The sequence below is a fragment of the Pantoea sp. YR525 genome, assembly GCF_900116775.1.
Lineage (GTDB): Bacteria > Pseudomonadota > Gammaproteobacteria > Enterobacterales > Enterobacteriaceae > Pantoea > Pantoea symbiotica.
The window spans coordinates 1-115,343 of the sequence record NZ_FPBU01000011.1 but is presented as its reverse complement, the minus strand read 5'-3'; the positions used below and the strand labels follow the sequence as shown (position 1 = coordinate 115,343).

The 115,343-nt window shown below is 53.3% G+C and carries 107 protein-coding genes (1 of these 107 running past the window's edge); 51 read left to right on the top strand and 56 right to left on the bottom strand.

Translation table 11 applies throughout. The features are described 5' to 3' along the window. A protein-coding gene (locus BM323_RS20950; RefSeq protein WP_008110615.1) for an efflux RND transporter permease subunit crosses the window boundary here: on the top strand, positions 1-2,248 show its 3' portion. The gene continues 797 nt to the left of window position 1, outside the view; 2,248 of the gene's 3,045 nt are visible here — the last part of the coding sequence; the start codon falls outside the window, past its left edge; it ends in the stop codon at positions 2,246-2,248. Positions 2,249-2,320: 72 nt separating this feature from the next. Here the strand turns inward: BM323_RS20950 and BM323_RS20945 are convergent, their stop codons facing one another. Together BM323_RS20945 and BM323_RS20940 are read right to left on the bottom strand one after the other, a co-directional pair. Continuing rightward, the gene (locus tag BM323_RS20945) at positions 2,321-3,361 is read right to left on the bottom strand and encodes an AI-2E family transporter (RefSeq protein ID WP_036650232.1); all 1,041 of its coding nucleotides are present in this window, start codon (positions 3,359-3,361) and stop codon (positions 2,321-2,323) included. A gap of 125 nt (positions 3,362-3,486) precedes the next feature. Further along, positions 3,487-6,174, bottom strand: a complete 2,688-nt coding sequence (locus BM323_RS20940) for a cation-transporting P-type ATPase (protein ID WP_008110611.1) — start codon at positions 6,172-6,174, stop codon at positions 3,487-3,489. 760 nt (positions 6,175-6,934) lie between these two features. Here BM323_RS20940 and BM323_RS20935 point away from each other — a divergent pair. The 3 genes from BM323_RS20935 to BM323_RS20925 are packed head-to-tail and all read left to right on the top strand — an operon-like array spanning position 6,935 to position 12,044. After that, the gene (locus BM323_RS20935; protein ID WP_008110608.1) at positions 6,935-8,020 is read left to right on the top strand and encodes an efflux RND transporter periplasmic adaptor subunit; all 1,086 of its coding nucleotides are present in this window, start codon (positions 6,935-6,937) and stop codon (positions 8,018-8,020) included. Then, entirely contained in the window at positions 8,020-11,082 is a 3,063-nt protein-coding gene (locus BM323_RS20930) for an efflux RND transporter permease subunit (protein ID WP_008110606.1), read from the top strand. Before BM323_RS20935 ends, BM323_RS20930 begins: the two co-directional genes overlap by 1 nt. After that, on the top strand, positions 11,079-12,044 hold the full coding sequence (locus BM323_RS20925; RefSeq protein WP_008110604.1) for an acyltransferase: 966 nt from the start codon (positions 11,079-11,081) through the stop codon (positions 12,042-12,044). Before BM323_RS20930 ends, BM323_RS20925 begins: the two co-directional genes overlap by 4 nt. Here BM323_RS20925 and BM323_RS20920 read toward each other — a convergent pair. Both BM323_RS20920 and pagP read right to left on the bottom strand, forming a co-directional pair. After that, the gene (locus BM323_RS20920; RefSeq protein WP_008110602.1) at positions 12,031-13,548 is read right to left on the bottom strand and encodes an alpha/beta hydrolase; all 1,518 of its coding nucleotides are present in this window, start codon (positions 13,546-13,548) and stop codon (positions 12,031-12,033) included. The genes BM323_RS20925 and BM323_RS20920 overlap by 14 nt on opposite strands. Next, positions 13,538-14,095, bottom strand: a complete 558-nt coding sequence (gene pagP / locus BM323_RS20915; RefSeq protein WP_036650228.1) for a lipid IV(A) palmitoyltransferase PagP — start codon at positions 14,093-14,095, stop codon at positions 13,538-13,540. Before pagP ends, BM323_RS20920 begins: the two co-directional genes overlap by 11 nt. 777 nt (positions 14,096-14,872) lie before the next feature. On the opposite strand from pagP, the gene BM323_RS20910 reads away from it, so the two are divergent. The 3 genes from BM323_RS20910 (at position 14,873) to BM323_RS20900 (ending at position 18,087) form a co-directional block, all read left to right on the top strand. Further along, a complete protein-coding gene (locus BM323_RS20910; protein ID WP_091004281.1) occupies positions 14,873-16,774 on the top strand; it encodes an acyltransferase family protein in 1,902 nt (633 codons plus the stop codon). A 261-nt stretch (positions 16,775-17,035) separates the two neighbouring features. Further along, positions 17,036-17,248: a transcription antiterminator/RNA stability regulator CspE gene (gene cspA, locus BM323_RS20905; RefSeq protein ID WP_007885867.1), complete on the top strand. Its 213-nt coding sequence runs from the start codon at positions 17,036-17,038 to the stop codon at positions 17,246-17,248. 191 nt (positions 17,249-17,439) lie between these two features. After that, positions 17,440-18,087 carry a dTMP kinase gene (locus BM323_RS20900; RefSeq protein ID WP_008110597.1) on the top strand — a complete coding sequence of 216 codons (648 nt, stop codon included), beginning with the start codon at positions 17,440-17,442 and terminating at the stop codon, positions 18,085-18,087. 27 nt (positions 18,088-18,114) lie between these two features. Here BM323_RS20900 and BM323_RS20895 read toward each other — a convergent pair whose 3' ends face one another. Next, the gene (locus BM323_RS20895) at positions 18,115-19,017 is read right to left on the bottom strand and encodes a LysR family transcriptional regulator (RefSeq protein WP_008110595.1); all 903 of its coding nucleotides are present in this window, start codon (positions 19,015-19,017) and stop codon (positions 18,115-18,117) included. A 94-nt stretch (positions 19,018-19,111) separates the two neighbouring features. On the opposite strand from BM323_RS20895, the gene BM323_RS20890 reads away from it, so the two are divergent. Then, a complete protein-coding gene (locus BM323_RS20890; protein WP_008110592.1) occupies positions 19,112-20,119 on the top strand; it encodes a zinc-dependent alcohol dehydrogenase family protein in 1,008 nt (335 codons plus the stop codon). A gap of 97 nt (positions 20,120-20,216) precedes the next feature. Here BM323_RS20890 and BM323_RS20885 read toward each other — a convergent pair whose 3' ends face one another. The 8 genes from BM323_RS20885 to BM323_RS20850 form a co-directional block, all read right to left on the bottom strand. Then, the gene (locus BM323_RS20885; protein WP_008110591.1) at positions 20,217-20,405 is read right to left on the bottom strand and encodes a YjfB family protein; all 189 of its coding nucleotides are present in this window, start codon (positions 20,403-20,405) and stop codon (positions 20,217-20,219) included. Between the two features lie 250 nt (positions 20,406-20,655). After that, positions 20,656-21,882 (bottom strand): L-fucose:H+ symporter permease, encoded by a 1,227-nt coding sequence (fucP, locus tag BM323_RS20880; RefSeq protein WP_008110588.1) that lies wholly within the window; start codon positions 21,880-21,882, stop codon positions 20,656-20,658. A gap of 36 nt (positions 21,883-21,918) precedes the next feature. Continuing rightward, positions 21,919-22,269, bottom strand: coding sequence for an L-rhamnose mutarotase (locus BM323_RS20875; protein ID WP_008110586.1), 351 nt, complete (start codon positions 22,267-22,269; stop codon positions 21,919-21,921). Further along, positions 22,266-23,042, bottom strand: a complete 777-nt coding sequence (locus BM323_RS20870; protein ID WP_008110584.1) for an L-fucose dehydrogenase — start codon at positions 23,040-23,042, stop codon at positions 22,266-22,268. Before BM323_RS20870 ends, BM323_RS20875 begins: the two co-directional genes overlap by 4 nt. Continuing rightward, positions 23,020-23,874: an amidohydrolase family protein gene (locus BM323_RS20865; RefSeq protein ID WP_008110582.1), complete on the bottom strand. Its 855-nt coding sequence runs from the start codon at positions 23,872-23,874 to the stop codon at positions 23,020-23,022. Before BM323_RS20865 ends, BM323_RS20870 begins: the two co-directional genes overlap by 23 nt. A 1-nt stretch (position 23,875) precedes the next feature. Then, a complete protein-coding gene (locus tag BM323_RS20860) occupies positions 23,876-25,162 on the bottom strand; it encodes an L-fuconate dehydratase (RefSeq protein WP_091004279.1) in 1,287 nt (428 codons plus the stop codon). Next, the gene (locus BM323_RS20855) at positions 25,162-26,007 is read right to left on the bottom strand and encodes a fumarylacetoacetate hydrolase family protein (protein WP_008109089.1); all 846 of its coding nucleotides are present in this window, start codon (positions 26,005-26,007) and stop codon (positions 25,162-25,164) included. Before BM323_RS20855 ends, BM323_RS20860 begins: the two co-directional genes overlap by 1 nt. 13 nt (positions 26,008-26,020) lie before the next feature. Beyond that, complete coding sequence (locus BM323_RS20850; RefSeq protein WP_008109090.1) at positions 26,021-26,761, bottom strand: SDR family oxidoreductase; 741 nt, start codon at positions 26,759-26,761, stop codon at positions 26,021-26,023. Between the two features lie 195 nt (positions 26,762-26,956). On the opposite strand from BM323_RS20850, the gene BM323_RS20845 reads away from it, so the two are divergent. Further along, positions 26,957-27,703, top strand: a complete 747-nt coding sequence (locus BM323_RS20845; RefSeq protein WP_008109091.1) for a FadR/GntR family transcriptional regulator — start codon at positions 26,957-26,959, stop codon at positions 27,701-27,703. Between the two features lie 151 nt (positions 27,704-27,854). Here BM323_RS20845 and BM323_RS20840 read toward each other — a convergent pair whose 3' ends face one another. Continuing rightward, complete coding sequence (locus tag BM323_RS20840) at positions 27,855-28,748, bottom strand: ABC transporter six-transmembrane domain-containing protein (protein WP_008109092.1); 894 nt, start codon at positions 28,746-28,748, stop codon at positions 27,855-27,857. A gap of 94 nt (positions 28,749-28,842) precedes the next feature. On the opposite strand from BM323_RS20840, the gene BM323_RS20835 reads away from it, so the two are divergent. From BM323_RS20835 to BM323_RS20820, 4 genes are all read left to right on the top strand, one after another. Continuing rightward, the gene (locus tag BM323_RS20835; RefSeq protein ID WP_008109094.1) at positions 28,843-29,415 is read left to right on the top strand and encodes a TetR/AcrR family transcriptional regulator; all 573 of its coding nucleotides are present in this window, start codon (positions 28,843-28,845) and stop codon (positions 29,413-29,415) included. A 366-nt stretch (positions 29,416-29,781) separates the two neighbouring features. Further along, positions 29,782-31,017, top strand: a complete 1,236-nt coding sequence (locus tag BM323_RS20830; protein WP_091004276.1) for an oligosaccharide flippase family protein — start codon at positions 29,782-29,784, stop codon at positions 31,015-31,017. A gap of 5 nt (positions 31,018-31,022) precedes the next feature. Further along, complete coding sequence (locus BM323_RS20825; RefSeq protein WP_091004273.1) at positions 31,023-31,892, top strand: ATP-grasp fold amidoligase family protein; 870 nt, start codon at positions 31,023-31,025, stop codon at positions 31,890-31,892. A gap of 238 nt (positions 31,893-32,130) precedes the next feature. Beyond that, positions 32,131-33,210, top strand: coding sequence for a mechanosensitive ion channel family protein (locus BM323_RS20820; RefSeq protein ID WP_008109099.1), 1,080 nt, complete (start codon positions 32,131-32,133; stop codon positions 33,208-33,210). Positions 33,211-33,403: 193 nt separating this feature from the next. Here the strand turns inward: BM323_RS20820 and BM323_RS20815 are convergent, their stop codons facing one another. The 7 genes from BM323_RS20815 to BM323_RS20785 are packed head-to-tail and all read right to left on the bottom strand — an operon-like array spanning position 33,404 to position 39,427. After that, on the bottom strand, positions 33,404-34,285 hold the full coding sequence (locus tag BM323_RS20815; RefSeq protein ID WP_008109101.1) for a DMT family transporter: 882 nt from the start codon (positions 34,283-34,285) through the stop codon (positions 33,404-33,406). Next, a complete protein-coding gene (locus tag BM323_RS20810; RefSeq protein WP_008109103.1) occupies positions 34,282-35,652 on the bottom strand; it encodes an amidase in 1,371 nt (456 codons plus the stop codon). Before BM323_RS20810 ends, BM323_RS20815 begins: the two co-directional genes overlap by 4 nt. Then, the gene (locus BM323_RS20805; protein WP_008109105.1) at positions 35,645-35,851 is read right to left on the bottom strand and encodes a hypothetical protein; all 207 of its coding nucleotides are present in this window, start codon (positions 35,849-35,851) and stop codon (positions 35,645-35,647) included. The genes BM323_RS20810 and BM323_RS20805 overlap by 8 nt, the downstream gene beginning before the upstream one ends. Before the next feature lie 9 nt (positions 35,852-35,860). Then, positions 35,861-36,877, bottom strand: a complete 1,017-nt coding sequence (locus BM323_RS20800; RefSeq protein ID WP_008109108.1) for an ABC transporter substrate-binding protein — start codon at positions 36,875-36,877, stop codon at positions 35,861-35,863. Positions 36,878-36,879: 2 nt separating this feature from the next. Further along, a complete protein-coding gene (locus BM323_RS20795) occupies positions 36,880-37,716 on the bottom strand; it encodes an ABC transporter permease (protein WP_238541748.1) in 837 nt (278 codons plus the stop codon). Between the two features lie 18 nt (positions 37,717-37,734). Then, complete coding sequence (locus tag BM323_RS20790) at positions 37,735-38,517, bottom strand: ABC transporter ATP-binding protein (RefSeq protein ID WP_008109111.1); 783 nt, start codon at positions 38,515-38,517, stop codon at positions 37,735-37,737. Then, on the bottom strand, positions 38,510-39,427 hold the full coding sequence (locus tag BM323_RS20785) for a carbon-nitrogen hydrolase family protein (RefSeq protein ID WP_008109114.1): 918 nt from the start codon (positions 39,425-39,427) through the stop codon (positions 38,510-38,512). Before BM323_RS20785 ends, BM323_RS20790 begins: the two co-directional genes overlap by 8 nt. A 135-nt stretch (positions 39,428-39,562) precedes the next feature. Here BM323_RS20785 and BM323_RS20780 point away from each other — a divergent pair, with 135 nt between their 5' ends. Next, on the top strand, positions 39,563-40,222 hold the full coding sequence (locus BM323_RS20780) for a helix-turn-helix domain-containing protein (RefSeq protein ID WP_008109115.1): 660 nt from the start codon (positions 39,563-39,565) through the stop codon (positions 40,220-40,222). Between the two features lie 346 nt (positions 40,223-40,568). Continuing rightward, complete coding sequence (locus BM323_RS20775) at positions 40,569-41,030, top strand: OsmC family protein (RefSeq protein ID WP_008109117.1); 462 nt, start codon at positions 40,569-40,571, stop codon at positions 41,028-41,030. Position 41,031: 1 nt separating this feature from the next. Here BM323_RS20775 and BM323_RS20770 read toward each other — a convergent pair whose 3' ends face one another. From BM323_RS20770 to BM323_RS20760, 3 genes are all read right to left on the bottom strand, one after another. Next, positions 41,032-42,108 carry a diguanylate cyclase gene (locus BM323_RS20770; protein ID WP_008109120.1) on the bottom strand — a complete coding sequence of 359 codons (1,077 nt, stop codon included), beginning with the start codon at positions 42,106-42,108 and terminating at the stop codon, positions 41,032-41,034. 169 nt (positions 42,109-42,277) lie between these two features. Then, positions 42,278-44,113 (bottom strand): methyl-accepting chemotaxis protein, encoded by a 1,836-nt coding sequence (locus BM323_RS20765; RefSeq protein ID WP_008109123.1) that lies wholly within the window; start codon positions 44,111-44,113, stop codon positions 42,278-42,280. Between the two features lie 149 nt (positions 44,114-44,262). After that, positions 44,263-45,180, bottom strand: a complete 918-nt coding sequence (locus BM323_RS20760; RefSeq protein WP_008109124.1) for a LysR family transcriptional regulator — start codon at positions 45,178-45,180, stop codon at positions 44,263-44,265. 110 nt (positions 45,181-45,290) lie between these two features. Between BM323_RS20760 and BM323_RS20755 the strand changes: the two genes are divergently transcribed. Then, positions 45,291-45,731: an ester cyclase gene (locus tag BM323_RS20755; RefSeq protein WP_008109126.1), complete on the top strand. Its 441-nt coding sequence runs from the start codon at positions 45,291-45,293 to the stop codon at positions 45,729-45,731. Between the two features lie 303 nt (positions 45,732-46,034). Here BM323_RS20755 and BM323_RS20750 read toward each other — a convergent pair whose 3' ends face one another. Further along, a complete protein-coding gene (locus tag BM323_RS20750) occupies positions 46,035-47,084 on the bottom strand; it encodes an NAD(P)-dependent alcohol dehydrogenase (RefSeq protein ID WP_008109128.1) in 1,050 nt (349 codons plus the stop codon). A gap of 111 nt (positions 47,085-47,195) precedes the next feature. On the opposite strand from BM323_RS20750, the gene BM323_RS20745 reads away from it, so the two are divergent. Next, the gene (locus BM323_RS20745) at positions 47,196-47,627 is read left to right on the top strand and encodes a winged helix-turn-helix transcriptional regulator (protein WP_008109130.1); all 432 of its coding nucleotides are present in this window, start codon (positions 47,196-47,198) and stop codon (positions 47,625-47,627) included. Here the strand turns inward: BM323_RS20745 and BM323_RS20740 are convergent. After that, positions 47,569-48,393, bottom strand: a complete 825-nt coding sequence (locus BM323_RS20740; protein WP_008109132.1) for a helix-turn-helix transcriptional regulator — start codon at positions 48,391-48,393, stop codon at positions 47,569-47,571. The genes BM323_RS20745 and BM323_RS20740 overlap by 59 nt on opposite strands. A 103-nt stretch (positions 48,394-48,496) precedes the next feature. Between BM323_RS20740 and BM323_RS20735 the strand changes: the two genes are divergently transcribed. Then, positions 48,497-49,384, top strand: coding sequence for an SDR family oxidoreductase (locus BM323_RS20735; protein WP_008109134.1), 888 nt, complete (start codon positions 48,497-48,499; stop codon positions 49,382-49,384). A gap of 90 nt (positions 49,385-49,474) precedes the next feature. On the opposite strand, the gene BM323_RS24535 is transcribed toward BM323_RS20735, so the two are convergent. The 6 genes from BM323_RS24535 to BM323_RS20705 form a co-directional block, all read right to left on the bottom strand. Next, positions 49,475-50,683 carry a DUF6421 family protein gene (locus tag BM323_RS24535; RefSeq protein WP_008109136.1) on the bottom strand — a complete coding sequence of 403 codons (1,209 nt, stop codon included), beginning with the start codon at positions 50,681-50,683 and terminating at the stop codon, positions 49,475-49,477. An 11-nt stretch (positions 50,684-50,694) separates the two neighbouring features. Further along, positions 50,695-51,222: a type 2 periplasmic-binding domain-containing protein gene (locus BM323_RS20725; RefSeq protein ID WP_008109138.1), complete on the bottom strand. Its 528-nt coding sequence runs from the start codon at positions 51,220-51,222 to the stop codon at positions 50,695-50,697. Positions 51,223-51,245: 23 nt separating this feature from the next. After that, the gene (locus BM323_RS20720; protein ID WP_008109139.1) at positions 51,246-52,496 is read right to left on the bottom strand and encodes an ATP-grasp domain-containing protein; all 1,251 of its coding nucleotides are present in this window, start codon (positions 52,494-52,496) and stop codon (positions 51,246-51,248) included. Beyond that, positions 52,453-53,400, bottom strand: a complete 948-nt coding sequence (locus BM323_RS20715) for a DMT family transporter (RefSeq protein ID WP_008109140.1) — start codon at positions 53,398-53,400, stop codon at positions 52,453-52,455. Before BM323_RS20715 ends, BM323_RS20720 begins: the two co-directional genes overlap by 44 nt. A 582-nt stretch (positions 53,401-53,982) precedes the next feature. After that, on the bottom strand, positions 53,983-54,804 hold the full coding sequence (locus tag BM323_RS20710) for a Cof-type HAD-IIB family hydrolase (protein ID WP_008109141.1): 822 nt from the start codon (positions 54,802-54,804) through the stop codon (positions 53,983-53,985). Positions 54,805-54,926: 122 nt separating this feature from the next. Further along, the gene (locus BM323_RS20705; RefSeq protein WP_036649735.1) at positions 54,927-55,565 is read right to left on the bottom strand and encodes a TetR/AcrR family transcriptional regulator; all 639 of its coding nucleotides are present in this window, start codon (positions 55,563-55,565) and stop codon (positions 54,927-54,929) included. A gap of 91 nt (positions 55,566-55,656) precedes the next feature. On the opposite strand from BM323_RS20705, the gene BM323_RS20700 reads away from it, so the two are divergent. Further along, a complete protein-coding gene (locus tag BM323_RS20700) occupies positions 55,657-56,325 on the top strand; it encodes an O-methyltransferase (protein WP_008109143.1) in 669 nt (222 codons plus the stop codon). 34 nt (positions 56,326-56,359) lie between these two features. Here BM323_RS20700 and zigA read toward each other — a convergent pair whose 3' ends face one another. The 3 genes from zigA to BM323_RS20685 all read right to left on the bottom strand — a co-directional run bounded on the left by zigA (position 56,360) and on the right by BM323_RS20685 (position 59,714). Continuing rightward, positions 56,360-57,580 carry a zinc metallochaperone GTPase ZigA gene (gene zigA / locus BM323_RS20695; protein ID WP_008109144.1) on the bottom strand — a complete coding sequence of 407 codons (1,221 nt, stop codon included), beginning with the start codon at positions 57,578-57,580 and terminating at the stop codon, positions 56,360-56,362. Between the two features lie 158 nt (positions 57,581-57,738). Next, positions 57,739-58,845, bottom strand: a complete 1,107-nt coding sequence (locus tag BM323_RS20690) for an ABC transporter substrate-binding protein (protein WP_008109145.1) — start codon at positions 58,843-58,845, stop codon at positions 57,739-57,741. A gap of 116 nt (positions 58,846-58,961) precedes the next feature. Beyond that, positions 58,962-59,714: an IclR family transcriptional regulator gene (locus BM323_RS20685; protein WP_008109148.1), complete on the bottom strand. Its 753-nt coding sequence runs from the start codon at positions 59,712-59,714 to the stop codon at positions 58,962-58,964. A 391-nt stretch (positions 59,715-60,105) separates the two neighbouring features. On the opposite strand from BM323_RS20685, the gene BM323_RS20680 reads away from it, so the two are divergent. The 6 genes from BM323_RS20680 to BM323_RS20655 all read left to right on the top strand — a co-directional run bounded on the left by BM323_RS20680 (position 60,106) and on the right by BM323_RS20655 (position 64,923). Next, on the top strand, positions 60,106-60,498 hold the full coding sequence (locus BM323_RS20680; protein ID WP_008109150.1) for a RidA family protein: 393 nt from the start codon (positions 60,106-60,108) through the stop codon (positions 60,496-60,498). A gap of 142 nt (positions 60,499-60,640) precedes the next feature. Then, positions 60,641-61,477, top strand: coding sequence for an ABC transporter substrate-binding protein (locus BM323_RS20675; protein WP_008109152.1), 837 nt, complete (start codon positions 60,641-60,643; stop codon positions 61,475-61,477). Positions 61,478-61,527: 50 nt separating this feature from the next. After that, positions 61,528-62,265 carry an amino acid ABC transporter permease gene (locus BM323_RS20670; protein ID WP_008109154.1) on the top strand — a complete coding sequence of 246 codons (738 nt, stop codon included), beginning with the start codon at positions 61,528-61,530 and terminating at the stop codon, positions 62,263-62,265. Continuing rightward, positions 62,262-62,906, top strand: a complete 645-nt coding sequence (locus BM323_RS20665; RefSeq protein ID WP_008109156.1) for an amino acid ABC transporter permease — start codon at positions 62,262-62,264, stop codon at positions 62,904-62,906. Before BM323_RS20670 ends, BM323_RS20665 begins: the two co-directional genes overlap by 4 nt. After that, on the top strand, positions 62,903-63,640 hold the full coding sequence (locus BM323_RS20660) for an amino acid ABC transporter ATP-binding protein (RefSeq protein ID WP_008109157.1): 738 nt from the start codon (positions 62,903-62,905) through the stop codon (positions 63,638-63,640). The genes BM323_RS20665 and BM323_RS20660 overlap by 4 nt, the downstream gene beginning before the upstream one ends. 11 nt (positions 63,641-63,651) lie before the next feature. Beyond that, a complete protein-coding gene (locus tag BM323_RS20655) occupies positions 63,652-64,923 on the top strand; it encodes an alanine racemase (protein WP_008109158.1) in 1,272 nt (423 codons plus the stop codon). A gap of 100 nt (positions 64,924-65,023) precedes the next feature. Here the strand turns inward: BM323_RS20655 and BM323_RS20650 are convergent, their stop codons facing one another. After that, positions 65,024-65,713: an aspartate/glutamate racemase family protein gene (locus BM323_RS20650; protein WP_008109159.1), complete on the bottom strand. Its 690-nt coding sequence runs from the start codon at positions 65,711-65,713 to the stop codon at positions 65,024-65,026. A 15-nt stretch (positions 65,714-65,728) separates the two neighbouring features. Further along, complete coding sequence (locus tag BM323_RS20645; RefSeq protein ID WP_091004270.1) at positions 65,729-67,786, bottom strand: FUSC family protein; 2,058 nt, start codon at positions 67,784-67,786, stop codon at positions 65,729-65,731. A 254-nt stretch (positions 67,787-68,040) separates the two neighbouring features. On the opposite strand from BM323_RS20645, the gene BM323_RS20640 reads away from it, so the two are divergent. Further along, positions 68,041-68,988, top strand: coding sequence for a sulfonate ABC transporter substrate-binding protein (locus BM323_RS20640; RefSeq protein ID WP_008109161.1), 948 nt, complete (start codon positions 68,041-68,043; stop codon positions 68,986-68,988). 37 nt (positions 68,989-69,025) lie between these two features. On the opposite strand, the gene BM323_RS20635 is transcribed toward BM323_RS20640, so the two are convergent. From BM323_RS20635 to ssuD, 9 genes are all read right to left on the bottom strand, one after another. After that, positions 69,026-69,226 carry a hypothetical protein gene (locus BM323_RS20635; protein ID WP_008109162.1) on the bottom strand — a complete coding sequence of 67 codons (201 nt, stop codon included), beginning with the start codon at positions 69,224-69,226 and terminating at the stop codon, positions 69,026-69,028. Positions 69,227-69,543: 317 nt separating this feature from the next. Continuing rightward, the gene (locus BM323_RS20630) at positions 69,544-70,758 is read right to left on the bottom strand and encodes an acyl-CoA dehydrogenase family protein (protein WP_008109164.1); all 1,215 of its coding nucleotides are present in this window, start codon (positions 70,756-70,758) and stop codon (positions 69,544-69,546) included. Beyond that, positions 70,755-72,194, bottom strand: coding sequence for an MFS transporter (locus BM323_RS20625; protein ID WP_008109166.1), 1,440 nt, complete (start codon positions 72,192-72,194; stop codon positions 70,755-70,757). The genes BM323_RS20630 and BM323_RS20625 overlap by 4 nt, the downstream gene beginning before the upstream one ends. 177 nt (positions 72,195-72,371) lie before the next feature. Next, positions 72,372-73,247 carry a MetQ/NlpA family ABC transporter substrate-binding protein gene (locus tag BM323_RS20620; protein WP_008109168.1) on the bottom strand — a complete coding sequence of 292 codons (876 nt, stop codon included), beginning with the start codon at positions 73,245-73,247 and terminating at the stop codon, positions 72,372-72,374. Next, complete coding sequence (locus BM323_RS20615) at positions 73,244-73,942, bottom strand: methionine ABC transporter permease (RefSeq protein WP_008109169.1); 699 nt, start codon at positions 73,940-73,942, stop codon at positions 73,244-73,246. The genes BM323_RS20620 and BM323_RS20615 overlap by 4 nt, the downstream gene beginning before the upstream one ends. Next, positions 73,939-74,958, bottom strand: a complete 1,020-nt coding sequence (locus BM323_RS20610; RefSeq protein WP_008109170.1) for a methionine ABC transporter ATP-binding protein — start codon at positions 74,956-74,958, stop codon at positions 73,939-73,941. Before BM323_RS20610 ends, BM323_RS20615 begins: the two co-directional genes overlap by 4 nt. After that, positions 74,955-76,349 (bottom strand): LLM class flavin-dependent oxidoreductase, encoded by a 1,395-nt coding sequence (locus BM323_RS20605; protein WP_008109171.1) that lies wholly within the window; start codon positions 76,347-76,349, stop codon positions 74,955-74,957. The genes BM323_RS20610 and BM323_RS20605 overlap by 4 nt, the downstream gene beginning before the upstream one ends. A gap of 74 nt (positions 76,350-76,423) precedes the next feature. Beyond that, positions 76,424-77,830 carry an FAD/NAD(P)-binding protein gene (locus BM323_RS20600; protein ID WP_008109172.1) on the bottom strand — a complete coding sequence of 469 codons (1,407 nt, stop codon included), beginning with the start codon at positions 77,828-77,830 and terminating at the stop codon, positions 76,424-76,426. A 14-nt stretch (positions 77,831-77,844) separates the two neighbouring features. Then, positions 77,845-79,017, bottom strand: a complete 1,173-nt coding sequence (gene ssuD / locus BM323_RS20595) for an FMNH2-dependent alkanesulfonate monooxygenase (protein ID WP_008109173.1) — start codon at positions 79,015-79,017, stop codon at positions 77,845-77,847. Between the two features lie 274 nt (positions 79,018-79,291). Between ssuD and BM323_RS20590 the strand changes: the two genes are divergently transcribed. Continuing rightward, positions 79,292-81,223, top strand: coding sequence for a sigma-54-dependent Fis family transcriptional regulator (locus tag BM323_RS20590; protein WP_008109174.1), 1,932 nt, complete (start codon positions 79,292-79,294; stop codon positions 81,221-81,223). Between the two features lie 449 nt (positions 81,224-81,672). On the opposite strand, the gene BM323_RS20585 is transcribed toward BM323_RS20590, so the two are convergent. The 3 genes from BM323_RS20585 to BM323_RS20575 form a co-directional block, all read right to left on the bottom strand. Continuing rightward, positions 81,673-82,644, bottom strand: a complete 972-nt coding sequence (locus tag BM323_RS20585) for a ParB family protein (protein ID WP_008109175.1) — start codon at positions 82,642-82,644, stop codon at positions 81,673-81,675. A 7-nt stretch (positions 82,645-82,651) separates the two neighbouring features. Continuing rightward, positions 82,652-83,851 carry an AAA family ATPase gene (locus BM323_RS20580; RefSeq protein WP_008109176.1) on the bottom strand — a complete coding sequence of 400 codons (1,200 nt, stop codon included), beginning with the start codon at positions 83,849-83,851 and terminating at the stop codon, positions 82,652-82,654. Between the two features lie 1,614 nt (positions 83,852-85,465). Further along, positions 85,466-86,395 carry a RepB family plasmid replication initiator protein gene (locus tag BM323_RS20575; RefSeq protein ID WP_007886110.1) on the bottom strand — a complete coding sequence of 310 codons (930 nt, stop codon included), beginning with the start codon at positions 86,393-86,395 and terminating at the stop codon, positions 85,466-85,468. A gap of 481 nt (positions 86,396-86,876) precedes the next feature. Here BM323_RS20575 and BM323_RS20570 point away from each other — a divergent pair, with 481 nt between their 5' ends. The 4 genes from BM323_RS20570 to BM323_RS20555 all read left to right on the top strand — a co-directional run bounded on the left by BM323_RS20570 (position 86,877) and on the right by BM323_RS20555 (position 91,717). Continuing rightward, positions 86,877-88,253 carry an aldehyde dehydrogenase family protein gene (locus tag BM323_RS20570; protein ID WP_008109179.1) on the top strand — a complete coding sequence of 459 codons (1,377 nt, stop codon included), beginning with the start codon at positions 86,877-86,879 and terminating at the stop codon, positions 88,251-88,253. Between the two features lie 182 nt (positions 88,254-88,435). Continuing rightward, positions 88,436-89,710: a nucleoside permease gene (locus tag BM323_RS20565; RefSeq protein ID WP_008109181.1), complete on the top strand. Its 1,275-nt coding sequence runs from the start codon at positions 88,436-88,438 to the stop codon at positions 89,708-89,710. A 17-nt stretch (positions 89,711-89,727) separates the two neighbouring features. Then, entirely contained in the window at positions 89,728-90,750 is a 1,023-nt protein-coding gene (locus tag BM323_RS20560; RefSeq protein ID WP_175501731.1) for an ADP-ribosylglycohydrolase family protein, read from the top strand. Next, positions 90,737-91,717, top strand: a complete 981-nt coding sequence (locus tag BM323_RS20555; RefSeq protein ID WP_008109184.1) for a PfkB family carbohydrate kinase — start codon at positions 90,737-90,739, stop codon at positions 91,715-91,717. The genes BM323_RS20560 and BM323_RS20555 overlap by 14 nt, the downstream gene beginning before the upstream one ends. Here BM323_RS20555 and BM323_RS20550 read toward each other — a convergent pair. Next, positions 91,704-92,444, bottom strand: a complete 741-nt coding sequence (locus tag BM323_RS20550) for a GntR family transcriptional regulator (protein WP_008109185.1) — start codon at positions 92,442-92,444, stop codon at positions 91,704-91,706. The genes BM323_RS20555 and BM323_RS20550 overlap by 14 nt on opposite strands. 141 nt (positions 92,445-92,585) lie before the next feature. On the opposite strand from BM323_RS20550, the gene BM323_RS20545 reads away from it, so the two are divergent. Further along, the gene (locus BM323_RS20545; RefSeq protein ID WP_008109186.1) at positions 92,586-93,692 is read left to right on the top strand and encodes a glycosyltransferase family 9 protein; all 1,107 of its coding nucleotides are present in this window, start codon (positions 92,586-92,588) and stop codon (positions 93,690-93,692) included. Between the two features lie 108 nt (positions 93,693-93,800). Here the strand turns inward: BM323_RS20545 and BM323_RS20540 are convergent, their stop codons facing one another. Next, positions 93,801-93,986 (bottom strand): tautomerase family protein, encoded by a 186-nt coding sequence (locus BM323_RS20540; protein WP_008109189.1) that lies wholly within the window; start codon positions 93,984-93,986, stop codon positions 93,801-93,803. A 167-nt stretch (positions 93,987-94,153) separates the two neighbouring features. On the opposite strand from BM323_RS20540, the gene BM323_RS20535 reads away from it, so the two are divergent. Genes BM323_RS20535 through BM323_RS20520 form a run of 4 tightly spaced genes read left to right on the top strand, consistent with a single transcriptional unit; the run spans position 94,154 to position 98,797 of the window. Next, positions 94,154-95,680, top strand: a complete 1,527-nt coding sequence (locus tag BM323_RS20535; RefSeq protein WP_008109190.1) for an ABC transporter substrate-binding protein — start codon at positions 94,154-94,156, stop codon at positions 95,678-95,680. Then, positions 95,680-96,615 (top strand): ABC transporter permease, encoded by a 936-nt coding sequence (locus BM323_RS20530; RefSeq protein WP_008109192.1) that lies wholly within the window; start codon positions 95,680-95,682, stop codon positions 96,613-96,615. Before BM323_RS20535 ends, BM323_RS20530 begins: the two co-directional genes overlap by 1 nt. After that, positions 96,612-97,397: an ABC transporter permease gene (locus BM323_RS20525; protein WP_008109194.1), complete on the top strand. Its 786-nt coding sequence runs from the start codon at positions 96,612-96,614 to the stop codon at positions 97,395-97,397. The genes BM323_RS20530 and BM323_RS20525 overlap by 4 nt, the downstream gene beginning before the upstream one ends. After that, on the top strand, positions 97,394-98,797 hold the full coding sequence (locus BM323_RS20520) for an ABC transporter ATP-binding protein (RefSeq protein ID WP_008109196.1): 1,404 nt from the start codon (positions 97,394-97,396) through the stop codon (positions 98,795-98,797). The genes BM323_RS20525 and BM323_RS20520 overlap by 4 nt, the downstream gene beginning before the upstream one ends. Here the strand turns inward: BM323_RS20520 and BM323_RS20515 are convergent. Then, positions 98,794-99,315: a GNAT family N-acetyltransferase gene (locus tag BM323_RS20515; protein ID WP_008109198.1), complete on the bottom strand. Its 522-nt coding sequence runs from the start codon at positions 99,313-99,315 to the stop codon at positions 98,794-98,796. The two genes, BM323_RS20520 and BM323_RS20515, sit on opposite strands and share 4 nt — an antisense overlap. 141 nt (positions 99,316-99,456) lie before the next feature. Beyond that, entirely contained in the window at positions 99,457-100,005 is a 549-nt protein-coding gene (locus BM323_RS20510) for a helix-turn-helix domain-containing protein (protein WP_008109201.1), read from the bottom strand. A 102-nt stretch (positions 100,006-100,107) separates the two neighbouring features. On the opposite strand from BM323_RS20510, the gene BM323_RS20505 reads away from it, so the two are divergent. After that, positions 100,108-100,782, top strand: coding sequence for an AzlC family ABC transporter permease (locus BM323_RS20505; protein WP_008109202.1), 675 nt, complete (start codon positions 100,108-100,110; stop codon positions 100,780-100,782). Then, positions 100,772-101,092 carry an AzlD domain-containing protein gene (locus BM323_RS20500; RefSeq protein ID WP_008109204.1) on the top strand — a complete coding sequence of 107 codons (321 nt, stop codon included), beginning with the start codon at positions 100,772-100,774 and terminating at the stop codon, positions 101,090-101,092. The genes BM323_RS20505 and BM323_RS20500 overlap by 11 nt, the downstream gene beginning before the upstream one ends. Here the strand turns inward: BM323_RS20500 and BM323_RS20495 are convergent. After that, positions 101,074-101,616 carry a GNAT family N-acetyltransferase gene (locus tag BM323_RS20495; protein WP_008109206.1) on the bottom strand — a complete coding sequence of 181 codons (543 nt, stop codon included), beginning with the start codon at positions 101,614-101,616 and terminating at the stop codon, positions 101,074-101,076. The genes BM323_RS20500 and BM323_RS20495 overlap by 19 nt on opposite strands. Before the next feature lie 93 nt (positions 101,617-101,709). Between BM323_RS20495 and BM323_RS20490 the strand changes: the two genes are divergently transcribed. From BM323_RS20490 to BM323_RS20480, 3 genes are read left to right on the top strand one after another with little or no spacing between them, the layout of a single operon-like run. Then, positions 101,710-102,180, top strand: a complete 471-nt coding sequence (locus BM323_RS20490; protein ID WP_008109208.1) for a GNAT family N-acetyltransferase — start codon at positions 101,710-101,712, stop codon at positions 102,178-102,180. A gap of 43 nt (positions 102,181-102,223) precedes the next feature. Next, on the top strand, positions 102,224-103,192 hold the full coding sequence (corA, locus tag BM323_RS20485; protein WP_081530091.1) for a magnesium/cobalt transporter CorA: 969 nt from the start codon (positions 102,224-102,226) through the stop codon (positions 103,190-103,192). Positions 103,193-103,243: 51 nt separating this feature from the next. Next, a complete protein-coding gene (locus tag BM323_RS20480) occupies positions 103,244-103,930 on the top strand; it encodes a DJ-1/PfpI family protein (protein WP_008109211.1) in 687 nt (228 codons plus the stop codon). 45 nt (positions 103,931-103,975) lie between these two features. On the opposite strand, the gene BM323_RS20475 is transcribed toward BM323_RS20480, so the two are convergent. Further along, complete coding sequence (locus tag BM323_RS20475) at positions 103,976-104,707, bottom strand: SDR family oxidoreductase (protein ID WP_008109213.1); 732 nt, start codon at positions 104,705-104,707, stop codon at positions 103,976-103,978. 159 nt (positions 104,708-104,866) lie between these two features. Here BM323_RS20475 and BM323_RS20470 point away from each other — a divergent pair, with 159 nt between their 5' ends. Next, entirely contained in the window at positions 104,867-105,799 is a 933-nt protein-coding gene (locus BM323_RS20470) for an AraC family transcriptional regulator (protein WP_008109215.1), read from the top strand. 335 nt (positions 105,800-106,134) lie between these two features. Here the strand turns inward: BM323_RS20470 and BM323_RS20465 are convergent, their stop codons facing one another. After that, positions 106,135-106,839, bottom strand: a complete 705-nt coding sequence (locus BM323_RS20465; protein ID WP_036649743.1) for an SDR family oxidoreductase — start codon at positions 106,837-106,839, stop codon at positions 106,135-106,137. Positions 106,840-106,944: 105 nt separating this feature from the next. Between BM323_RS20465 and BM323_RS20460 the strand changes: the two genes are divergently transcribed. From BM323_RS20460 to BM323_RS20415, 9 genes are all read left to right on the top strand, one after another. Continuing rightward, positions 106,945-107,835, top strand: a complete 891-nt coding sequence (locus tag BM323_RS20460) for a LysR substrate-binding domain-containing protein (RefSeq protein ID WP_008109221.1) — start codon at positions 106,945-106,947, stop codon at positions 107,833-107,835. A gap of 250 nt (positions 107,836-108,085) precedes the next feature. After that, on the top strand, positions 108,086-109,273 hold the full coding sequence (locus tag BM323_RS20450) for a M20 metallopeptidase family protein (protein WP_036649725.1): 1,188 nt from the start codon (positions 108,086-108,088) through the stop codon (positions 109,271-109,273). A 21-nt stretch (positions 109,274-109,294) separates the two neighbouring features. After that, positions 109,295-110,143, top strand: coding sequence for a transporter substrate-binding domain-containing protein (locus BM323_RS20445; RefSeq protein WP_175501730.1), 849 nt, complete (start codon positions 109,295-109,297; stop codon positions 110,141-110,143). Positions 110,144-110,155: 12 nt separating this feature from the next. After that, the gene (locus BM323_RS20440) at positions 110,156-110,875 is read left to right on the top strand and encodes an ABC transporter permease (RefSeq protein WP_008109228.1); all 720 of its coding nucleotides are present in this window, start codon (positions 110,156-110,158) and stop codon (positions 110,873-110,875) included. 9 nt (positions 110,876-110,884) lie between these two features. Continuing rightward, entirely contained in the window at positions 110,885-111,571 is a 687-nt protein-coding gene (locus BM323_RS20435; RefSeq protein ID WP_008109229.1) for an ABC transporter permease, read from the top strand. Next, the gene (locus tag BM323_RS20430) at positions 111,568-112,344 is read left to right on the top strand and encodes an ABC transporter ATP-binding protein (RefSeq protein WP_008109231.1); all 777 of its coding nucleotides are present in this window, start codon (positions 111,568-111,570) and stop codon (positions 112,342-112,344) included. The genes BM323_RS20435 and BM323_RS20430 overlap by 4 nt, the downstream gene beginning before the upstream one ends. Positions 112,345-112,639: 295 nt before the next feature. Next, the gene (locus BM323_RS20425; protein WP_238541750.1) at positions 112,640-113,947 is read left to right on the top strand and encodes a sensor histidine kinase; all 1,308 of its coding nucleotides are present in this window, start codon (positions 112,640-112,642) and stop codon (positions 113,945-113,947) included. A 4-nt stretch (positions 113,948-113,951) separates the two neighbouring features. Continuing rightward, positions 113,952-114,563 (top strand): response regulator transcription factor, encoded by a 612-nt coding sequence (locus BM323_RS20420; RefSeq protein ID WP_008109235.1) that lies wholly within the window; start codon positions 113,952-113,954, stop codon positions 114,561-114,563. Between the two features lie 86 nt (positions 114,564-114,649). Further along, positions 114,650-115,120 (top strand): GlcG/HbpS family heme-binding protein, encoded by a 471-nt coding sequence (locus tag BM323_RS20415; protein ID WP_008109237.1) that lies wholly within the window; start codon positions 114,650-114,652, stop codon positions 115,118-115,120. Positions 115,121-115,343: the final 223 nt, after the last annotated feature.

Below are 115,343 nucleotides of genomic sequence, written 5' to 3'. Positions count from 1 at the left end.
CGTTACCGACCAGCCGGGCAATCTCTATCACGCGAACGGCAACGCCGCGCTGGCGATGGGCGTCTCCTTTGCGCCTGGCGTCAACGTCATCGACGTTGGCGATGCGTTAAGCGCCAAAATTCAGCAGCATCAGCAGGCCAAACCGCTCGGCATCGATCTGAACGTGTTTTATAACCAGGCGCAGGAAGTGAAGCAGTCAGTGGATGGCTTCATCAATAATTTCCTGCTGGCATTAGCGATTGTGGTGGGAACGCTGCTGCTGTTTATGGGCGTACGCAGCGGCATGGTGATTGCCGCCTCGCTGGCGCTCAATGTGCTGGGCACGCTGCTGATCATGTATCTGTTTAAGCTTGAGCTGCAGCGCGTGTCGCTGGGTGCGCTGATTATCTCTCTTAGCATGCTGGTGGATAACGCCATCGTGGTGGTGGAAGGCATCAAGGTCGATCGTCAGCGCGGCAAACCGTTGCAACAGGCGATGATGCAGATGGTGAAACGCAGCGCGCTGCCGCTGCTCGGTGCCACGGTGATCGCCATCATCGCCTTCGCGCCGATTGGGTTATCGCAGGATTCCACCGGCGAATACTGTAAATCGCTGTTCCAGGTGCTGCTGATTTCTTTGCTGCTGAGTTGGATCACCGCGCTGACGCTGACGCCGGTATTCGTTCAGTGGATGGATGGTCGGCAGGTTGTCAGCAAAGAAACCGCGCAGCCGTATCAGGGCGTGGTGTTCCGACTGTATCGCCGTGTGCTCACTACGCTGTTGCGCTTCCGCATTACCACGTTGGTGCTGATGGCCGCGTGTCTGGCAACCTCGATCTATGGCTTCGGCTACGTGAAGCAGAACTTCTTCCCTGCCTCCAATACGCCGATTTTCTTCACCGATCTGTGGCTGCCGTATGGCACCGATATTAATTACACCGCGCAAACCGCGCGCGAGATTGAAGGTTGGATCAACCAGCAGCCGGGCGTCACCAGTACCGTGACCACCATCGGTCAGGGCGCAATGCGATTTACGCTGACCTACGATGCGACACGTCAGTACAGCAATTACGGACAGATTATGGTGCGCGTGCAGGACGCGAAGCAGCTGGAAACGCTGGCGCAGCAGACCGAGCAGCACATCCGTGATCATTTCCCGCAGGTGACGGAGCGCATCAAACGCATCAATTTCGGCAGTGCCAGCGACAGCGCGATTGCGTTGCGCGTCACCGGCCCCGATCCCATTATGCTGCGGCAGATTGCCAGCCAGATAGATGACATTTTCCTCGCCGAAGGCAGCGCGTTTCCGCCGCGTAATGACTGGCAGGCGCGCAGTAAAGTGATTCGTCCGCAGTATTCACCGCTGCGCGGTCAGGAGCTGGGCGTGGACAAGCGCGATATTGACCGGGCGCTGCGTATCAACTTCAGTGGCGATAGCGTCGGTTTGCTGCGCGAAGGCTCGCGGTTGATGCCGATCATGCTGCAAACCGCCGAGCAGGAGCGGCAGAATATCGATCATCTTGGCAATATTCAGGTGTGGAGTCAGGCGCAGCAGCGCTATGTACCGCTGGCCAATCTGGTAAGTGATTTCCAGCTGGAATGGGAAGACCCGCTGATTATGCGTCGCGACCGCATGCGCGTCTTGACGGTACAGACCGATCCCGATCCCGCCAGCGGTCGCACCGCCGCAGAGATTGTGGCGCGCGTGCAGCCGGCAATCGAAAAACTGAATTTGCCCGCCGGCTATCATCTGGAATGGGGCGGTGAGCTGGAGAGTTCTCGTGGTGCCCAAAGCGGTCTGCTTGGCTCGCTGCCGTTAGGTTTCCTCGCGATGTTTATCATTACCGTGCTGATGTTTAACTCGCTGCGCGATGCGCTGGCGATCTGGATCACCGTACCGCTGGCGCTGATAGGCGTCACCTGCGGCTTCCTGTTTACCGGCATTCCGTTTGGTTTTATGGCGTTGATCGGTTTGCTGAGTTTGTCGGGCATGTTGATTCGTAACGGTATCGTGTTGGTTGAGGAAACGCGCCAGCTGGCGCGGCATCAGCCGTTGCAGCAAGCGATTCTCGATGCCGCAACGTCGCGTCTGCGCCCGATTCTGCTCACCGCCTTCACCACCGTGCTCGGCCTTCTCCCGCTGCTGCGCGATGTGTTTTTCCAGAGCATGGCGGTGGTGATCATTTTCGGTTTAGGATTCGCTACAGTGCTGACGCTGCTGGTGTTGCCGGTGTTGTATCAGAGTTTTTATCCTGGTAAGAAGGTTTGATGCTGGGGTATGTTGAGGTCGCCATAAATGGCGACCCTACAAAAGCGAGATCTGTGTTCGTAGGGTCGCCATTTATGGCGACCTTTTTGAAAAATGCTCTCCCTGATTTTCGTTCCCAGCGCTCGCCAGCAATATCTTTTTCAACATAAACGTTAGCGGAATCGCCAGAATCGCGCCGATAATACCCAACAGCGATTGCCAGATAAGAAACGCCAGCAGCTGGGTAGTGAGCGCCATATTTAGTCGTTTTCCCAATAATAACGGCTCAATCACTGAACTCAGGATTAAATTCAGTGCCACAAAGAACAGTGCGACCACCAATGCGGTTTGGATATCGTACAGCATATAACTTTGCAGCACCGGCGGGATCGCCGCCATAAATGAACCCAGCACCGGAATATAGTTGAAAACAAACATCAACACGCCCCAGAAAAAAGCGAACTTCAGGCCGAGAAGATGCGCGCCTGCCCAGACAATAATGCCGCCGACAATACTGGTCAGGGTTTTTACCTGGGCATAAACGATCACACTTTGCACGCCCTCTTCGAGCGCCACGTAATAGCGCTGATATTTCCCTTCGGCCTGTTTGCGTAACAGGGTTTTCAAATTTTTCATTTCATACAGCATGAAAAACAGCATCAGAAAGACCATCAGCCACCAGGAAAGAATGCTGGGAATTTGCGTGAGGAAACCAGTGACAAAGCGTACCACCGCACCTGCATCTACAAACGCCAGCATGTCGTTGGGCGTCAACACAATGCCCAGATGACTAAACGTCTGCGTCACCGGCTCGAAGCGTTCGGCCAGTAGCTGCGGCGCCTGGCGGCTCAGCTGGATTAAATCGGGGGTTAATACCGTGAGTTTGATGATGGTGAACACAATCACCAGTAACAGCAGCACAATCACCAGCAGGGATGAGAGCAAACGCGGCACGCGTTTTCTTTCCAGCCGACTGATTAATGGGTCGAGCATTATCGCCAGAAACAGCGACAGCATCACCTGATTAATTAACGCCGATGCCAGATAAATACCGGTGAGAATTATGGTCAGCGTGGCGAGAATTAACAGTACGCGCAAAAGTCTTGACCATAAAGGAAACTCGTTCAATCCCATCATTAAGATCCTTCATCCTATACAAAATGTATTATAGAGAAAAACCTGTGCGTTGGGCCTTGTTTGAGGTCAAGTGACGAAAAACATTCAGGCCGCGATTACTCCGGCCTGAATGTCACGCGCTATTAATTGATTCTGAATCTCCGCGTTAATGGTTTTTCGATTTCGACAATTAAAAACATCACGAAGCCAATGATCAGGGTAATAATCCAGTAGCGTAACGGTAGCGCGGTGGTACCAAACAGCAGCTGCATAAAGGGCGCGTAAATAATCAGCAATTGCAGGACCAGCAGCACGCCGCTAACAATCCAGATGCCTTTATTCATCAGCAAACCTTTGCTGAGTGAGAAGCCGTCGGACACACGGCAGTTCAACATATAGAACCATTGCGCCGTCACCAGCGTTTGTAATAACACCGTACGAATAAATTCCGGCGAATAGCCGCGCGGTTGCAGCCAGGCTTCCAGTACGAAGGCGCTGATGGCGATCATCGAACCAACAAAAATCACGCGCCAGATGGCGAAACCATCCATCACGTGCAGTTTGGGATCGCGCGGCGGACGACGCATGATGTTGGGTTCACCCGCTTCAAATGCCAGGCCGAAAGAGAGCGTGGCGGAGGTCGCCATGTTCATCCACAGAATCAACACCGGCGTCAGCGGAATTAAGTTACCCGCCAGCAAGGCAATGATGATCAGCAAGCCCTGCGCGAGGTTGGTTGGCATGATGAACAAAATGGTCTTTTTCAGGTTGTCATACACTCGCCGCCCTTCACGCACTGCGCTGGCAATGGTGGCGAAGTTGTCGTCGGTTAACACCATATCGGCGGCTTCTTTGGTCACTTCGGTGCCTTTAATCCCCATGGCGATACCGACATCGGCCTGTTTCAGTGCGGGCGCATCGTTAACGCCATCGCCGGTCATCCCGACCACTTCTTTCTTGCTCTGTAGCGCCTGCACCAAACGGAACTTATCTTCCGGGCTGGTACGGGCAAAGATGTCGTAGGCCTGCGCCGCCTCGCCGAGTTGATGATCATCCATTACTTCCAATTCACGTCCGGTAATGGCAGTACTGGCGTTGCCGATCCCCAGCATCTGCCCAATACTCATCGCGGTTTGTGGATGGTCGCCGGTGATCATCTTGACGCGAATCCCGGCTTGCAGGCAGTCGCCAATCGCGGTGATGGCTTCCGGTCGCGGTGGATCCATCATCCCGGCGATGCCGAGCAGAATCATGCCCTGCTGCAGATCCTGATGCGTCAGTTCACTTTGTCCTGGCGTGGCCGGTTTCCAGGCCGCCGCCACCATGCGTAATCCCTCGCGCGCATACTCTTCAATTTTGGCTTCCCACCACGCCAGATCGATCGGTTGCAGCCCGGCTTCGGTTTGCTGCTGCTGGCAATGTCTGAACAGCACGTCCGGCGCGCCTGTCAGCAATACGCACTCTTCATCGCCGATCAGATAGTGCGTCGACATGTATTTGTATTGCGAATCAAAGGGGATTTTATTGCGCAGTTCGGTGGTGACTGAAGGCAGATGTCCTTTGGCGGCCAGCACCTTGAGCGCACCTTCGGTTGGACCGCCGGTGATTTTCCACAGGCCGCTTTCATCCTTGATCAGTTGGCTGTCGTTACACAGATCGATGGTGCGCAGATAGCGCTCCAGTATCGAGCCTTGCGCCACTTTCACCGGCACGGCGTCATCGGCTTTATGGATGGCGCCGACCGGTTCATAGCTAACGCCATCAACGCGGTAAATTTGATCGGCGGTGATAATCGCTTTCACCGTCATTTCATTCATGGTCAGCGTGCCGGTTTTATCCGAGCAGATCACCGTCATCGCACCCAGCGTTTCTACGGTAGGCAGTTTGCGGATGATCGCCTGCTGCTTCGCCATGGTTTGCACGCCAAGCGACAGAATGATCGAGATAATCGCCGGTAATCCTTCAGGAACCGATGCCACGGCGAGGCTAATCAGTGACAGCATCAGTTCAGAAACCGGCATGTCGCGGAACAGCAAACTGAAGACAAACAGCGCGGCCATCATCGCCAGGATGATCAGGAAAATCGCTTTGCCGAGTTTATCCATCTGCACCAACAGCGGCGTGCGGTGCTTTTCGATGTCGGACATCATCTGGTTGATGTGGCCAAGTTCCGTGGCGCCGCCGGTGGCGATCACCAGCCCTTTGCCGCCGCCCGAACTCACGGTGGTGCCTGAGAACAGCAGATTGGTGCGGTCGCCGAGCGGCAGCTCGCCGGTCAACGCGTCCGTACCCTTCTCGACCACGGTGGATTCGCCGGTCAGAATCGCTTCTTCCACGCGCAGGTTGTGCGCCTCAATCACGCGCAAGTCCGCCGGAATGCGGTCGCCCGCGCGGATTACCACCACATCACCCGGCACCAGCGCGGTGGTAGGCAGCGTTTCGTGATTTCCCGCGCGGATCACCACCGTTTCGCTGGAGAGCATATTGCGAATACTTTGCAGGGATTTTTCCGCGTTGCTCTCCTGAATGTGTCCAATTAGGGCATTCACCACCGCGACACCGAGGATCACCAGCGTATCGACCCAGTGTCCCATTACGGCAGTCAGCAGCGCGGCGGCGAGCAGAACATAGATGAGAACATCGTTAAAGTGGGCGAGAAAACGCAGCCAAACCGGCTTGCCGGGTTTCTGTGGCAGAGCATTTTCCCCGTACTGTGTTAAGCGCGCCGCCGCTTCAGCACTACTGATTCCCTCGCTGGAACTTTGCGTACTGGCCAGCGTTTCATCGACAGAAAGTTGGTAATAGGTACTTTCCGGTTTAGCAGTATTCATCGCTTTCTCCTCAAATCCTGTTTCGGAAATCAAGGCGGTGATATCCCGTGATTAACAAGTCGCCATTGAACGAAAAGATCAGACCTGACTTACTCAGCTGGAGAAGTGGTCCGTTTCAGATTGAAATATATGTAATTAATCGCTGCTCAGCGGCAGTGGAGCAGCCGTATTATCTATACGAAATTGAAAGTATTTTGAAAAATGAACGCTATAAACGTAGCACAGGGATATTCAACACATTCATTTTGCAATAAAAGTCGCGATGCGGAACGCAATTATCTCATCAGACTAATCCGATCACGGAGAATAATAAAAATATAGTGTGATAATTCATAAGGCTGGGCGTTTTTAAGCAACTAATGAGGTTACTTTGCGTAAGTATTTTATCCTGCCAATAAGGATTTTAATTCCTGATATTTGATATTGCATGAAGTTAAATGTTGTTTATTTCGTCAAAAATATTACAAGCTATCTGCCTTTACTTTTTTTGACATCTGCGTCTATGCTCATCGATAACAAAAACATCCCGTTAATACTTCTCACCTTTTAGGGCGATGGCGCAGTTTTTCTGTGGTCATGGTTAATGGAGGCAACGATGTATGGTTATAGCCTGCTCCGTCTGAGTCTTTATGTTGTCATTGCAATCGTTACCTGCTCCGCCGTAGGACTATTCACTTACGCGGTTGTTTCTATGCTTGGTAATTAAATTATCTACTCAAATAATGCCAACAATGGATTCGTTGTTGCTGAGGATAAAACAGTGACTCGTTATATTACGCTGGTTGCCATTGTTATATTTATAACAACTGGTTGCGATCAAAAAACACAGGAAGTCACGCCACCGCCGCGCATGGTTAAAGTCGTTGAGGTTATGGCTTCCGGCGAATCTCAACAACGCATCTTCCCGGCACGCATTGAGTCCGGCGATTCCACCGATTTGTCGTTTAAACGTGCAGGGCAAATTGAATCGCTGGATATTCGTCAGGGCAACCGCATTGAGCAGGGCCAGCTCATCGCCAGGTTAACGGCGCGTGAAGCACAGCAGCGCGTCAATGAACGCCAAACCGCCGCCACTCTCGCCCAACGGCAATTTGACCGCTTCCAAACGCTTTCCGGTCGTCAGGCGATTTCAAAGGCAGAAATGGACGTGCAGCGTGCCAACCGCGATGCGGCGAATGCTGCGCTACAAATTGCCCGTGAAGAGTTAAGCCAAATGACGCTGACTGCGCCGTTCACTGGCGTGGCCGCCGTCGTCAATGTTCGCAACCATCAGGTGGTCGCCGCTGGACAGACCATCGCCACGTTGACCCGCAACGACCTGCTCGACGTGGTGTTCAGCGTGCCGGAAAACCTGTTTACCGCGCTGGATATGCGCAATCTGAGCTATCGCCCGGTGGTGCGCATCAACTCGCTGCCAGACCGCGAATTCCAGGCCGATTACAAAGAGCACACCAACAGCAGTAACACCAACTCGCTGACCTGGCAGATCATTTTAACCATGCCGCGTCCAGACGATTTCCCGGCGGTGGGCGGCGTCAGTGGCACGGTGACGATTAACCTCGCCAATCTGCCCGCCAACGTGAACCGCGAATCGCTGGTGGTGCCGGTGGAAGCGGTGTTCAATCCCGATAACAGCCAGCGCAATGAACCGCATGTCTGGGTGGTGCAAGGCAGCGGCGAGCAGCTGACGTTAGAGGATCGTAAAGTCAGCGTCGGTGAAATGACGGATCGCGGCGTGGTGATCACCGCCGGGCTGCATGCCGGTGAGCGCGTGGTCGCCGCTGGCGTCAACGAGTTGCATGCTCAACAACCGGTTCGCATCTGGACGCGTGAGCGGGGGCTGTAATGGATATCTCCCGGCAGTTTATCGACAATCCGGTCCGCGTCTGGCTGGCGATTCTGTTACTGGGCGTCGGCGGCATTTTTGCTCTGCTTAATATTGGTCGTCTCGAAGATCCGGCGTTTACCATTAAAACGGCGGTGGTTGTCACCCACTATCCCGGCGCGTCTGCTCAGCAGGTGGAAGAGGAAGTCACTTTACCACTGGAAAATGCGCTGCAGCAGTTGCCTTATCTCGACAATGTCAGCTCCATCTCTTCCAACGGCCTGTCGCAGATTACAGTGAACATTGACTCACGTTACCACTCCAACCAGTTGCCGCAAATCTGGGATGAACTGCGGCGCAGAGTCGGCGATGCGGCGCGTTTCTTCCCGCCCGGCGTGGCCGCACCGTTCGTTAACGATGATTTTGGCGATGTGTTTGGTTTCTTCTTCGCCATTTCGGGCGACAATTTCAGCAATCCGGAACTGGTGCAATACGCCGAACAGCTACGTCGTGAACTGGTGCTGGTACCGGGCGTTGGTAAAGTGGCGCTTGGCGGCGTAATCCCACAGCAAATCAATATCGATTTTTCCCTGACAATGATGGCCGCGCGCGGCATTTCGCTGCCGCAACTCGCCAGCGTGCTAAGCCGCCTCAACGTGGTTTCCAATGCGGGCGACATCAAAGCCGGCACGGAATCGATCCGTCTGCATCCGACCGGCGAGTTTCAAAACATTGAGGAGTTAGGCGACTTGCTGGTCAGCGCGCCGGGCGATCACGCCACCACCCGCTTGCGCGATATCGCCACCCTGTCGCGCGGGTTGAGTGAATCGCCCGCCAGCATTTACCACGCCAGCGGACGTCCGGCGGTCACCATGGGCATTTCGTTTATTCCCGGCGTGAATGTGATTGATGTCGGGCGCGCGCTGGAGGCCAAACTGCAGCAGATGTCGGCGGAAAAACCGGCAGGCATCCAGATCAACGTGTTCTACGATCAGGCAGCGGAAGTGGCGCACTCGGTTAACGGTTTTATTGCTAACTTCCTGATGGCGCTGGCGATTGTGGTTGGCGTGTTGCTGATTTTTATGGGCGTGCGCAGCGGCATTATCATCGCGCTGTCGCTGGCGCTCAATGTGCTGGGCACGCTGCTGATCATGTATCTGTGCGGCATTGAGTTGCAGCGCATCTCGCTGGGTGCGCTGATTATCGCGCTTAGCATGCTGGTGGATAATGCGATTGTGATTGTCGAAGGCGTGCTGATCGCGCGTCAGCAAAATTCGCCGCTGATGACCACCATCAACTTTGTCATTCGCCGCACCGCCTTCCCGCTGCTGGGCGCGACGATTATCGCCATTCTGGCGTTTGCGCCGATTGGTCTATCGCAGGATTCCACCGGCGAGTACTGTAAATCGCTGTTCCAGGTATTGCTGATTTCCCTGCTGCTGAGCTGGTTCTCGGCGCTGACCATCACGCCGGTGCTAATCAAATGGTGGCTGTTTAAAGCGCAGGCAGCGACCAAAGTTGAGGCTGAGGTTTCGCCTTACAGCGGCGGTTTTTATCGTCTCTATCAACGCATGCTCAAGGTGCTGCTCATGCAAAAAACTGTCACGCTTGCGCTGATGGCGGTGTTGCTGGCGCTGGCGATTTGGGGCTTTGGATCGGTACGGCAAAACTTCTTCCCTTCAGCCAATACGCCGATCTTCTTTGTCGATCTCTGGCTGCCGTACGGCACCGACATCAACGCCACCGAGCAGATGGCCAGCGACATTGAAAAATCGATCACCGGGCAGCAAGGCGTGGTGTCCACCGTCACCACCATCGGCCAGGGCAGCATGCGCTTTATCCTCACTTACAACGGGCAGCGTCAGTACAGCAACTACGCGCAGATCATGGTGCGCATGGACGATCAGCGCAATATCGCCGCGCTGTCACACCGCATTGATGCCTATATTGCGCGCCAGTATCCGCAGGTGAATGCCAGCACTAAACGGGTGATGTTTGGCCCTTCAGGCGGCAGCGCAATTGAGGTGCGGATTAAAGGTCCCGATCCCGACAGAATGCGCCTGATCGCCAGCCAGGTTGGCGACATCCTCACCGCCGATCCCGCCACTGATACCGTGCGCAATGACTGGCAAAACCGCAGCAAGGTGATTCGCCCGCAGTTCAATCTGGCGCTGGGCCGCGAGCTGGGCGTCGATAAACAGGACGTGGATAACGCGCTGGGGATGAATTTCACTGGCAGCCGCGTTGGGCTGTACCGTGAAGGCGCTGACCTGCTGCCGGTGATCGTGCGGCCACCGGCCAGTGAACGCCAGGACGCTAATCATCTCAATAACGTGCTGGTTTGGAGCCAGAGCCAGCAGCAGTACATCCCGCTCAGCAACGTGGTAAGCGGCTTTACGCTGCAATGGGAAGATCCGCTGATTCTGCGCCGCGATCGCAGCCGCGTGCTGACCGTGCAAACCGACCCGAATCCGCTCAGTAACGATACGTCCGGCGATATTGTGGCGCGCGTGAAGCCGCAGATTGAACAAATTCCGCTGCCGCACGGCTACAGCATTGAGTGGGGCGGCGATGCGGAGAGCTCCAGTGAAGCGCAGCAAGGCGTGTTTACCTCGCTTCCGCTGGGTTATCTGGTGATGTTCGTGATCACCGTGCTGATGTTCAGCTCGCTGAAAAACGCCGTCGCCATCTGGCTCACGGTGCCGCTGGCGCTGATTGGCGTGACGCCGGGCTTTTTGATCACCGGGATTCCGTTCGGCTTTATGGCGCTAATCGGCCTGCTAAGTCTCAGCGGCATGCTGATTCGTAATGGCATTGTGCTGGTCGAAGAGATCGAACAGCAGAAGCTGTTAATGCCGCAGGCTGAAGCGATCATCTACGCCGCCACCTCGCGTCTGCGCCCTATTCTGCTCACCGCCTTTACTACCGTGCTCGGGCTGGCGCCGCTACTGCGCGATGTATTCTTCCAGAGCATGGCGGTGGTGATTATGTTTGGTCTGGGCTTTGCCACGTTGCTGACGCTGCTGGTGCTGCCGGTGATTTATGCCTGCTTCCATCGCCAACAGGCGGCGATTGCATCATGAATGTGACTGGCCTCAACGTGATTAAAACGCTGGGATGTATGACGGCGGTGACGTTTTTTACCGTGTATAACACCTGGGATCGCTACGACTACGATTATCATTGGATTCTGGCGTTTCTGACCTTTATCTCCACCATCGCTACGCCGCTGTTTTTTGTTGTCGCCGGGATTATGGATGCCCGTTCCGAGCAGGACGTAAACTGGCAGATGGGCAAGATTCGCAATCTGGTGATCGTGTTTCTGTTCTGGATGACGGTCTATTATCTGTGGGAACCCTATCAGCGCGGTTATCTGATTCAGCCGTGGTTCGTCTTCTCTTTCATTATCATCTACAGCTTTCACCCGCTAATGCTGTGGCTCAGCCAGCATCGGCGCGCGTTCATTGGGCTGGTGTTTGCGCTGTTAGCCTTTTCGTATGGCTACGATTTGCTGGCGGTGCTGCATCCGGACGATCCGCTGTTCCGGCTTGAGCCGCAATATCGGCTTTGGACCTGGCTGCTGTTTTATTTAACCGGCCAGCTGCTGTGCGATCCGCTGATTAATGACTGGATGGAGCGTAAAAAGGTGGCGCGCGGCGCGGTGATCGCCCTGCCCTTTATCTACCTGTTTACCTGGTTTTATGAGCAACACTTCTTCTTTGCGTTATTCAAAGCCGATCGCAACGCCTTTATTCTCACCGGCTCGCAGATCTATCTACTGGTGGTGGTGCTGGTGATCGCCGCCAGTCAGGTGCGCTTTCGCCGCAATGCGCTGGTTAAAGAGACCATTCTGGCGACCATCAGCAAAACCATGACCGGCGTTTATATTCTGCACTACTCAGTTTTTCATCTGCTCACCGCACTGATTCCAATCACCTCGCTGGCCACCAAACTGACGCTGATAGCCGTGACCTTCGCCGCTTCGGTGCTGCTCTCTAAACTGATCCTCGCCAGCGGCTGGCTAAAAAAAGTCATAACGCTGTAAAGCAAGCCGGCAGATTGGGCTGGCTGCTGCAATCAATGCGCCCCTTAATTTTCAGCATCATGTAATCAAAAAACGGATTGGAGGTGTTGCGCATCAGCGTATCCAGCCCAACGATCAGGCTGGCGGTTTCACCGCGTAGCGAGATAGTGCCAAAGCTAATGCCATAGCGATTCTTCTCCGTTGGCTCGCGACCATACAGCGAATCGCTGAGCGGGAACGGCACGGCAATGTGCGATAACGAATAGGTATCCTGCGGCCAGGCTTCATGCATCGAACGCACGATCTCTTGCGTCTGATCCGCCGGCGTCATGCGCGCCACGGTTTGATAAGTGGTCGGTGATGCGTTGGTGATCACCGTTGAAGCATAGCGGCGCGGCGCAGGCGGCAACAAATCATTGACCGCCGAATAGAGCGCTGGCCTGAACAGCGCGCGTAAGTTCGCGGCCTGATTGACGTCGAACATCACCAGTTCACTGCCGTTATCCGGTAAATAGCGATAGAACGCATTGACCACCGCGCGGGTGCTGACGGTGGAATCCAGCACCGACTGGAAAGTCAGCACTGGCGGAAACGCCGTCATGCTGCCGCCGCGAATCACATGCAGCAGCTGATCCTGCATCGCCTGAGTGAGCAGCCACGATTGACGCGCCGCGCGCACCGGAAACGAGTTGTATTTAAAGGGATTGTATTCCGGGATGATGCTCAGCCACGCCGCTTTGGCGAAGCCGGGAATGATGGCGGGCCAGCCAGCTAATCCGGCAAAGCGCGCATAAGCAGTGACGCCAATCATCGGCGACAGCAATACCAACTGTTGCGGTTTACGCAGCGCGTTATTCTGCAGCGTATCGAGGCTGTATTTCACCGCCAGCGCACCGCCGTTCGAGTATCCAACCAGATGCAAAGGCACCTTGGTTCCCGCCAGACGCGTCGCTTCCCGCACCGCTAAGCGGGTTGCCGCCATCCACATTTGCCAGTCAACTTTGGTGAGCGAACCGGGCGCCGTGCCGTGTCCAGGCAGGCGCGGCACCACCGCCACAAAACCCTTTTGCTGATACGCCTGCGCCAGATAGCGCATGCTGTAGGGCGAATCGGTTAATCCATGCAGCAGCACCACCGCGCCTTTCACTTCGCCTTCTGGTTCGAGGATGTAAGAACGGTTCCAGTCGGTGTCGAATCGCGCCGGATAAACCGGGCTTTGCGCGTTGAAGCGATTGAGTGCCGTTTTCTCATCGTCACTGAGTTGATCGGTCACGTTGATTTTCATGTCGTGGAAAATGGCCGCTTCACGCGTCAGATAATCCGCGAAGCTGGCGCGATCGATCTCATCCACCGACATTTCATCCGCCGACCACGTATGCCAGCGATGCAGTGGCGGTCCCTGCTCAGATTGATAACCGCGGATCACCAGGAACATCACCAGCAAAACCAGCAAACCTAAAGCAATGCGCTTAAGGACTTTGCTGATGCGGTCTTTATGCAACGCGTTGGCAGAATCAGAAGGCATAGCGTACCCAGGCGAACAGCACGTTACCGTTGTTGTACGTGCCGGGAATGTAGGTGAACTGCACGTTAAAACGTTTATAACCGGCGGAGAACAGCGGCAAAACAATCGGTAGCGGCACGTAATTGGCGAAGTCATCGCGCGCGGTAATCCCGGCGGTTAGCCCAAGACCGAGACGGAAATCTTGCGCTTGATCCAGATACCAGCCTTTCTCCCAGCCATATCCCACGATCGGTTGCCATTTGTTATGCGAATCTTTAAACGCCATGGCATAGAGCGCGCTCCAGTTGCCGTCTTCGTTAATGCGCGAGACGCCAAACCCGCCGCCCCACGGCATTTCATTGTAGTTATCGGTTTTCTCTTTATCGTAGGCGAAGCGGGCATGCCAGCTAATGAAAGGCAGATAGAGATCGTAATACTGCGGTTCCTGCCAGGTTTGTGAAACGTCCTGCTTTAGCCATTCCCAGCCATCGCTGAGCGAGTTGGCCGCCGAAGCGGGACAGACAAACAGGGCCAGAGTAAGCAACCAGGCCGCCTGAAGAGTTCGCATCATGTATGCCTCTGAAATTCACCGCCACGAAAAGGAGTGGAAAAGCTGATGTGCTCTAAAGGCAGATCAAGCCACTTAACCGGTTAGATTATAGTTGCTTGTTATTGCTATAGGAAATGACCTGAAAGGGCTAATGCTGGATTAGCTGTTATCGCGTTTTTCAACCAAAAGCACTTGAAATGGATATGTCGATAAAATCGACTTTTATCGACATATGGCCTCAACATGTTTACGCCATCGACACGTTAAACGCATATGTCGATAAAATGCGTTTTTTTAAACATGTCGGATGAGACTAAGAAGCCCGGTATGGAGTTTTTAGTTTTTTTCAGAACGGTACACACCTAATCGCCTAATTCTCGTCAGTTAAACGTCTTTCGGTCACCATAAATGGCGACCCTACAAAGGACTGGCGCGTTTTTCGTAGGGTGCGCATTCATGCGCACCTGCATACATATGCAATTTAATGCTTAACTGAGCGACATTACCTTTGGCAACTGCTGAGCCAGTATATTTCTGCGTCTTTAGAAACAGAAGCGTGAGGCCTATTCTGAATATTAAGTGTGGTTTCTAATTTTAAAAATCAGCTGTTTAAAAAAGAGTGTGTTGATAAGCCGCTGAAATAGTTATTCTGCTTATTGAAAAATAAGATTAATGACCCGGCAAGCAGTTCCATGCTTGTTAAATCCGCCGAAAGTGATGGCTTTCACATCTGTTGATTCATATTTTCACAATCCTTACATTGTTTCTTATATTCTTCTGCGTGGATAACGCCTCATGAATTTCCGCACCGATATTAACGGGCTGCGCGCCTATGCTGTGATGCTGGTTATCCTTTATCACTTCGGATTCTCCAGCGTCAGCGGGGGTTTCCTCGGTGTGGATGTGTTCTTTGTCATCTCCGGGTACTTAATGACGGGGATAATTCTGACGCGTCTCAATAAGCAGAACTTCTCCTTATTGGGATTTTATGCTGCGCGCTGCCGACGCATTATACCGCCGTTGATGGTGCTGTGCCTGATATTAATGCTGGTGGGCTATTTCCTGATGCCGCCGGATGAATATAAGAAAATGGCGGAGCATGCCGTCTCCAGCCTGAGTTTTATTTCCAATGTAGTCTATTTCAAACAGGGCGGTTATTTTGAAACCGGCTCGGTGTATAAATGGTTGCTGCATACCTGGTCATTAAGCGTTGAGTGGCAGTTCTATTTGCTGTTACCGCTGGCGCTGATGTTCACGGCACGTTTCCTGCGCCAGCAGTTTGCCTGGGCGATGGGCATCGCCGCGCTGCTTTCATTTGGGCTGGTGCTGGCAATGGTGGCAACCAATTTCCATCTCACCGCGACTTATTATCTGTTGCCAACCCGTGCGTGGGAGATGCTGGCAGGCGGATTAGTTTATCTGGCGCCAAGATCGGCGCTCAGTGGTCAACGCGCGGTTCCACTGCTGGGCATTATTGGGCTGATTGTCTGTGCGCTGTGGTTTGATGAAAGCACGGCATGGCCGGGCATCATGACGCTGATTCCAGTGTTGCTGACCGCGCTGATCATCCATGCCAACGTGCAAAACAGCATCTGGTTCAACAATCAGATTGTGCAGCACATCGGTAAAACCTCGTATTCGATCTATCTGTGGCACTGGCCGCTTTGGGTGTTCTGGCATCTGGCCGACTGGCCGATCACGCTGGTTAGCCAGGCGATGCTGATTCTGCTGTCACTCGCCGCTGGTTGGGCGTCATACGTGCTGGTAGAGAACAAACACGGCTGGTTAAGTGGCAGAACCTACGTGACGCTGGGACAAACCGCGCTGGTGCTGCTGTTTGGAGTATTGATCGTGGCAAAAGCAGGATTTCCCTCGCGCGCGCCGCAAGTGGTCGCCAGCATCAAACAGTATTCACTGGAGCGATTTGTGCGCGGCGAAAACTGCTTTGTATTCAGTGGCACCACGTCTCCGCAATGCGTCTTCGGCAATGCCAGCCAGGTTAATCTGGTGGTATTAGGCGATAGCCACGCCGCCGCGATGCTATCTTCTATTGTCGGTAGCGCCAGAGCGGATGATTCAGTGGTGTTTATCGCGCAATCCGGATGTCCATCTGTACCGGAAATTCATCGCAGTGCCAGCCCTGATTGCGGCGACTTTGTGAAGAATGCCATCGCGGATATCGAACGGAAATATCCCCATGCGTCGGTGCTGATTATTAACCGCCTATCCTTCTATCTACATGGCGATTATGGCAGCGGCAGCAATACGCCTAAATACTCATTTATCAATGACGTAAGCTCCATCGCCGCCTATCAGCAGCATTTCGGTGCGGCGGTGAAACAGCTCGCCACGCATCGTCGCGTGTTTATCATGACGCCGGTTCCTGAGTTCGGTTACGACGTGATCTATCGTATGTCGCGCGATGCCATGCGCGGCAAAGCACTGGCCGTTCAGCAGACGCGCGCCGAGTATCAATCTCACAATCAGGAGACGCTGGCGATGCTCAACAACATCGCGGCTCAATCGCCAAATGTCGCCCTGCTCGATGCGACTCAGGGATTCTGCGACAACGACTTCTGCTACGGTGCCAAAGATGATGTGCCGCTATATCGCGACGATAATCATCTTTCCGAAGTGGGGAATAAAAACCTGAACGGCGTGTTTGGTGGCATGTGGAAAATGATCGACAGGATTTAGCAGCCGTTCAGCCATCCAGGTCTTTAAACGGTTAAAATAATTAAACTTATTCGTTGCTAAATTATTATCGCTATGTCTTAATGCATCACCGGTTTGGAACACAGACCTTATGAAAGCAGTTTTAGTAAAGCAGTCCTCAGTTCAAGTGTTATCCACAGATATCCTTCTTCGAGAGCCTCCTCCTAAGTGCCCAATAAGTAAATCTTTCACTTCAGGCCAAATTCGCCGCAATTTAGTGGCTCATCAAATAAGGAATTATCTATGTCTAACAAAATGACTGGTTTAGTAAAATGGTTTAACTCTGATAAAGGTTTTGGCTTTATCACTCCAAACGATGGCAGCAAGGATGTTTTCGTCCATTTCTCTGCTATCCAGAGCGACAACTACAAAACTCTTGATGAAGGTCAGCAAGTTTCCTTCACCATTGAAAATGGCGCCAAAGGCCCAGCAGCGGGCAACGTAACTCCGCTGTAAGCCGCGCCCATTATCCGCGACGCTTACAATAGCGATGAAGACAATAGTCTGAGCAGATAAGAACCGCTGATAATAAAAGAAACCCGCTTAGTGCGGGTTTTTTGTTGTCTAAAATTTAAATCAGAAGGAAATAACATGCTCATACCAGATTTGATTTTTACACGTACGGTATATCAACCGTCATTTCAATTATGAGTCGTCCGTTGTTTGTTTCACTGGATGGGCCTAAGGGCGTCGGTAAAACCACGCTTCTGGAAGCCATTACGAAAGAACTCAGGGCCGATAACATCAAAGTGATCCGACTTAGCGAGAAAAACAGCGATCCCTACAGAAAAGAAACAATGGCCCTTGTGAACCGGCTCGCCAGAAATCCATCCCGGGATTTAGAGTTGGAAGTTTGTCAGCGCTTTGCTGATAGCCGTGCATGGATTTCCCAGCATGTGCTGACTAAACAGCCACCGGACAGCATAATTTTGATGGATCGCTGGTACCCGTCGGAAGCCGCGTTTCGCCAGATGGTTCCCTTTGCAGAGATTTTACAGCTCAATATTGAACGAAACGTGCAAGCGCCGAACCTGCATGTCGGGGTTGTTACTGCGCCTGAGATTTCGTGGGCAAGGGCCGCAGCCAGATCGCGTGGATTAAGCAGTACCGTGATTCATCAGCTGGAAGAACATGTTGCTTGTACCCAGGCATTCGAGCGAACCGTTGCAGAACACGGCTGGGTTTTATGCCGTAATGAAGGAACAATCGAACAGGCAACGAAGCAGGTTATTACTGAGATTTACAGATTGCCTGGATGCCCTTTAGGCATCAGTTCTGCTGGATCCCGCCAGTAATTACAGCAATCTCTTGGTGGGAACGAACTACCAGCGTGGAACAGCAAACCACTCCACCAGCCACTCCGTTAACGCGCTGATCTTCGCTGACTGCAACTGGCTGGAAGGTTTCATCAACCAGACACCGTCTTCCCCTATCGCCTGCCAATCTGTTAGCACCGGCACTAACGTGCCTTCTGCCAGTTCTTTTTGCACCAGCCAGTTGGCAGCCAGCGCTACGCCCATGCCAAATTGAGCGGCCAGTATCAACGCATCCATCTCATCACTTTCATAACGTGTTTGCACCGGCACCGCTATCTGCTGGCCCTCTTTTTCCAGTCGCCACTCTGGCCAACTGTGCATTGGTGTGAATCCCAGACAATCGTGCTTACGCAGGTCCTGTGGATGCGTGAGCGCTGGATGGTGATCCAGATATGACGGCGCAACGCACAATATGCGGCTGGTATCCGCCAGCTTTCGCGCAATAAGCCGGTTATCCGTGAGGACACCAATGCGGATCGCCATATCGAAATTGTCACCGAGTAAATCGACGTAACGATCGCTGCAGTGCAGCACAATGCGAATATCGGGATAAGCCTTTAAAAAGCCCGGCAGCGCCTGTGCGACCCAGCGTCGTCCAAAAGATGCGGGTACCGTTAAGCGAATCGTCCCCGCTGGACGTGCTGCCAAAGCGCGGGCTTCCTCTTCAGCTTCACGCAGCAGTTCGTCTGCCAGTTCAATTTTTTGTCGATAGCGCCGGCCCTCTTCCGTCGGTCGAATGCGACGCGTAGTGCGTTCAATCAGGCGAATCCCTAACCGTTTCTCTAACGCAGCGATACGACGGGAAATTACCGAGACATCGCGTCCCAACGCACGGGCACCCGCGCTAAAACTGCCCGCACGCACTACCGCCAAAAAGGCTTCGCGTTGGCGGAAATCGTCATCTTGCATTATTGCACCCTGAGCAACGGTCATTTGGTTTTGGCATCCATTATAGCGTCTGTTTTACCGCACACTGACTGCACTTAGTAAACAGGAGAATGTTATGCAAGCTATTCAGTTAACTGCCCCTTCTATCGACAGCCTAAATATCTGCGAATTACCGTGCCCACAACCTAACTTTGGTGAGGTGGTGATTCGGCAACATGCCGTCAGCCTAAACTACCTTGATTTGGCACTGGCTACAGGTAAGTTCGGCGCCATTGCACAGCCGCTTATTCCAGGTGCAGACAGCGCTGGAGAGATTGTTGAATTGGGTGCGGGCGTGAGCAGTTGGCAAATCGGCGATCGCGTGGTGCCAGGCATGATGTATAACTGGCATGCTGGTGCGTTACGCTCCGAGCACCATCACGCATTGCGCGGCGTTACTGCTAATGGCGGGCTGGCGGAATATGCCGTTGTCCCCGCCGAGTCGCTGGTGCGTGTCCCTGACTTTCTTAGCTGGCAGCAAGCTGCGACTTTACCTACCGCTGCCACTACGGCCTGGAACGCCATCGTGCGCGCTAAAATCCGACCCGGCAGCACGGTTTTACTGCTCGGCACCGGAGGTGTAAGTCTGTTTGCGCTGCAATACGCCAAAGCAGCGGGCGCACGGGTGATTATTCTGTCCTCTTCAAACGAGAAACTGGCCAGAGTGAAAGCTCTTGGCGCGGATGAAGGGATTAACTATCGCGAACAGCCCGATTGGGATCAACAGGTGCTCAAGCTGACGAATAATCATGGCGCAGATCTGGTGCTGGAATCGGTGGGCGCCTCAACCTTTGCCAAATCAATTAATGCCGCCGCCTACAACGGAACCATATTTGTGATTGGCTTTATTGGCGGTGAAGAGCTTAACGTGCCGGTGCTGCCGATTATGCAGAAGATGTTAAATATCGTCGGTAATAATACCGGCTCGACGTCCGATCTGCGCGCAGCAGTCCGGGCGATTGAGACCAGCGAGATCCAACCAGAAATTGACCGTGTTTTTGCCTTTGCTGACGTTCAGGGAGCGTATCGTTACCTGCAATCCGCCGGGCACGTCGGGAAAGTGGTGATTGATTTGCATGCTTGAGTCTTGTGGACCTTTAGCCGCTCACGTATGTGATATTCCAGGTGCGCATAAATGCGCACCTTACGAAAATCCCGCCATATAACCGTTAATGCTAACTTCAGGCAGTGGTATTAATATTGCGCCCGATTGCCGGATTTGCCGGCAACTGAGGAATCGAATCCAAAATACCTGCCGCCATCGTTTGCTGATTATCCAGCGTCTTCTTCAGAACCAGCGTACTGATTTTATTCGCCAGTTCCATGTTATCAAGGCCGGTAGCCAGCGATGTAATTTGTGATACATCCATCTTGCTCTCCTGATTAATACGAATATTGAGTAGCTAAAAACAGCGTTTAAAAGCCAGAAACAGTTATCGTAATGCTCGTCAGTTAAGCGTATTTCGGTCACCATAAATGGCGACCCTACAAAGGATGGCGCGTTTTTCGTAGGGTGCGCATTCATGCGCACCTGCATACATATGCAAACTAATGCTTAGCTGAGCGGCTTCAAGAAACAGTTATCGGCAGTTTGGCGAAAAGCTTTAACTGTTCCATCCCTCACGAATGCTTGCGCTGCCTCAACGCATACGCCAGCACCACCACAAAGCACAGCAGCGGCAAACTGTATGCTACGGCGGTGCTGACGTGGTCAGAGATCAGGCCCATGAAATAAGGCATGATCGCGCCGCCGACAATCGCCATGATCATAAACGAGCTGGCCTGTTTGGTTGATTCGCCCAGATTTTTAACGCCCATGGCAAAGATGGTTGGGAACATGGTGGACATAAAGAAGAAGATGGCGATCAATGCAACCACGGAGACATCGCCCGCGCCCAGCATCACAACCGCGCACAGCACGATGTTGATCAGCGCGTAAGCCGCCAGCATCGCAGCCGGTTTCACTCGTCCCAATAGCCAGGTTGAGAAGAAACGTCCGAGCATAAAGCAGATCATCGCAACCGAAAGCATATATGCCGCGCTTTGGTTGGTGACGCCGTGCCAGTGCTCGGTAGCGTAGTTAATAAAGAAGGCGCCCACGCCAACCTGCGCGGCAACATAAAAGAACTGCGCAATTACGCCGCCGACAAAATGTTTTTGCTGCCATAAAGTAGCGCCGGGCTGCTGAATATGTTGGCTGGCGGATTCACGAATATCGGGCAACGCGGTGCGTTTAAATAACAGCGCGATGGCAATAACTACGCATGCAATTACTACATAGGTGATTTTCACGCTGTCCTGCGCCGCATCCTGGCTGGCCTGAGTAAAGAACAGCGAGCCACCAATCATCGGTCCAACAAACTGTCCTAACCCATTAAAGGATTGCGCCAGATTGAGACGACGTTCCGCGCCATTAGGATCACCCAGCACCGTGGCATACGGGTTCGCGGCAGTTTCAAGGCAACCGAGCCCGCACGCCAGCACGAACAACGCAAGCAGGAATACCGAGAAATCATTGACCATCGCCGCCGGCACAAACAGCAGCGCGCCAATCGCATACAGTGATAATCCCGCCAATATTCCGGCTTTATAGCCGTGACGCTGCATAAAATAACCGGCTGGCAGCGCGACAATAAAATAGGCACCGAAATAGGCCGCCTGTAATAATCCCGATTGTGCTTTGGTGACGTTTAACGTTTCCTGAAAGTGTTTATTCAGCACATCCAGCAGGCCGTATGACACGCCCCACATAAAAAACAGGGTGGTAATTAGCATGAACGCCCAGCGCAGGCTAATAGTTCCCCTGACGCCCATATTTTCAGGCGTCTCGACGCGTTGTGTAGACATGGTTATATCCTCGTAGGGTACAGTCGGTAAGTGTTGTTATTGGTCCTGCAAAGAGAATATTCGCGCCATCGCCACCCATTTTTCCCCTTCGGGCGTCCAGGGCGTTGGCTGTTGGAACTGCCACATCAGCGCTTCCCAGCGCTGAATATGCGGATCCTGCTCAGATGCCTGAGCAAAATCCTGCGTGTTAAAGCGATCGTTCACCTCCATCAGCATAAAAAGTCGGGTGCCAAGCCGGTAAATCTCCATATTCACGATGCCGTGCTGGCGCAAATGCTGCGCCACTTCCGGCCAGATGCGCTGATGCAGGCGCTGGTATTCGGCGATCTTCTCCGCCTCGTCCACCAGATCCAGCGCCAGACAATAACGCCCGGTCACGCCACTCATAACAGCGCCCGATCGAGATGCAGATAGCCGCCATCGACGCTTAGCCACTCGCCGGTGGTGTGTGAAGCGCGCGACGACAGCAAAAACACCACCGTGTTAGCGATCTCTTGCGGCGTGGTCATGCGTTGGCCGAGCGGAATACGCTGGGTGATTTTCTCCAGTTCGGATTGCGGATCGGCGAAGGTGCCGATCCAGCGTTCGTACAGCGGCGTCATCACTTCGGCGGGCACCACGGCGTTGACCCGCACGCCGCTGTGTCTTAGTGATACCGCCCATTCACGCGTCAGTGACAGAATCGCCCCTTTCGCCGCGCAGTAGCCGCTGGTGCCGCCCTGTCCGCTCAGCGCGGTTTTGGACGCAATATTGACGATCGCTCCACGGCTGTTTTCCAGCGCTTGCTGGCAGAAATGCGTCATCTGGTAATAGTGGATGAGGTTCTTTTCCAGCGAGGAGACAAAGGCGCTGCGTCCCGCTTCCAGCCCAACGCCATCATTGACGCCAGCGTTATTCACCAGACCGTCGATGCGGCCAAACTGCTGCTGTACGGCTTCCACCGCTTTCTGGCAGTTCTGCTCATCGCAGAGATCGGCGAGCAGCACTTCGCTTTGTGGCTGCAATTCGCGCAGCGCGGCCAGCCACATCTCATCTGGCTGTGCGTTGCTGACGATGACGGGAATCGCGCCCTCTTCCGCCAGCAGGCGTGAGATGGCGGCACCTATGCCCGATCCGCCGCCGGTGACGATAATCACTTTATCCTGCAAAAACAGATTCATTCTTCTCTCCTGTCAGGCTGTAAACCTGCGCGGCCGTGTTGCCCCAAATGGCGGCCTGCTCGTCAGCGGACAGCTCCGCTAGCGCGTCGTCAACTAACTGCGCCACCGCGTGATATTCCGCAGCCAGCAGGCAAACTGGCCAGTCTGAACCAAACATCAGGCGATGCGGGCCAAAACGCGCCAGCGCCTCATCGATAAAAGGCCGCAGCTGCGCACTGCTCCACTGGCCGTGCGGTGCTTCGGTGACCAGTCCGGACAATTTGCACACCACGTGCGGCATCGCGGCCAGTTCTGCAACCTGCTCGCCCCACGCCTGCGCACCGCGCGCAATATCCGGTTTTCCCAGGTGATCGAGCACCAGCCAGTGGCGATCGTGCTGCGCGGCAAAGCGCGTGGCATCGGCCAGATGTTGCCAGGTCACCAGCATTTCCCACACGTAATCTCGCCGCTGAATCTGAGTGATGCCGGTTGTCACGCGCGGTTGCTGCAACCATACGGCGGGATTCTGTTCATCCTGCACCTGATGACGAAAACCGCGCAGCAACGGATGCTGCAATGCCGTCAATTGCTCCGCCAGATCCGATGCGGTGACGTCGATCCAGCCAATCACCTGCGTTGCCGGTTGTTGCTGCGCCCACTGCAACAGCTGCTGCGTCTCCGCCACGCACTGTCGCGCCTGCACCGCAATCGAACTCTGCAGCTGACGCTGTGCCAGCAACGGCGCAAGATCGTCCGGCAAAAAATCCTGTTGCAGTCGCGTCATTGAATCCGTGATCCACGGAAAGTCCGCCGCGTCGTAGCGCCAGAAATGCTGATGAGCGTCGATTCGCACGTCAGCCTCCCTGCGCGCGATAGCGATATTGCTCACGCGAAGCGGGATACATTTCGATCGAGAAGCCAGGCGCGGTGGGCGGCATATAAGCCGCGCCGCGGATTTCGCACGGATTAAGGAAATGTTCGTGCAGATGATCGACGTACTCGATGACCCGACCTTCATGGCTGCCGGCAATACAAACAAAGTCGATCATCGACAGATGCTGAACGTATTCGCACAACCCAACGCCGCCCGCATGCGGACATACCGGCAGCTGGTATTTCGCTGCCATCAGCATCACCGCCAGCACTTCATTCACGCCGCCGAGGCGACAGGCATCGATCTGCACCACGTCAATCGCCTCGCGCATAATCAGCTGCTTAAAGATGATGCGGTTCTGGCACATTTCGCCGGTTGCCACTTTTACCGGCGCAACGCCCTGACGAATTTTGCGATGTCCTTCGATATCGTCCGGGCTGGTAGGTTCTTCGATAAACCACGGCCGCGCGAACGCCAGCTGTTGTACCCAATCCACCGCGTCATTCACTTCCCAAACCTGGTTAGCATCGATCATTAACTGACGATCTGGACCGAGCACTTCGCGCGCAATGCGCACGCGGCGAATATCATCTTCGAGGTCACGCCCCACTTTCAGCTTGATGTGGGAGAACCCGGCATCGACTGCCTGCTGGCACAGACGGCGCAGTTTCTCGTCGTCGTAGCCAAGCCAGCCCGCCGAGGTGGTGTAGCAAGGATATCCGTGCTGCTCGAGCTGGCGGATGCGCTCAGCTTTGCCCGCCTGCTGCGCCGTCAGCAAAGCCAGTGCTTCGTCCGGCGTGATGCAGTCGGTGAGATAACGGAAATCGATGCAGCGTACCAGTTCCTGCGGCGACATATCGGCCACCAGCCGCCACAGCGGCTTCTCTACTGATTTCGCCCATAAATCCCATACCGCGTTGACCACCGCGCCGGTCGCCAGATGAATCGCGCCTTTATCCGGGCCGATCCAGCGTAGCTGGCTGTCGCTGGTGATATCGCGCCAGAATTGCCCCATATCGGCGACGATCGAGTCCAGCTGACGGCCGACGATCAGGTGCTCAAGTGCACGTATTGCGGCACAGCAAATCTCATTGCCGCGCCCGATGGTAAAGGTCAAACCGTGACCGCTGATCGCCGCGTTATCCGTCTCGATGATGACGTAAGCAGCTGAATAATCCGGATCTGGATTCATCGCATCCGAACCGTCGAGATGTTGGGAAGTGGGAAAACGGATATCTTCCACGCGCAGTGCCGTAAGTTTGGTCATTATTCGCTGCCCTCAGTGATTTGACGCTGCTCGCCCAGCCCGGCGATGCCCAACCTGATCACTTGCCCCGCACGCAGATAAACCGGCGGTTTCTGTCCCATGCCGACGCCCGGTGGCGTGCCGGTGGAGATGATGTCGCCTGGCTGCAAACTCATAAAACGGCTGAGGTAGCTGATGATGTGCGCGACCGAAAAGATCATGGTGCGCGTGTTACCGTTTTGATAGCGCTTGCCGTCAACCTCCAGCCACAGATCGAGCTGCTGCGGATCGGCAATCTCATCGGCGGTCACCAGCCAGGGACCGATCGGGCCAAAGGTGTCGCAGCCTTTGCCTTTATCCCAGGTGCCGCCGCGTTCGATCTGATATTCACGTTCCGAGACGTCGTTCACCACGCAGTAGCCCGCGACATGCGACAGCGCATCCTCTTCCGCGATGTAGCTGCCGCCTTTGCCGATCACCACGCCCAGTTCCACTTCCCAGTCGGTTTTCACCGAGCCGCGCGGAATGCGCACCGCGTCATTCGGCCCGACTACCGCGCTGGTCCATTTGCCAAACACCACCGGCTCCTGCGGGATGTCGGCGCCGGTTTCGGCGGCGTGATCGGCATAGTTCAAACCGATACAGATGAACTTGCCAATCTGTCCGACGCAGGCACCAATGCGCGGCTGGCCGCTGATTTTCGGCAGTTCGCTGAGCGGCAACTGGCGCAATCTCTCCAGCGCGGATGGCAGCAGCGCATCGCCCGCCAAATCATCGATGAAATGCGATAAATCGCGCAATTCGCCCTGCTCATCCAGCATTGCCGGACGCTCTTTGCCCGGTTCGCCGACACGTAATAATTTCATTCTTCCACTCCTGTTAGTTGCTCCAGCCGCCATCGATAATCTGTGCGGTGCCGGTGGTATAGGCGCTGGCATCGGAAGCCAGATAGGCCGCCAGATAAGCGATCTCTTCTGTGGTGCCGATACGGCCAATCGGTTGACGCGCGACAAAGGCGTTATAAACCTCGGTTTCGCTGCGCCCTTCTGCCTGCGCCTGCGCGGCAATGCGCTGACGCAGCGACGGTGAATCGATGGTGCCGGGGCAAATGGCGTTGCAGCGAATGCCTTGACCAATGTAATCGGCCGCCACCGAACGCGTCAGACCAATCACCGCCGCTTTGGTGGCGCTGTAGGCGAAGCGATTGACCACGCCTTTCACACTCGACGCCACCGATGACATGTTGATGATCGACCCTTGCTGCTGTTGCAGCATCGCGGGCAGAAATGCCTGGATCATGCGAAACATCGCCGTGACGTTGAGATCGAGCGCGAACTGCCACTCTTTTTCGCTGCATTCCAGCAGGCTGCCGCTGTGAACCACGCCAGCGCAGTTGAACAGCACATCAAGCGTGCCGAGCTCCTGCGCCGCCGCGCTAATCGCCTGGCGATCGGTGACATCGAGTTGATAGGCGCGAATGCCGGGTAAGTCATGCAGCGCAGCAATGTTGATATCGCTGGCAATCACATCTGCGCCTTGCTGAGCAAAGTGGCGCGCGCTTGCTAAACCGATGCCTTGTCCGGCGGCGGTGATCAACACGCGTTTTCCATGTAAATTCATTGCATTTCCTCTGGTCCAAAGTTCTAATGGTCAGGCCATTGAAAGTAGATTTCTTCCCAGCGGGAGAGCAAAATATCGCTGGCTACTTTTTCGCTTACGCATTACGTTTTATTGACAATTGCGTAACATTGACAAGTGTCCTGACGATTATTTGTGCAACTGATCACTTAATTTATTTAGACAGGGAGCAGCGCAATGCCGATCAAAAAGATGGAAAACCCCAGACTTTACAGACAAATAGCAGACCAATTGATTGCGCTTATCGACAATAACGAATTTCCACCCGGCAGCCGCCTGCCAGCGGAGCGTGAGTTGGCTGAGCAGCTGCAGGTCAGTCGTGCATCGGTGCGTGAAGCACTGATCGCGTTGGAAGTGATTGGTCTGGTGGATGTGAAGGTCGGCAATGGCGTGATTGTGAAAGCGCGTTCCAGCACCCAGGAACCGGTAATGGTGCAGGCCGGACGCGATCAGTGGAATGAGCCGGATGATGAACTGGGCATCAACCTGGATTTCTCCACCGAGCTTCCGCCCTTCTCGCTGCTGCAAGCCCGCCGTCTAATCGAGCCGGAAGCCGCTGCGCTTGCTGCGGTGCATGCCAGCGAGCAGGAACTGGCGCTGATCCGCGCCGCTTATCAACAAAACTGCGAGGATAACCGCGCGCAATCGCGCACCCATCCCGGCGACCGCCTGTTTCATATTCGCATTGCCCAGGCGAGCGGCAATCCTGCCTATGGATTTATCATCGGCCACCTGCTCGGCCATCGCTATGGCAGCATGTTCCGCATGTTGCAGGCGCACTACACGCCCAGTGATATGCCGGTCGTCTCGGAGTCCGAACATATGGCGATTCTTTCCGCGCTGGAGAAACGCGATGCTAAGGCAGCAAGAAGCGCGATGAAGAAGCATATTGATCGGGTGATTGCGACCTTTGAGCGTTCGTAGGGTGCGCATTTATGCGCACCAGGTCGCCATAAATGGCGCCCCTACAAAGGATTGGTGCGGTTTTTGTAGGGTGCGCATTCATGCGCACCTGGTCGTCATAAATGGCGACGGGATTGAGCGGTTGCCGTCCTTACAACGGCCATCGCGGACTTCAGATAGGATCAGTCTTCACCCTTTTCCCTATATCCTTCAGTTGGGAATATTTCTCCAGCAGTTGGGGCGCATCATCCAGGCTCATCGCGAACATCCAGAGATAAGTCATGACAGAATAAATATGGCCGGCATCGGTTCCACCGCGTAAAGCCATAGTGAAAATGGTCATGGCAAACAATACAGCGGTGACCGCGCCAATCGAAAGATATCCCATCGCTTCGCGATCTGACAGGCGAATACGCAGTCCCGCCAGCACCCGATAATGTCTGCTCAAAGATGCCACCGGTGCACTGCTGACAAAGCCCACTTCTTTTTCAAGTCGACCATTAAGCCGGAAAAATAGGGCCTCATTTTTATTGGTGTACCCTGGCAGAAAAAACGAAAAGAACACTAAAACGGCCAGGCAGGCGATGCCCGACCAGAATTCAATCGCCAGCAGCATCAACGCCGCCCCGGTGATAGAAGCCAGGGAAGTAATCAATACCGGCAGATGTTTTTCAAAGAAGTCGACGAACTCTCTTGAAAGCGCAACACGGGCGGCGACGGTTGAGTGACTGTGATTTTCCCGACGCTGGGCAACAATAACCGGCACAGCCAGTTCAGCATAAATTCGCGCGAAAGTGCGCGTATCAAGACTGCGCCTGGCGGCACCAATCACCCACATGGTAAAAACCATTAAGGCATAAAATACAGCATGCCATGCCTTACCGGCGACGATGGCATTGATGGCAAAACCAGCCAGCAATGGATAAAGCAGATAGGTCACGTTTTCGGCAATAACCAGCAATAAGGTAAAGAAAAGCTTTCTGTAATGACGGCGTCCAATGTTTTTAAGGGTATTAACCGCGCTGCCGGTGACGTTGACCGGTTCAATAATTTCATGCGTTTGCATAGGATCAATTTCTGTTAATATTAATTTGAGCGAATGCTCAAATTCTGATGGGAAGTCTATTTGAGCAACTGCTCAAAGTCAACGGAGCCGCAACATGAAAGAGACGAAGGAAGCGCTGAAAGCCCGCATATTGGATGGCGCTGCCGCGCTATTCATAGAGAAAGGTATCGAGAACGTTGCAACGCGCGAACTCACCGAAAGGCTCTCAATCTCCCGTAGCCATATTTACTATTATTTCAGCGACTGGCAGACGCTATGCATCGAAGCCCTGACAAGGTATTTGCAGAACGAACTGGATGATTTTTCACGATCCATTGAATCAACGTTACCTGCTGACAAACTGAATACTGCCATTGAAAACTATTTGCCGGATGCCCCGGACGCCGTCTGGCAGCTTTATGGTTCACTCTGGCAGATGGCGGGCCGCGATAAAGCCTTTGCTGAGCTGGCAGAGTTGTTTATTAACAAGTGGACCCAATTCATCACCGCCATCGTTGATGAAGGGATTGCCGAAGGTATTTACCGGCCTGTTGACAGCGCACGCTTTACACGCCAGCTCAGCGCCCTGCTTAACGGCTATGCCGACAGCCTGATGATCAGCCCTACTCCGGCAAAACATCGTGAAGCTGTTGAGGATATTCAGGCGTTTATTAGGCTTACGCTTTGAGGTGTTTTTAGGTGAGTGGATTGGCAGGTTAGCTATATGTCTGGTACCTGCCGCTCTGACTTATAAGCTAATTCCTCATCATCTTATTTCCTGTAAACAACACTAAATAATGGACTCATTATTTAGAAAATCCTGTCACTATTCTGATTAATCAAAAAACCCTTCACTAATTCTATTTCAGCAGCCACACTGTCAACCAAATTAATCAAGTATAAATAAATAATATGACATTGAGTGTGGCTTATATATGACCATGCTGCAATAAAACATAACATTAACGCATATAGCAAAAAAGTTTCATATTGCTGATGATTCATTACACGCGCTGAACATCATCAATACTGCTATGAATATGAGAAACGAGCAATGTACTCTAACTCAATATGGATCATGTTAGAAAAGTCGGTCAATATCATCGGGCTCATCTATATCAATGCACTGATGGCAAAATACATTGGCCCTGAAGACTTCGGTAAGATCAACATTTCAACTTCTCTATTTATATTTGTACAAACGCTGTCGTGGTTTGGTGGTCAGAACATCCTGTTTAAGCGCATGAGTGAAAATACTAAGTCAGGAATTGCGTTAGCGATGCACACGCAAAATCAACGGCGTATTTTCTTCCTGCTGTCATCAAGCTCAGTGTTGATCTATCTCTATTTTTTCACAGACATCATTGTTTTTTTATTTGGTGTGGCCAACGGTATTGCCACCTACTATATCGTGATGGACTTCTTTTCCATCTACAACAACACCCAGTTAAAATCAAAAATCAACACCATCACTAATGTGATTGGCTTATCTGTTGCCCTGGTGATTCGGTTCTATATCTCACACTTTAAACTGCCAGTGTACTACTTCACCCTGCCGATTATTCTCATTCCGCTGATACCTTACATCCTGCGTCTCCTCTATTTTAAATATACGACAAAAATAAATGATAATCGTAAGGGCGCCGGAATGTATAACCGGCATATGCTGTTTACCGGGGGGGCGCTGATTTTATCGAGCCTATCTGCGGACATCTACACGCAGATATCGAGTATTTTTTTGGCAAAAATCCTTTCTTACTCAAACCTGGGTGTTTATAGCGTCGCGTTAACCATAGGAGGTGCCTGGTCATTTATTGTACTGGCGTTAATAACAAGCTTCTTCTCAAAGATCTATAGCGAAAAAGATCAAGTCACCGTTGAAATGCTGCTGATTAAAATCAATCGTATTGTCATCCTGTTTTCGCTTATTGCATTAGGTGGATTCTACATTTTTGGTAATTACTTTATCCATTTGTTGTATGGCGATAAGTATATGGATTCGGTAAATATCATTCCCATTATTATCATTGGTACGATGTTCTCTGCATTAGGCACAATTTGCTATCGCTATATGATAAAAGAGTCCGGATACAGTTACCTGGCTAAAAAGATGTTTTTATGCTGTGTCTTAACCATACCGCTATCCTGGCTAATGATTAATTCTTACGGGATTAATGGGGCTGCATACTGTTTTTTGATCGTTGAGATTTTGTCTTGCACTTTACTCAATTACTTTTTCAGAAATAAAACAATCATCAAAATGCATCTTAACATTTTCAAACTGAGATAATTTTAATGAAAATGATAAAACACACAGTCAAATCCGCATTAAAAATCAGCGCTCACATGTACCCGGAATTTTGCGCGAAAACTCACTACTACATTAAGTTCAAGAAAAAGCTTAACTTAACCAACCCGATCAATTTCAATGAAAAAATTCAGTGGCTTAAATTCAATGAGCTAAATGATGACATTTATACATTGTGCGCAGATAAGTATAAGGTGCGGGAGTATATTAAATCGAAAGGATGTGGTGAAATACTTAACCAACTCTACGGCGTGTATGATGATCCGCAGGAAATAGACTACCGCGCATTACCCGATAAGTTTGCCCTCAAGTGTAACCATGGCGCAGGCTATAACATCATCTGCGACAACAAAGGTTCACTGGACATTGGACAAACCAACAAGCAACTCAATAAATGGTTAAAACAGGATTTCTCAAGCCATTTTATTGAACCCCAGTATAAGAAAATAGATCGCAAAATCTTATGCGAGAAATACATTGAGAATGAACGTGGAGGTTTTCCAGAAGATTACAAATTCTACTGTTTCAATGGAAAACCTTATGCGGTGATGGTTTGCATGGAGCGAGAAAAAGGCAAACCTAAATTCTATTATTTTGATATGAGCTGGAACCCGCTTCCCTTTGAAGATACTGTTGAATTAATCAATTCCAACAGTTATCCGAAAATGCCCGAAGGTTTTCATAAAATGAAAGAGTATGCGGTTAAACTGGCATCGGATTTTAAATTTGTCCGCGCTGATTTTTACCTTCTCAATGGTAACGTTATTTTTGGCGAATTGACCTTCACGCCGTCTGCAGGACTCGATGTTACATTGCAGGAAGCCGATGCTATTTTAGGCCACCAGCTAAAGTTGTAGTGTCGAAAGTGATTGATTTTCCTTCTATCGAAATAGGTGCGCATCAATGCGCACCCTTCAATCCTTCCTAGGATCGCCATTTATGGCGACCGATGAACTTGCCGTCCATCCCCTCCAGCCACAGCGTCTATACTGATATGCGTAAAGAAATAATCCGCAGATAACCGATAAAAGAATGGTTACTGATTTTTTAACTTATCTGACAACCCAGGTTGTTGGCTTAATAAAAGGGAAAGTAATGCCATTATTATTTGATGAGTTATCGGGTGCGCCAACTTGGGTGCCTGCTGTGTTACTTGTCACGCTCTCACTCGCAGTGGGTTTTCTGGCGCGATTTATCTTACTCAGGTTCATTCGCTACTGGCAGAATCGTGACAGAAAACTGTTCAAATCACTGGAAAAGCATCTGCGTGGCTCGATGTTTCTGTTCATACCTTTGCTGTTAATCAGTGCAGGGCTTAACTCTGTTAATATCCAGCCTGGATCCCTGAGTTTTATCACTACCACCGTTAATATATTTATTATTCTATCCTTCTGCTCTGTGATAATTCGATTGATTAATGTGGCGCAGGATATGCTTTTCATTCGCTATGACATCAATCTGTCGAATAACCTTCGCGCACGAAAAATTCGCACGCAGATAATGTATGTCAAAAAAGTCGCTATCGTCGTATTGGTGACGTTGTGTCTTTCACTGATTCTGCTTAGTTTCCCTGGCGTGCGAAAATTCGGCACCACCATCCTCGCCGGTGCTGGCGTTGCCGGTATCATCATTGGCTTTGCGCTGCAGAAGTCGCTGGTCAACTTGTTTGCCGGTATTCAGATCGCCTTTACGCAGCCAATAAAAATTGATGATGCCGTGGTGGTTGAAAATGAATGGGGCTGGATTGAAGAGATCAACCTAACTTATGTTGTTGTGCGTATCTGGGATCTGCGCCGTCTGGTTCTGCCCATTACCTACTTTACTGAAAATGCCTTCCAGAACTGGACGCGTAATAACGCCCAAATATTAGGCTCGGTATTTCTCTATCTCGATTACTCGATGCCGTTGGAGCCGCTGCGTAAACATTTTGAAAAAGTCCTTAGTGAAACCAAACTTTGGGATCAGCAAACTCAGGTGCTTCAGGTTACGGATACGACGGACAAAACCATGACTATACGTATGTTGATGACGGCACAAAACTCCCCCACAGCCTGGGATTTACGCTGTTATGTGCGCGAAAAGATGATTGAGTTTATTCAGCAAAATTATCCGCAGAGTCTTCCTCAGGTGCGCGCGACATTAACAGATGCCGGGGTTCGAGAGACGAATAGTTAAGTGTAAATCGGTCGCCATGAATGGCGCCCCTACAAAGGATTAGCGCGTTTTTCGTAGGGTGCGCATTCATGCGCACCTGCATATATAGGCAATTTATTGCTTAAGTGAGAGACAAGACAGGCATTACAGCCAAACATTAAGAGAAATCACGTTCTCCATCCCCCTATCGCTTCATTAAATTTTGAGATAGCTGTTATGAATGCTGGTATACCCGCCTTTTCAAAAACTGCCCACTAATTACCGCCAGCAAAATGCCGCCGACAATCAGCAGCGTACCGAGCACTTTACTGTGATCGAGGGATTCATGCAGGATCGCCACGCCCATCAGCAGCGCCAGTGCAGGGCTGAGCAGCGACCAGGGTAAGATCTGGCTGGCAGGATAGCGTTTCAATAAGCCGTACCACAGCGAATAGGCGAAGACCGACGAACCCAACGCGCTGTAAATCACGCCCAACCAGCCGCGCCAGCCCGCCTGCATCAGCAAGGTGAATTGATGTTGCTCGGTTAGCAAGGAGCTGATGCCGACCAGTGGAATGGCAAACAGCGATAACCAGCCGGTCATTGCCAGCGGCGCAATCGGCGGTAGACGTTTGATAATCACCGTGCTGCATGCCCAACCACAGGCGCTGATCAGCAGCCACATCATGCCTTGCCAGTTCGTGAGCGCCGGGCTGCCCGCCAGAATAATCACGCCAATAAACGCCACGCCCACGCCACAGATTTGCCGATAGCTAAGTCGCTCTTTGAGGCAAAACGCCGCTAATAGCATGGCGATTGGCGTACCCATCTGGATAAACACGGCGGTGGTGCCGGCATCGGCGGTTTGCATGCCGATCACCATCAAGCCGAAATGCACAAATCCGAAAGTGAAGGCCAGCATCAGCATGCCCGGTAACTGGCGACGCGTCAGGCGGTGAAACGGCAGCAGGATCGCCGCCACCAGCACGAAACGCAGCGTCAGCATAAATAGCGGCGGCAGTTCCATCAGGCCAAACTTCATGGCAATGACGTTGAACGCCCAACCGTTGACCACCAGCACCAAAATCAGTACATCGCGTAGCGGTACCGCTTTCACGCGCGCAACCGCGTTGGGGTTTGCAGATGATAGTCGTGGTCCAGCTGGAAACGGCGCGCCAGTGCCAGCAATTGACGTTCGGCACCGTCGCGCCCAATCAGCTGCATACCAATCGGCATGCCGTCGCGATCAAATCCGGCGGGATGGCTGATGGCCGGTAACGCCGACAAACTCGCCAGCGCGTTGTAGCGCATATTGCCAGTCAGCACGCTCTCTTCGCGGTCGCCCATCTGAATCGCTTCCAGCCCTTTATGCGGCGCAGTAAACGGCAGCGTCGGCACCAGAATCACATCCACCTGATTAAGGTGTTGCAGCATCTGCATACGTAAACCGGTGCGGAAGCGCTGCGCCTGCAGATACTCCACCGCGCTGATGCCTAAACCGGCCTGCAGCAGTTTGCGCACGTCCGCGCCATACTCTTCTGGTCGCTCTGCCAGCCACGCCGCATGCAGCGATGCCGGTTCGGCGAGGTTGATCAGTACCAACGCGTTAACCGCCTGATCGAGCCCGGTGAAACTCAGCGTCTGGCATCGCGCACCTGCCGCGCTGAACCACTGCACCATTTGGTCGTAAGCGCTGGCAACGTCCGGCTGCACCTGCTGATGCACTTCAGGCAGCAGACCGATGCGCAAGCCAGCCAATTCCGGCAAGGCACTCAGTTTTCCTGCCTGGCCATCAAGCACATCAAACAGCACTTCGCACTCTTCGGCATAGCGCGACAGCGGCCCAACGGTATCAAGGCTGGAGGCCAGCGGGAAAATGCCTTCGGTGGAAAGCCGTCCCACGCCAGGCCGTAATCCGGTGATGCCATTCATGGAGGCCGGTAAGCGAATCGATCCTCCGGTATCGGTACCGAGCGAGGCCAGCGCGCTGCGCACTGATGCCGCTACGCCCGAGCCGCCGCTCGATCCAGCGGGAATGCGCGTGTCATCCCACGGATTGCTACTGGCGCCATAGTGGGGATTATTAGTGGTGCCGCCCCACGCAAACTCATGCATGTTGGTGCTGCCGATAATCAGCGCACCGGCCTGCTTCAAACGCTGTACTACCCGGGCATCACGGGTGGCGATGTTGCCGCTGAGGATTTGGCTACCGGCATGCATCTCTTCCCCGGCCAGATCGATGTTGGCCTTAATGGCGATCGGCATGCCGTGCAACGGCCCAAGATCGTAGCCCTGCTCCAGCAGGCGCTGGCTGGCTTTGGCGGTTTGACGTACCTGTGAAACATACACTTGGTTAAACGCATTAAGATCGTGCGTGGCTTCTCCGCGCGCCAGGCAGGCTTCAACCAGATCCGGCACGCTGGTTTGCCGTGTGCGCAGCTGCTGCGCCAGCATCAGCATTGAGGCATCAATGAATTCACTCATGCGGCAACTCCAGCGGCGGTTGCAAGGCCGAAACCCAGGCGGTCGCCGGTAATAAGGTCGGCGGGAAATGCGTGGCAGCAAAGACGCTGACGCCCGCCGCACGCGCCTCACAATCGCTGAGTAAAGGCAGTAACTCGTCAGCATCGGCCGCGCAGTGGCGCTGAATCAGCGCCAGACGCAGTGCAATCGGGTCGATCATGGCGGCTCCTTATTTATCACCCATCGCATCCACCGCCGCTTTGGCTTTGGTTGCCAGCTCGACGTTGACGTTGTTTTGATAAGAGGTGGCTTCCGACGGATAGGCTTTGATGTTTTTGGCGTACAGCGCGATGTTCATGTTGTTGTCCCACGCCTTCTGCGACACCAGCACATTCTCCGGATAGCCTTTGGCATCAATCTCACGCTGCACTGCTTTCTTCACCACCGCTTCCGGCAGCGCCGGGAAGTATTTGCGGGCGATCTGCACCGACTCTTCCTGATGCTTATAGATGAAGCGCGATGCCTGCTCGAATGCCGTCACCACCGCCTGCGCCGCCTGCGGATTTTTGTCGATGTACTGCTGCGTGGTGGTCAGGCTGGAGAAAGCAAACGGATACCAGGATTGCGCCGCCGAGAACGAATACACCACGTGCAAACCGTTCTGTTGCTCAGCCATGGTCACCTGCGGTTCCGCTGCCAGTGCGTAATCCGCTCGCCCCGCCGCCACCGCTGGAATTTCATTACCGATCGCCACATGCACCAGCTTCACGTCTTTCAGGTCGTTTTGTTTGATCAGATAACTCATGAACGCCCATGTAGTATCGGGCTGCGGGCTGGTCACTACGCGTTTACCCGACAGCAGCGATAAGTTGTCCTGCAGTGAAGCCGCTTCTTTGCCGAAGACAAAGATGGTTGGCGCGTTCTGCACGCCCGCCACCACCACGCCTTTGCCGCCGTTTTCACGGGTTTTCGGCACAAACACCGGATCCTGAATCGAGAAATCCGCCGAGCCGCCAATCACCGCCGCCCAGGATTGCGCCCCGCCGCCGCCGGTGCTGATTTTTACCTCAACGCCCTGCTGTTTGAAAAAGCCCTGCTCCTGCGCCACGTACAGCGGCAGATAGAGCAGCGACTGGAAAGCCTGATTAATGCGTACCGGGGTGTCGGCAGCCAGCACCGTATGCACACTGACCAATGAAGCTAAAGAAACTGCGGCAGAGATCGTAGCGAAGCGAAATGTTTTCATGATTATTTCCTGTCCCAGGAGAGAATGAGGCGTTCAAGAAAAGCCACCAGCGCGTTAAAACAGAGCATCATCAGCATGACCAGCACGATGCCAGCCAGCACAATGTTCATACCGAAGTTGGAGCTGCCGAGCAGGATCATGTGTCCAACGCCCGCATCGGAAGAGATGTATTCGCCAACGATGGCGCCGACCAGCGCAAAACCGACGTTGAGGCGTAAACCGGACAGCACCCACAGCATCGCCGACGGCACCACCAGCTTGAAGAAAATGGTGCCGCGTCCGGCGTTGAAGGAGCGCAGCAGATTAATCAGATCGGGATCGGTGCGCATCGCGCCTTTATAAGAGGTGGTCAGCGATACCACCACGCAGGAGAACGCCACGATCACCACTTTTGAAAGCATCTCAGTGCCGAACCAGATGATGGTCATCGGCGCAATCGCCAGCACCGGAATCGAACCAATAGCGGCAATAAAAGGTGCTGCTAAATCCGAGATAAAGCGCGAGTACCACAGCAGCAGACCGAGAATCGATCCACCAATTGCGCCGACCGCAAAGCCAACCAGCGTTTCCAACGCCGTCACGCGGATGTCGGTGAGCATTTCCCCGCTGTTGAAACGCTGTACCAGTACCTCCCACACCTGCGACGGGCTGGAAAACAGAAACGCATTGATATTGCCGCTGCGCACACCAAGTTCCCAGCCGCCGAGCAGCACCACCACAATTGCGATCTGCAACACCAGCAACGTATAACGACGCGCGTTAGCCGAGCGGAAGAAGGTTTCGCGTGTGCTGCGGTTGGCGGTCGAAGCGACCGTTGGGCGCGTAGACACCGTATTCATCACCATGACATCCTCTCGTTAGTTAACCGGCTCGGGCTGGGTGCCGATGCTGCGCCAGATGCGCTCGTAATATTCGTTGAAGCGCGGCGCTAAGCGGCGCTCGGGAATCGATAGGCTGTCGGTACCGAGATCGACCTCAATCTCCTGCACAATTTCACCCGGACGCGCTTTCATCACGTAAACGCGATCCGACATCGTTACCGCCTCTTCGATATCGTGGGTGATGAAAATCACCGTCTTGTGCTGCTGTTTCACCACGCTGAGCAGCTCGCTTTCCAGCGCGATTTTTAGCGGGTAATCCAGCGCTTTGTAGGCTTCATCCATCAGAATGATTTCCGGGTTGGTCACCATGGTGCGCATCAACGCCACGCGCTGGCGCATACCGCCGGACAGCTGTGAAGGATACTTCTGTTCGTAGCCGCTCATTTTGTAGAGCTCGAACAGTTCACGCGCTCGGGCACGCGCTTCGGCTTTTGGCGTGCCACGCACTTCAAGGCCGAGAATCACGTTGTCGATCACCGTGCGCCACGGGAACAGCAGATCCTTTTGCAGCACATAACCAAGTTCCGCCGATGGCGTGCCGGTAGTTTCACGGTTTTTCAGCAGAATACTGCCGCTGTCGGGCATCAACAGGCCGGTGATAATGTTGAACAGCGTCGATTTACCGCAGCCGCTCGGCCCCACAAATGAGACAAATTCGTTGCGATTGGCGTGGAAGTTGAGGTTGCGTAGCACCGTGACTTCGCCGCCTGGCGTGGGATAACTTTTATGGATGCCTGCGGCTTCCAGAACCTTACTCATGGCTTTCCCCCAAAGGTCGCGCGTGGCGATTGTGAACCGTCAACGGCGAAGGCGGCGCCTGCACCGGGACGTAATCTTTCAGGAAGTGATAACCGAGATAATCGCTGCTGCGCGCACGAAGAATGGCGGATTGGATCTCCACGTTGGCGAGCGCCATACCTTCCGTGCTGCCGCTGTCGGCGATGATATTGCCGAGCGGATCAATGATGCGGCTGTGGCCGTGATAGTGCAGATTGCCATGCGTTCCGCACAGGTTGGATTCAATCATCCAGCACTGATTTTCCAGCGCGCGTACCCGGCCAAACAGCGTATAGCTGTCAACCATCGGATCGGCATCACCCGCGCTGCCATCACCGCCGTAACCCCACGCGGTGGGCATGATCATGACATCTGCGCCTTTTAACGCCAGTTCGCGGGTGCTTTCCGGGAACACTTTGTCGTAGCAAATCAGCATGCCGATGCGGCCGAGTGGCGTGTTAAACACCGGGAAGTCGCTACCAGGATAGTAAACGTGCTTTTCATCGCCCGGCTGATGTACTTTGCGGTACACACCGACCAAGCCTTGCGGCCCGAGCAGCACCGCGCTGTTAAACAGCACTTCGGCGCGTTCGGGATGGCGCTCGGTCATGCCAAATACCACATGCACGCCAAGTTGTGTCGCCTGCCGCTGCAACGCCAGCACACTTTCACCCTGCGGCACCACTTCGGCCTGCGCCATTTGCCACGCCACGGCTTCACCGTTCCAGTTGAGCGTGTCCGGCAAATAGCCTTGCAGGATCTGCTCTGGAAAGACCACCAGGTCGGCACCTTCCTGTGCGGCGTGCTCCATCCAGGCAAGCAGGTTATTGAGATTGCGCGCTTTGTCGTAAAACGCAGCTAAGGTGACGCTGGCAATGGTGATGGCGGACATGGCAACAGCTCCCAGAAGTTTTTTTCTAAACTGCTACTTAACTCACACCAAGACCAATACATTTTTCTTATAGGAAATTTTTTATCATATGTGAGAAAGTACTTTTCACGTTACTCGTGGAAGAGAGTCAGCATTATGAAAACCACCCGACAGCATGAAGCCTCCGGGCTGGGCGCAGCCACCACCGGCGAGCAGGATTTTGGTATGCGCATCAAGACAATACGTCAGGCGCGCGAGCTGACGCTGGAGCAGGTTGCCGAGTTAAGCAGCGTGTCGATCTCCACGTTGTCGAAGATTGAAAAAGGCCAGGTTTCAGCGTCGTTCGATACCATCGCTAAGATCGCCAGCGCCTTTGATTACTCGCTGGCCGAGCTGTTTGCCGAGGAATTGCCCAATCAACCCTTAACCAGCGGCGCGATGCAGGGACGACGCACTTACACGCTGGCAGGTAAAGGCATTGCGTTTACCAATCCGTGGTTTCGCTATGAAGTGCACGCCGCCGAATTGCTGGTGAAGGGCATGATTCCGGTGGTGATGGATATCGAAACTCAGCAGCTGCCGCCACCTGAAGCCTGGTCGCAGCATGCGGGTGAAGAGTTTATCTACGTGCTGAGCGGTGAGGTGATGCTGCATACGCAACTCTATGCGCCGCTGCGTCTGGCGAAAGGCGACAGCGCCTATATCGACAGCACCATGCGCCATACTTTTGTGCGTCTGAGCGACGGGGCCGCCAGTTTGATTTCCATCTGCCAGACGGAAAAGCTGGATATCGAGGATTTAGCGGGATTTTCGTAGGGTCGCCATTTATGGTGACCGGAAAACACCGTGACTGGCGTTTTCCAGTTTCGTGCGTACATTGAGAGGGTCGCCATAAATGGCGACCCTACAATGGTTTGGCGGGATTTTCGTAGGGTCGCCATTTATGGTGACCGAAAATCACCATGACTGGTGTTTTCCAGTTTCGTGCGTACATTGAGAGGGTCGCCATTAATGGCGACCCTACAATGGTTTGGCGGGATTTTCGTAGGGTCGCCGTTTATGGTGACCGAAAAATACCGTGGCTGGCATTTTCCAGTTTCGAGCGTACATTGAGAGGGTCGCCATTAATGGCGGCCCTACGATTTAAAAAGGAGCTTTTAACATGGCAGCAAAGGAACACCATTATCAGGTCACGGTGCGCTGGACCGGCAACCGTGGCAAAGGCACCGCATCTTACACCGCTTATGACCGCAATGCGGAGCTGATTGCCGCTGGCAAAGAGACGGTAGCGCTGAGCGCCGATCCCGCTTTTCGCGGTGATGCGGCGCGCTGGAATCCAGAAGAGTTACTGCTGGCTTCAGCCTCGGCTTGCCACAAATTGTGGTATTTGCACCTCTGTTCTGACGCCGGAATTGTGGTGGAAGCCTATGAAGATGCGGCGGAAGGAACAATGATTGAGGGCACGCGTGGCCGGTTTACCAACATCACGTTAAAACCGCGTATTGAATTGCGCGATCCGGCAGATGCGGAACGCGCACGTGAGTTACATCATCAGGCACATGAAGCCTGTTTCATCGCTAACTCGCTTAACTTCCCGGTGAACTGCGAACCCGAATTCGTGTGATTCAGGCCGCGCCGGCCAGTGACGGTTGCCACAAGCGCACGCCGTTGCGTCCGGCGCGTTTCACCTCATACAGCGCTTCATCGGCATGCCGCAACCAGTGACGAATCGACTCCGCATTTGCTGCCGATGCAATACCAATACTCACCGAACAACGAAACTCTGCCGACGCCGGTAAGCGCACCTGGGCGATCTTTTCCTGCAAACGTTGGGCCAGCGCCACCACCGATTCATCGCTGGCATGATGCACAATTACGCCCAGCTCATCGCCGCCAAAACGCGCCGGAATATCCTGCAATCCCACATGATTTCGCAGCAACGCCGAGATTTCTGCCAGCAGGAAATCCCCCGCTTCATGGCCCCAGGTATCGTTTACCGTTTTGAAATAATCGAGATCCATCAGCAGCAAATAACCGGCGCTGTCACCACGACGCGTGCTGAGAAATTCGCTCTCCAAACGGCGTTCAAACAGGCGACGATTGGGGATTTCCAGGCCGGGATCCATCAGCGCAATGCGCTCCAGCTCGCGGTTACGCTTGCGCAATTGCCAGGTGAGATTGTAGGACGTGACGCTGAGCACCAGCATGTAGCAAGTCGCGAGCGGCAAGGTCAGCCAAACGGTTTGTGTGCTGAACGTCAGGTTTACGCCAGCGCCATCCATTAGCCATACCATGACAAAACCGCAGAGAAATGCCTGCATCGCTGCGATCAGCTGCGCGGCACCGCCGGCGGCATAACGATCTGAGGCCAGCACCGCCATGATGACAAACGAAGGCAGCGGACTCAGCGCCATCAGCGCCACCCAAATGCCACCAAAGGCGGCGTCGAGGGTTAAATTATGCCGTTCGGTGGTGGTGGAATCTTCGGCCCGCAACGCGCGATGATACGCCAGCCACGGCCAGAGAAACGCATTCACAAATAACAGGGCGCTAAACGCCACGCCACGATCCATCTCCATCAGTACCGAGAGGATCGGGAAAAAACATAAAATCGTGCCGAGCTGACGCATGATAAACATGCGACGGACGAAGCGTTGGGAACGCCGCTTCAAGTGACTATCGTCAGGTGAGTAGTAGTTCATGCACGGGAAGTATCAGGACGACAAGAATTGCAGTTTAACGGGAAAAGTTATCAGTGGAGCGGAATATTTTGAGAATATTTACCTTGCACTTCTGCAACCGCACAAAAAAGTCGCGTGTAGCTCAAAAGAGAAACAGTGGAAGTCAATCTGACCGACTTCCACTGTAATTTTAGCGTACAGCACCCTGCAAGCGGAATTGCGCCACCAATCGTTCCAGCATCAGCGCCTGCTCTTCCAGCGAATTCGCTGAGTGCGAAGAGGCGCTAACCAGCGTGGCGTTCTGCTGCGTGGTGGTATCCAGCTCGCCCACCGCACGAGCAATTTGCTCAATGCCACGGCTTTGCTCATCCGATGCTGCTGAAATCTCTTCCATGATTTCATTCACGCGCGCAATGCTGCCGAGGATTTGATCCATGGTTTCACCGGCGCGCGCCACCTGCTGGTGACCATTGCTGATGCGTCCCACCGATTCACTGATCAACCGTTCGATGTCTTTTGCCGCACCGGCACTGCGCTGCGCCAGATTGCGCACTTCGCTGGCGACCACGGCGAAACCACGTCCCTGCTCACCGGCACGCGCCGCTTCCACCGCCGCGTTCAGCGCGAGGATATTAGTCTGGAAGGCGATGCTGTTAATCACGGCAGTGATATCGGCGATCTTTTTCGAGCTGTCAGAAATTTCGCCCATGGTGTTCACCACATCACGCACCGCGATGCCGCCTTTGTTGGCGTTGTGTGACGCTTCCGCCGCAATCTGACTTGCCTGACGTGCATTGGCGGCGTTGTTTTTCACCGTGGCGGTGAGCTGTTCCATGCTGGCAGCGGTTTCCACCACCGCCGCCGCTTGTTGTTCGGTGCGCGATGACAAATCGAGGTTGCCCTGATTAATCGCGCTGGCCGCCTGTGACACACTGCTAACGCTGCTCAGCACATCGCCGATCATGCTGCGCAGCCGTTCGTTCATGCGTCCCATCGCCGACGTCAGCTTGCCGAGTTCATCATGGCGATCGGTGGCAAATTGCGAACTGAGATCGCCGTTGGCGATGCGCTCTGCCAGTTCCAGGTTATGGAATACCGGACGCGTGATTTGACGAATGATGTACCACGCCACCAGCACGCCGAACAGGATCGCCAGACCACCAATCAGCAGTGAGATTGCCGCCGATCCATTGGCCAGTTCATCGTTGCGCGCTTTGACGATGGTAATGATCTGTTTAATCGCCGCACTGCTTTTATCGCCCGCCACTTTGACGGTATCTTCCGCCGCACGCAGCTGACCATAGGCATCCGCCGCTTGCAGGCTGAGGCTTTTGAATTTCTCAGTGTCCTGCCACAGCGAGGTAAATTCGCCCTGCTGTTCCGGCGGTAACTGCGCCAGCAGCCCTTTCATGCCCTGATCGGCCTGCTGGAAATGGTTCTCCAGTGTTTTACGCAGCGCATCGCTAACGTTAAAACGCAGCGCCCATGCTTCTTCACGCACATTGCTAATGGCGAAAAGCTGTTCGTAGATTTGGTTGGTGAGTTCAGGATTAGTAACCGGAGTGCGAATCAGTTGGGTGTAGCGCGAGGTCATGTCTTGCTGGCTTAAGGCATCAAGCTGCGCGCGCAGGCTATTGAGTTGCTGCGTGGCTTGCGTCATGGCGCCAATGCTGTTCTGGAAACTGGCGAGGTGCGTTCCCAGTTCATCCACCCGCGCTCTGGCGCCATCCGACCATGAAAGTTGTTTCGCTTCGCTGGTAAGCTGCTGCGCATGCGTTACGTAGTTCGCCATCACCTGGCCGGATTTATCATCGCCATACAGATATTTGAGGCGGTTAATTTTGGCCTGGAACACCTCAATGTTGATGTCATAAATCAGATTAGTTTTCTGATAGATGTCATGAATAGCGTTGAAGCGCTGCACGCTCAATCCGGTTGCCAGTGCCACTAACAACAGCACGATGCCGAATCCTGCCGACAGTTTACGCGTGATGCGCACATTACGTAATCGGGATACCAGCCCCATGTTCCCTGCTCCTGCGATTGTTGTTTTTGTAAAGTTTGTAAGGGAGTTATCGGAGCGGTGCGGGAAATGTTTATTCAGGATTGTGCAAAAAGTGATTGCAGGATGTGACGCGCAACCGGAAATGTTGTCGTGATGTGCACGATAAATTGTCAGGTTTGACAGGCGGCAGCAACATCGTTGATCACTTGTCGCAACCATTGATGAGCTGGATTTTCCTGAGTGCGACGATGCCACAATAAATGAAAGGTTATGGTTGGCAGTTCAATGGGTGGCGTGAACACGTTGATAAGCGTTTGATTTGCTGTGTGAGTTGCCACACGACTTAGCACGGTGGCGATAAAATCGGTGCCAGGTAACAACGCCGGTACAGAAAACATCGTGGGTAACGTCAAGCCGATATCGCGTACCAGGTTATGTTCACGCAACTTTTGATCCACCAATCCATAATGATTGCCTTCCGGCGACACCAGAATATGACGCATCGCGACAAAAGATTTCAGGTCGATTCCTTTTTCTGCGACGTCATGGTGGCGTCCAATCATAGTGACAAAATCATCGGTTAATAACGGATGAGAAAGTATCCGGTTTTCAGCCTTGGTCGGGGGCACGCCAATCGCTATATCAATTTTCCCGGCATCTAATAAGGGCACCGTTTCATCACGATCGGTAAAATAGCGCACGTGAATACTGCAATTCGGCGCTAATAAAGCCAGTTTCTGCGTTAAAGAAGGCAAAAGTACATGGAGTGGATATTCCGTCAATCCCAAGGTAAAACTACGCGCTTGAGTAACTGGATCGAAAATGTGAGTTGGATTCATCAGGTTTCTCACCTGCCCTAACGCTTCAGCAACCGGCACGGCGATCTCTTGTGCTTTGGCTGTCGGCAGCAAGCCTTCGGCACTACGAATAAACAGCGGATCGTTAAATACGCGCCGTAAGCGAGATAATGCTGCACTCATCGCCGGTTGGCTTACGCCCGCAATGGCGGCGGCTTTAGTGACATTACGTTCCAGCATCAACGCATTAAACGCCACCAGCAGGTTGAGGTCGAATCCATCAAAATTCATATTTTATATAATGCTGTATATTAACCATTTGTTGGATTGATAGTGACATATTCAGGAATACTGCTCAAGCCGGTTAGACACACCCTTAAACTTGATGCAAAGGAACCCCTATGAATGTCACAACCGAATTAAACCAACGCCTTAAAGCAGAGCGTGAAGCGGTAGAAATGCTGTATCGCGCCTTTAGTGATAAAAACCCTGATTTACTGGATTTAGCCGTAACTAAAGATTGGAATGACATTCCTTTAGGCCCGGGACAAGGTCCGGGACCCGAAGGCTTTAAACCGTTGCTGGTGGGTTTTATTAAAGCGTTTCCTGATATCAACATCACCGTGCACGATATGGTGCAAGAGCCGGGGAAAATCGCGGTTCGCGCCGAAATCACCGGCACGCATCACGGCGAGTTTATGGGGATTGCGCCAACCGGACGCGGCATAAGCGTGCGTCTTCATGAATTTCATCTACTGGATGGTGAACGCGTTACCACAACCTGGCATATGGAAGATTGGCTCGCAATGTTCCAGCAGTTGGGCCAGTTTCCGCCGGCTTAACACTATGGCTTCTCCGTACTGAATTAACCCCTAATCTGCCCCAGTTTATATATAAAATTTTAACTGTGATTACAGGTCGCCATAGCCAACTTATTTGCCTGATTAACCAAACCACAGCAGCAGGGCCGGAATTTACGGGGGAAATCATTAAAGTATGTTGTAACTATGTCGTGTAACATTGGGGCAGCGGCGAATTTCAATCCATAATGACGGGTAAAGTTCAGCGTCATCAGCATCTTATCGCGCCAGGCTCAGGCGATTTCAGGGTGAAATCGCCTGCAACAATGTGCAGGCGAATAACGTTTACCAGCGCGTCGCTTGCATATCGATAACGAAGCGATACTTCACATCGCCCTTCAACATGCGTGCGAACGCAGTTTCGATAGCTTCGCCGCCAATTAACTCAATGTCAGCAGTGATATTGTGCTGGCCGCAGAAATCCAGCATTTCCTGGGTTTCCTGAATACTACCAATCGATGAGCCGCTGATGCTCAAACGACGATTCACCATCGGCGTGACGTTTGGAGACTGGTGCGGCTGCTCGGGAATGCCGACCAGCACTAAACGACCGTTGGTTTTCAGCGTGGCAAGGTAAGGATCGAGATCGTGCGGCGCTGAGACGCAATCCACGATGAAATCGAGTGAAGTTTGTGCCGCCGCCATCTGCTCCGCATCACGTGAAACCACTACGCGCGCAGCACCCAAACGCAGCGCATCTTCACCTTTGGCCGGTGAAGTGGTGAACAGCGTGACTTCCGCGCCCATTGCACTCGCCAGTTTAACCGCCATATGACCCAATCCACCCAAGCCGACCACGCCAACTTTATCACCGGCTTTCACGTTAAAGTGACGCAGCGGCGACCACACAGTGACGCCCGCACACAACAGCGGCGCAACGCCCGCTAACGGTAAGGTTTGGGGTACGGACACCACGAAGTGCTGATCGACCACGACATTTTGTGCGTAGCCGCCCCACGTGCTGTCGCCAGTGTATTTATCGATGCCGTTGTAAGTTGCAACAAAGCCGGATTCACAATATTGCTCTTCTTTATGCTGGCAGAAATGGCATTCGCGGCAGGAATCGACCATCACGCCCACGCCCACGACATCGCCCGCTTTGAAATGGGTTACGTCCGCGCCGGTTTCCACCACGCGTCCGACGATTTCATGTCCTGGCACCAGCGGATAGCGGCTGACCGCCCATTCGTTACGTGCCATATGCAGATCCGAATGGCACACGCCGCAGTACAAAATTTCAATTTTGACATCCTGCAGCTGCAGCGGGCGCAGTGCAATCTGGCTGGAAGAGAGCGGTTTAGCCGCGTCGTGCGCGACTAATGCATTGATTTTCATAGTGCCTCCGTAATGAACTGGCTTTAGCTAGCTGAAGGCGGCAGACTATAGTGAACATGGTGCGAAATTGATAGTAGTTACCATTTGGTAACCATACAGGAGGCGCAAACGATGCCCGCAATTATTGACGGTAAGCTGTTTTTTTATGCGGATTCGCCGCCGCGGCGGCTAATGGATCTGTTTTCAGTGAAATGGAGCAGCATGGTTCTGCACGCGCTGTATCACTGGCCGAACTATCGCGCACGCACCGGCGAGTTGCGGCGCAGCCTGCAGGGAATTTCGAAGAAGATGCTGTTTCAAACGCTGAAAGAGCTGGAACAGCGCGGGCTGATTGCCCGTCACGTTTATGATGTGGTGCCGCCGAAAGTCGATTACCGCTTAACGCCGCTCGGCATGACGTTCGCGGCACCGATTGAGCAGATGTATCAATGGGGGCTGGAGAATCAGGCGGCGCTGGATGAGATGGAAGCCCACTATCGCGCCGCTACGGACACGCCATCATCCGCGCTACACAATCCCGATCGTGCTGCTGACGCGGATTAAATACCACCAGACTTAAACCCGGTTTGCCTTCAACCGCGAAGGTGCTGTATTCCAGCTCGAGCACACCTTCGTCGGGCAGCCACAGCTGTTTGATGCCTTCGCCATGCTGGCTCACTTCCTGCGATTGCCACAGCTGGCGGAAGGTGTCGCTCATCTCGCACAGCTCTTCTACCAACGCGCGCACATGCTTGCTGGCGCCGGTTCGCGCCACGTCCGCGCGGAAGTTGGCCACCATGCCGCGTGTCACTTTATACCAGTCCGGGAGGCGCTCCTTCATCTCCTCGTTACGGAACATCATCAGCAGGATATTGCGCTGGGCGGGCGGCAGCTCGGCGTAATCAACAAACACTTTGGTCGCCGCGCGGTTCCACGCCACCACTTGCCACTCTGCGGTTTTCACCAGCGCTGGCGTGTTCTCCATGCTATCGAGTACGCGCTGTAGCGATGGCGAAACATCCACACCCGCTTGCCATGTCACGCCCGGCAGACGATTTTGCGCCAGCAAAAACAGGTGATCGCGCTCGGCAGCGCTCAGCTCCAATGCGCGAGCTAAACGTTCCAGCACTTCTTCCGAAGGCGCGCCGCCTCTGCCCTGCTCCAGCCACGTATACCATGTGGTGCTAACGCACGCGCGCACCGCCACTTCTTCCCGGCGCAGGCCCGGTGTGCGGCGGCGCAGCAAGGTGTAGCCGAGTTTCGCCGCATCAAGCCGCTGGCGGCGTTCGCGCAGATAGTTGCCGAGCACGTTGTCATCTTGCTGAGTCATGCCTTTATCCTGTTAGTGCGTATACCTGTATAAGCTCACGACTTTTCGCCGCGTCGCAGACTTTTATGATAGTGCTTCAACTTTGAAAAAGTGGAGCACCAATATGCGAATTTTTGTGACCGGGGCGAGCGGCTTTATCGGTTCCGCCATTGTGAAAAAACTGCAGGCACGCGGTTATCAGGTGCAAGGTCTGGCGCGCAGCGAGGCTTCCGCAGAAAAATTGCAGCAGCAAGGTGTGCAGGTTATTCGCGGCGATCTTGAAGATCTCGTCGGTCTGCGCAAGGCCGTTGAACAGAGCGACGGCGTGATCCACGCCGGATATATCCACGATTTCAGCCGCATGGACCATGCTGCCGACGTCGATCAGCGCGCGATTCTGGCGATGGGTGAAGTATTGGCAGGTTCAGATCGTCCGCTGATTGTCACCACCGGCACCGCGTTAGTGTCGCCGGGACGTCTCGCCACCGAACAAATCAGACCGACAGCGGGCGCGCATCCACGTTCCAATTCTAACGTCGCCGCGCTGGCGTTGGCCGACAGCGGCGTGCGCGTGGCGCTGGTGCGCTTACCGCCAACCGTGCATGGCGCGGGCGATCATGGATTTATTCCGATGATCATCAACATGGCGAAGGAGAAAGGTGCGGCGGTATATGTCGGCGACGGCGAGAATCGCTGGCCTGCGGTCCATCGCGATGATGCGGCTGAACTGTTTTGCCTGGCGGCCGAAAAGGCTGAGCCGGGTGCGATTCTGCATGCGGTGCAGGAAGAAGGTGTACCGTTCCGTCAGATTGCCGAAACTATCGGCGCCGGATTAGCGCTGCCGGTAAAAAGCCTGACGCTGGAAGAAGCCAAAGAGTGGTTAGGCTGGATGGCGTTCTTCGCGTCTACCGATAATCCGTCCTCCAGCGCGTGGACGCGTGAGACGTTTAACTGGCAGCCGCGTGGGCCGGGATTACTGCAGGATATGCGTGAAAGCGGATATTTTGCATAAAATGTATAATTATTTGCAGCGCACCGTGATTGGTGCGCTTATTTCTACTTTCATCGCATACAGATTCAAATAACACATTGGGATATAGAGTTAAAAGAAAAGAACTGGGACACTAACATTCATGTTCTTTTTATGGATTAGATAATCATCAGGGATGTTGTAGCGCTCATTGTCATTCCCGGGCTGAAGTTCTTGCATCACATAATTTTCAACTGCTTGCTTATACGTTGCATTATCCTCAATACTCTCAAGCTCCTCTATTTCTTGTACAAGAATATTCAAACCAATCAAACACTTCTCCAAATTCAGCAGCACCTTTCCAGTATGATTGGAAATGCTAATTCCATGCCCGCGACGTTTAAGCCAGGAAAATAATAGTACACCAGTTGCAGCATCAAAGTTACTCGTCGCATCGTGTTGTGCAGGATAACGAGCTAATCTTTCGAATAAAATGAAATCAGTTACTTCTCGCCACCATGTATAATGATGCTTTTGCACTCTGAGAATGGTTAGACAATCAACTTTAATTTCTTCCAAAACACCAACCCAAAAATTCATTTTGACTTGAATGTTTTTATTAAACGGACGAGGTCCGCAGTGATGATAATAGTCGTGTAAGTATCCCCATACCGTGCGCGCTGCGTAGCAATTCTCAGCGCTTAACAATTGTGATGTTTGCCCTTGAAAATCAAATAAAGATCCTACTCTACGCAATGTGTCTTTTTGGTAGATAGCATGGAATTTATTAAAAAAGAACATCGCAAAGTGTTGTTTATCGACCTTATTTCTTGTTTTAACATTTTCCGGAAAGAAAACTAAACAATGCCCTACGCTGAAACCTGAAGACGAAGCAATGAGTTGCATAGTTTGGCTGACATTTTGTGGATGTGGTAAATCAGCCATAATCGGTAACAAGACATCGGGTTCTTTTCGTTGCGCAAAAAAGCATTCCAGCCAATAACCTTTTTCTTTATGACTATTAGGCGTAATGATTGAAGCCAGGTAAAAAGTTTGACCGCCATCTATAGGAGGAACATAACTCTCTAATGACCGTTTAAAACAGGGTGCATTATTTAGCCCAATTCTTTTCCATTCACCAAAATCTTTATTCAATTGTACGGCATAATCGGATTGTTTTAGAGCATCCAATATCTCAGCAGACAAAGCAGTGATTTCATCTAACAAATACTCAGCTTTATCTAAACTACGTGCTATCGCGCCAGTAGCATTTTGAAATTTATTGAACTCATGTATACGAGGACACAATTCAGTAATAACTTTATTCCTAATCCATTCCATAATGATACTCCTTAGTCTCGATGACCATGGATCGTGAAACACATTGGTATCTCACCAAAGTCTTGCATGATCTTTAAATTATTATCTTGTGCAGCCTTTAACGTTGTAATACATGCGGTAACGTTTCCACTAATACACTCCAGCGCCGCCTGTACATTACTTGATACAAAACGAACATCCTGACTGTATGTATACGCAAGATGGGATGGCGCAGGATGACAAGCTATTGTGAGTTCTTCCATATTTGACGAACTACTATGATTTTTTGCCAATACCATATTCCACGTTGGCATTACAAAACTATCCTGAATCTCTAAAAAGTCCAAGTTCTCAAATACAATTTTATGTAAGTTTGGATAGACGGCACATCCTAATAATAGATCATGTGTATTCTTCCTGACTTCAATGAGAGCATCCTCAAGTGTTGAATAAAGCTCAACATCACCATCGACCTTCTTACTTTCCAGCCAAAGATAACCTGCTTTTTCACAATTGGTTCCTTTTGGCCCCAAAGTGTGAATTTTGATTTTACGATTCATACCACCCTCCATAATCACAGAATCTATAGATATTTTATTTTTAGACTTTTTTGCAAATCATAATAAAAAGCTTCACAAGCTGCATGATCCGTATGACGCGTTAAAATAAATCCTGGATAACCTGAAAAATGAGGGTATGGAAGAACTTTATGCCCAGCATCCATAAATTCAAAAACGTATTGCACCTCAGGTTTTTCACGGAGATTAGCTAACCCATCAATCTCGATAAATATTCCACTTCCTTGCACAGGAATAATATAATTTCCGGCAGTAAATATCGACTTAGCCATTAACTCCAATTTTATAGGAATCTCCATGCCAAACGCCTGGCAAATAACCAATTGGAGAAAGTTTATATCCGTGCTCGCTTTCACAATATAATGTGATATTCCGGACCCACCCACGCGTGGTGCGACTTCAATAACAAAAGGCTTTTGCTTATGGTCAATACGTAGTTCAACATGTGCGGGTCCCTCACTAATTCCCAAGGCCTTAAGTGCACGTCTGACTTCATCTGCAATTTCGTCTCGCAGTTTTTCATCAATATTAGCAGGTGCAATATAAACTCCCTCTTCAAAGTAGGGACCTTTGCTATTACCTTTGTCACCGATTGAAAGCACCGTCACTTCACCACAATGAGAAAATGTTTCAATAGCAAACTCTGGTCCATCAATAAATGACTCGAGTAGAACACCTCCCTTGTCATAGATAAAATTTTTCAATTGCGTGTTATTAATTTCCCATACTTTATCTATAGCACTTTTCAATTCATCATGGTTATTAGCTCTGGTAACTCCCTGACTGGAGAAGCCATTAGTAGGCTTGACGACAAGCGGAAATTTAATTTGTTCAACATTTGGATATTCTCCTTCTTTTAGCTCGATATAGGATGGTGTATTTAGGCCATTATCATGCAGAACGCGCCGCGTCATGTTTTTATTTCTACACTGCTCAACCACGTATTCTGGTAAGAAAGGTAATCCTAACTGGTGAGCAATTTTAGCTGCGAAGTCTAACGCCGGTTCAAACAGTGTTAAAACACCATCGATTGGATGTTCTCTATTTGCTAGCATTACTTTATTTATTGCCTCTTCTTCATCGTCGAACAATGGCAAAGCAATGCTTCTGACTACAGCGGGAAGCACGGGCGGCGGCGGCTCATTTTCGTTATAAAAAAACGTAATCTCAACGCCCATCGCTTGAGCTTCATCAAAGACAAATGGCAGTTTTCTATTCTGACAAATTATGGCCAGGTTTTTCTTCTGAGTTGACATTGAGGGTTTCCTTTTTACGTTGTGGTAAGATTATTAACATTACTCCGAGGACAACTACTGCCGTACCTATAATTACCGCTATCGTAATTTCTTCATCAAGAATGACGAAGCCCATATACAACGCAATAACTGGAGAAATGAATAAATGCGATGTTGCTTTAGAAATATGCCAATGTTTAAGCAGAGTTATATTAAGCGTAAAGCCTAACACTGATCCTATTACTGCTAAATAAAGAAGAGCACCTAAACTCTCCCCATTAAAAAAACGGTTGCCACTTTCGATCATTAAGCTTGTAATCAAGAGAAAAAAACTGCCACTAAGCATGGAGAGTGCAACAAAACTAAGAAGAGGAAGCGTTTTAATATGCTTTTGTATTTTTAGCGTTATAGCGGCTGAACTGCCCATGGCGCCTAACACTGCTAACATAGCAATAAAACTTTTTTCATTATCTTGTAAGGATATCCCTTCACCAAAAACCACACAGATACCCATGATGGCGCATACAACGCCTATCAATTGCCTACAAGTTGCAGGCTTGCCGCGTAAGAAATGGTTTAGAAGCAGTGCATATACACTAATACCAGAAGCTAAAACTGCCACCAATCCACTAGGTATATATGTTGATGACCAGTAAACGGTTCCAAAAGGTATGGAGAAGTAAAACAGACCGTTCGCCAAAGCTAGAATGGAAACAGAGTAATTAATGAATAGCTTCTTCCTCAACAACAAATAAATCATGATAATGACACTTGCAATTAAAAACCGCATTCCGGCTGACCACAATGGAAGACTGTTATTTAATCCAAGCTTTTGTAATGCCCACGTTGTGCCTCCAATCGAACAAAGCATTATAAAAAACAAATAAACGCGAACTCTCGTTAAAAAGTTAAAAATGGATGACATAATTTGAGCGCTCCCTGCGCTATATATTAATGCGTTAAATTTAAAACCTCATTATTTTAATGCTTGAATTATTAGCGGCAACCGAATCCTTAAGCCCAGCTTATCAGAGCATAATGAAAACTCTAGCCATAATTCAATCACTACCTAATAAAAAGAAAAAACACTTGAATTACCAATCCCGCAGCGAACATTAAATTGACTTATAAATATAGCTTGTTATTTTCAGCTGCATTTTATTCCAAAGGCAGTGTAATGATTTAAAGCAAGGGAAATTTCCCACATCAATATAAGACACGTGAAATTATCGCAAGATAGGCTGAATTTAAAACATCGTCCAAACCATTGCATTACAATGATTTTATTTCACCAATGAAATTTAGTGTGAATGTAAAAAATACATATATGTCTTACTAAAAGAAATGATTAGATTCTAACGCTGCCCACGTTCTTAAAATTAGGCGCAAATGCCGTCATAAGAATTCCATAATTTATTATGTGACGGGTATTAGTAAGAGATATGAGTTAGCAGCTGACATTCAGAGTGAGCGTCATTGCCTGCAATGACGCTCCGCATCAATAACATCAACCAAACGGCACTTCGCGCGCCAGAATGCGGGCGATCACGTTAAGTGCGCCTTCGTCATTGTTGCTTTCGGTTCTGTAACGCGACACCGCGCTGACTGGCGCTGCGGCGTTCGCCATTGAGAAGCTGTAGCACGCCTGACGCAGCATTTCGATGTCGTTGGCGCTGTCGCCTACCGCCACCACTTCACAATCATCGATGCCCCATTTTTCCTGTAGCAGCGCGATGCCGTGCGCTTTGTGGCAGCCGGGAATGATCAAATCAACAAAACCAAAACCGCTGGATACAGGATGCATAATGTTTTCAATTGCGCCCAGCTCAGCGTGCAAACGTTCCATCAAGGCATCAACCCCTTCGTGCGCCAGATTCAGCGAGAACTTAAAGATGGTGTCGTCGATATCGTAAAGATTGTCGCGCTTTTCCAGACGATGATAATGATTCGCCAGCATGGCAATCACTTCGTCGGACATTGACGTGTGCACGTACGCTCCATTGCGGCCACAAACCACGGTGCTAATGTCCGGTTCTTTGGCGAGAATATCGAGGATTTGATGCACGCGTTCCTGCGCCAGTTCACCGCAAAAGATCTCTTCATTGCTATCAGAAACCCAGGCGCCGTTTTCCGCGACAAAAGCGATCTCATCTTTGATGTCAGGAAAGTAGCGCAGCAACTGATAATACTGATTGCCGCTGGCGACCACGAAACGAATGCCCTTCTCTTTCAACAACGCATACTGACGCGCAAAGCGCTGCGCGTTGTACTGTTTGTTGTCATCGAGAAAAGTGCCATCCATATCCACCGCAATCATCTTCACTGCCATTTTGCTCTCCCGTTTGCTTATTCGGCTCTATAAAGGTTTTGTTAAGCTTACTCGCGGTGTGGATTATTGAGAATGTGAATAATGAGTTTGTTAACCGCTTTCAGAGATTTCCAGTCCATCTTTTACTGTAAATCGGCGCCTTTTTCCCTGATCCAGGCACAAAACATCTCCGCCATCTCCTGGGCGTAAGCCTGAATCTCCTCTGGTGTGCGCGGCGATTCGGAAAAGTGTTTCCCAACATTGCCCAGCGTACTGTTCAATAAATCTGCGGCGCGCGCCCGTTCGGTCTCCTCTGACTGCGGTAATACTTCACGCAGAAAATCACTGATGACGTTTTCACCTGCCGCGCGCGCTTCCTGCACTTCCGGCGCATCACGATACAGAGGCGCGGCGTCATTCAGCGCGGTGCGCATCGCCGCTTCTTCGCATTCGGAATGTAAAAACGCCAGCGTGAGATCGTGGAGTCGCTGACGCGGTGTGTTGGCGGTATTACGCAGAATCGCGCCTAACAAATTGCCGGTGCGCTGCCATTCCTCGCTTTGCAATCTGAAAAGAATAGCCGCCTTATTGGGAAAATATTGATACAGCGATCCAATACTCACGCCGGCGCGTTCCGCCACCCGCGCCGTGGTGAAACGGGCGGCCCCTTCCAGTTCCAAAACCTGAGTAGCCGCTTGCAAAATGGCGGAAACCAGCTCGCTGGAGCGTGCCTGCTTGGGTCTTTTTCGCTCTGAAATCTTAGTGTTACGTGGCTCAGCCATCATCATCCCCTGAACACGAATAGTGAAATGCGAATAATTCATCGTATTCTGTTGGCACAGCAAAATCCACTTGGTATGCCCGGAGAACAACATGAATACCTTAACTTCTGCGCCACTGGCGCCGCTGCTGAATTACCTGTTTGAGCTGGCCGATAATATGGCGCATCCAACCAACGATGCATTCAGAACCATGTCTGACGCCGAACAACATCGCCTGCTGCACAGTAAAACCGATTACCTGGAACTTTACGGACATTTGAAGGAAGTCCCGCTGGCGGTATCACGTGAAACCGGCAAATTGCTGTATATGCTGGCGCGCAGCAGCCATGCCAAAACCATCGTTGAGTTTGGTACCTCGTTCGGTATTTCCACGCTGCATCTGGCGGCGGCGGTACGCGATAATGGCGGCGGCAACATCATCACCTGCGAATTTGAGCCGGGGAAAGTAGCATTAGCCCGAAACCATTTCGCCGATGCCGGCGTCAGCGATTTGATTGAGGTGCGCGTGGGCGATGCGTTGCAGACATTAAGCCGCGATCTCCCGGCCACCATCGATATGCTGGTGCTGGACGGCGCAAAAGCGATCTACCCGGAGATTGTGACGCTGGTGCAGCCGTTTTTGCGTCCCGGCGCGCTAATTGTTGCCGACGATGCCGATTTCAGCCCGGAATATCTGGAGCTGGTGCACAGCAGTAGAGGGTTTATGTCGCTGCCGTTTAATGATGGGGTTGAGGTTTCGATGTGGTTGGGAAAGGTGTAATTAAAAAAGGTCGCCATGAATGGCGACCCTACGATCAGTTAAACCATGGCTGGAAGGGATCGGGGAATTCTGCCCAATTATCGGGGCCGAGCGCCATTTCCTCATCGGTTAACAGCGCATGTTCCAGTTTGTTACGCAGCGCAGTTTCATCCATGTCGATGCCGATAAACACCAGTTCCTGACGCGCGTCGCCGGTACCGTCAACCCAGTTCTCTAAGATGTAGCCAAGGTTTTCCGCATCTTCTGGCCAGCGATCTTTAGGCACGCTGGCCCACCACATCCCGGCTAAACCCTGGCGCGACACGCCGCCCGCCTGCGACCATGAACCGGCATGACGCGGACGGCTGGCGAGCCAGAAGTAGCCTTTAGATCGCACCACGCCGCGCATCTCGTTTTCAATCAACTGGAAAAAACGCATCGGATGGAACGGGCGACGTGCGCGGAACACGAAGTTACGAATGCCGTACTCTTCCGTTTCTGGCGTGTGTTCGCCACGCAACTCCTGCAGCCAACCCGGCGCCTGTGCGGCGGCATCAAAATCAAACAAACCGGTGTTGAGCACCTGATCCAGCCCGACTTTGCCGAATTCAGAGGTAATGATGTTGGCGCGCGGATTGAGCGACGTCAGGATCGCCATTAATCGCGCTTTTTCCGTCTCATCAATCAGGTCGGTTTTGTTGAGGATCAGCACATCGCAGAACTCAATTTGATCGACCAGCAGATCCACCACCGTGCGCTCATCCTCCGCGCCCAACGATTCTCCGCGCGACTGAATGCTTTCGTTCGATTCATAGTCGCGCAGGAAGTTGAAGCCATCGACCACCGTCACCATGGTATCGAGCGCGGCGACTTCAGACAGACTTTGCCCCTCTTCATCGGCGAAGGTGAAGGTCTCCGCCACCGGCAGCGGTTCAGAAATACCGGTGGATTCGATCACCAGGTTATCGAAACGCCCATCTTTTGCCAGCCGATTCACCTCCAGCAGCAAATCTTCACGCAGCGTGCAGCAGATGCAGCCGTTGCTCATTTCCACCAGCTTTTCGTCGGTGCGCGACAGCTCTGCCCCGCCCTCGCGCACCAGCGCGGCATCGATATTCACTTCCGACATATCATTGACGATCACCGCCACGCGACGGCCTTCGCGGTTATTAAGAATATGATTGAGCAGCGTAGTTTTACCTGCGCCGAGAAAGCCGGAAAGCACGGTGACGGGAAGTTTTTTAAAACCATGCTGGTTTTGGGTTAATGCTGACATAGCAACTCCTCTGAATGACAACGTTCTCAAGGCGTATAGGCATACGCGCAGTGTTGGTTATGTTATAACATAACAATTAACGTTGTCATTGAGGAATGTTGATGGAGCGAATCGGTCGCCATAAATGGCGACCTTAGGGCGTAACAGAAAACCCGTTATTACTGATTGTTCGGGTAACTTAAATCAATCACGTTATCCGGCAACGTGGTGAAGTTTTTAACGATGCTACGGAAATCCGCGTTGGGCTTCAGATCGGCAAACTGTTGCGGATAGAGATCTTTCGCCAGAATTTCCATGCCGATGATGTTGTACGGATGGTTATAGAAGTGATGATACACGCCGTATACGCGGCCTTGCTTCACCGGCTCAATCTGCGCCAGGCCGGTGCGCTTCAGCAGCGTCTGGAAGGTGGCTTTCACTTCCTGCGGTTGCACGCCATAACCAAACGGCAGCACATTGGCGTTCGGACGCTTCGAACCGGTCATGATGTAAACATCCGGTTTCATGGCGATGATTTTCTCCAGCGCGACAAATCCGGCGTTGCCCGGCAACAGTTCAGAGCCGATATTTTTACCGCCCACCGCTTCCACCAATCCGCCCCAACCATTGTGGCTGTGCGTGAAGCAGCAGTTGTCGCTATTCCCGGCGATCGGTTCGATAAACACCGTTGGCTTATTTTTCACTTCTGCCACGCCCTGTGTAATGCGCGCGAATTTCTGCTGATAAAAATCGGTGTAAGCCTTGGCCTGGGTTTCGCGGTTCAGCACTTTACCGAGCAGTGTCACGCTCGGTGCAGTGTTCTGCGCCGGGTGCAGTTCGTAATCCACGAACACCACAGGAATATGCAGATTCTGCAACGTAGCGAGCACGCCCGATTGCTGAAGCGCCGGTTTGGCGCGCAATTGCGCAATCATCAAATCCGGTTTTTGCGCCAGCACGCTTTCAAGGTTGACCTGGCCCTGATCGTTAAAGCCCATATCAACGATTTTCGTCGCTTCCGGCCAGCGACCTTTCAGCAGATCCCAGGTTTGCGTGTCCTGCTTTTTGGGCAGATTGTTCCACGCCACCACGCGCTTAAACGGATCGTCGCGGTCCAGCAGCGCCAGCGTCAAAATGTCGCGGCCATCCTGCAGAATGATGTGCTGTGGCTCTTTACTGATGGTTTGTGTATTACCGTCCATATCGGTGACGGTCAGCGGATAAGTGGAGGCGGCAGCCGCCGTTGAAGCCAGTAATCCCATTGCCAAAAGCAGGCGCGTTTTCATCCCATAACTCCGTGGTAAAAAGAATAGTTATTATTATCAATTACCTTAACACAACCTTAAGTGGCGAGAATAAACGCCACTTCAATCAGGTGTAACGGAGTTTTACGAGGGCGCTGTCAGGTGAAATCAGACAGTTTTTGTCCTGAGGTGATCAGTTCCTGCAGCAACATCTGACGGCGTTCCTGCGGCGTATCGCGGCTGACCATAAAGCAGATTGCCGCCACGGCCTGGCCGCTACGCGAACGGATCGGCGCCGCCATGCAGCAGGTAAAGCTTTCAGATAAGCCTTCCGTCATGCAATAACCGAGTTTTCCGGCGTGATGAATTTCATCAAGAAACGCCTGCTTGTCGAGGATCTGGCCGCTGGCGAGGCGATAATCCTCCTCCGGGATCAGATCCAGAATCGCGCTATCCGACCAGTTACTCAGCAGCAAGCGGCCGGTCGCAGTCCAGGTAATTGGCACACGCACGCCGATATCCGAGGTAATTTTGAACGGATGCGCATTACTCTCAGAGAGCACCACGGTGTATTTATTGCCTTCCAGCATACAGAGCTGCACGGTTTCGCCGTGGCGCGCCACAATTTCCACCATCAATTGATGCGCCCGACGGATCAGATCGTTGTGCGCCATATAATCCGCACCGTAATAGTGCATCTCACGGCCAAAGAACACCGCGCCTTCGGCATCCAATTCTACCAAACCGGCTTCACTCAACAGGCTGACTAATTCATAGATGCTGGAACGCGGTGCGCCGGTTGCGTCGATCAACGCGCGCATCGACATCGGTTGGCGTGCGCTGTGCAACTGCCGAAAGATATCAATAACCCGGTCAACGCCGCGCGCCCGCGAGGTTTTTTCATCCGGCATAAACTCACTCCTTGGTGGCATGGCTATAAAAGGCATAGGCATTGAAAGAGAGGCATGATACACCGCGCACCAACATTTACCCATCCCGGATTAAATAAATATTAATCACCCGCCATTTATTACCACGATCAATTTTGGTGCCTCATTATGGCGCATCACGCTCACTGAGCCTTTATAAAAATACGATAGGGATCACACTCCAATTTAAATACGCACTCAACTTAAATTTATTTTGCGATCCGGACGACATCACAAAAAATTAAATAGCGGTGCACATATTGCAAAAGAAAATTTCCTGTGCAAATCTTGCCCTATCCAGTATTGCAGATAGCAGTCTGGTATATCAGACAACATAGTAAGCAGATTTTCGCTGCAACAGGAGCAGGAACGGATGACGATTAAACGTTATGGCGTCGAAGGCGGAACCGGCACCGGCGGGCAGAAACTGCCGTTTGCCCGCGCGGTGGAAGCCGATGGCTGGCTTTACATCTCCGGCCAAACGCCGATGCGCGACGGCGAAGTGGTGGAAGGTGGCATTATCGAACAGACCCAGCTGGCGTTCGAAAACTGTCTCACCATCATGCGTGAAGCCGGTTATCGCGTGGAAGATGTGGTACATGTCACGGCGGTATTAACCGACGCGCGTTATTTCAGTTCATTTAATAAAGTATTCAGTGAGATATTTAGCGGAAATCCACCGGCACGTATTTGTAGCGTGCAGGATTTAGTAGTCGACTGCAAAGTCGAAGTCGATATGAAATGCTTCCGCGCCGATCGTAAATAAATATTACGGTTAAAACAGGCTGGCGAATGTTTACTTTCTCCGCCCACACCAGGACAGCCTGTTATTAATTGATGCCTTTCTATTTTGCTGTGAAATAACGGTATTACACCGTTTCGTCAAAATTTTTAAAGAGAGCATAACAATGAAGACAACATCGCTAAAAGTGAGTCTCAACGCGCTAGCCGGCGCGCTGGTATTACTGACGCTGGCGGGCTGTACGCCAACCGAAGAGAAAAAAGAGGCGGGCGCCGCGCCGCAGTCAGCGCTGCAAACCGTATTGCAACGCGGCACGCTGCGCGTCGGTGATTGCCTGAGTTTCGCCCCGTTTGGGTTTTACGATAAAGACGGCAACCCGGATGGCTACGATGTTGATCTCGCTAAAGCGCTGGCTAAAGAGATGGGCGTGAAGCTGGAAATGGTCAACACCACCAGCGCCAACCGCATCCCTAACCTGCAAACCAATAAAGTGGATGTGGTGTTCTGTAACTTCACCCGTAATCTGGAACGCGCCAAAGAGATCGGCTTCACCAACCCGTATGTGGTAGCGAGTGAAGCGATGCTGGTGCGCAAAAATAGCGGCATCCAGTCAGCACACGATATGGGCGGCAAAACCATCGCCACGGTGAAAGGCTCAACCAACGGCGATGAAGTGCGCAATCTGGGCATTGACGTGAAAATTCAGGAGTACGACTCATCGCAGGCGGCCATCCTCGCGGTGAAACAGGGCCAGGCCGATGCGATGATCGAGGATAACAACTTCCTCGCCTATCAGGCCAAGCTCGACCCAACCTTAACCGTAACCAACGAAGCGCTGGTGCCGCTGGAATACAACGCCTTCGGTGTGAAACAGGGCGATCAGGTCTGGACCAACTACCTCAACGAATTCCTGTTTGAAATTAACGCCTCCGGCGAAAACGCCCAGCTGTATCAGAAATGGTTCGGCAACAAACCGCGTTATCCGCTGAATCCGCAATATTGATCCCCACGCGGCGCGGCAGCTGATGCTACGCCGCCCGAAGGAGCAGAACCATGAGTTATCAATGGCTAACCCTGTGGCGCTACGCCGACACTTTTCTTGACGCCGCATGGCTCACTTTGCAGGTGACGTTGCTGGCGTTTGCGCTGGCGGTGGCGCTCGGTTTGCTCTCGGCGCTGGCGAAAGCGTCGCCGCTGGCCCCGCTGCGCTGGATCAGTCACTGCTACGTTGAGTTCATCCGCAACACGCCGGTGCTGCTGCAGATCTTCATCATCTTCTTTGGTCTGCCGTCACTCGGCATCACCATGAGCGCCTTTACTGCGGGCGTGCTGGCGCTGGGGATTAACGTCGGTGCCTATCTGTCCGAAACCTTCCGCGCAGGGATTCAATCGGTGCCGAAAGGCCAGCTTGAAGCCGCATGGGTGCTGGGCATTCCACGTCGTCAGGTGTTTCTCACCGTGGTACTGCCGCAGGCGGCGCGCGCGGTGTGGCCCGCTATTATCAACAACCTGATTCAATTGCTGCTCGGCACATCGCTGCTGTCGGCGATTGCGCTGCCCGAACTGACCGGCACCGCCACGGTGATCAACGCGCGTACGCTGCTGTATATCCAGACCTTTAGCGTGGTGGCATTGGTGTATCTGGTGCTGAGCAACCTGTTCTCCTGGCTGGGTACGATTGCAGGACGGCGCATGTTCCACCCGCCGCTGGTGACCCCGATAAAAAAGTCCGCCTGGTGGTGGGCAAGAAAATGGCTGACTAATCCAGTGAAACGGGAGAACGCGCTATGAACGAGTTAATCATCAGTTCGTTACCGATTCTGCTAAAAGGGCTCGGTATCACGCTGCTGCTGTCGGTGGCTGCGATCATTGGCAGCACGCTGCTGGGCTTGTTGGCGGCGGTGTTGCGCACCAGCCGTTTGCCGGTCTTAAAGCAAATTGCGGTGATCTACACCGAGCTGTTTCGCGGCACGCCGGTGCTGATCACGCTGATGTTCATCTACTTCGGCGTGGCCTATTTTGGCTATGACATCAACCTGTTTGCCGCCGGTATTCTTGGTCTGAGCATCTATCAGGGCGCGTATATCGCCGAGGTGTTCCGCGCGGGTATTGAAGCGGTGCCGAAAGGTCAGTGGGAAGTGTCATGGATTTTGGGCCTGTCCAAACGCCAGACTTTTATGAGTGTGATCCTGCCACAAACGCGCGGCATCGTGCTGCCGCCGCTGGCGGGCCAGTATCTTTCCCTGATCAAAGACACCTCGATCGTCAGCATGATCGGCATGTCCGAACTGATGCATCAAGGCCAGGCGATTGTCGATCGCATCGGTCAGCCGGTCATCGTTTACGGCCTGGTCGCCCTGCTCTACTTCGCTGTCTGCTTCCCGCTTTCCCGTTGGGTTCAACATCATCAAACCAGGAGCCAAATTTCATGAGCAAATCCGCCATTACCTTAAGCCGGATAACCAAATCGTTTGGCGCAACCCAGGTGCTGAAAGAGATCAGCCTTGATGTTTCACCGGGTGAAGTGCTGGTGCTGATTGGCGCGTCCGGCTCCGGCAAAAGTACCGTGTTGCGCATCATGAGCGGACTGGAAGTGGCCGACGGCGGTGAAGTGTGGGTCAACGACGTGCCGCTGCACCAACGCAAACGCGCCAGTGAAATTTGCGGTCACGTTGGCATGGTGTTTCAGCAGTTCAACCTGTTCCCGCATAAAACCGCGCTCGGCAACGTGACGCTGGCGCTGATCAAAGCACAAAAGCTGTCGGAAGCCGAAGCCAATAAACGCGGCATGGCGGCGCTCACGCGCGTCGGACTGGCCGAGCGCGCGCATCACTATCCGGCGCAGCTTTCCGGTGGTCAGCAGCAGCGCGTGGCGATTGCCCGTGCGCTGGCGGTAGAACCAAAAATCATGTTCTTCGATGAAGCCACCTCAGCGCTGGATCCAGAACTGGTGGGCGAAGTAATGGAAGTGATGCGCAGCCTGGCGCGAGAAGGCATGACCATGGTGGTGGTGACGCACGAGATGGGCTTTGCGCGTAAAACCGCTGACCGCGTGGTGTTTATGGATCAGGGCGTGATTGCCGAACAAGGTTCGCCCGAGCAGATATTCGTCAACCCGCAGAACCCGCGCACTCAGCAGTTCTTATCGCGCGTACTTGAGCACTAACAGGAGGATCTATGTCGATTCGTTTTCCGCTGCAGGCGGATGGATTACTGGATGCGCAGCAAACCGCGCCACGTTTTAAATCGGTTGCGGGCGCCGGTGATGCACCGCTGGCTATTGGCACTGCGGTGCTCAGCAGCGATCAGGTGTTTTCGCCGCTGATGATCATGAAGCAGTCGGCGCTGGAGAATAACCTGCGCCAGCTGGCGGACTTCTGCCGCGAAAATGGCGTGATGCTCGCCGCGCACGGGAAAACCTCGATGTCCCCCGCCATTCTGCGCCGCGCGATTACCGAAGGCGGCGCGTGGGGTTTGGGTGCCGCTACGCCTGCGCAGGTTCGCGCGCTGCGCCAGTTCGGCATCCGCAATGTGTTTCTCGCCAATGAACTGGTCGATCCGGCGGGCATTCGCTGGATTGCGCAGTGGCAACGGCAGCATCCCGATCACGGCTTCCTGTGTTACGTCGATTCGCTGCAAGGCGTGAACCTTTTGGCGCAGAACCTCGGCGACAGCCAGATTTCGGTGCTGCTGGAGATGTCAGTAAGCGGCGGCCGCACTGGCTGTCGTTCTCAGCAGGACGCAGTGGCGATTGCCGAAGCGATCGCCGCCTGCCCCGCGCTCAAGCTGGTGGGCGTTGCCGGTTATGAGGGCGCGCTGGGCGCAAACCGTGATGAAAGCGGCATTCAGCGTGTGAAAGATTACTGCCAGCTGATGATCGCTACCGCTGAATTGCTGGCGGAAAAGCAGCTGTTCGGCAGCGATCACATCATCCTCAGCGCCGGTGGCGGCGCCTGGTTTGATGTGGTGACGGCGTGCTTCACCGCAGCAAAACTGCCGCTGCCGATGACGCCGCTGATCCGTTCCGGTGCCTATATGGCGCACGACAGCGGATTGTATGCGCGCATCGCGCCCTTTGCTCAGCCGGGCGCAACACATCATTTTGCTGCCGCGCTGGAGATTTGGGGCCGCGTGTTATCGCGTCCGGAACCGGGCCTGGCGTTCGTGGATTTCGGTCGCCGCGATGTACCCTTCGATCAGGATCTGCCGAATCCGCTGTGGGTCCGCAACGCCGATGGCAGCACCCCGCGCACCGCAACGCATCTGCGTATCAGTGATGTAAACGATCAGCACGCTTATTTGCTATTGCCGGAGGATGAGCCGTTGCAGGTAGGCGATTGGGTTGGCTGCGGTATTTCGCATCCTTGTACCGCATTCGATAAATGGCGCTATCTACCGCTGGTGGATGATGATTATTGCGTCACAGATTCACTGGAAACAGCGTTTTGATGAGTTTTTGTACCTTTTATGCAGGGTCGCCATTTATGGCGACCCATTGCGCATAGATTTGTGCGTTATGAAATGTGGATGGTCGCCATAAATGGCGACCCTACAAAAGCGCGAGTTTAACGGCGTCTTCTGCGTGGATTAAGGTGGTATCGAACAGCGGAACGCTGGCATCTTCCGTCTTCACCAACAAGGTGATTTCGGTGCAACCGAGAATGATCGCCTCTGCGCCCTGCTCCACCAGCTCGGCAATAATCTTGCGATATTGCGCGCGTGATTCATCACGGATCACGCCAAGACAGAGTTCCTGATAGATGATGTCGTGCACCACTTTGCGTCCTGCCGCATCGGGCACCAGCACCTCAATCTCCGACTGATTAAGCCGGCCTTTATAGAATTCCTGCTCCATGGTGAACGCCGTAGCTAGCAAACCGACTTTTTTCACGCCCGCCTGACGAATGCGCTGCGCCGTGGCATCGGCGATATGCAGCAGCGGAATGCTGACCGCATCGGTGATCTGCTGCGCGACTTTGTGCATGGTGTTGGTACAGAGCACGATAAAATCTGCGCCACCTTTCTCCAAACTGATCGCCGCGTCTGCCAATATCTCACCCGCTTTTTGCCACTCGCCTGCGGCCTGCAGCTTTTCGATTTCGTGGAAATCGACGCTGTACATCAGGCTGCGCGCGGAGTGCAAACCGCCCAGCTGCTGCTTCACCTGCTCATTGATAATACGGTAATAGAGCGCGGTGGATTCCCAGCTCATCCCGCCAATCAAACCGATCATTTTCATCTGCTTAACTCCGTTTTAAACATGCTGTTCAGCACTGTACGAGATTTCCGGCCAGCGCGCCGCAGGAAACAGCGATAAGCGGATATTGAACAGGTGGAACATGGGCGCAAACAGCGTGTTCTCCTGCAGCGCCGCCGCTTCCAGTCGCAGCAACAGCGTGTTCAGTTCCGCCAGCAATTCCGGCTGCGGCGTGGTTTGCAGCGACTTCAAGCGGCGCTTAAGGAACTGGCTTAGCTCGTGGAACATCGCCGCGCTTTCGATGTGATGCGCCAGCAGCAGCTCACGATGACGCGTGTAGTAGTCGTAGCAGTTTGCGCCCAGCCAGGCTTCAGCGATCAGATTGCCGCCGGAGACCAGCTCTGGCACCGGATCGACACGCTTGCGCGGTAGGATGATGTTGACCTTATCCAGCGTGCGCGAGACAAACTGCTGACGCGCGGTTAGCGTGACACTGTTGAGCCGCACCGTGGCGATAAAATGCAGCAGCTCGCGAATACCTTTGCGCACCGCGCGTTTGGCGGTCCACGACGGACGCTTGTTGCGGATCAGCGCCGTGATCACCACCGCGAAGGTAATGCCCACCAGCGTCGAAAGGATAGCGTTCACTATAAGCTGTAAATCGGGCTTAAAGTTGTGGCTCATGCCAATCAAGCCAGGAATCTGCGTGGCGACAATCAGGCCAATCAGGTTGGTCGACGGATTAGCGATAACCAATCCCAGCGCCAGCAAGCCTGGCGCAAGGCAGATCACCAGCGCTTCGAAGGTTACCGCCTGCGGAATCAGCAAGGTGATATACAACAGGCTGATCACCACGGAGATCAGCACACCTTTCAGGAACAGCTTCATCGGCGCAATTGGGCTGTCCATGCCGGCGAAGAAGGAACAGAGCACCGCCGCCATCATCGGCGCGGTGGCGCCATCCACCCAGCCGCTGCCAATCCAAAATACGCAGGTGACGAAGGTGGCGATAAAGGCGGTGAACGACGACAGCAGCAATAAACCTTTATCGACGTGTTTATGCGCACGCGCCATCTTTCCGGCTTTCACCGCAGGTGTCCACTCACTGACCCGCTCGCTAACGCTTTGATAGGCATCGACGATACGTACGAAATTGAGCAGGCGCTCGAGCAATCCCATCAGCAGAATGCTCTCTTCGCTGTTGAGCCTGCCCTCTTGCCACGCCTGTTTCAGCCGCTCTTGCGCGTGGCTTAGCTTGTCGCGCACCGGCAGCTGATCTTCACCGTTTAGCCACAGCAAAAATTGCTGGAAGACCTCAGCGATATAGTCGGGAAAACGGATTTGCTGCTGCGCCAGCAGATTGAGGCGCGATTCGATTGCCGTCAGCGTGGGGATGAAATAGGAGAGATGCTGATACTGCACGCTGACTAAACGCACCAGACGCCGCGCGGCATCGCCTTCATACACGCAGTGCGTGATGAGCGTTTCGACGTTGAGCGGATAGTTGGCCATCTGAATCAGGATATCTTCGCGCTCCACCGACTTCTCAGCGGGCATCGCTGTGACTAGCTCGCTGCACAGCTTGCGCGCATTCTGATACCACTGGTTAACGCTCTGCTCTAACAGATTGCGCATCGAGACCGGCCATAGCAGTCGATGCACCAGGCTACTGCAGACGATGGCCACGGTAATCTCCTCAACGCGGGAAATCACCGTGTAAGTGATGGCCGATGGCGACACAACATCGGGAAAACCCATGATTGCCGCGCTGTAGCCCGCCAGCATAAACACGTAGCTCTTCGGCGTGCGGTCGTGCAGCGAAAGATAGAGACAAACCGCCACCCAAAGTGAGATGCACAGGCTGAACAGTAGCGGATCCTGCACCGTGGCGGGATAGATCAGCAGCGTAAACAAACCGCCCAGCAAGGTGCCGAAGAAACGGAAAACTGATTTCGATACCGTCGAGCCCGAATAGAGCTGCGAGGCAACGTACACTGTAGTCAGTGACCAGGCCGGTTTATCGAGATTGAGTTCCAGAGCAATGTAAAAAGCCAGAAAGGCAGCAAGACAGGTTTTGGCAGAAAACAGCACTGCGCTTCGTGAAAACCACTTCATAGAACGGGTAAAACCTTATGCAGGCAGCGGAATGGCTTATCCTGACAGAAGCTTTTGGTAATGGCATTTTGATTTGTTATACAAATTATTACCGTGCTAATTATATGGGCATCTATGGAAATCTAAACCCTGTTTGCTGATTACAGTGAATGATCCAGATCACATAAATAATGGTTATAAGCGATCGAAATTAGTTATTTATTGGTTATATAAGGGCTTTGCTAAGGTGGCAAAAAAACCACACGAGAATCATCATGAAAGCAAAATTTCCTGTCCTGAGCGCTTTAGCTCTCAGCGTTGGCCTGCTCTCCACATACGCCTTTGCCGCTAACCCAGAAACCGTCACCATCGGCTATCAGAAAGCCAACATCTTTGCCTTGCTGAAATATCGCGGCACGCTGGATGAAACCTTTAAAAAGGAAGGCATTGCTATCCGTTGGGTGGAATTCCCAGCTGGTCCGCAGATGTTGGAGGGCTTAAACGTCGGCAGCATTGATTTGGCGGCTACCGGCGATGCGCCGCCCGCCTTCGCGCAGGCCGCGAAAGCCGATTTGATCTATCTCGGTCATTCCCCGGCTAACCCAAAAACGGAAGCCATCGTGGTGCCGAAAGACTCCACAATTAACAGCGTGGCCGATTTGAAAGGCAAACGCGTCGGCCTGAACAAAGGCTCTGACGTTAACTATCTGCTGGTGAAAGCGCTGGAAGATGCGGGGCTTAACTACAAAGACGTGACGCCGGTGTATCTGCCGCCCGCCGATGCACGCGCGGCATTCCAGAAAGGCGCAATTGATGCGTGGGTGATTTGGGATCCGTACCTGGCAGAAGTGGAAGCCAACGCCGGTGCGCGTGAAATCCGTAACGCGGAAGGATTGGTGCCGCATTACACCTTCTATCTCGCCAGCCGTCCGTTTGCTGAAGGACATCCTGATACCGCGAAACAGGTGGTCGATGAACTGAGCAAACTCAGCGATTGGGCGAACAAGAACCCGGATGACGCGGCAGCGATTCTGTCGAAATCGACCGGCCTGGATAAAGCCATCTGGCAAACCACCATTAAACGTCTGCCTTATGGCGCGTCACGCATGACACCGCAGGTGTTTGATGAGCAGCAAGCGCTAGCGGATACCTTTACGCGCGTGGGTCTGTTGCCAGTGAAAGTGGATGTGCGCAGCGCGACCTGGTCGCTGGATAAGAAGTAAATTATTAATTAATCCGGGCCTGATAAATGGCCTGGATTTATCTTTTATTCGTAATGCGCACAAAAACGGCCTGAGACAGGTTGAGTTTTTCGCCTACATCACGCAGCTCCTGTGCCGCGATGGTGACGGACGCGCGCTTGCTGACCTTGTAGGTCATGAGCGTGATTTTTCCGTCTTGATGATCTTTCAGCTCCTGCATACCCGTCATTAGTTCACTGAAAATATCGCGTTCAGTCATGTCTCAGCCCCCTTTTAATCACGGTCCGCGCCTAACCTAAGGCGTCGCGCTGATTGCATTCTGTTGCTCCCTATTATTGATATCCATTCAAAAAAATCAGGGCCAATCATAATTAATAAATCAGCAATCGAGAATATAAATTTTGGCTTAAAACTGAACAGTTTTAAATTGGTTTCTGATTCACATTGTGATGTAACGTGATGATTTGAGAGGTTTGTGAGTTATGGTCGCCATAAATGGCGCCCCTACAATTCAGGGATTCGTAGGGTGCGCATTTCAAGGTTTTGTAGGGTGCGCATTCATGCGCACCTGGTTTATCAGCCCTCGCCTCTGCCAATCTGCCAAATCCCCGTCGGGGGGGTGCCATTCACTTTCCAGTCGCCGATATCTCGCGCTTTGTACACCACCGGATTATGTGACGATACGGTTCGCGCGTTACGCCAGTGACGATCCAGCGCTTTGCTGACGCGCGTATCAGATGCGCCCAACGCGTTGAACAGTTCCGTAGAGGCGCGCGTTACCAGTTCGCTGACGATCACCTGCGCCTGGCCCGCTTCGGCTTCGGCCTGCACATTCACTGCGGCAACTTGCGCTTCATCGCTGCTCAAATGGGCAACATATGCTGATTGCAGTGAATGTGTCGCGCGGATCACCGTGGCTTCCACCGCAAACGCCAGGCTGGTGATCTCCCCGATGACCTGAAGAATCTGCGCATCCTGACGCGCAGCGCCGCCGTTGCCGTGGCTGTAAACCCGATTTCGCGCCGCCACCGCCTGTGCGCCATCGCGTGCCACCGCACGACCAATTCCCGCCAGCGTTGCCAGCAACACATGCTGATAGAAGGCGGTTTGATAACGGAAGCGAATGGCGAAATCGTAGACGTGTTCCTGCTCGACGTGGGCATTAGCGAAACGCGTGGTGCCGCTGCCGGTTAAGCGCTGGCCAAATCCGTCCCAATCGTCTTCACGCGTTACGCCGGGTTGGTGAGTGTTCACCAGAGCGATGACATCGCCCTGGTTATCGTTGCGGCGCGCATAGACGTCAATCCAGTCGGCGAACAGCGTGCCGGTGCTGTAAAACTTCTCGCCGCTGAGCGTCCAGCCGCTTTCGCCTGGCGTGACGCGCGTAATGACATCGCCGAGTTTGACCGTGCCAATTTCCGTCCAGCCGCTGCCCACCAGCTCGCCATCGATAAAACGGCCAAACCAGCGATCGCGTTCCGCGCTGTCCGGTTGGTTCAGCCGGTCTTCGACAAAGGCGAAATGGGCGCGCAGCGCCTGCGGCAGATTCGAGTCGGCTTCCGCCAGTTCGGTTAATAGCTGGAACAGTTGCGGCAGCGATGCGCCCCAACCGCCCTTCTCTTTTGGAATGCGCACCGTGCCGAATCCCGCCGCTTTCAGCCAGCTAATCGGCTGATGCGGCAAAATGCGTTCCCGCTCGCGTGCTACCGTTCCTTCAGCGATGCGCGCGAAGATGGGTCGGAAGTGCGCTGCCAGCGCCTCATAATCGGTACCTGTTGCCAGTAAACTCATGTTGACTCCTGATGTGAAAGATCGTCGATGTCATGCAGCGTGGGCTCGTGGCGCACCGCCAGCAGGAAGAAGATGGGGATAATCGCCGCCAGCGAAACCACCCAGAACATGTTGGTGCCGAGCGCGGCCTGCAGAATCGGCAGGATGAACAGTGCTAACGCACTGCCGATGCCGGAAAGTGCGCGGCTGAAGCCCACGCCGGTCGCGCGAATCGAGGTTGGATAGGAAAGCGCCGGATAGACCATCAGCTGCGCGCCCGGGCCGAAGCCTTCAGCAAACAGCCACAAACCGAGCATCAATACCGCAAAGACGATTCCGGCGATGGCTTGCGGATGACCTATCAACGCCAGCGCGATCAGCGCAAATAATTGCAGGGCAAAGCCAGCGATGGCGACGTGGCGCGACGGATATTTCCATGCCAGACGCATGCCGAGCAGGCCGCCGGTGAAGGCGAACAGCGCGTTAAGTCCCAGCGAAGCCGAGATGGTTTCAAACACGCCCGCGCCGAGGAACTGCGCCAGAATCGATGGCAGGAAGAAAGCAATGGCGGTGTATTCAAATGAGATACAGATGTTCATCACACCCGCGACGATGGTGCGTTCGCGCCACGGTTTCTCAAACAGCACGCGGAAGCTCACTTTCGGTGCCGCCGCGGCCGGTGGCGCCTGATGTTCCGCTTCATGCGCGTGAATGCCGTAGGAATCACGCAGGATGCGCACTGCCGATTTCAGATCGCCCTGATTCGCCGCCCAAAGGGGCGATTCGTTCATGAATTTGCTGCGCACCGCGATGATCAGCAGCGCCGGGACCGCACCGAACAGCAGCGACGCGCGCCACAGCCAGTCCAGATGCTCTTTCGGCAGCAGGAAGTAGAGCGCGAAGATCAACAGGAAGCACAGCGTTGACGCCGCGTACCACATTGGGCACCAGGCAGCGAGTCGGGCGGCTTTGTTGCCTTTACCGGCGAATCTGGAGAACTCCGCCAGATACGACATCGCCACCGGCAGATCGATCCCGACGCCAACGCCCATCAGGAAGCGCGCGCCAATCAGCACCCAAACATTCGGCGCTAAGCCCGCCGCAATCGCTGAAACCACAAAGAACAACATATCGGCCATAAACACCGAATAGCGGCCATATTTATCCGTCAGCCAACCGCCCACCAGATTACCGACAATGGTGCCAACCATAATTGAGGAGGTGACTAAACCGGTGAGCAGCGGCGAGAGCTGAAATTCACGCACCACATCATCGATGCCGTACGACAGCGTGGTGAGATCGTAGGCGTCGAGAAACACGCCGCCGAGCGCGAGGAACACAATCATGCGCGCGTAGTTGTCATTTTTGGTGCGAGTGTTGATCAGTCTTGCCACGTCACTGACCGAACGTACCGGTTCGGAAACCGGGATGGTGTTTTCTAAAGGAAGAGAACTCATAACGCCTCACGTTGTTGTTTTGTAGTGCAGGTGAGGTTGTTATAAGCGTTTTTTTAGCTGTACCAAAACAACAATTCTTGATATTAATTTACATTAAAATCAATTAGATAATTGAATTTTCGCCAACACAAAAACCCGGACACGCATGGCGCGTCCGGGTGTGCTATCAACAAAAAATTAGTCGGCTGAGACTGGCACCAACACCCCTTTTACCAGCGGATCGTCGGTGGTCTTCAACCACTGCTGGACGCGCGGATCGGAGAAAGCTTTTTTCAGCTTCTCGATGTTTTCCTGGTCCAGATAAGGCGTGCCAATCACCAGCTGTGAGGCGAAAGTGCGCGGCGCAGGCGGGAAGAGAATGCCTTTTTCGCGCGGCACTTTACCGGCGTCAAATTGCGAGACGTAACCAATCGCCGCATCCACCGAGTTAAGCGCACGCGGCATAGTCAGCAGATCGAGCTCTTTAAACACGAAGCCGTGCGGATTGCCGACAATGTTCTTCAGTTTGGCTGTGCGCGGCTCAACGTTGGGATCGAGCGTGATTAAACCCTGACGCGCCAGCAACCACAATGCCTGGCCCTGATTGGCGCCGTCATCCGGCACCACGATGGTCGCGCCCTGCGGTAAATCGGCCACCGACGTGTAGCGATCGGAGTAGATACCAAACGCCCACTGAAACAGCGGCAGCGTTGAGGTCAGCGCAAAGCCGTTGGCATCCACCACTTGCTTCAGCCACCATTGGTGCTGATATATCGTCGCAGCATACTGCCCTTCCGCTACCGCGCGGTCGGCTTGCACCGGATCCTGCACGCCAACCGCTTCCAGCTTCAGGCCGTAATCCGGCGCGATGTGCTCACCAACGTATTCGATCAGCTTCTGCTCACCCGCCATCGCCGGTTCAAAATGCACCTTCAGCGTGGTACCAAATACCACCGCCTGCGCCTGTTGGCCGCGCCAGAACCAGCCGCCTGCAGCAAGTACAACGACCACTATAATCAGTAGCAGCCACGGCCAGCGGCGGGATTTACGCAGTTCGAAATCTTGTGTTGTCATAATGATGTCCCCTGAGGATGGCGTAATGCGGTGACCAAACGGTCGCCGAGAAATTGGATGGTTTGAATGAGGACGATTAGCACCACGATGGTGGCGATCATGATGTGGTTGTCGAAGCGCTGATAGCCGTACACCACCGCCAGATAACCGATTCCGCCCGCGCCGATGGTGCCGGCAATGGCGGAGTACTCAATCATTGAGATCAGGTTGAGCGTCACTGCCGCAACAATCGCCGGTAGCGCTTCACTGAGTTGTGCCGAGCGGATGATCTGCCAGCGCGAACCGCCGCACACCAGGCCAACCGCCGTGACTTCGCCGGGCAGCTCACGCAGCGCGTTGTCCACCAGACGTCCAAAGAACGGAATGCCGGCGGCGATCATCGGCACAACGGCGGCGGGAATGCCGATGGTGGTGCCGGTAAGCCAGAAGGTGAACGGAATGATGGCCGCCATCAGCACCAGAAACGGCAACGAACGACCCATATTCACAATCCAACTCAGCACCCGGTTAATACCGCGATGCGGAAACAGACCGCGCGATGAGGTGTTAAACAGCACCACACCGACGATGCCGCCGAAGGTGACCACGAACAGCATCACGATCACCACCATCAATGCGGTTTCGCCCAGAGCGGGCAGCATCAACGCCGGGATTTCTGGCCACGGCGTATCCTGACTCATCACTGATACGCTCATACCGCCTCCCGCAATGGCAACACGCTGCCGGAAACACTGGCAACTAAGCCCAGCTGTTCCAGCTGCGACAGCAAACGTGCCAGCGGCATGCGTTCCTGCTGATAGTGAATGCCCACCTTGAGGCGGCCCGCTTGCAGACCGTTCACCTGCTCGACGTGCGCACCGAGCAGATCGATCCGCAAACCAAACTGCTGGCTGAGGCGCGATATCCAGTCGCTGGCGACCGGCACATCAGTACGATAGCTGAGCTGCAACACCAGCTCGGCATCGCCCGCCTGCGCCGCCAGCGGGAACAGGCGCTGTCCCAACAGAGAATCTGGCTGCGCCAGCAACGCTTTCACCACGCCGTACTGCACGATTTGGCCGTCGCGAATTTCAGCTACCGCATCGGCCGCCTGACGTACCGCATCCATTTCATGGGTGATCAGCACAATCGCCAGCTTGTAGTCATCGCGCAGTTTTTTCAGCAGGTCGAGCACGGTGACGGTGGCTTCGGGATCGAGCCCTGAGGTGGCTTCATCCGCCAGCAACACCGACGGGCGCAACGCCAGCGCCCGCGCGATGCCAATACGCTGCCGCTGACCACCGGAAAGCTGGCCGGGATAGGCTTTGGCTTTGTGGCTGAGGCCGACGCTGTCGAGCAATTCGCCCACGCGCGCGGCGATATCACGATCCACCACGCCGAGATAGTGCAGCGGCAAGGCGATGTTCTCCCACGCGGTTTTGCGTTGCAGCAGCGCGGAAGACTGGAAAACGGTGCCAATCGAGCGACGCGCCTGACGCAGCGCTTCGCCATCCAGCCGCGAGAGATCGCTGCCGTTGACGCGGATGCTGCCGGCGCTCGGTTGCTCCAGCAGGCTGATGCACTTCGCCAGCGTCGATTTACCCGCGCCGCTCGGCCCAACCACTGCGGTAATGTTGGCTTGCGGCACCTGCAGGCTGATGGATTTCAGCACCTCGGTGAGGCGGCCGTCGGGCGCGCGATAGTGTTTGCTGAGGTTATCTATTTCGATCATGAGACCTCCTGCAGCGTGGAGGATTTAACGCGATAGCCCGCGCCCGGATGCGGTGCCTGCAGCTGCGGACCGGCGGCGAATAACTTCTCGCGCAGCGTGCCCTGCGCGTACTCTTTTTTGTAGACGCCGCGTTTTTGCAGCTCCGGGATCAGCAGCTCCACCACATCTTCAAAAGTTTCATGCGTCAGTGCGTAGGCGAAGTTGAAGCCATCTACGTCGGTCTCTTCGACCCAGCTTTGCAACTCGTCAGCGACGGTTTCCGCGCTGCCGACAATCAGCGGGCCAAAGCCGCCGATGCCGACCCAATCCGCCAGCGCTTTTACCGTCCACTGACGATCGGGATCGGCGGTGGAGAAGGTTTCGACCGCCGATTGAATGGCGTTGGTGTGGATATATTTCAGCACCTGATCCGGCTGATACTGACCGAAGTCGATGCCGGTCCAGCCCGACACCAGCGCCAGCGCGCCTTCGTAGCTGACCCAGCTGGTGTACTCTTTCCACTTCGCCTGCGCCGCCAGATCGGTTTCGCCGACAATCACGGTTTGCAGATTGAAGATTTTGATGCTGTAAGGATCGCGTCCCGCTTCCGCCGCGCGGCGGCGAATATCGGCGACGGTTTTCTTCAGCAGCACTTTTGACGGCGCAGCAACAAACACGCATTCGGCATGTTCTGCCGCAAACTGTTTGCCGCGACTTGATGCACCCGCTTGATACAGCACCGGCGTGCGCTGTGGTGACGGTTCACACAGGTGAATGCCCGGCACGTTGAAGAATGTGCCCTGATGATTGATGGGATGGATTTTGCGCGGGTCGCTGAAAATGCGGCGTTCACGGTCACGCAATACCGCATCCTGCTCCCAGCTGCCTTCCAGCAGCTTGTACACCACTTGCAGATACTCGTCGGCGTAATCGTAGCGGCTGTCGTGATCGGTCTGGGTTTTATGCCCAATGTTGCGCGCCCCGCTCTCCAGATACGAGGTGACGATGTTCCAGCCGATGCGGCCTTTGGTCAGGTGATCGAGCGTCGATAAGCGGCGCGCAAACGGATAGGGATGTTCAAACGACAGCGACGCGGTGAGACCAAAGCCGAGGTGTTCGGTGACCAGCGCCATTGGCGTAATCAACGCCAGCGGATCGTTGACCGGCACCTGCGTCGCCTGGCGGATCGCCGCATCGCCGTTGCCGTTCAGGACGTCGTAAACGCCGAGCACGTCGGCGATAAACAGGCCATCAAATTTGCCACGTTCCAGCAGGCGCGCCAAATCGACCCAATACTCCAGATCTTTGTATTGCCAGGAACGGTCACGCGGATGCGCCCACAGGCCCGGCGACTGGTGTCCGACACAGTTCATATCAAATGCGTTCAAGCGAATTTCACGTTGCGATGGCATAGCAATCTCCATAGCGAGGCCGTGATCGTGTTACGACCCGGCGTTCGTCAGTTAATTTTTAGGATGTTGAGAGATTAAAGCGCTGAAGGGGGACATCGCTCGGCATGAGCGATTTGCAGTTCTTGTAAAATATGCTTCGCCACGTCGGCGGCATGATCGGCAACCTGCGGCAATCCCATCAGTTCACCGAAGCGCGCACGCGCAGCGGGACCGACGACAAACAGTCGCGCGTTGGGCTGGCCGCTGAGATTGAGCGTGTGCGATTGGCTGTCAACATCAATACCAAAACCGAGCCGGTCAGCGCGGATTAACCCTTGCTGGCTGAGCGATTGCAGCAGTGGCTGGCTGGCGGTTAAGGCTTCATGGCCGGGACCGGTGGTGACAATAAGATGATCGAGGCGATGGGCTTCGCTGGCACCATCGCGCGTGCGTAGCGTTATTTGCAGCTGATTGCCGAGATCGGAGATTTCGCTAAGGCGCGCGGCCAGCACCTTCAGATTGCCCTGTTGACGACGTGCGTTGATCACCGCTGACACCTGCGGCGCAATGCGATAGCGATGTACATCCCACCACGAGCGTAAGTGACGAACAAAGCGCTGCTGCTCGCGCAAAGGGAGCGATTGCCAGATAGCCTGACCTTGCACTCGCACCTGATCGAGCACGCGCTGCCACGGCAAATTGTGTTCAGCGGCACGCACAACCTCGGCGCGGATATGTTGCAGCCACTGACGCGCGCTAGACACATCCTGCGGGGCTAACGTCCATTCAGGCCACTCACCGCTTAGGTTATCGCGTGAGAGCTGCCCACGGCGCGAGAATGCGATTAACGGGCCACGATGCTGTCTGGTGCCCAGTGAAGCCACCACATCCGCCATACTTAAGCCGGTACCGATAATCGCCACCGAGGATTCTGGAACGATGGCGTCCAGTACGCCGTGTTGCCACGGATTAGCAATCAATGCCGGATGCGCCGAGAACGGTTGCAGCGCCCGCGGCAACGAAGGCGGCGGATGACTGATCGCTAACGCCAGTACATCACCTTGCAACGTTTCGCCGTTACTGAGTAACAGCTGCTCGCCTTCCCAGGCCACGGCGCTGGCCTGCACATGTCGCAGCGTGATGTGCGGATACGCCTGCGCAGCTCCCGCAAACTGTTCTGCCAGATAGCGACCGAACAGGCTGCGCTGCGGATAGACCGAGCCGTCGTCGCAGTGCGCTACTGAATCCAGTGAACATTCCGGCTGCTGGCGATACCAGCGATCAAACGCGCCCTGCTCTTCTCCACTTAACTGCATGCGCGAAGCGGGCACGTTGATGCGGTGCGCGGGCTCCTGCGTGGAATAGGCAACGCCGCCGCCGAGACTGGCGCGCGGTTCGACCACTGTAATCAGTAATCTGCTCGATGAGGTTCGTGCGAGATGAATTGCCAACGCTGTGCCGCTAAAGCCACCGCCAACAATGATTACCTGTGTCGTTGCCATTGCCTTCTCCTGCATTAGCTGGCGCTCGTCTGTTTTGAAGGTCGCTTATCGCCACCAATGGTTTCACCAAACGGCCCGGTATTAATGGTGCGTTCACGCTGCTGTTGCGCATTCGCCAGCGGCAGCAGCGGCAACAACAATTCGGCCACGCGATGCGCTTCTTCAAGATGCGGATATCCAGACAGAATAAAATTGGTGACGCCCAACGCCTGATATTCACGGATACGTTCAGCCACTTGCTCAGGGCTGCCGACCAGCGCTGTGCCCGCGCCACCACGCACCAGACCAACGCCAGCCCACAGATTCGGCGAGATATAAAGATTGTCACGCGAACCTTGGTGCAATGCGCTCATCCGCGCCTGACCGGCAGAATCCATACGCGCAAAGATTTTCTGCGCCTGCGCAATAGTCTCTTCATCAAGATGGTCAATCAACTTATCTGCCGCCGCTTTGGCTTCTTCTTCGGTCTCGCGCACAATCACGTGCAAACGAATGCCGTATTCCAGTTTACGTCCGCGCTGTTGCGCACGTGCGCGCACCACTTCCAGCTTCTCGGCAACCTGCGCTGGCGGCTCGCCCCAGGTGAGATAGGTATCGATCTGTTCCGCAGCCACATCAATCGCCGCCTCTGATGAACCACCAAAATAGAGCGGCGGACCATTCTCCTGCACCGGCGGGAACAGCACTTCCGCACCTTCGACGTGGATATGTTTGCCTTCATAATCCACTTTCTCACCGCGCATCAGGCGGCTGTAGACATCGAGGAACTCTTTGGTGACTTCATAACGTTCACTGTGGTTGAGGAAAATGCCGTCGCCTTTGTTCTCGACGGGATCGCCACCGGTCACCACGTTAATCAATAAACGTCCTTCGGACAGACGATCAAGCGTTGTCGCCATGCGTGCTGCCAGCGTTGGCGGCTGCAAGCCAGGACGCACCGCCACTAAATAACGCAGACGTTTGGTAATAGGCGCTAACGCCGAGGCAACCAGCCAGGAATCTTCACAGCTTTTGCCAGTAGGAATTAATACGCCATAGAAGCCAAGATTGTCGGCGGCTAGCGCCACTTGCTGTAAGTAGGGTAAATCGACCGGGCGTCCGCCTTGGGTGGTACCGAGGTAGCGTCCATCACCGTGCGTAGGTAAAAACCAGAAGACATTAATTTTATCGTTCGCGGAATCGGCCATTATGCTTTTCCTATATAACTTTATTAAAAAATGATCATTTTGAACTGCTTATTTGGTTATATAGCTGTTAGCAGAAAGCGTGCCAGGTTGTTGATTAGCGTGAAGTGCCGTATTTCAGAGGGTTAACGTTGTTGATTAGGGCATATCGAGTTGCAATTGCAACTCTGACGCAACAGCTATTGCTGCATATGCAACTGCTTATGCTTTTTACATGGTGTTAATAGTTAGCGTGAGCATTTAGCGTAGCGATATGCTCCTTACCGGACTCAATGCCATGCTAACCACCTTTAACAATCACACTGATTCACCACGCTTAGTCGATCCCGCCTCTCTGGCTTTTCAATCGCTGCTGGATAAATTCGCTCCCACAGATGCAACCGTACTGATTGTCGGCGAAACCGGCACAGGGAAAGAAGTGGTGGCGCGTTATCTGCATCATCACAGCCAGCGGCGTCACGGCCCTTTTCTGGCGGTTAACTGCGGTGCGTTAACGGAAAGTCTGGCTGAAGCCGAGTTGTTTGGCCATGAGAAAGGGGCTTTTACCGGCGCGACGCAGTCTCATCCCGGCTGGTTTGAATCCGCGCAAGGCGGTACCTTGCTGCTGGATGAGATTGGTGAGCTTAGCCCTTCACTGCAGGTTAAATTGTTGCGTGTGTTGCAGGAGCGCGAGATTACGCGAGTGGGCTCGCGCAAAGCGATCAAGGTGGATGTGCGGGTTATCGCGGCAACGCATGTGGATTTGGCGCAGGCAATACGCGAGCGTCGCTTCCGCGAAGATCTGTTCTATCGCCTGAATATTGCGGTGGTTCCGCTGCCGCCGCTGCGTCAGCGCCGTGAAGACATTCCGCTATTGGCGCAACACTTCCTCGCACTTTACGCAAGACGTTTAGGACGTCCGGCACGTCGTCTCTCACCTGATGCGCTCGAGGCGCTGCGCGAATACAGCTGGCCGGGCAATATCCGTGAACTGGAGAATACGCTGCACAACGCCGTATTGTTGAGCCGCGAAGAGACGCTGACGCCCGCACAGCTGCGACTTGCTGGTTACAGTGAACATGGCTTTAACGAGTCAAACGATTCAACGCTCGACAGTTTTCTTCAGCAGCAGCTAATCAGCCAGCCGCAACAGCTATTTGATCGCGTTATCAGCAGCCTGATTAGCAATGCGCTAACGATGACAGATCAGAATCAAACCCAGGCCGCCGCGCTATTGGGTATAAGCCGCCACACCTTACGCACACATCTGGCAAATCAGGGAATGATTAAAGGACGGCGCAAAGCGCTTGTTTCTCCATCCTCGTCCAGTGCGCGTGGAACGCAGGAACGCGAGCTGCGTATTGGCTATCAGAAGTTTGGCAATCTCGGCGTGTTGAAAGCTCGTCAAAGCCTCGAACACTGCTTCGCTCAGCAAGGTATTAGCGTGTTGTGGAGTGAGTTTCCTGCTGGGCCACAGCTGTTGTATGCACTGCAAAACAACGAAATCGACTTTGGGACCACCGGCGAAGTACCGCCAATCTTTGCCCAGGCAAGCAGCAATGCGGTGACTTATATCGCGTGGGAGCCACCGGCGCCAAGCAGCGTTGGCATTGTGGTGCCGCATGACAGTGATATTCGCACCATCAGCGATCTGCGCGGTAAGCGCATATCGGTTAATAAAGGCTCGAACGTTCACTGGCTACTGCTGCAGTTACTGGAAGAAGCGGGCATTGGCCTGGATGAACTAAAAGTGGTGTATACGCCGCCTAAGTATCCGCTGACCGCCAGTGATTATCTCTCGGTTGATGCCTGGATGATGTGGGATCCGTTGCTCAGCGCCGCTGAGAGCAATCCCGAGCTGCGGGTTCTGGTTAATGGTGAAGGGCGCGTACGCAATCATCAGTTCTATCTGGCGCGACGTGATTACGTTGAACAGCACGATGACATTCTCAGGCAGCTGGTGGAGAGTTTGCAGCAAACTGGCTTATTCATTGATAGCCATCGCCACGAAGCTTCAATATTACTGGCTCAGGAGCTGGGATTGGAAGTTGCGTCAGTAGAACGCGCACTGACACGTCGCAGCCACAAAACGCGTGCGATGGCCTTCGAAGTGATTAAAGAGCAACAGACAATCGCCGATCGTTTTTATGCGTTGGGGCTGATCACTAAACCGGTGCGCGTGCGCGATGCAGTCTGGCAATTTTCATCAGCGCTAGCGTTGATTGAGTAAGGTTAGTCTTGAAAGTTATCCACGTTTTCTGTGGATAAATCATTGAATATCATCTGGCTAATCTCGCTTTGCGTCTTGAGTTGATGGCTGAAATTACAATCTTATTTGGCGATTTCAGCCTGAAATTTTATTTAAAAAGCTATATTTTTCATTGCAATAGAGATGAAATCGCTTGGGCGAATGGATGAAATTTCATTCGGTTGTTGCTCGGCTTTTATGCCTTCACTGGCGATTGCCGGTTTAGCGCGCAGCTGGTTAAATTGGCTGCAGTTAGTTTATCGGTATTGGTGAGTTAGAACCGGATGCCTTTTAGCTGCTGGCTGAAATGATGGCGATTTCACCCTGAAATTTCCGCAGCGACAATCGATATTTCATACAGTTAGCGCTGAAATTGCGCTGGCGAGGCATTGAGAAGGGCATAAAAAAACCGCCCGAAGGCGGCATTTCGCTTACTGATTTAGATACTTGTTGAGCGTCTCATTAATCACTCTATCCAGCTCTTCCTGCAACTCTTTTGACTGGCGATTAAACTCGTAGCTGAACATGCGTCCGCGCGTTTTCTTACGCGCAAAACGATCTTTATCGGCGAAGCTCCACAAAGGCGTCGCAACGGTTTTGTCTTTCGCCGGTGACTGAATAAGCGTCTGGCTGCCGTTACGCACTAAACGCAGAATGCCGTTCTTCACTTCATCTTCCGCTAAACCATCGCGTGCGCATACGGTATCAACATCCATGCCGATGGTATCGATCAGTGCATCAACCGTTTGTCCGGTTTCCTGAAGCTTCTCGTAAGCTTGCAGCAGCGATTTATAGTCTGGATAAGTCAGCTCAGAATGATTTGGGAACAGCGTCACCAGCTCAAGCGGCACGCTTGCGGCCTGCAATGCACGCGTTACTTTGGCCTGAGAAAGTCCTTCGCTTTGCGCAATTTCCTTTTGCGATAATCCGCCATCTTTAAGTGCCAGCAAACGCATGCCCACTTCACGCAGGTTGTGCTCGCGCGCGGTCTGAATATCCTGCGCTAAACGACGCGCTTCTTCCGCAGAGATAGCCACTTCAGTGACCAGCACATCCAGCCCGGTTTTGCAGTGAAGAGCCGCAGCACGACGGCGTGAACCATCGAGAATCTCAATGCGGTCGTCACGCTTTACGCCAATCGCCGGGAAAAATTGCTGCAATTTAATAGTACGAATGATGTCGCGCAGCGATTCTGGCGTCAGGCCAGACTGATCGCGGCCATTGGTTTCCATCTTAACGAAAGTTTTCTCTTCGATTTCTTTCGCAGGGATGTGTTCCAGCGTGAACAGGGCGCGTTTGCCCGTCGCCAGGATAAAGGTCTGAGAATGGCCATCGGCGCTTTCCTCAGTCTGCAATGGTGTCTGGCTGAAGGTTCGGCCAATAGTGATTCTTTTTGCGCTCATAGTAACCTCAGTTCAGGCGAATGAATTCAATACGGTCAAATACGGCTTTCGCGAAATCTTCCGCCGCTGAACGCGCATTCTTTAAGGCTTCGGTGCTACCCACGTAGGTTGATGGATTGGCCGAGATAACCGTGTCAAACGACTCTCCGCAGCGCTCAAAGCCATCCAGACGCGGTAAGGCAGCATCAAGCATATCGCCACCAAAAATCTCTTTCGCCAGGCTGTGACACAGCTTGTGGTCCGCTTTATTCGACAGTTTAGACATAAAGCCAATATTGCCCTGCAAACGGCAGGCTGCGCCCGATTCCTCAATGATGCCAATCAACTCCGGTAAACGCGTTAAGTACTTCAGCGTAGAGTGGAAATCCACCTGTGCGGGAGGTACCGGCGTCATCAGCAAGTCCGAAGCGGCAATGGCGTTCTTCAGGAAGGCATCAAGATGCGGGCCGCTGTCGATAAAGATAAAGTCGTAATCTTTCTTCAGCTTGGCCACGACATTGTCATACAGCACCGCGTGGATGTTCTGATCGGGCAGGTGAGCGGCGCACAGCTCTTCCCAACGCGAGGCAATAAAGGCGTCATCAATTGACGCCGGCAGCACATCAACGCCCGGAATAATCGATGAAACGATAAATTCGTTGAGCAACTCTTCACGGCTGACGTTCTGCAGCATCGCCTGCGCAGCGGTAGCTTCCACTAATCCTACTGAACGTTGGTGGTTCAGGAACATGGTGGCAGAGGATTGCGGGTCCAGATCGATGACCAGAATACGCAAATCTTCAAACAGCAGATGCGGATGGGCGCGCAATGCGTGTGCCAGCGAAACGGTAGAGACCGTTTTCGACACGCCGCCTTTAAGGTTGCCGACAAAGATGCTGAAGGCTTCATGATGCCGATCGCGATATTTAGGCACGCCGCGATGATGATAGATATCAATGATGTTCTGAATCGACATCGCATATTTGGTTGAGCTGCCAGCTGCACGCTTATCGAACGGATAACCGTTCTCTTCCATCTCATTTACAGCGTAATCCACGCTCGCACGCGTCAATTTAGGCAGTTTGGCTAACGCCGCTTTAGCGTAAACCTGATAGAACGTGTTTTCCCGCAACTCTTCTTTCTGCGCCTGAATCTGTTCTGTCAGGCTCATCAGCATTCTTTCTGAACGTTGTGCAACCTTCAGAACTTGCTTCTCATCGTTAGCCATACTTGCTCCACACATGTAGGATTTATGACTTTATACATAAATCCAGCACACGAGGCAAATATATCTCTTCTGCACAGGAAGAATCAGTTAAATGGAAACACCTTGATTAAGAGCAGTTTAACGCAAAGATTCACTGTAATCAGTGATCGTTATTTAGCCATTAAGCTTTTTTGTACAATATTGAAACGTCGTATTCTTGCGCATTGGGGCAAAGATTCACTGTAATCAGTAGCTGGTTTCTCCTTGGTAGGCTTTTAAATAGAGAAAGGAGAAGGGTGGTTGTGGCTGAAATTGCTGGAACGTTCACTGTAGTCAGCAAGCCGAAGAGGGCAAATGTTCACTGCAATCAGTAAAAGGTTCACTGTGATCAGTAAATCGCGGGCGAAGATTCACTGTAATCAGTAGAGCCTATGTGGACGAAAGGAGCAGGCAAGCGAGCAACGACGAAGTTCACATTGTTGGGATGTTCACTGTAATCAGTAAAACTTAATTACTTTTCATTCTCAACGCCTAACGTTCACTGTAATCAGTGAAAACCTTGTGCTCATCATAGACAAAGATTCACTGTAGTCAGTAGATGCTTATCGCGCTTCGATTAAACGTTCACTGTAATCAGTAAGTCAAATCTGCAAGTACAACAGAACATTCACTGTAATCAGTAAAAGTTATGACCCGGTGAAGAACGTTCACTGTAATCAGCAAAGCTTGTTTAGTACTTTGATACGAGCGTTCACTATAATCAGTAAACCGATCTTTGCCGTCAAATGGATGTAGCTGAAATCGCCATAAACGATTCACCGAAATCAACGGAACGCCCCCTCCGACATTCACTGTAATCAGTACATGCATCACGTTAAATGGCTTTCTTGATGACAGCTGAGTGATGCTGATGTTCACTGTAATCAGCAAAACCATGGTCACTCAACGTTCACTGTATTCAGTAAAAGCGACGCGTTGCGCTATTGATTGTCATGCTGCAAAACCGGTGGGGCAGGGGAAGTGGTGACAGCGTTCACTGTAATCAGTGACAGCGTGACGTGCACTTCAAACAGCATATAAGCGTCAGTACGAACTTCCCTTGCTTTCGTTCACTGTAGTGAGAAGGCAGTCCAAACATTCACTGTAATCAGCTTTGTGACCAACCCTGTCACTTTTACTGTCTGTATTAACAGTTCATCTGCTGATTACAGTGAATCACGTTGGACCTGGCTTTATTGATACATATAAATCATGAAGTTGCATTTGGTCGTTCACTGTATTCAGAACGCAGCCCTGCGATTAGCATTCACTGTAATCAGTGAAAGCGAGCGCTTGAACAAACGTTCACTGTGATCAGTAGAAAGGCAATGAAAAGGGAATTTGAGTGAAGCGGTGCCGCCCTTGTAAGTACTCACTATCTTTAAAAGTAGCTTAGAGAGGGCACAACGCGGTTGAAGACATCGCAGAAGACATGACAAAAGCAGAAGGTTTCTGATTACAGTGAACGTTGCTGATTACAGTGAATTGCTTGAGGGTGTCTGATTACAGTGAATGCTATGAGAAAAGCATGTGTCACTTTTGCTCAAAAAGTGACACTACTTGAGGGCATTTGCTGACTACAGTGAACGGGTAAAATCACTCTTCGAATTCGATATCTTCCAGCGAATCGATACTTTCGAGGTTGCTGATGCCATCGAGTTTTGGCGTCCTGCTGTGGATGATGAAGAACACTGAGCGGCCACGTTTCACTTCCGAATAGTCGAGATAGCCGATCTCTTTGAGCTGCTCCATCGCACGTCGAACCACGTGATTTTGCGTGGTGGTTTTCGAGCCCAGGTTTAAACGCATACGCAAACGCGCCAGAGAAATTGGCGCCGGATTGGTCGGCAAACTTTCGAGATAGGTATACAACGCCTGAGCTGATTCTTTACGCTTCAAACGCGAAATGGCCCGCAGCTGCAGTAACACTTTGTGGTCGAAGTTATAGAGCTCGAACAACTTAGGATCGGCCTGAATGCGCACCAGATCCTTTTCACGATCGTAATACGCCGATTGCACAAGGTGAGTGTGATAGGCTTTGCCATTACCTTCAAAGGACAACGTATTGGTGGCAATGCGTCGCAAAGAGGCATCTAAGCGCTTACGCAACGCGGCCGAAGAGTTTGCCGAAGGGATCCCGCACATCTTAACGAAATCGATAAACGGCAGCGTCACAGTGTCGCCCTTTGAGGGATAACGCGAGAAAGACTGAATAATACCGGCCCAGGTTTTGAAATCATTATCCATATCCAGCCTTGCGCCGGTAATGGTAATCTTTTCATAACCTTCCGATTTTACTAAAGAAAGGTTCTTCAGCTCTTTCGTTGCATCTGTCGATGCCATCGCGCCTGATTTACCGCGCGCTGTGGATTTCAATGTAGGAACAAACAGACCCAGGCGCATTAAAGCGACCGGTTGTACGGTGTTATTTTTATTGGGGTGGAGTTGAATAACTTCACCGCTGTTTTTTGTCACCGACAGAAAAGGCTCGAGTAACGCCTTGTTTTCACTCTCTTTATCTGCCATAGCCTGAGATCTTCATTCTGTGGATGAAAAGGGTCGTTTTCTGATTACAGTGAACATTAACACTGTTTATAGTGAACATTCTACTCTCTATAGTGAATAAACTACTGACTCCAGTGAACACTTTACTCATTATAGTGAACGCGATCACCTTCTGAGCCCTTGTGGGGTGCGGCCTGCGACGATCGGGGATCTCTTAGGATCTCTTTAAGATCTCTATATGATCTTTCTTTAAGATCTATTCACTGTATAACTTAATAACGCTAGGACTGAAGCGGCTTTGGACACGCAAAACGTTTAAAACAACCGCATCGCGATAACATCCTATTCGATCCCACCAAATCATCAGTTCTGTGCGACCAGGATCCTTATAATTCTCCATAAATGAACAACTTCCTCATTATTATTCATTTTTAAGAAACCTCTACCCGGCGTAAGGTAAGCACCATTGAACATCACATCACTTATGACGAGGACATCTTTCATGACTGACAACGTAATTTCCCGTAACCCTACTACTGGCGAAATTCTCGCGACCTATCCACTACAGAGCGCAACTGAGCTGGAAGCCGCATTGCAGCAAAGTTCTGATGCCTTCGCAGAGTGGCGCTATACGGCAATGCCGCAACGGGTCAAAGTGCTGCGTCAACTGGCTGAACAGATTCGCCAACGTCAGGATGAGCTGGCAACTATGGCGACGCTGGAAATGGGCAAGCCTATCGCTCAGGCACGTGCTGAAGTACTGAAATGCGCCAATCTCTGCGACTGGTATGCAGAACACGGCCCAGCGATCCTTGCCGACAAACCCACGCTGGTGGAAAACCAGCAAGCGTGGCAGTCGTTTCGCCCGCTCGGCGTGATCCTTGCAGTGATGCCATGGAACTTCCCTTACTGGCAGGTTTTGCGCGGCGCAGTCAGCATGTTGCTGGCGGGTAATACCTATGTACTGAAACATGCACCAAGCGTAATGGGATCCGCCAACCTGATGTCGTCACTGTTTGATACTACAGACCTGCCTAAAGGCGGCTTTACCGTGATCAACGTCGATAACGATGGCGTTTCAGCAGCAATCAAAGATCCGCGTATTGCGGCTGTAGCGGTAACCGGCAGCGTGCGTGCAGGTGGAGCTATTGCAGCGCAAGCCGGTGCGGTATTGAAAAAAACCGTGCTGGAACTGGGCGGCGCGGATCCTTTCATTGTACTGGCGGATGCAGACCTTGATGCTGCAGTGGCCTCAGCGGTCACAGGACGCTACCAGAACACCGGACAGGTCTGCATGGCAGCCAAGCGCTTCATCATTGAAGAAAGCGTCGCAGAAGCGTTTGAGGCGCGTTTCAGCGCAGCGGTGCAGGCATTGAAGATCGGCGATCCTTTGGCAGAAGAAACTTACATCGGCCCAATGGCACGTTACGATCTGCGTGATGAGCTGGATAATCAGGTGCAGCAGACCATTAAGGAAGGCGCACGTCTGGTATTAGGCGGCCAAAAGATCGACGGCCCAGGCAACTATTACGCCCCAACGATCCTCGCTGATGTCACACCAGCCATGACCGCTTTCCAGCAGGAAATCTTTGGTCCGGTTGCAGCGATTACCGTGGCTCGTGATGCACAACATGCCCTTGAGCTGGCTAACGACAGCGAATTCGGTCTGAGTGCAACAGTGTGGAGTGGCAATGAAGCGCTGGCCAACGAACTGGCGGAGAAACTGGAAACCGGCGCGGTGTTTATCAACGGCAATGGCGCGTCAGATCCGCGTGTCGCGATTGGTGGCGTGAAGAAGAGCGGCTATGGTCGTGAACTGTCGAGCTTTGGTGTCCACGAATTCTGCAACATTCAGACGGTATGGAAAAACCGCCGCTAACTATTACCGGGCGCGTTATTCGCGCCCTCATTCATATCCACCGCATCTAGTTACCTCCCGCCTCAGACCGTTGCACATCAGTTAAAATGTTGTGGGCGAGTTCAAAAAATCCACTACTGGTATTATAAAGGTATTATTACTGGTGTTAGATTGGCCCCACCTACACCGGGGAGTCCTTTTAAATGAAAACAACAATCCCAAAACTGTCGTTCATGATGTTTCTTGAGTGGTTTATCTGGGGCGCATGGTTTGTACCGCTCTGGGCATTTCTCAGCAAAAACGGCTTCTCGCCGGTTGAGATCGCCTGGTGCTACGCCTGTACTTCAATAGCCGCCATCCTGTCGCCGATCCTTGTCGGATCGCTGGCCGATCGCTTCTTCCAGGCGCAAAAAGTGTTGTCGCTGCTAACTATCGTCGGATCAATCCTGATGTTCTTTGCAGCCCAGCAGACGCACTTCGGCGGCTTCTTCCCGCTGTTGTTGCTGTATGCGCTCACTTACATGCCAACCATCGCCTTAACCAATAGCATCGCGTTTTCACACGTCGCGGATGTGGAGCGTGATTACCCGCGCATTCGCGTCATGGGCACCCTTGGCTGGATCGCCTCCGGCATCGTTTGTGGTTTCCTGCCGCCGCTGCTGGGCTATGGCGATATTTCAGCCAGCAACGTTCCGTTATTGATCACCGCAGCCAGCTCGCTGTTGCTCGGCATTTTTGCCCTGACGCTGCCCGCGACTGAACCTAAAAGCACCGGCAAATTCAGCCTGCGCGTCGCACTTGGCCTGGATGCGCTGCATCTGCTAAAGGATCGCAGCTTCCTCGTATTCTTCGTCTGCTCATTCTTGTTCAGCATGCCGTTGGCGTTTTACTACATCTTTGCCGAAGGCTATCTGACGGAAGTCGGCTTGCCGCATGCTACCGGCTGGATGACGCTCGGTCAGGTTTCGGAAATCTTCTTCCTGCTGGCGCTGCCGTTCTTCATTAAACGCTTTGGCATCGGCAAAGTGCTGCTACTGGGATTAACCACCGCCGCGTTGCGCTACGTGTTCTTCGTGTTCGGCGGCGATCAAAACATGCTGACCTACGGCTTGCTGTTCATGGGGATTCTGCTGCACGGCGTCAGCTACGATTTCTACTTCATCACCGCTTACATCTACGTTGATAAGAAAGCACCAGTGGCGATGCGTAATGCCGCGCAAGGGCTGATCACGCTGGCCTGTCAGGGCATCGGCAGCCTGCTCGGTTACCGCCTTGGTGGCTACCTGATGCAGGAAATGTTCGCCTACGACCAACCCCGCAACGGGCAGACTTTCAACTGGGCCGGCATGTGGATGTTTGGCAGCGTGATGATCGTAATGATCACCATCGCCTTTATCGTCCTGTTCCGTGACGGCAAAAAACGCAGCGATGAACTTACCGCTTTCGATAATTCAGCAACCGCTGACAGCCATAAATAAGGGATTTCACCATGACGATGACAACGCAAGAAAAACGGATTTTAGGCGCGTTTTACGGCCAGGCGCTGGGCGATGCGATGGGCATGCCATCGGAATTGTGGCCACGCTCACGCGTGAAGCAGCACTTCGGCTGGATTGATCGCTTCCTGCCCGGTCCGGCCGAAAACAACGCCGCATGTTACTTTGGCCGGGCGGCCTTTACCGATGACACGTCTATGGCGCTGGCATTGGCTGATGCGATCGTCTCTCATGATGGTGAGATCAACGCGGAAACCATTGGCGCGAATATCTTGCGCTGGGCTGAGTCGTTTGATGCCTTCAACAAGAACGTGCTTGGACCGACATCAAAAATCGCGCTCAACGCCATGAAAGCCGGCACACCAGTGTCGCAGCTGGAAAATAACGGCATGACCAACGGCGCAGCGATGCGTGTGTCGCCGCTCGGCTGTCTGCTGCCAGCACGCGATTTATCCGCTTTCATTGATGCCGTCGCACTGGCGTCAAGCCCAACGCATAAATCGGATGTCGCGATTTCCGGCGCAACGGTGATTGCGTGGGCGGTTTCGCGCGCTATTGATGGAGCCAGTTGGGCAACGATCCGCGATGAACTTCCAGCGATTGCACGCGCGGCGCAGGAAAAGCGTGTTACCACCTTTAGCGCATCAATGGCAGCACGCCTCGAACTGGCGTTGAACGTTGTCGCGCAGGGCAAGGGCGTGGAATCGACTATGCAGCAAATTTACGATCTGGTTGGCACCGGCACCAGCACCATTGAATCGGTACCGGCGGCGATTGCGATGGTTGAATTAGCCGAGACCGATCCTAATCGCTGCGCGATCCTTTGCGCTAATCTCGGCGGCGATACCGATACCATCGGCGCGATGGCGGTGGCGATTTGCGGCGCGCTGAACGGCATCGACAGCATCGAAATTGCCTTGAAAGCCGAGCTTGATGCGGTAAATGCGCTTGATTTCACCCGCTACAGCGCCGCATTCCTGCGCTTCCGCCAGCAGCGCGAGGCCGCTTATGCTGACGCCTAATGATCTTAAGAGGCTTGAGGGCCGTCTGCCGGTATGCGTGATTGGCGCGGCGGTGGTGGATGTGATTGCCGATGCTTACTCGTTGCCACATCGTGGCAGCGATATTGAGCTCCAGCAGCAGGGTGTCAACGTGGGCGGCTGCGCGCTGAACGTGGCGATTGCGCTGCACCGGCTTGGCATCCCGTCCATCAATGCGTTGCCGCTCGGCAACGGCACATGGGCGAGCATTGTGCGGCAGAAGCTGACGGAATATGGCATTCATAGCGTACTGGAAACCGCGAAAGGCGATAACGGCTGGTGTTTAGCCTTAGTGGAACCCGATGGCGAGCGCACCTTTCTATCAGTAAGCGGCGTGGAAAATCAGTGGGATGTGGCGCTGCTCGACACGCTGCCGCAACTGGCTAATCGCTGGATTTACCTTTCTGGCTATCAGCTCACCAGTAAAAGCGGTGATGTGCTGATCGACTGGCTGGAACAGCAAAGCCAGCCGTATCAGTTGCTGGTGGATTTCGGTCCGCGTCTGGCGGATATCGGTGATGCGCAGTTCGAACGCATAATGGCGTGCCATCCACTGATTACAGTGAACAGACAGGAAGCCGAACTGTTGTGGCATGAGCGTTTGAATCAAAAAGAACTCTTTAATGCGCAACTGTTAATGACGCGCTGGCAACAGCGTTTTGGTGGCGCGATGGTAGTGCGACTCGATAGTGAGGGTGCCGGCTTCGTTGACGCGAATACGCAAGGTTGGATACCGGCGCTGCCAACAACGGTGGTCGATACCATCGGAGCAGGCGACAGCCACGCGGGAGGATTATTGGCGGGATTGGCGTCGGGTTGGTCGCTGGCTGAAAGCGTTGCGCTGGGCAATGCGGTGGCGTCTTATGTGGTGTCACAACGGGGCGGCGATTGCGCGCCGGATCGCGCCACATTAACGGCTTATTGGCAGCAGCGCCTTACTCCGCAATAAACACATACATATCGCTACGACAGTAGCTAATGCTGTACTCCAGCGGATTGCCCTGCGCATCTAACGCCAGCTGCTTGATCACCAAAACAGGCACGTTGTCGGGTAGGGCGATCTGCTGCTGGAGCGCCTCATCAGGCATGCGAGCACTCACTCTGCTTTGTGACGTCACCGGCAGAATTTGCTGCTGGTGGAAATAGTCGTACAGTGAAATCCCAATCTCATCCGCATCGGCGATATAGCGCGCCGGCACCCAGGATTCTTCCACCGACACCGCTTGCTGATCGACATAACGAATACGCTTCAGCAAATACACATCGCTGCCTTTACTCAATCCCAGCTTTTCGGCGATTTCTGCGTCGCAATGGATTTTGCTTTTGTTAATCCACACGGTGTCAGGCTTTTTACCGCGTAATACCGCTTGTTGTGACAAGCCTTTCGGCTCTTTAAGCGAATACTCGAACTGGCTGCAGATCTGCGTACCGTAGCCTCGAGAACGCAACACCACACCCTCTTTTTCCAGCGCATCCATGGCTTTACGCACGGTGATGCGCGAAATGCTCAGCGACTGGCTGAAATCACGCTCACTCGGCAGGATCTCTTCATGCACTAACACGCCATCGCGCACCGCATCTTTAATTGCAGTGGCAAAGCGTTTGTACAGCGGCGTGCGGCTGTCATCGGCAAGGGTAGAAGTCAGCCGCGAAAAAAGTGCAGTTTGGTCGGTCATAGTGGTCGGGTTCACCTAATCCGGTAAGCGGATGAAAGCGTTATGATACTGACTTTTTAGCGGTAGCGAACCATTTTTGGGCTCTTTATCTTAAAGTTAACAAATAGTACAATACTTGAAATTCCCGGACCAATTATTGACATGAAATTTATAAAAAAAATTAGAGAATTAAATAGAAAAAGAAATTATTTAAAGAAAAAGCTGAAGTATAAAATCGCTTTATATAAAGCGACAAAAAAATGGCGTCGAATGCCAACAGAAAAGATCGCACCATCTAAAGTTCGCACAGCGCTGATGATCAGGAACGAAGGTAAGATTGGTGATGCTATAGTATCAACATGCATATTACGCGCGATGCATGAAGCAGGCATAAACATTGATGTTTTAGCGATAAAAGCAAATGAAATGATCTTCTCAGGTAATCCTTTTATCAGAAACCTTTATCTAACTGATGAAATGGATCCTCGGGATATGTATAACCATGCGATTCCCGATGATCTAATAATCACATTGAAAAACAATAATTATGATTTGATGATTGATACGGGTATCTGGGATACAGGCTTATACATGCCGAAGATGATACAAGCTATCTCACCTAAAATTTCATTAGGTTTCAATAAACAAAAGTGGCTATCGCATTACGACGTCAACATTGCATTTAATCACTATCAATCTCATGTTAAAGAGATTTATGCTGCGATTATGAATTACCTTGGCTTCCCTGATGCTTCGAATCAAAGGTATGAGGTATATTATAAGCAATCCATTTCAGACGAAGTTAAAGCAATCGATTTTTTTACAGGAGATAATAAAAAAGTCATCATCAATATGTATGCAAGTCACGATGATAGAAATTTAACACCACAACAAACTAAAGAAATAATTAGTGGTATTCTATTAAAGAATAATAATGTAGACATTGTCGTTCTGGATTATAAAAAATCTTTCGTGAAAGACTTCTTCATTGGAGCAAAGGTATATCATGTACCATCGCTATATCATGCTATGGCAGCGATAAACTTATCCGACCTGGTTATATCACCTGATACGGCTGTCGTCCATGTTGCAGCTTTGTATGACAAACCGCTAATTGGTATTTATCGTGATATCCCTGATAACAATAAATTATGGTCGCCAGGTTACAAAAATGGTCATCAAATTTTCACGTCGACTTTTGTTGTTGGGGAAGATGCATCACTGGTCGATAACGTATTAAACGCTATTGATAAGTTCAATCTAAATTAGAGGGATCAGGCATAGAGTGAACATTATAAATTCGCAAATTTTTTCAGTAATGTTTTCCGCTCTATGCCTGTTATTCCTTTTCAACGTAACGCCTAACTTAGCGTTATTCTAACGCTCATCAAACGGCACGCCGCCTTTTGACTTGTGATGTTTTGGCGTTTCGATGATGGAAACCGTCACTGAATTAGCATCGATCTCAAACGAATCGGCCACCGCTGCGGTCACGGCTCTCAACAACTTCTTCTTCTGCTCAATCGTGCGACCTTCCGCCGCATACACAACAATTTCTGGCATCTCTGCTGCTCCTTAAAGTAAACGTTCGTTTTCAGCATACCGCAGCCAAAGCTCTGCGTGCAGCGTCAATCACCCATCTTCACCGGCAATCTGTGTTGAAATGTGTATTGTTATGTTATAACGTAATTAACTCTTTTAATATGTAGCGGTTTCAGTCGGAAATCATAATGAAATCAATGAAAAATTTGCTTATCGCTTCGGCGTTAGGCCTGGCTTCTTACGCCTCAATGGCGGCTGAACATCAGGATAAACCAGTGCGCATTGCGGCACCGTTTGAAATCAAAGGCACCGATCCGGCGCTCTCCGGCGACATTCTGTTGCGTATGGATGTAGTGGAAACGCTGGTAGAAGTGAATGAACGCGCCGAGCCCATTCCGGCGCTGGCGCAGAGCTGGCAGGTTTCTAATGATGGTTTGCAATGGCAGTTGCAGCTACGTCCCAACGTGCGTTTCCATGATGGATCGCCACTGGATGCGGCCGCAGTGGTGAAATCACTTAACACCGCGCGCAGCAAAGCGGGTCTGCTGGATAAAACGCCGATTGCCGCTATCAGTGGGGAAGGGCAGCGCGTCACTATCACCTTGCGCGAACCTTTTACGCCACTGCTTTCGGTGTTAGCAGAGAGCCGTTCCCAGATTCTGGCATTGGCCAGTTGGGATGCGCAGGGCAACATCACCCGCATCATCGGCAGCGGCCCGTTTATGCTGACGTCGTTCCAGCCACCGCAATCGCTGGCGGTAAAACGGTTTGACGATTACTGGGGCGAAAAGCCGGCAATTGCGGCCGCCAGCTATCTCTCTTCCGGACGCGCCGAAACCCGCGCCTTGCTGGCGGAAAGCGGCGACGCGGATTACGTATTCAATCTGGATGCCGCCAGCCGTCAGCGTTTAGCGCGCAAGCCGTCGCTGCAACTGCCCGCAATTCCGGTGCCGCGTACACTAATGTTAAAACTCAATGCGGGCGATCCGCTGTTAGCTGAACAGCCGGTGCGTGCTGCCATCAGCATGGCGATTGATCGTAACGCGCTGGCGATGGCGGTGCTACGTTATCCGGGCGCGGCCAGTCAGTTATTCCCGCCGAATTTGGGCGAATGGCACAACAGCGCACTGCAACCGCTACAGTTCAATCCGCAACTGGCGGCACAACACCTGCAAGCGGCGGGCTGGAAATTAGGCGCGGACGGCGTGTTAACGCGCAACGGCCAGCGATTCAGTGTGATGCTGCTGACGTTCCCCGATCGTCCCGAACTGCCGCTGATGGCGATGGTTATCCAGCAGCAGCTGCGTAAAGTCGGTATTGAAGTGAAGATCAACTCCACCAACGCCAGCGAAATTCCAGCGCAGCATCACAGCAATCGACTGCAACTGGCGCTGTTTTCCCGTAATTTTGCTCTCACGCCTGACCCAACCGGCACGTTACTGCAGGATTATGCGGAAAAGGGCGGCGACTGGGGCGCGATGAACTGGCATCCAGCCGGTTTCAGCGCCGCGTTGCACACCTTAACGCAATCCAACGATGCGGCCGAACGTGCGCAGGCGCGTAACCTGATCACCGCCTCCTTACAGCAGGATTTACCGGTGATCCCCATTGCCTGGTATCAGCTATCGGCCGCGATCAACAGCAAGTTGAAAAACGTCACGCTCGATCCGTTTGAACGCCACTTTGGTCTGCGCCAGATGCAGTGGGAGCAATGATGATCAAGCTTTTAGGCTGGCGCTTAGCGCAGGCGGCATTCGTGGTGCTGGCGGTCGGTTTACTCACCTGGTTTTTGGTACAGGCCTTGCCCGGCGATATGGCGTGGCGCATTGCCAGCGGTCGTTATGGTTACGATCGTGTGGATGCCAACGCGGTGGCGCTGGTACAGCAGGAACTGAGCGGCTCGTTGCAGCAGGGCAGCGCGTTGCTGCATTGGCTATTTGATCTACTGCAGTTCAACTTTGGTCGCTCGCTGGTTTCCGGTGAACCGGTGATGGATGAACTGCGCTGGCAGCTGAGTCAAACGTTGGCGCTGGCAGGTTCATCGCTTCTCCTGACGATGTTATTCACCTTGCCGCTTGGCATTTGGGCGGGATGTCACGCCAATGGCAAACTTGACCGCGCGTTGTTCTGGCTGAGCGCGCTGCTGAAATCGGTGCCGCATTTTGCGCTTGGCATGCTGCTAATTGTCTTACTGGCGCTGCAGCTCGATTGGCTGCCCAGCGCCGGGCACGGCGAGCTGCGTCATTTTCTGTTGCCATCGTTAACGCTGGCATTGTCTTTAACCGCAGTGGGCGTGCGCGTAGTGCGTGAAGCCACGTATCAGGTTGTCACGTCAGGCTATTACCGCTGGGGCGCGCAGAAGGGGTTAGCATCCGCAACGCTAATGCGCCGTCACGGCTTGCGAAATCTGGCATCGCCGGTGTTGACCTGGTTTGGCATGCAGTTTGTCTGGCTGGTGGAAGGTGTGGTGGTGGTGGAAACGCTGTTTGCCTGGCCCGGCATTGGTCACGCGCTGGTGCATGCCATCTTTGCCCGCGATGTGCCGGTGATCCAGGCCAGCGCCATGACGCTCGGACTGCTGTTCGTGCTGCTGAATATGCTGGTGGATGCGGGTTGTCATCTACTTGATCCCCGAGGAGCACGTGCATGACAATTTCATTCTCGCGTCTTATTGGCCTGCTGTTGTTGTGCTTGCTGCTTGTCTTCGCCTTTCTGCTGCCCCTGATTCATCACGGCGATCCGCTGGAACAGGATCTGCTGCAGATGCTGCACGCGCCGAGCGGCGGCAATCTTCTCGGTTTTGATCATCTGGGCCGCGACATGCTGCCGCGCCTCAGTGCAGCGTTACGCCTTTCGCTTGGCCTCGCTGCATTATGTGTGATGAGCGCGCTGCTTGCGGGCGTGCTGGCTGGCGTATGCAGCGCGTTGTATGGAGGCTGGCTGGATCGCCTGCTTAGCATGTTTGGCGACATGTGTCTGGCGCTGCCGGGATTGCTGCTGGTGCTGCTGCTAGCGGCGATTGCGCCGGATTCTCCCGGCATGTTGTGGCTGGGGATTTCGCTGGTGCTGTGGGTGGAGTTTTTCCGCGTCACGCGTGCAACCTTGCGCCCGATTGTGCATGCGCCTGGCATGCAGGCCTCAAAGCTGCTCGGTTTCCCGGCGTTCTATCGTTTTCGCCGTCATTTGTGGCCCGCGTTAGCGCCGGTATTAACCCCGTTGACACTGTTCTCGTTCAGCAGCGCCATCATGGCGGTATCGGCTCTCGGGTTTATCAGCGTCGGCGTTCGTCCGCCCACACCAGAACTGGGGTTGATGATGACCGAACTGTTGCCGTTCGCCTGGGAAGCGCCATGGTTGTTAATGCAGCCGGTAATCGCACTGTTTCTGCTGTTGATCAGCCTGAATCTGTTGATGAAAAAGGAGAGTAAATGAAAGGATTACAGGTTACCGGCATTAGCGTCACAACGGCCAGCGCCACGCTGGTGGAACCGGTTGATTTCACCTTGCAGCCCGGCCAACCACTGACCTTGCTGGGTGAAACCGGTTCAGGTAAAAGCCTGCTGGCGCAAGCGATCATGGGCATTTTGCCCGACGATTTGCAGGCCAGCGGTACGCTGATCATCAACGAACAACGTTTTACCCTGCCGCAGGATGCCGGATTGTTGCGCGAATTATGGGGCCATACGTTAGCGTCGCTGCCGCAGGAACCGTGGCTGTCGCTGGATCCAACCATGTCAGTACAGCAGCAGGTTGCCGAAGGCTACCGTTACGTACGAGGACAGGCGAAAGCCGCCAGCGCAATCGCCGCGAGTCGCGATTTACAGCAGCTTGGTTTACAGGACGCAGCGCCGCGTTTTCCGTGGCAACTCTCCGGCGGGATGGCACAGCGTGCAGCCTTTGCCGCCGCACGTGCAGGCGGCGCGGAGATACTGATTGCCGATGAGCCAACCAAAGGGCTGGATGTGGCACGTCGCGATGAGGTTGCGGCTTTGCTGCGCCGCGAAGTGGCCGACGGCGGCACACTGCTCACCATCACCCACGACATCGCGCTGGCCCGTCAGTTGGGCGGTGAGGTTATCGTGATGCATAAAGGCAAGGTGATCGAGCAGGGCAGGGCGGAACAGGTGCTACATGCGCCGCAGCAGCGTTACACGCGTGAATTACTTGCCGCCGACCCCGCCGCATGGGCTGCACGGCAACAAACCATTGTTGGCAGCAAAGCGGTGGTGAGTGCTGAGGGCATCCGCTTGCAGCGCGGCGGTAAACCGCTCGGCGTTCCGCAAAACTTCACGCTGCACGCCGGCGAAATCGTTGGATTACACGGTGCCAGCGGCAGCGGCAAAAGTAGCTTTGGAGATGTGTTGCTCGGTCTGTTAACGCCGCAGCAAGGCAAGGTTACGCGCCATGCGGCGGTCGATGCGCTGAAATACCAGAAGATTTATCAGGATCCGTCAGCGCTGTTTCCGCCGACCCGCACACTGGCGCAAAGCCTCGACGATGTGTTGCGCCGACATCGCATTGCCTCCACGCGGCGGGATGCGCTGATGGAGCAATTGGCGCTGGCGCCGGAACTGCTGACGCGTCGGCCCGATTCGCTGTCGGGCGGCGAGCTGCAGCGCTTCTCGCTGTTACGCGTGATGCTGCTGGATCCGGTATTTCTGTTTGCCGATGAACCCACATCGCGTCTTGATCCGCTGGTGCAGCAGCAAACCATCCAGCTCATCACCTCGCTGGCGCGCGAGCAAAAGTGCGCGGTGTTGCTGGTGAGCCACGATCGCGATCTGCTGGAAAAGGGCACGCATCGGGTGATCGCAATGGAAGACGTCGCTTAACGCTCTGGCGGCTGGCTATCGCCGTGACCAAGTGAACGCTGCATCACCACGGTGTCCAGCCAGCGGCCATGTTTGAATCCCACCGACTTCATGACACCGGTGTGCTCAAAACCGAGCGCCCGGTGTAATCCCAGCGATCCTGCATTCTCGCTATCGCCAATAATCGCGATGATTTGGCGAAATCCTGCCGCTTCCGCCAGCGCAATGGCTTTGTGCAACAGCGCACGACCAATGCCTCTGCCGGTTTGCTGCTGATCGAGGTAAATCGAATCCTCCAGCGTAAAGCGATAGGCATAACGCGGGCGATACGGCGCCAGATAGCAGTAGCCCAGCACCTGATCATCCTCCTGCGCCACCAGCCAAAAACCGCCGCGCTGCTGCACATCCTGCACGCGATTCTGCATTTCGCTGGTCGAAGGCGGTTCGGTTTCAAAAGTCGCGGTGCCGTGCAGCACATGCCATGCGTAGATTTTCTGAATGGCAGCAGCGTGATGAGGTCGGGCGGGAATAATGTCCATATGTTCCTGATTCTTAGCGGAGAAAACCACAGCATGCCACTGCGCCGCACGCGAATCATCGAATTTAACAATAGGAAATTCTGATGGCTAACCTTCTGTGCCGTAGGGTCGCCATTCATGGCGACCTGGCCTAACTCACGCTCAATTCTGCTCCGATAATTGCACCGCCATGGTATCCGCCTCCAAAGCCTCGAACACATGCGGTTCGTCGGCGGGATAGCAAATGTAGTCGCCTGGATTCAGCTCGACCGGCGCATCGCGCGGTCCCACCAGCGCACGGCCACGCGCGATGATTACATGTTCGACCGAGCCCGGCGGATGCGGTTTTGAGTCGCGCGGTGCGCCAGGTTGGCTGGTGACCAGATAGAGATCGCGGCGTCCGCCGGGCGGGCAACTTGCTAGCAAGGCCGCCTGATAATCCGCCATCTCCGCTGAGACGATCATGCCTTCGCCACGACGAATTACCTGCAAACGCTTCACTTCCGGCTCCATCAAACGCGCGAAAGGAATATTCAACGCCACACACAGCGCCCACAACGTTTCAAGACTGGGATTACCGTTACCCGCTTCGAGCTGCGACAGCGTGGATTTGGCGATCCCGGCGCGACGCGCCACTTCTGTCAGTGAAAGCCCCGCGCGCTGGCGTTCGCGCAGTAATCCGACAGCGATAATATCAATTGGCGTGGTCAAACCCTCTCCTGTTCTTTATATCGAACGATTTGTTCGTCTTGTAAAACAATTCTGCTGCGTTCATTATAACGGCTTTCCTGTTCGATATGAGATCAAATTGTGATGCGTCTGGGTGCAGTGCCGCTTGATCGCGGAGTCATAAAAGCCATATTCCTGGTTTGTCTTGCCGACGGTATTGTCGGGCTTTCTTACGGTTCGCTAGCGGCGGCCGAAGGGTTTCCGCTGTGGGTGCCGATTGCACTCTCAACGCTGGTGCTGGCGGGCGCGTCGGAATTCCTGTTTATCGGCATTGTGGCGGGCGGTGGCAGTCCGCTGACGGCGGCGGCGGCGGGTTTGCTGGTTAACGCGCGTCATCTGCCGTTTGGTATCGCGGTAAAAGATCTGGTGGGTAAAGGCAGCCGCAGCCTGCTGGGATGCCACATCATGAATGATGAAAGCGTGGTGTTTGGCATTTCCCAGCCAAAACTGGCGCAGCGTCGCGCCGCTTACTGGATTTGCGGTTTGGGCATTTTCACCATCTGGCCGCTGTCGGTGATTGGCGGTGCGGTAATCGGTCGCTTTATTCCCGATGTTTCGGCCATTGGTTTAGATGCGGTGTTCCCAGCGATCCTGATTGCCCTGATTTTCCCGGCGCTGCGTCAGCGTCGCACGCTGATCCCCGCGACGCTTGGCACTGCGCTGTCAGTGCTTGCAACGCCATTTGTACCAGCGGGTATGCCGGTGCTGTTTTCATTGCTGGGATTACTGAGCTGGCGAGAGCGTAAAAATGCAAAATAATCTGATCATTGGCGGTATCGCGCTGCTGGCGGTAGGCACTTATGCGATCCGCTTCGCCGGTTATCGCTTGGGCAGCCGTATGCAGATGTCGGATCGCGCCCGCAACATGCTGTCTGATGCCGCCACCGTTTTGCTGCTGGCGGTAGCCGTAACCACCGCGTTGTTTGAAGGCACGCATTTTGCCGGTGTGGCGCGCATCGCCGGCGTGTTGTTTGCGGTGTTTTTGGCCTGGCGTCGCACACCGTTGATTCTGGTAATTATCGGTGCCGCGCTGATGACCGCGTTGCTACGCTACTTCGGCGTGCCCTGATCGCGCCAGGTTTGCGCGCGTAATTCATATAATAAACTGGCGGGTGCGCCTGGAACATCGTGAAACTGGTCGTAACAGCGCAGTCCCGCTTTCTCTAACACCCGCTGTGACGCGAAATGATCCGGGCGCACCGCAGCATCAATTACCGGAAGCTGGCACTCATCGAAGCCATAAGCGATCACCGTGCGGGCGAACTCGGTGGCGTAACCTTTTCCCCATGCCTCTTCCGCCAGACGATAGCCAAGATTATTGACTGGCTTGCCAGCAAACTCGCGTACCGTTAAGCCACCAAATCCCAAAACCTGATCCGGTTGCTCGCGTAGGCAAATTGCCCAGTTACCGAAGGGGAAGGATTGCCAGTGCGCCAGCCAGCGAGTTAATACCTCTTCTGCAAAGGCTACATCGGGAAACGGACCGGCCGGATTGAACATATTGGTATCCGGATCGCCATAGATGGCAAACAGGCGCTGAACATCGGTAGGTGCAACCGGACGAAGAAACAAACGTGATGAAGTGAGTTGCATTGTCGTAACCTTTTGTAGCCGGAATCGGCGTTATCTTCCTGATGAGTTTTGTTACTGTGATACTCCACGGATTACTAGCATAGAGGAAAACGTATGAAACCGCGTTTAGCCCGCTGTGATGAAACGGCCACGTTGTGGCGTATTCGCAACCTTGCGATTCGCCACGGTTGCCAGGCCGTTTATCCAGCAGATGTTATTAGCGCATGGACGCCCGATGCGTTGCCGCACGGCTATTTTGAGGCGGTCAAAAGCAACCCGTTTTATGTGGTCGACGATGCTGAATATGGCGTCGCCGCGACCGGGTTTCTCGATCTGCACAGCGGCAGTGTAGAAGCAATTTTTACGCTGCCCGTTTGCAATGGCAAAGGTTATGCCAGCGCGATAATGCAGGCAATTATCGATGAAGCGCGTCAGCGTGGTTTTACTCAACTGACGCTTGCCGCCACGCCTAACGCCAGTGGCTTCTATCAGCGCCACGGTTTTCGTGTGGTGCGTGAAGCGCTTTATCCCTCGGCGCTGGCGCAAGCCGACCTTCCCTGCGTCGAAATGATCCGCGAGCTTTAAGGCTAAAATGACAAACAGTGCAAACAACATGGACCGCGCGAATATGGTAATTAACTGCGTAGCGTATCGCCACGGCAAGCGCGAAGAGCATGTCGATATCGCCGATATCAGTGAAGTATTAAAAGAAGAGAAATCCTTCGTCTGGATGGGTTTGTACCAACCTGAACCGGCTTTTATGCAGACGCTGCAGCAGGAATTCAGCCTACATGAACTGGCGATTGAAGATGCGCTGGTGGCACATCAGCGACCGAAGATCGAGCAGTACGGCGATTCGGTGTTTATCGTGGTGAAAACCGCCCACATGGACGAGCAGCAGCGCATCACTTTCGGCGAAACCCACTTCTTTCTCGGCAAAAACTTCCTGATCACCGTGCGTCACGGTTCTTCGGAAGGCTATGCAGACATCCGCACCAAAGCCGAAAAGAATCACGCGCTACTGTGTGAAGGGCCGGGTTATGCGCTCTACTGCATCCTCGATTTCATCGTTGATAACTACAGCAAAATCACCGAATCCCTCAACGATCGCATTAGCGGGTTGGAACAGGGCATGTTCACCACGCGTTTCGACAGCGATGCGCTGCAGAACGTTTATCATCTGCGTCGTGAACTGCTGGCGCTGCGTAACGCGGCGCTACCGGTGACCGAAATCTGCCAGCAGCTGGTGCGCTTCCACGAAGATATCATCCCAAAAAATCTGCGTGCCTATCTGCGTGACGTACAGGATCACGCACATCACGTGATGATTGATGCGGAAGATATGCGCGAAATGCTTACCAGCGCGATGCAGGTCAATCTGGCGCTGGTGTCGGTGCAGCAAAGCGAAGTGAATAAAAAGCTCGCCGGTTGGGGTGCGATCCTGATCGTGCCGACCATCATTTTCAGCATGTACGGCATGAACTTCCCGGATATGCCAGAACTGCACACGCACTTTGGTTATCCTGCAGTGGTGGGCGTAACCATCGTTATCTGCTGCGTAATGTGGTGGCGGCTGAAAAAGGCCGGTTGGCTATAAACGTTAAATGCCTGCATTTTTTGCACAACTTCCTGCAACCCGGAGTGAAAGATGTCCTTTAATATTGGTCTTCTGCTGTTCCCCAACCTCACGCAACTCGATCTCACCGGTCCGTGGGAAGTGTTTGCCCGCATGCCCAACGTTAACAACTATCTGATTTGGAAAGATCGCCAGCCGGTGATGTCAGATCGCGGTCTGGCGATCGTACCAACCGTGACCTTTAACGATTGCCCTCAACTCGATCTGATCTGCGTTCCCGGCGGTCCCGGACAAATTGCGTTGATGGAGGATGACGAAACGCTGGATTTCGTGCGCCGCATGGCGGAAAACGCCAAGTGGGTGACTTCGGTATGTACCGGTTCGCTGGTATTAGGTGCAGCGGGTTTATTGCAGGGATATCGCGCTACGTCACATTGGGGTTCGCTTGATCAACTCAGCTTGCTCGGTGCCACGCCGGTAGCGGAACGTGTGGTGCGCGATCGCAACCGCATCACTGGCGCGGGCGTCACCTCAGGCATTGATTTCGCTTTAACCGTGGCGGAAGAGCTGCTTGGACGTGAAACAGCGGAAAATATCCAGCTGCAGATGGAGTACGATCCGGCGCCGCCATTCCATTCCGGTTCGCCACGCAGTGCGTCGCCGGAACGGTTGGTGGAGGCAAAAATCCAGATGCAGGATTTTATTGCCCGCCGACGTGCAGCGACCGAAAGTGCCGCAGCACGGCTCAAGCGTGACTGATAAAAATTGGCGATTTCAGCCTGAAATCGCCACAAGTTTTACCGCTTAATGTGCGCTGGCAGTAGGGCGCACGGTGATTTCACTGGTATCCACCTCGCCAGGCTGATCGATGGCCCAACTGACAGCTTTGGCAATCGCTTCCGGCTTGAGGGCAATCTGGCGATAGCTCTTCATCGCCTCACGCGCGGTGCTATCGCTGATGATATCCGCAAGTTCAGATTCCACCACACCGGGATTGATCACCGTAACCCGCAGATGCTGCGATTCCTGGCGCAGGCCATCGGAAATCGCGCGAACGGCAAACTTAGTGGCGCAATACACGGCGGCAGTCGGCGAAACGGTCAGTGCGCCAATGGAGGCGATATTAATAATGTGACCAAACTGCTGCGCTTGCATAGTCGGCAGCACCGCAGCAATGCCATACAGCACGCCGCGAATGTTGACGTCGAGCATCAAGTCCCATTCATCGACTTTCATTGAGCTCATCGGTGACAGTGGCATCACGCCCGCATTGTTGATCATCACATCAATACGGCCATATTTCTCCAGCGCAAAATTGGCCAGCTGCTGTGTATCGGCGCGCTGGGTGACGTCGGTGGCGAGATAATCCACGCTTGCGCCGCCAAAACGCAATTCATCACATAACGCCTGCAGACGATCGGTACGGCGCGCGCCGAGCACCAGCTGATGACCTTGTTGCGCCAGATGACGTGCAATGCCTTCGCCAATGCCACTGCTGGCGCCGGTTAAAATAATCACTTTCTTCGCTGTATTCATGATGCACTCCTCGTTGAGTTGACGAGGATATTGTTGATAAATCATGCAGTGCGCAACAGACCGGATTGTGGCGCATGTTTGCCTGATTCTCTCGTGTGCATTGTGTAACCACGATTCATACAGCTATGCTTTGCCTGAATCTCTCTGAGGAAATTGTTCATGCCACACTCCGTGCAACAGCGCACCTGCGCTTTACTCAGCCAGCTGGCGCGTCAGGAAGGCTATACCGAATCGCTGCTCGATAGTGTGCGCTTTATGCGCGCCGATCGGCAGTGGGCGCGCACGCCAGTATTGTATGAGCCGAGCATCATCATTATTTGTCAGGGATCGAAACGCGCTTTCCTCGCCGACAAAATGTATCGCTACGACGCACAACATTATCTGGTCTTGTCGGTGCCACTGCCGTTTTCTGCTGAGACGGAAGCCACATCAGAAGAGCCGTTGTTGGGCATCGCAATTCGTCTGGATGTTGCCATGGTGGCTCGGCTGGTGGCACAACTGGCCAGCAGTGAAACGGCGATAACTGCTGCACCGGCGGGCATCATCTCAACACCGATCAACGAAACACTGGCGGAGAGCACGCTGCGTTTGTTGGAAGCGTTGAGCGATCCGCTTGAAGCCAAAGTGTTGGGACCGGCGCGCGTCGAAGAGATCTGTTTTCGCGTATTGATAGGCGAGCAGGGCGGTGCGGTGCGTGCGGCGTTAACCTATCAAGGCCATTTTGGTCGTATCGCGCGTGCTTTGCAGCGCATCCATGCCGACTGGCGTCAGCCGCTGGATGTACCACATCTGGCGAATGAAGCCGGGATGAGCGTGCCGCGTTTCCATCTGCATTTTAAAACGGTGACGCAAACCTCGCCGATTCAATATCTAAAATCGCTGCGTTTGCATCAGGCGCGTTTAATGATGATCCGCGACAATCTCACCGCCGCTGGTGCCGCAGCGCGCGTCGGCTATGAAAGTGATTCGCAGTTTAATCGTGAGTTCAAACGGATGTTTGGTCGCAGTCCGGCAGAAGAGGCGCGGGAGATGAAGCGAGCGTTTGAGTTGTTACCGCCGGAGCAGCTGTCCGGCCGATTACAGGTGCATTAACTTAGCGAATGCTCATGATGGCAACGACAAATAAAATCCAGAATACTGCACATCCGGTAAACATCATTTGCCAAACTAAACGGCGTTCTACTGTCAGAAAAGAAGAAAAGCGTGAACGTAAAATCGATTGCATAGCGACCTCAAATCAGAATTTTAGAAGAAAGTTTGTTGGCTGGAACAGGAAGTTTCTGTCAGCGGATAAGACTATTCTGACTCTGGAGGGGTAAGAATTCGACAAGACCAGTCTCGTTTTTTGCCTGGAATCTAAACGACATATAAAGAAAAGCCGCACAGGGCGCGGATCCCTGTGCGGCTGAATTCCAGACATTTGCTGGCTAAACGTTACGCGTCACGCCGCCATCAACACGAATATTCTGAGCGGTAATATAGGCTGCGCCAGGCGACGCCAGGAAGGCGATGGTTGCTGCCACTTCTGCAGAAGTGCCGTAGCGCTGTAATGGCACGCTGTCGCGACGTTCATCGGTTTTCGGCAAGCTATCGATCCAGCCAGGCAGCACATTGTTGATGCGAATGTTATCGGCCGCGTAAGTATCGGCGAAAATTTTGGTGAAGGATGCCAGCCCGGCGCGGAACACCGCTGAGGTCGGGAACATATCGGTTGGCTCAAACGTCCATGCCGAGGAGATATTGATAATGCTGCCGCCGCCCTGTTTCTGCATGATTGGCGTGACCAGACGCGTGGCGCGCACCACATTCAAAAAGTAGGTTTCCATGCCGAGCTGCCACTGCTCGTCGGTTAATTCCAGAATCGGCGCGCGCGGACCATGACCGGCGCTGTTCACCAGCACATCAATGCGTCCCCAGCGCGCCAGCGTTTGATCCACCAGCTTCTGCAGATTTTCAACGGATTGATTGGAACCCGTCACGCCCAAGCCACCCAGCCGCTCCGCCAGCGCTTCACCTTTGCCGGATGAAGAGAGGATCGCCACTTTAAAGCCGTCGCTCGCCAGTTTCTCCGCTGCTGCTGCACCCATGCCGCTGCCACCAGCAACGATTACTGCCACTTTTTCTACTGTCATCATTGATCTTCCTGTTAATTAAAAATCGATTAAATCCAGTATAAAAGGTAATTTCGGCAGCAGAGAGTCAGTCTGTTTGCCAATTGACGATAGGAAAACTACAGGATGAGCCTGGGATTTAGCGAGCTGCCGCCGCTTAATGCATTGAAAGTGTTTGAAGCGGTGACGCGACATCTTAACTTTCGTCTGGCGGCGGAAGAGCTAGGCGTGACGCAGGGCGCGGTGGCGCAGCAAATTCGCGGTCTGGAAGCCAGCCTTGGGCTGAAATTGTTTGATCGATTGCCGCGCACGCTGGCGCTGACCGGCGCGGGTGCAGGTTATGCAGTCAGCATCCGTCAGGCGTTTGAACTGATCGATGAAGCCACGCGCACGCTGCGTCCGGAACCGAATCGCTTAACGTTGAGCGTAACGCCCACCTTTGCCAGCCGCTGGATGCTGCCGCGCTTACCGGGTTTTACCGCCGCTTGGCCGGATATCGATCTGCGCGTTTTAGCTTCTGAGCGGCTGGTGCAGTTTCATCATGAAGGCGTCGATATAGCGGTGCGCTACGGCAGGCCGCCATTTGGCGCGGGTCTTGATGCCACTTTACTGTTTAGCCAAACGGTATTAGCGGTGGTGAGTCCGGCGCTGCTTGAAGAGCTGGGCGATCCGGCCGAGAGCGATAACTGTCTGCGCTACGCCTTGCTGCATGATGGTCATCATCTTTGGCCCGCATTTCTGGCGTTTACCTTCCCGCATGTATCGCTACATCATCAGCATCACCTGCGTTTCAATCAAACCGCGCTGGCGCTGGAAGCGGCGATCAGCGGGCAGGGCATTGCGCTCACCAGCCCGCATTTCGTGCAGAACGATCTGGCCAGCAGACGTTTGGTGCCGGCGTTTTCGCAGCAAATGATTATGGATGCCGGTTGGTATCTGGTGTGGCCGCGCCGTCCGCGCGAGCAGGCGCCGGTGATAGCGGTGCGCGATTGGCTTTTAGCGCAGGTTAGCGGCTGATTATTGTTCAATAACGAAATCAGTAAAACTGATGATCCGCATGGGATCATGAATGTTATAACTGCTTAATGATGCAGATGTGGGGTTTTATCCTGTCAAGGCAGGGAATTAGCAAAATATCGCGAAAATTCAGCAAGTAAAGCAACGGATTGTGCGTTGCATTCTGTCGGATGCTGTGAATAAATACGGAGTCAATTTTAATAAAAATGCCATAAAGGCCAGGCTCGCGCCTGAAAAAAGATTTTTGCATATGACCGATCATAAAGATGTTTTAGCCAGGGACATCAGCGCCAAAAGCGAAAGCATGCAGGCGCATCTCATCGCCATTCGCCGTGACATTCACGCGCATCCGGAGCTGGGTTTCGACACCGTCCGCACTGCGCACATCGTTGAGCAGGAACTGCTGCGCCTGGGTCTGACGCCGAAAACCGGCGTCGGCAGAACCGGCGTGATGGTGGATATTGTCGGCGCGCATCCTGGTAAAACCGTGCTGTTACGCGCGGATATGGATGCATTGCCAATCCATGAACAAACCGGTTTACCTTTCAGCAGCCAATATCCCGGCAAAATGCACGCCTGCGGCCACGATATTCACACCGCGACGATGCTCGGCGTGGCGGCGATTGTGCCGCACTATCGCGCGCAGTTGCATGGCACTTTGCGATTGATTTTCCAGCCAGCAGAAGAGACGCCCGATAGCGGTGCCGAAGCGATGATCGCCGATGGCGCGGCAGATGGTGTCGATCTTGCCATCACGCTGCACAACAAACCGGAACTGGCCGCCGGCGAAATTGGCTTAACGCGCGGTGCTAGTACCGCCTCCAGCGACGAGTTTGATGTGGTAGTGCACGGTAAATCAACACACGCCGCCCGTCCGCACATGGGAACCGATCCGATCATTGCCGCCGTGAATCTGGTGAGCCAGCTGCAAACCATTATTTCGCGCGAGCTCGATCCTGCCAACTCGGCTGTGCTGACCATCGGCCACATTCATGGCGGCAGCACGCACAACATCATTTCCGATAGCTGCCTGATTCAGGGCACGGTGCGCGCCAAATCACCGGCGGCGCGTGCGCATATCGAAGAGGCGTTCAAACGTATTTGCGCGGGCGTCGCGCTGTCGCTGAATGTGCGCGTTGAGGTCAATTATCAGCGCGGCGTACCTCCGTTAATGAACGACGATGTGCTGATTGATGCGCTGGAACCGATTTTGTCGCACCAGTTTGGTAAGGCTATTGTCGCCAAGCCGAGCGCCAGCTTTGGTGCTGAAGATTTCTCGCTGTTTACCGAGCGCGCGCCAGGCTGCCAGATCCACATTGGATCCGGCGCGCCGGGACGCGACGACCATCTGCACAATTCGGATTACCAACCCGACGAGCGCAGTATCCATGCCGGCACGCAGGCATTAGCCCGTTTAGCCATTGATTTACTCTCTTAAAATAACGAACTTCGAGGTTTTCTGATGATGCGTAAAGGACTGTTTACCGCTTCTGTAGGCATGCTGCTGCTTGCCTCTTCCGCTCTGGTGCAGGCAAAAGATTTTGGCACGCTGAAATTCGCCACTGAAGCCGCTTATCCGCCGTTTAACCAATCCACGCCGAACGGCAAAATCGTTGGTTATGAGCCGGATATGGTGGCTGAAATCGCTAAACGTGCCGGTTTCAAATACGAAATCGTGGCGCAGAAATGGTCCGGTATGATTCCGGGACTGGTCGATGGCAAATATGACGCGGTGATCGATGCTGTGACCGTCACGCCGAAGCGTGAAGAAGTGGTGGATTTCTCACGCCAGTACACCGTGAGTGTTTCAGGTTTTGTCACTCTGAAGGGCAGCGCGGTTGATACCTTGCCTGGCAATGGCGAAGTGGTGCTGGCGGATGACGAAGCTGGCATGACCAAATCTATCGATGCTTTGAAAGCCAAATTCAAAGGCAAAACCATCGCTGTGCAGGTTGCCACCATTCAGGCGGATTTCCTCAACAAATATCTGGCGGATGTGGCAACGATTCGTACTTATCAGGCCGGACCGGAAACCTTCGCCGATCTGCTGAACGGCCGCGTTGATGCAGTAATGGCGTCACGCACCAACCTGAATGCCTATGTGAAAAAGCATGCGGATACCGTTAACAGCACCGGTTACGGTTTCTCGGGCGGCGTGTTGGGCCAGGGTTCAGCCATCGCGATTCAGAAAAACAATCCTGAGCTGAAGGCGGCGCTGGATAACGCGTTAAATTCAATGATCAAAGATGGCACGCTAAAGCAGCTGTCTGAAAAATGGTTCGGCGAAAACGTCGCACCTAAAGAGTAATTCCAGGCGCTTATGGCTATTGATTGGCAAATCTTAGGTTTTGGTGACGAAGGTTGGGGCGGCGTGTTGCTTAACGCCGCCACGGTGACCGTCACCGTTTCATTATGCGCATGGCTGCTGGGCGCAATTCTCGGCAGCTTGTTGTGTTGGATGCAGATTGGTGGCGGGCGCTGGCAACAGCGTCTTGCCAACGGTTACATCACGCTGTTTCGTGGTGTGCCTGAGCTGCTGGTGATCTACCTGTTCTATTTTGGTGGACGTCAGGTGGTGTCGTTTGTCGGGGAAAGTCTTGGCCTGCAAGGACCGTTTGATGTGAACGGCTTTGTAGCGGGTGCGATCGCCATCGGCCTGATCTCCGGTGCTTATCAAAGTAGCGTGTTCCGCGGCGCGTTCTACGCGATCCCGAAAGGGACGCTGGAAGCCGCAACGGTAACCGGCATGGGCCGTTTGATGCTGTTCCGCCGCATGATTGTGCCGCAGGCGCTGAAAACCGCGCTGCCGGGCATGGGAAATCAGTGGCAATCGGTAATCAAAGAGTCGGCGCTGGTTTCAGTCACCGGCTTAGTGGAAACCATGAACCAGATCTCCACCGCCTCGAACTCGACGCAAATGCCGTTCTTCTTCTACAGCGTTGGCGCGGTGATCTACCTGATCATCACCACCTGTTCCGATTTTGTTTTCCGCTATGTGGAAAAAGTGGCCATGCGCGGGCAACAACGCGCGCGGTTGTAAGGAGCCACGATGGATGTCACTTTCCTGCAGCACACCTTAGCTGCGTTGCTGCGCGGCCTGCCGCTCACGCTCAATCTGGCGCTGTTGTCGTTGTTGGGTGGCGGCGTGCTGGCACTGTTGCTCAATCTGCTGCGGCAGAATCGCTTCGGAAGCTACGTTACCCGTTTCTACGTCTGGGTGTTTCGCGGCACGCCGCTGCTGATTCAGATCTTCATGATCTATTACGGCCTCGGCAGCTTACCGGCGGTGCGCGAAAGCGTGTTGTGGCCGCTGCTGCGCGATCCTTACTGGTGCGGTTTGATTGCGCTGGTGCTTAATGATGCGGCGTACACCTCGGAGATTCTGCGCGGCGGGCTTAACGCCGTGAGCGTGCAGTCGCTGGAAGCGGCCAAAGTGAGCGGCATGTCGCGCTTCACCACGCTACGTCGCATCACGCTGCCGCTGGCGGTGCGCCAGGCATTGCCGGCTTACAGCAATGAAATTATCTCGATGATCAAATCGACCTCGCTGGTCAGCACCATCAGCTTGATGGAGATGACCGGCATCGCTGATTCCATTGTCTCTGAGACTTTCCGGGCGCTGGAGGTGTTTATCAGCGCGGCGATTATTTATCTGCTACTGACCGTGCTGGTGAGTAAAGCGGTGGCGCTGCTGGAGCGCCGTTTGTCCCCTTATCACGTTGGAGCACGTCCATGAGTAAACCCACTATCGCCCTGAGTCATCTCAGAAAAAGTTATAGCGGGCACGAAGTGCTGCACGATATCAGCCTGACGGCGCAGGATGGCGACGTGATTTCGCTAATCGGTGCCAGCGGCTCAGGCAAAAGTACCTTGTTGCGCTGCATTCCGTTCTTAGAAGTGCCGCAGGGCGGGGAAATTGCGGTGGGTGACGAAGTGGTCACTATCGATAATCCCGACGAGAAGCTCAGCCGCGAGCAGCAGCGCCGCATCAAGCTGATGCGCATGCAACTCGGTTTTGTCTTCCAGAGCTTCAATCTGTGGCCGCATAAAACTGTATTGCAGAACATCATCGAAGCGCCGATTCATGTGCAGAAGCGCAGCAGTAAAGAGGCGATTAAAGAGGCTGAAGCGCTGCTGCAAAAAGTGGGACTGTACGAGAAGCGTAACGCGTGGCCATCGCAGCTTTCGGGTGGTCAGCAACAGCGCGTGGCGATTGCCCGTGCGCTGGCGCAGCAGCCGAAGGCGATTCTGTTTGATGAGCCGACTTCAGCGCTTGATCCCGAGCTGGTGGGCGAAGTGCTGCGCGTGATTCGCAGCCTGGCAGAAGAGGGGCGCACCATGATCATCGTCACGCATGAAATGGGCTTTGCACGTGATGTCTCGAACAAAGCGGTGTTTCTGCATCAGGGTAAAATCGAAGAAGCCGGTTCGCCACAGCAAGTGTTCAGCGATCCCATCTCCGCGCGCTGTCGCGCATTTGTGAGTAGTCACTTACAGCGCAATAGTTAACAACAATTCCCTTTCCCTGTGCACCAGCTACGTGAATGAGCTGGTGCATTTCTCATGCGCCTTATGTTTTCCCTTTATTTCCTCGTCATCAAAGCCATTGCTGTTGCAGCGGGTGGTCCGAATAGCAGCGACCGCGCGCCAGGCAGACTTCTGAAAACACGAGCCGACCGGGAAAAGTCGTTGAATCCCAATACGGCGCGGGTTACAACGTTTGACTTTAGTCAGGCCTCCTTTGCCGGAGTACTTCTTTACTGCATAACCACGGAATTCTATGCCGCACACTTACCGACCATGGATGAAAAGGTATTGGCTGGTCTGGCTACTGTTAACGCTGATCACCTTGATAGCGTTATTTGCCGATCAAATTTTGCAACAGCAGCGTGTGGGCGAAGCGCAATTTAATCAGCAATTTAATCGCCTCGCCGCCTATCAAACGCAGAATGAAACGCTGTTGCCGCTGCTGAATGGCGATGAGGATCTCGCTGCTTTGCAGAGCAAATTTCCGCAGCTTGTCCTGCTGGAACACACCGTAAATCGTCCGTTAACCGCGCCACGTTTTGAAGAAGTGAGCGGTGGACGCTATTGGCTCTACAACCCTTACCGCCAGATTCGCATGCTGATCGATTTGCACTTTGCCCTGCAAACCTCGGATGTGGCACTGGCGCTGGCTTTTCATATCCACGCGCCGGCCGCCATGCAAACGGTGAACTATTCGGACTCGGCGCGCTGGCAATGGCAGCGGCCGTTCATCAATCACTATCAGCCGTTCTTGCTGAAAGGCAGCGCCAATCCCGACTGGCGAGCGCTGCATATGCTGCCATTTACGCTGGCGCTGCTGTTGTGGCTGGTGATTGGCGGCTTGGGCTGGTGGCTGCTGCGTCACTGGCGTCAGCATGTGGAGATGCGCCTGCGCGCGGACTATTTCCAACGTACGCGGCGTGAAGCGCTGGGCGAGTTCACCGCCGGCATCATTCATGAAATCAATCAGCCGCTGACCGCCATTAACACTTGGTTGCATAGCAGTCAGTTACTGTTGAAGCAGGGTAAACACGAAAATCTGCCACAGGCGCTTAATGCGATGAGCTTGCAAACGGAACGCCTCGCGGCGTTGCTGCAACGTTTTCGCGACATTGTGAGTGAACGTCCGGTGGCGATGACCGCCGTGAATCCGGAAGTCGTCTGGCGGCGCGTGACGCTGCTGCTGCAACAGGAACTGGATGATGGCGATGTCGCGCTGCGTCAGCAGTTTCAGCACGGTCAGGCAAAAGTGCTGAGCGATCCACAGTGGCTGGAACAGGTGTTCCACAACCTGTTGCAAAACGCCATTCACATGCAGCACGGACGTCCCGATGCATGGGTGAAGATTGCATCGGAGCACATTCCACACGGCATCAAAATCATCATCAGCGATAACGGTCCCGGCTTCTCTGCGGAAGGATTAGCGCAGGCTTGCATGCCGTTTTACAGCTCGCGCGCCAACAGCATGGGATTAGGCATGACGCTGGTCGAGAGCTTGATGTTACGCATGAACGGCCAGCTGCGGCTGGCAAATCGCGCTGAAGGCGGCGCGGAGATTACCTTAATTTTCCAACTGGCGGAGTAACGGAATGGTCGCAAAGGTTTGGTTAGTGGATGATGATTTGTCCGTGCGTGAATCGCTCGGTTTTCTGCTTAAAACGCTGGAATATGACGTGGCCGATTTTGCCGATTTGGCCGCATTTGAAGCGGCCACGCAAGCGCAGGAACCGCTGCGCGGCTGCTTGCTACTGGATGTGCGCATGCCGGGTATTAGCGGCCTGAGCTGGCTGGCGGAACAGGGCGATCGCCATCCGCTGCTGCCGGTGATCATCATGACTGGTCACGGCACCATTGATGCCTGTCGTCGTGCATTTCGTCAGGGCGCGTTTGAGTTTTACACCAAGCCGCTGGATATAGAACCGCTGCTGGAAACCATTCATTTGGCATTCAACGAGAGTGAACAACGTGCCGAGCGCTGGCATTCACAGCAGGGATTGCAGGCGCGGTTTGCGCTGTTATCGGCGCGAGAAAATGAAGTGATGCAGCTGATGATTGCCGGGCAAACCAGCAAAGAGATCGCGCGTGATTTATCGCTGTCGCCGCGCACCGTGGAAGCGCATCGTGCGGCAGTGTTTGCCAAACTGGAACTCAATAATCTCGCGCAATTGATTCACGCCTGGCAGCAGCTGAACCAGGTATAACTACCAGGATGAACGGGTAATCGCCCGAATATTTCTTTTTCCAGCCGCGCTTTAAAGTGTCACTCACTATTAAACAGGAGTGACACATGAACATCCGCCTTTCTCTGATTGCCGCTGCGGCGGCCTTTGTTTCCTTCGGCAGCCACGCTGCATTAACTGAATCCAACCTTTCACTGGCTGACGCACAGAAGCTGGCAAGCGCCGCGATTCAGTCGTGCGCGGCGAAAAACTACAACGTGGCGGTAACCGTGGTTGATCGTGCCGGTGTGGTAAAAGCGGTGCAGCGCATGGATAACGCCGGTCCGCACACCGTGGAAGCCAGCCAGATGAAAGCGTACACCGCGCTCAGCACCAAAAACCCAAGCGGTAAAGTGATGGAAGCGGCGCAGAATAATGCTGGTGCGCAGAATATGCGTGATATTCCTGGCTTCCTGCTGTTGGCGGGTGGTGTGCCGGTGAAAAGCGGCGATCAGGTGATTGGCGCAATCGGCATCGGCGGCGCGCCAGGCGGCAATCTGGATGAAGCCTGCGCGATGGATGCCCTTAAGGCTTTGTAAACATAGCGCAAGTAGGGTCGCCATTTATGGCGTAATGCCGAACGGTTTAGCCCAGAGCGACTTTCGTTCGCTATGTGCTAAGGCAGTTGCAGCACGTTCGTGCGGCGACCGAGCAGAGGACGCCTGGCTGCACTGAACCCCAAAACCTGGACACATTTTACATCTCTTTTGATGCCCGGTATTCCACCGGGCTCATGCCCGTTCTGAGACAAATTCGTTCGTG

Coding starts and splice junctions, on each gene's coding strand:
- BM323_RS20945 (WP_036650232.1), bottom strand. CDS start 3,361: ATGGGATTGAACGAGTTTCCTTTATGGTCAAGACTTTTGCGCGTACTG.
- BM323_RS20940 (WP_008110611.1), bottom strand. CDS start 6,174: ATGAATACTGCTAAACCGGAAAGTACCTATTACCAACTTTCTGTCGAT.
- BM323_RS20930 (WP_008110606.1), top strand. CDS start 8,020: ATGGATATCTCCCGGCAGTTTATCGACAATCCGGTCCGCGTCTGGCTG.
- BM323_RS20925 (WP_008110604.1), top strand. CDS start 11,079: ATGAATGTGACTGGCCTCAACGTGATTAAAACGCTGGGATGTATGACG.
- BM323_RS20920 (WP_008110602.1), bottom strand. CDS start 13,548: ATGCCTTCTGATTCTGCCAACGCGTTGCATAAAGACCGCATCAGCAAA.
- pagP (WP_036650228.1), bottom strand. CDS start 14,095: ATGCGAACTCTTCAGGCGGCCTGGTTGCTTACTCTGGCCCTGTTTGTC.
- BM323_RS20910 (WP_091004281.1), top strand. CDS start 14,873: ATGAATTTCCGCACCGATATTAACGGGCTGCGCGCCTATGCTGTGATG.
- cspA (WP_007885867.1), top strand. CDS start 17,036: ATGTCTAACAAAATGACTGGTTTAGTAAAATGGTTTAACTCTGATAAA.
- BM323_RS20900 (WP_008110597.1), top strand. CDS start 17,440: ATGAGTCGTCCGTTGTTTGTTTCACTGGATGGGCCTAAGGGCGTCGGT.
- BM323_RS20895 (WP_008110595.1), bottom strand. CDS start 19,017: ATGCAAGATGACGATTTCCGCCAACGCGAAGCCTTTTTGGCGGTAGTG.
- BM323_RS20890 (WP_008110592.1), top strand. CDS start 19,112: ATGCAAGCTATTCAGTTAACTGCCCCTTCTATCGACAGCCTAAATATC.
- BM323_RS20885 (WP_008110591.1), bottom strand. CDS start 20,405: ATGGATGTATCACAAATTACATCGCTGGCTACCGGCCTTGATAACATG.
- fucP (WP_008110588.1), bottom strand. CDS start 21,882: ATGTCTACACAACGCGTCGAGACGCCTGAAAATATGGGCGTCAGGGGA.
- BM323_RS20875 (WP_008110586.1), bottom strand. CDS start 22,269: ATGAGTGGCGTGACCGGGCGTTATTGTCTGGCGCTGGATCTGGTGGAC.
- BM323_RS20870 (WP_008110584.1), bottom strand. CDS start 23,042: ATGAATCTGTTTTTGCAGGATAAAGTGATTATCGTCACCGGCGGCGGA.
- BM323_RS20860 (WP_091004279.1), bottom strand. CDS start 25,162: ATGACCAAACTTACGGCACTGCGCGTGGAAGATATCCGTTTTCCCACT.
- BM323_RS20855 (WP_008109089.1), bottom strand. CDS start 26,007: ATGAAATTATTACGTGTCGGCGAACCGGGCAAAGAGCGTCCGGCAATG.
- BM323_RS20850 (WP_008109090.1), bottom strand. CDS start 26,761: ATGAATTTACATGGAAAACGCGTGTTGATCACCGCCGCCGGACAAGGC.
- BM323_RS20845 (WP_008109091.1), top strand. CDS start 26,957: ATGCCGATCAAAAAGATGGAAAACCCCAGACTTTACAGACAAATAGCA.
- BM323_RS20840 (WP_008109092.1), bottom strand. CDS start 28,748: ATGCAAACGCATGAAATTATTGAACCGGTCAACGTCACCGGCAGCGCG.
- BM323_RS20835 (WP_008109094.1), top strand. CDS start 28,843: ATGAAAGAGACGAAGGAAGCGCTGAAAGCCCGCATATTGGATGGCGCT.
- BM323_RS20830 (WP_091004276.1), top strand. CDS start 29,782: ATGTACTCTAACTCAATATGGATCATGTTAGAAAAGTCGGTCAATATC.
- BM323_RS20825 (WP_091004273.1), top strand. CDS start 31,023: ATGAAAATGATAAAACACACAGTCAAATCCGCATTAAAAATCAGCGCT.
- BM323_RS20820 (WP_008109099.1), top strand. CDS start 32,131: ATGCCATTATTATTTGATGAGTTATCGGGTGCGCCAACTTGGGTGCCT.
- BM323_RS20810 (WP_008109103.1), bottom strand. CDS start 35,652: ATGAGTGAATTCATTGATGCCTCAATGCTGATGCTGGCGCAGCAGCTG.
- BM323_RS20805 (WP_008109105.1), bottom strand. CDS start 35,851: ATGATCGACCCGATTGCACTGCGTCTGGCGCTGATTCAGCGCCACTGC.
- BM323_RS20800 (WP_008109108.1), bottom strand. CDS start 36,877: ATGAAAACATTTCGCTTCGCTACGATCTCTGCCGCAGTTTCTTTAGCT.
- BM323_RS20795 (WP_238541748.1), bottom strand. CDS start 37,716: ATGAATACGGTGTCTACGCGCCCAACGGTCGCTTCGACCGCCAACCGC.
- BM323_RS20790 (WP_008109111.1), bottom strand. CDS start 38,517: ATGAGTAAGGTTCTGGAAGCCGCAGGCATCCATAAAAGTTATCCCACG.
- BM323_RS20785 (WP_008109114.1), bottom strand. CDS start 39,427: ATGTCCGCCATCACCATTGCCAGCGTCACCTTAGCTGCGTTTTACGAC.
- BM323_RS20780 (WP_008109115.1), top strand. CDS start 39,563: ATGAAAACCACCCGACAGCATGAAGCCTCCGGGCTGGGCGCAGCCACC.
- BM323_RS20775 (WP_008109117.1), top strand. CDS start 40,569: ATGGCAGCAAAGGAACACCATTATCAGGTCACGGTGCGCTGGACCGGC.
- BM323_RS20770 (WP_008109120.1), bottom strand. CDS start 42,108: ATGAACTACTACTCACCTGACGATAGTCACTTGAAGCGGCGTTCCCAA.
- BM323_RS20765 (WP_008109123.1), bottom strand. CDS start 44,113: ATGGGGCTGGTATCCCGATTACGTAATGTGCGCATCACGCGTAAACTG.
- BM323_RS20760 (WP_008109124.1), bottom strand. CDS start 45,180: ATGAATTTTGATGGATTCGACCTCAACCTGCTGGTGGCGTTTAATGCG.
- BM323_RS20755 (WP_008109126.1), top strand. CDS start 45,291: ATGAATGTCACAACCGAATTAAACCAACGCCTTAAAGCAGAGCGTGAA.
- BM323_RS20750 (WP_008109128.1), bottom strand. CDS start 47,084: ATGAAAATCAATGCATTAGTCGCGCACGACGCGGCTAAACCGCTCTCT.
- BM323_RS20745 (WP_008109130.1), top strand. CDS start 47,196: ATGCCCGCAATTATTGACGGTAAGCTGTTTTTTTATGCGGATTCGCCG.
- BM323_RS20740 (WP_008109132.1), bottom strand. CDS start 48,393: ATGACTCAGCAAGATGACAACGTGCTCGGCAACTATCTGCGCGAACGC.
- BM323_RS20735 (WP_008109134.1), top strand. CDS start 48,497: ATGCGAATTTTTGTGACCGGGGCGAGCGGCTTTATCGGTTCCGCCATT.
- BM323_RS24535 (WP_008109136.1), bottom strand. CDS start 50,683: ATGGAATGGATTAGGAATAAAGTTATTACTGAATTGTGTCCTCGTATA.
- BM323_RS20725 (WP_008109138.1), bottom strand. CDS start 51,222: ATGAATCGTAAAATCAAAATTCACACTTTGGGGCCAAAAGGAACCAAT.
- BM323_RS20720 (WP_008109139.1), bottom strand. CDS start 52,496: ATGTCAACTCAGAAGAAAAACCTGGCCATAATTTGTCAGAATAGAAAA.
- BM323_RS20715 (WP_008109140.1), bottom strand. CDS start 53,400: ATGTCATCCATTTTTAACTTTTTAACGAGAGTTCGCGTTTATTTGTTT.
- BM323_RS20710 (WP_008109141.1), bottom strand. CDS start 54,804: ATGGCAGTGAAGATGATTGCGGTGGATATGGATGGCACTTTTCTCGAT.
- BM323_RS20705 (WP_036649735.1), bottom strand. CDS start 55,565: ATGGCTGAGCCACGTAACACTAAGATTTCAGAGCGAAAAAGACCCAAG.
- BM323_RS20700 (WP_008109143.1), top strand. CDS start 55,657: ATGAATACCTTAACTTCTGCGCCACTGGCGCCGCTGCTGAATTACCTG.
- zigA (WP_008109144.1), bottom strand. CDS start 57,580: ATGTCAGCATTAACCCAAAACCAGCATGGTTTTAAAAAACTTCCCGTC.
- BM323_RS20690 (WP_008109145.1), bottom strand. CDS start 58,845: ATGAAAACGCGCCTGCTTTTGGCAATGGGATTACTGGCTTCAACGGCG.
- BM323_RS20685 (WP_008109148.1), bottom strand. CDS start 59,714: ATGCCGGATGAAAAAACCTCGCGGGCGCGCGGCGTTGACCGGGTTATT.
- BM323_RS20680 (WP_008109150.1), top strand. CDS start 60,106: ATGACGATTAAACGTTATGGCGTCGAAGGCGGAACCGGCACCGGCGGG.
- BM323_RS20675 (WP_008109152.1), top strand. CDS start 60,641: ATGAAGACAACATCGCTAAAAGTGAGTCTCAACGCGCTAGCCGGCGCG.
- BM323_RS20670 (WP_008109154.1), top strand. CDS start 61,528: ATGAGTTATCAATGGCTAACCCTGTGGCGCTACGCCGACACTTTTCTT.
- BM323_RS20665 (WP_008109156.1), top strand. CDS start 62,262: ATGAACGAGTTAATCATCAGTTCGTTACCGATTCTGCTAAAAGGGCTC.
- BM323_RS20660 (WP_008109157.1), top strand. CDS start 62,903: ATGAGCAAATCCGCCATTACCTTAAGCCGGATAACCAAATCGTTTGGC.
- BM323_RS20655 (WP_008109158.1), top strand. CDS start 63,652: ATGTCGATTCGTTTTCCGCTGCAGGCGGATGGATTACTGGATGCGCAG.
- BM323_RS20650 (WP_008109159.1), bottom strand. CDS start 65,713: ATGAAAATGATCGGTTTGATTGGCGGGATGAGCTGGGAATCCACCGCG.
- BM323_RS20645 (WP_091004270.1), bottom strand. CDS start 67,786: ATGAAGTGGTTTTCACGAAGCGCAGTGCTGTTTTCTGCCAAAACCTGT.
- BM323_RS20640 (WP_008109161.1), top strand. CDS start 68,041: ATGAAAGCAAAATTTCCTGTCCTGAGCGCTTTAGCTCTCAGCGTTGGC.
- BM323_RS20635 (WP_008109162.1), bottom strand. CDS start 69,226: ATGACTGAACGCGATATTTTCAGTGAACTAATGACGGGTATGCAGGAG.
- BM323_RS20630 (WP_008109164.1), bottom strand. CDS start 70,758: ATGAGTTTACTGGCAACAGGTACCGATTATGAGGCGCTGGCAGCGCAC.
- BM323_RS20625 (WP_008109166.1), bottom strand. CDS start 72,194: ATGAGTTCTCTTCCTTTAGAAAACACCATCCCGGTTTCCGAACCGGTA.
- BM323_RS20620 (WP_008109168.1), bottom strand. CDS start 73,247: ATGACAACACAAGATTTCGAACTGCGTAAATCCCGCCGCTGGCCGTGG.
- BM323_RS20615 (WP_008109169.1), bottom strand. CDS start 73,942: ATGAGCGTATCAGTGATGAGTCAGGATACGCCGTGGCCAGAAATCCCG.
- BM323_RS20610 (WP_008109170.1), bottom strand. CDS start 74,958: ATGATCGAAATAGATAACCTCAGCAAACACTATCGCGCGCCCGACGGC.
- BM323_RS20605 (WP_008109171.1), bottom strand. CDS start 76,349: ATGCCATCGCAACGTGAAATTCGCTTGAACGCATTTGATATGAACTGT.
- BM323_RS20600 (WP_008109172.1), bottom strand. CDS start 77,830: ATGGCAACGACACAGGTAATCATTGTTGGCGGTGGCTTTAGCGGCACA.
- ssuD (WP_008109173.1), bottom strand. CDS start 79,017: ATGGCCGATTCCGCGAACGATAAAATTAATGTCTTCTGGTTTTTACCT.
- BM323_RS20590 (WP_008109174.1), top strand. CDS start 79,292: ATGCTAACCACCTTTAACAATCACACTGATTCACCACGCTTAGTCGAT.
- BM323_RS20585 (WP_008109175.1), bottom strand. CDS start 82,644: ATGAGCGCAAAAAGAATCACTATTGGCCGAACCTTCAGCCAGACACCA.
- BM323_RS20580 (WP_008109176.1), bottom strand. CDS start 83,851: ATGGCTAACGATGAGAAGCAAGTTCTGAAGGTTGCACAACGTTCAGAA.
- BM323_RS20575 (WP_007886110.1), bottom strand. CDS start 86,395: ATGGCAGATAAAGAGAGTGAAAACAAGGCGTTACTCGAGCCTTTTCTG.
- BM323_RS20570 (WP_008109179.1), top strand. CDS start 86,877: ATGACTGACAACGTAATTTCCCGTAACCCTACTACTGGCGAAATTCTC.
- BM323_RS20565 (WP_008109181.1), top strand. CDS start 88,436: ATGAAAACAACAATCCCAAAACTGTCGTTCATGATGTTTCTTGAGTGG.
- BM323_RS20560 (WP_175501731.1), top strand. CDS start 89,728: ATGACAACGCAAGAAAAACGGATTTTAGGCGCGTTTTACGGCCAGGCG.
- BM323_RS20555 (WP_008109184.1), top strand. CDS start 90,737: ATGCTGACGCCTAATGATCTTAAGAGGCTTGAGGGCCGTCTGCCGGTA.
- BM323_RS20550 (WP_008109185.1), bottom strand. CDS start 92,444: ATGACCGACCAAACTGCACTTTTTTCGCGGCTGACTTCTACCCTTGCC.
- BM323_RS20545 (WP_008109186.1), top strand. CDS start 92,586: ATGAAATTTATAAAAAAAATTAGAGAATTAAATAGAAAAAGAAATTAT.
- BM323_RS20540 (WP_008109189.1), bottom strand. CDS start 93,986: ATGCCAGAAATTGTTGTGTATGCGGCGGAAGGTCGCACGATTGAGCAG.
- BM323_RS20535 (WP_008109190.1), top strand. CDS start 94,154: ATGAAATCAATGAAAAATTTGCTTATCGCTTCGGCGTTAGGCCTGGCT.
- BM323_RS20530 (WP_008109192.1), top strand. CDS start 95,680: ATGATCAAGCTTTTAGGCTGGCGCTTAGCGCAGGCGGCATTCGTGGTG.
- BM323_RS20525 (WP_008109194.1), top strand. CDS start 96,612: ATGACAATTTCATTCTCGCGTCTTATTGGCCTGCTGTTGTTGTGCTTG.
- BM323_RS20520 (WP_008109196.1), top strand. CDS start 97,394: ATGAAAGGATTACAGGTTACCGGCATTAGCGTCACAACGGCCAGCGCC.
- BM323_RS20515 (WP_008109198.1), bottom strand. CDS start 99,315: ATGGACATTATTCCCGCCCGACCTCATCACGCTGCTGCCATTCAGAAA.
- BM323_RS20505 (WP_008109202.1), top strand. CDS start 100,108: ATGCGTCTGGGTGCAGTGCCGCTTGATCGCGGAGTCATAAAAGCCATA.
- BM323_RS20500 (WP_008109204.1), top strand. CDS start 100,772: ATGCAAAATAATCTGATCATTGGCGGTATCGCGCTGCTGGCGGTAGGC.
- BM323_RS20495 (WP_008109206.1), bottom strand. CDS start 101,616: ATGCAACTCACTTCATCACGTTTGTTTCTTCGTCCGGTTGCACCTACC.
- BM323_RS20490 (WP_008109208.1), top strand. CDS start 101,710: ATGAAACCGCGTTTAGCCCGCTGTGATGAAACGGCCACGTTGTGGCGT.
- corA (WP_081530091.1), top strand. CDS start 102,224: ATGGTAATTAACTGCGTAGCGTATCGCCACGGCAAGCGCGAAGAGCAT.
- BM323_RS20480 (WP_008109211.1), top strand. CDS start 103,244: ATGTCCTTTAATATTGGTCTTCTGCTGTTCCCCAACCTCACGCAACTC.
- BM323_RS20475 (WP_008109213.1), bottom strand. CDS start 104,707: ATGAATACAGCGAAGAAAGTGATTATTTTAACCGGCGCCAGCAGTGGC.
- BM323_RS20470 (WP_008109215.1), top strand. CDS start 104,867: ATGCCACACTCCGTGCAACAGCGCACCTGCGCTTTACTCAGCCAGCTG.
- BM323_RS20465 (WP_036649743.1), bottom strand. CDS start 106,839: ATGACAGTAGAAAAAGTGGCAGTAATCGTTGCTGGTGGCAGCGGCATG.
- BM323_RS20460 (WP_008109221.1), top strand. CDS start 106,945: ATGAGCCTGGGATTTAGCGAGCTGCCGCCGCTTAATGCATTGAAAGTG.
- BM323_RS20450 (WP_036649725.1), top strand. CDS start 108,086: ATGACCGATCATAAAGATGTTTTAGCCAGGGACATCAGCGCCAAAAGC.
- BM323_RS20440 (WP_008109228.1), top strand. CDS start 110,156: ATGGCTATTGATTGGCAAATCTTAGGTTTTGGTGACGAAGGTTGGGGC.
- BM323_RS20435 (WP_008109229.1), top strand. CDS start 110,885: ATGGATGTCACTTTCCTGCAGCACACCTTAGCTGCGTTGCTGCGCGGC.
- BM323_RS20430 (WP_008109231.1), top strand. CDS start 111,568: ATGAGTAAACCCACTATCGCCCTGAGTCATCTCAGAAAAAGTTATAGC.
- BM323_RS20425 (WP_238541750.1), top strand. CDS start 112,640: ATGAAAAGGTATTGGCTGGTCTGGCTACTGTTAACGCTGATCACCTTG.
- BM323_RS20420 (WP_008109235.1), top strand. CDS start 113,952: ATGGTCGCAAAGGTTTGGTTAGTGGATGATGATTTGTCCGTGCGTGAA.
- BM323_RS20415 (WP_008109237.1), top strand. CDS start 114,650: ATGAACATCCGCCTTTCTCTGATTGCCGCTGCGGCGGCCTTTGTTTCC.